The following is a 115,343-nucleotide window of genomic DNA, read 5'->3' on the forward strand; positions in this document are numbered from 1 at the left end:
GATCTGATCGAGTCCTGCAATTCCCTGGCAACCTATGTCTACCTCACTCCGACTTTGGATGCAGCCATCTGGGAGGCTGAACTGGCGAGCGGCGAAGGTCACGGCAGAGTCTACATTGTAGAGCCGATCGGTTCAATTGAAGATGCCCCCGAACTGACGGATCAGAAGGCTCCGAAGCACCTGTCGAGGTTATACCGCTCGCGGGAGCCGTTGCGGGTCATCGGTGAGGTAACAAAGTGGACTCTTTATCATGGCACACGGGCAGACCTGAAATCGGGGGATTTGATCGAACCTGGCTATCACTCTAACTACGGTCAGCGGAAGAAGGCGACCTACGTTTATCTGGCTGCCACCCTGGATGCGGCAATCTGGGGTGCAGAACTAGCCCTCGGCGAAGGACGCGAAAGGATCTACATCGTGGAACCGATTGGTTCGATCGAGGATGACCCCAATGTGACGGACAAGAAATTCCCCGGTAATCCAACAAAATCATACCGCTCGCGGGAGCCACTGCGGGTCACGGGCGAGGTCATAGATTGGCAGGGACACTCCCCAGAAGCACTCAAGACCATGAAAGACAACCTTGAGCGACTGAAGCAACTGGGCATCGAGGCGACCGAAGACTGAGTATTGTTACCCCAAAGGTGGTCAGTGATGAAGAGTTGAAGCATGTACATGCCGTATAACAATCCGCTTGCACACCAACTATATAGAGGTTTTTGGTTGAGTGCGAAAGGTTGCTAGCGTCGGGTGAAGCGGAACGTTAGCTGGCTTTGCGTTATCTGTGGGAACAATGGTCTGAAAGCTTTCTGAGAAAAAGGAAGTTTTATAGTTGATTTAGGATTAAGAGTTTAGAGCAATGGCTGCTGAATGGGACGGTATCACTAAATCGGAGGTGCTTCGGGACGATGAAGTTGTGATTCGTCATGCACTTGCAGATGCCGCCAAGCAATATAACTGGAAGAAAACTCTTGAAATTCTTGATGAGCGTCCAGATTTGATCAATGTGACTCGTCCTGATGGGCAATCTCTATACACACCTCTCCATCAAGCTGCACATGGAAACGCGCCAGTAGAAGTGGTACAGAAAATGGTAGGCATGGGAGCATGGCGGACGTTACGGAATATCGCTGATGAAAGAGCGGTAGATATTGCAAAACGAAAAGGCTATCAGGGCTTGATTCAGTTGCTAGAGCCAGTCTACAAAACACATATTTCTCATACAACATTTCAAAAAATTCAACTCCATTTTCACGACATCATTCTCGATCGAGCAGATGATTGGGTTCAAAAATATAGGCTTAGACTTCCGGAGTTAGAACCATTGCTAGAAGTAGAGCAACCTCAAATGTGGTTTCCGATTCCTGACATGTATGGCGGATTTAGTTATTGGCTTGATGGTGAGGGGAAAAATGCAAAGTTGATTTCTGAGAGTTGGTGTCGTGTTGTCGGTGGACAGGGCAGCGTCATGAGATTACTAGTAAAGAGGGAAAGTTAGTTGATGAAGGCTTCGTTTAAGCTTACGGGTGTAGCCGCAACCTAACAACCCCGCTGCACTGGAACGAAGTCAAGTTGTCGGGTAAGTTGCCAAAGTTATCTGCGGTCGGTGATTGGGGTCGTTAGACCGCAGGTCCTTGCTACCTCAACTGAATTGGGCACAGGCAAATGATTTAGCGTCGTCCATCTTGTTCCCTTTAGTGATCTGGTGTCAATTGCTAAAGTTAATTCAACGTCGAGGTGAACTTGCGGTGCGATTTGACTTTGAAATTGTTCTCAAACGTCTACCTGATTGGGCTTATCGAGAATGCTGCAAGATCTGAGATATCTTAAACCGTTGAACAACAACCCCTTGGTGCACCGTGCTGGTTTGAGGGAACTCTAGGCAATAGCCAGATTAGAGCCAATCAACTGACATGATGCCTTCAGAATTTTTCCCACCGGATGGTTCACACGAGCAATCTGGAATGTTTTATGGTCATTGGAATCATCAACCTCAAGATAGCTGTTTTCTAAATCTACTTCACAAAATTCGCGAGGCGGCACCCCTTGATTCCATTCTGCAAGCCGCAGTTATCGATGCTCGCCAACGTCTGCAAGCCGATCGGGTGACCGTTTTTCGGTGTCGCTCACAGATGCATCTGGACGATGAGTGCGTTGCAGAAGCTGTGCTGCCAGAGTCCACTCCTCTACAGACACAGGCTAGTCTAACCGTTCCCTTGTTCTATGCCAAGCAACAATGGGGCGTGCTTTGTGTCCACCAATGTACTCGATCGCGTCAGTGGCAACCTGACGAAGTCAGTTTCGTTCAGCACGTTGCGTTGCATTTGGAAATTGCCATTCAACAAACCGAGGGCCTCGCACAAACTCGCCAGCAAACGCAAGGCTTACTAAAGCGATACGCTGAACAAGTCACAGATTTATACAATAATGCTCCTTGTGGTTATCACTCGATCGATGAAGAGGGCTTTTTCATTCAAATTAATGAAACTGAATTGACGTGGTTAGGATACAGCCGCGAATCCATCATTGGCAAAGTAAAATTCTCGGACTTATTAACAATCGAAAGTCGTGAACTGTTTGAACGAGATTTTTTAGTCTTTAAGCAGCGCGGTTTTGTTCAAGATCTAGATTTAGAGATGATTCGCATCGATGGCACAATCCTTCCTGTATTACTTCGTGCAACGGCCGTAAAAGATCCGCAAGGACGTTATTTGATGAGCCGATCGACTGTCTATAATATGACCAACCGCAGGCAGGCAGAAAAAGAAGTTAAACAACAACAGTGGTTACTGCGATCAATTCTGGATAATATTCCGCACCGAGTTTGGTTCAAGGATGAAGTTGGAACCTATATAGCCATTAATCAAGCCCATAGCTTAGCAATTGGGCTGGCACCCGAACAATTAATTGGCAAAACAGAATTCGAGATCTGGTCTTATGACGAAGCAGAAGTATTTCGCCAAGAAGATTTGCGCGTGATGGAAGCAGGACAAAGCATTGCATTTGAAGAACAGGTGACGTTGCCAGATGGAACCGAAAGTTGGTTTACCACCATTAAAACACCCGTATACAATCATTTGGGAATGCTGATTGGTGTTACGGGAATTTCAATGGACATAACTGATCGCAAACGGGTTGAACAACAACTGCAAGCATCTCGAATTTTTTTAGATGCCGTACTGAACGGCACATCTGATCCAATTTTTGTTAAAAATGAAGATTATTGTTGGGTGCAATTTAATGATGCATTTTGTACCTTTATGGGAGCCACGCGAGAAGAACTGCTAGGAAAGACTGATTATGATTTGTATGCACCTGAACAAGCCGATCGCTATCGAAAACAAGATCATAGTGTATTAGCAACAGGTATTGAATGTATTACTGAAGAAGCAATTTTCAATGATGAAGAAACCCATTTTATCGCTGTTAAAAAAACCTATTTTGAGGATGCTACGGCCAATAAGTTTTTGGTAGGTACAATACATGACATCACTAATCAAAAGCGGGCAGAAGCCGAAATTCGCCGTCAACAACATTTGCTACGAGCCATTCTTGATAACATTCCTCATCGCATTTGGTTTAAAGATCGAGAAGGTAAACATCAGGTAGTGAATCAGTCCTTTAGCCGTGCTGTTGGTATGGAGATAGGTGCAATTTTAGGCAACACCGATCGAGCCATTTGGCCATCAGTCGAAGCAGAAACATTTATCCAAGAAGATCAACAGGTTATGCAAACAGAGCAACCTGTTGTATATGAAGAACGAGTTCCCATTACTGAAGGACTCCGCTGGTTTGTCACAACCAAAGCACCTGTATATGATGAAGCCGGATTGGTAATTGGAACGACAGGAATTTCAATGGATATTACCGATCGTAAACTTGCTGAATTGACAGTGCAGGAAGCAAAACAAAGTTTAGAATACCGAGTTAAAGAACGCACCATTGAGTTGCAGCAAACCGTATCTCAGTTACAACAGGAAATTAGCGATCGCCAGAAAGCAGAACAAGCCTTGTTGCTCTATAAGTATGCAGTGAATAGTTCCAGTGATGCCATTGGCTTTGCAACCTCAACTGGTCATCACTTTTATCAAAATCTTGCTTTCTCTCAACTATTTGGGTGTGAGACCGTAGAAGGGTTCAATGAACTGGGTGGTATCGCTGTCTTACACACCCAACCTGAGATGGCACAAACAATGTTTCAGCAGATGATGAAGGGGCAATCGTGGATTGCAGAGACCGAGTTTCAAGCGCGTACAGGTCGTTGCTTTCAGGGATTGCTGCGTATCGATGCAATTCGCAATCAAACAGGTGAAGTTTTAGGACTGGTGGTATCCATTACAGACATTAGCGAGCGCAAACAAGCCGAAGTGGCGCTTATAAAAGAACGAGAATTTTTGAAAGCGTTGTTAAATCACTTTGAAGATGGCATTGTGGCGTGTGATGAAAATGGCATCTTAACGCTCTTTAACCGAGCCACACGCGAGTTTCATGGATTGCCAGAGCAAGCACTACCAGCCGAAGAATGGGCGAACCATTTCGACTTATTTCGTGAAGATGGCATCACGCGAATGCAGGTTGAGGAGATTCCTTTGTTCCGCGCGTTTCAGGGTGAAATTGTTAAAAACGTGGAAATGATGATTGTGCCGAAACAGGGCAAATGCCGAACGCTGCTAGCCAGTGGACAAGCATTTTTTGACGGGCAGGGGAAGAAGCTAGGAGCAGTTGTAGTGATGCACGATATTACCGATCGCAAACAAGCCGAAGCGGCGCTACTGCAATCGGAAATGCAGCTACGAGAAAAGGCTGAGCGAGAGCAATTGCTTAACCAACTGACAAAACAAATTCGGAGTTCGCTCGATGTAAATCGAATTTTGGCAACAGCCGTAGAAATGATTCGAGAGTTTTTAGATATCGATCGTTGTCTATTTATTTGGTATCGTTTAGATGAAGAAGAACCCTATTGGGAAATCATTCAAGAAGCTAAGAAAGCAGAAATGGTGAGCATGATTGGCTCACGTATTTCTACAAGCGAAAACGCTTTGATTACTCAAAAAGGAATCGATCGAGAATTACTATGTGTTGATGATATTACTAAATTAGTGGAAGCAAGTGAAATAGAAACATGTCCAGCACAAGCCTGGGTGGATTTATCCCTTCGACATTTTTCTTTGCAAAACTATCGGGCAATCTTAAAGCTCCCAGTTCACACCCAATCAGGAGAGGTAGGCTTGGTTAGTTGTTCTCATTCACAACCTCGTCGGTGGCAGGACAGTGAAGTTGAATTGTTGCAAGCGGTAGCCGATAGTTTAGCCATCGCAATCGATCAAGCAGAACTGTATAAACAGAGTCGTTTGTCTGGGGAAATGGCGCAACGGCAAGCTGAGCGCCTTGAACAAACGCTGGAAGAATTGCAACGTACTCAGTCTCAAATGATACAGAGTGAGAAAATGTCAAGTTTGGGGCAATTGGTGGCAGGGGTGGCGCACGAAATTAATAATCCGGTTAATTTTATTTACGGAAACCTCAGCCACGCGAATGACTATACACAGGATTTAATTCGATTAATTCAACTCTATCAACAATACTACCCCGACGCCAATGTTGAAATTCTGCAAGAAGCGGATGCGATCGATCTGGATTTTCTGGTTGAAGATTTGCCCAAGCTGCTGTCTTCGATGAGAGTAGGAGCTGAACGCATTCAACAAATTGTGGCGTCATTACGAACCTTTTCTCGAATGGATGAAGCCGAATTCAAAGCGGTTGATTTGCACGAAGGCATCGACAGCACGCTGATGATTTTACAAAATCGCCTCAAAGCACGTTCAGTACGAACACCCGAGATAGAATACTATCGCCCAACGATTGAAGTGATCAAAGAATATAGTGATTTACCCCCTGTGGAATGCTATGCTGGACAACTCAATCAAGTATTCATGAATATTTTGAGTAACGCCATTGATGCGATCGAAGATGGAATAGAACAATTAGCTTTGAATACTGCTAGGTCAAAGCCTTTGGCTACACTAGCTGCTCAGACTGAGATTGACACTGGCTACTCCATTCGGATTTGTACGGAAGCGTTAGATGGCGATCGCATCGTGATTCGGATTGCGGACAATGGCCCTGGAATGCCAGAAGCGGTCAGGCAGCGATTGTTTGACCCCTTTTTCACGACAAAGCCTGTTGGTAAAGGCACAGGAATGGGCATGTCGATTAGCTATCAAATTGTCACAGAAAAACATGGGGGAACGTTAAGGTGTGTCTCTGCACCTGGACAAGGCGCAGAGTTTATTATTGAAATTCCTATGCATCAGTGATATCGTCATTTTCACTGTCACCCTGTATTCAGGCAAAGACCACTCCATCAAGTTGGCAAACTGGCTCATTCGTCCGCAGATTGACCATCACGTCGTCCTAACTCATAGACACCGCAACCGATGCAGGCAATGATGCCCATACTGATAGTCCAACTGCGCCCCAGACCCACATCTATCAGCCAATTGCATCCTGCCCCTACAATCAGAAATGGCACAATGCTGAGCAGAGAAGCCAAAAACGCAGTTTGAGATTCTCGGGCATTACGTGTTCGTTCAAACTCGGCGGTTGAGGTATGAAGCGATCGCTCAGCAACCTTGAGCCACTGGGTTAATTGTTCTATCACCCAGTCACTAGCTGGAAAGAACCCCAAATATAATGCCAGCGACCATAATGTTAGCCCCGACAGCCAAGTGGCATCCAGGTTCGATCGTAGAGAGAGTAGATCGGTCAGCAGAGTAGTCATGATTACAGGAAGTATCCAAACGATATGAGCCAAGAAATTTAAGGAATATGAACAATAGTATAGAGTCGTTAAGCGATTTAATCTAAACTTTGAGCTAAAAAAAGTCCTCATCGGAGGACTGAAGCAAAATTACAGGACAGTGGAGACATGACGGCAGCCGATGGTAGAAGGACAAGCCAATACCATGAACCGTCATAAGAGCGATAAGTCAATCACGAGACCAGACTAACTCTAGAGCGCTGCTTCAGGATCGACGACTAGGTTCACCTGTAAACGGTTGCACCCCCGTCGTTGGATAGTCGTCATGACTAGGGGAAAAAATTCCTAGTACAGCCTCTGCCAGTGCACTAAAAAAACCAGGTGTTCGCTTGAGTTCTGTTAATGCTTCTTCAACATGTTCTGAAGAAAACTCAAATCCTTCTTCTTGCCCAACGTTTGCCAGTTCCCCCTCATTTGTTACACGTTGTAATTTGTCCTTCAATTGTTCGTCCTCAGCGGCTGCGACGAGGAATTCAAACACATTTTCCTTAGACATAGTGATTTCTATAAATTAAGGTACAAAGTTGGATTCGTAATTCCACAATACCTTGAACATCTTTGAGTGGTTCAACTTTGTTCATGAAGCTACACGCTGATGGTGAAGAGATCAGAAAAGCCCCTATAGCCAGTTACCAATCAAAATAAAAGCTGACCAGAAAGCTGGATGAGCCGTCCTTCCACTCGATTGAAGCAGAGACAATTGGGCCGATCGCAGTGCCTCAGCTTTAGTGGTGGTTGTGCTTGCTAAATTTTGATAGAACTGTGTCACCAATTGTGTGGTTGCCGGATCGTTAACGGACCATAGAGACGCTAAAACACTGCGCGCGCCTGCTTGGGCAGCAATACCAGCCAAACCAAGGGCCGCTCGATCGTCTCCTGCCGCCGTTTGACAAGCACTGAGCACCAACAAATCAACTGGACTACGAGCGCTAATCTGACGAATAATGTCATCGAGGTCATTAATTGTCAGCTTTTGTGTGCTACTACGAGGATCATATCCTGTAACCAAGAAAGCGTTCTCTGCTTCTGCACTAAATTGTCCGTGGGTGGCGATGTGAATAATCGGAAAAGTATCAGTGTCTAGTTGCTGCTGTAAGCGATCGCGGGTAAACTCCTGATTCAATAAACCCAAACTATCGGGCAAAGTTGTTTTAATGGCAGCAATTTCTGCATCGACATAGGCAAGTTCTGGAAAGCGCCGACCGTCCACCGTCGCACTCTCCGTTAACCCCAGTGCCAAGGCCCGCAACTCTTGGCGACCAATGGGCTGAAAATCTGTTAGTGTTAAGCTAGGTGTGGTGGCAATTGCATAGCGCTCAATCAAAAACTGGTTGCCATCATAGAGAGCCGCCATGGGCACGCTACGAAAAATGCCATCTTGAACAAACACTAAGGTAGTAATTCCCTGATTATCCAAGAGGGGAACAAACGGACGAATAATCCAGTTATATATGCGCTGGGCTTGTTCCGGTCGATATCCTGCCAAGGTTGCACCAGGAATGGCATCGCGAACTCGTTCCAAACTACGACGATATTGATTGATTTCCTCAGTCAATGCATCGCGGCTAACAAAGTTATCATTGTCATCTTTAATCCATTCAAATTGTTGTTGCAAGGATTGTTGATCACTACGAAAACTCATAATCACCGCTGCCTGATCGTCCAGAATAACTGTACTGAAAACGGCAGCCTGCGGATCGGTATCTGCTAAGTTGACTTCATCGGTCGTAACAGCCGTCAAGACGCAATCATTGCCAAAGTAATTTTGCAATTCAGCTAACTTTAAGGCATCCAGCGTATCGAGTGCTCGGTATAGATTGCGCTGACGATCGGTCAATTCTGTAATTACTACCGAAGGTTGTTCCTGGGTTAAGCGAAGTTCTACCAGTTCTCGATAAATGGGTTCAACCGTATCACGAAAATCAAAGCGAATTTCACGACTGGCAACTAGAATGTCATCTTGAATAGTATTGAGTGTCGCGATCGCTTCTTCATAGGCTTGAATGGCGAGATCGGGCTTTTCTTGTTCCTTCGCTTTAAAAATGCGTCCGGCTTGCCATTGCCACAAATACAAACTATCTCTAGCCTGCAAGTCTTGATCGGCAGCCCATTGTGCTTGTCGCGTCAGCGTCAGCGCCCGATCGTAATTTGCTTGGCATTCATAAATGTGTCCCAGTTCTCCCAAAGCAAACGATTCAGCCCGACGATTATTAATCTGCTGGGCGATGGTGACGGCTTGTTCTAGCAACAATTCCGCTTGAGGATTGATGGTTTCATCGCACTGAGCAAAAGCAGAAACGGCTTCGGCTCCAGGAGCTAGCCGCAACAGCCGAGCCAAGTCGATCGCCGCGTAGACTTTCTCTTGCGAGCTAGATAAGTTCTGCCAGTGATCAAGAACCTGCTGCAAGGCTCGATCGCCTGCTGATTTGCCCTCTGTCCGATAAGCCGCTGGCACACTACTTAGCCGCAACCGCACTTGTCCGAGTCGATCATTGTGCGATTGTGCGACATTGATGCCTCGCGTAAAGTATTGTAGGGCTTCTGCATCGTGGGTTAACCCTTGTTGTCTAAATGCTTCGGCCTCTCGATAGTCTTCAATTTGTTCTGAAGACTGGGCGCGACGGTAATTGACTTGCGCTAAGCTCAAGTAGGCATTTCCTAAGCTGTTATAGGTAGAAATCAAATAGGCGGGTTTGTCCAGGCTTTGGCTGATCTCCAGTCCAGCTTGTAGATATTGGATTGCTGGCTGATACTCTCCCCGCAGTCGATAGGCATCACCCAAACTGCCTAATGCAGCCGCTTCTCCGCTGCGATCGTTCGTCTCTTGCGCAATTTGGATAGCGCTACCATCATCGCAGGGCTGACCCGGATTAGGGGAACACAATAGCGTAATCGCATTGCGATATTGTCCTAGGCGACTGTAGACTTGGGCCTGTTCGGTCAGCATTCGCCCAACCTGCAATCGATTGTTGAGTTGTTGATAAATACGGTTGGCTTGCTGCCAATAACGAATTTCAGCGTCAGTTTGTCCCAGCGACTGGTAAGCTCGGGCTAAGTTCTCCAGGACGATCGCCGTACTCTCTGCATCACCAACTGCCTGATAGGTGCTTAAAGCCGCTTGCCATTGCTCAATCGCCGCTGAATAGTCCCCGACTTGATAGCGTTCTACTCCTTGCTGCACTTGTCGAGTTGCAGTGGCGCGATCGGCAGGTGCTGTTTGCGCTTGTGCTGCCAAGCTCAGTTGCGGCAACGACCCATTCCACGACAGATGTCCAAGACTTAGACAAATCAACAAACCAGCGAGAAATAGGATGCTCCGCCGATGAAAAGGAGAGCGAAAAAAGCGGCTCAGCACGGTGATGACTCCGATTATAGGATTACTAAGTAATTTACTACTGAGCGTCAAGGCTTGCTGCTAGTTTTATTTCAGCTTTATATAGTGGTGTATGTAGTGGGGCGCTCTGGTGCTCTGGCTAGGACACCCGCGGCGCAGCAAATTAGCATGTAGTTTTGTGCCAGCATCCGATCGGATAATAGCTAACAACTTGGCAGAAATTGCAGCCTTTTTTCAAGCAAATTTCTTTAATCTAAAAATGTAGATGAATTCAGCCAAGCTTCTTCCCCATAAAAGACACTGGATGAATTTATCTGCCTAAGCTCTGTTTGCCTCGTGATGCTGTTTTAGAGGTAGTTGGTAGACTGCCTCTTTTTTCTGTTGTCGTCTGAGTTTACAGGAAGTGTTAGAGGGTGTTTGAGAAGCCAGGAAGGTCGTAAAAAAGCTCACTCAGTGTAGGCTGCGAATAGCAAATATCTACAGCCCTGAGTGAGTCAGATGAGTAAAGCATATCCCAGTAACCTAACCCGCGCCCAATATGAGGTTTTGAGTGAATTAATTCCAGCAGCAAAGCCAGGTGGTCGTCCTCGCAGCGTTGACCTGTGGGAGGTGCTCAATGCCATGCTCTATGTTCTGGTTGAAGGCTGTCGTTGGCGTTCTTTACCTGGTGATTTCCCAGCCTGGCAGACGGTGTACACGTACTTCCGCAACTGGCGATTGGACGGCACCTGGATTTCCATTCATGACCAGTTGCACCAGTGGGTTCGCATCGATGCGCAACGCTATCCTAGTCCATCAGAAGCGATCATCGATAGCCAAAGCATCAAGAGTGCAGCAGGAGTTCATCAACAAGTTGGCTTTGATGGAGGCAAGCTGATTACAGGACGCAAACGATTTTTAACGGTGGATACGTTAGGACTGGTTTTGCGGGTGTTTGTGAGTGCGGCAAACCTGGGGGAACGCGAAGGGGGCAAACGTGTCCTCAAACGAGTCAAACGGATGAAGAAAAAGGTTTCACGCTTAATCACCATTTGGGTAGACGGCGGGTTCGATGGCGCCCCTTTTCTGATGTGGGTGATGGATGTTTGTCGTTAATTTGACACCTCAAATCTTTTCAAACACCCTCTTAGGTGATACTCCATCACTAGCCCTCCGTCTCACTTTGTACCTCAACAAAGATACTTTCGTAATAAATCGCTATGAAAAGTTTGCCGAGACAACCCCTCAATTGAAGACTAGATGACTATAATTTACTGGGCAGTAGAATATAGTTCATGAGTACTACCAATGAAAACGACGTATACAGAATCCGAGTATCAGGTGCGGATAGTTCGATCGGCACATGACGAACAGGAAGTCATTCTTACGCGCCAAACGCAAGATGTGATCATTACCGAAGGTGCTCCGTGCGAAGTCCGAGGGCTGCGCGATGATGAAAAAGTCCCGACTCCAGAACCGCCATCTCCGCCACAATAACACTCCAACCACTCTAGCTCACGGTGCTTCTCCGGCGTGATACGAGCTACGCACCAGCGGTCCCGATCGCACATGTGAAAAGCCCAACTCACGAGCCATTGCACCCAAGCGATCGAATTCCTCTGGGGTCCAATACTTCTGAACTGGCAAATGCTCTAGGGATGGCCGCATATATTGCCCCAGAGTTACCCGATCGCACCCAACCGCTCGCAGATCTTGCAACGCGTCCAAAATTTCAGCTTCCGTTTCTCCATGCCCCAACATCAACCCTGACTTGGTGGGAATGCTAGCATCAAGTTCCTTAACAACTTGTAGCACTCGCAGCGATCGATCGTATTTTGCGCCGCGGCGCACTGGCCCTTGTAACCGCCGCACTGTTTCAAGATTGTGATTATAGCAAGCCGGACGTGCCTGTACAATCGCGGCAATCCGCTCTCGCTGACTGGCTTCTCCACCTGGACCACCCCAAAAGTCGGGCGTCAGTACCTCAATTTGCGTGTCGGGGTTCACCGATCGGATGGCTGTCATTGTCTCCACAAACCAAGTGGCTCCTTGATCGGGCAAATCATCTCGCGCGACCGACGTTAGCACCACATAGCGTAACTCCAGAAGCTGCACCGATTCTGCCACCTTCTTTGGCTCATTCGGGTCGATCGGCATCGGCGCATGTCCTTTATCCACTTGGCAAAAGGCGCAAGCACGGGTGCAGGTTGGCCCCATCAACAGAAAAGTGGCCGTTTTTTGGGCATAGCATTCTCCCCGATTGGGACAGCGCCCTTCTTCGCAAATTGTGTGAATTTGCCGTTGTTTGATAATGCGCTGAACGGTCGAGATTTCGCTCGCTTTTCCGATTGGACGACGCAACCAGTTCGGCAAGTTCAAGGGAGCCATCGTGCTTGACAGCGTCACATGTTGTTCTTCACTGGCAGTAGGTTCAGTTTGATAACTTTCTAAAGACATGGAGATTGGGTGGGTTCACAGCTAAGCATGTTCATATCGTGAATAGGCTCTCGGACAGTCCTCACCAGATTCTGAATAGATTCTGGATAGATTCTGGGCATTTTAGGGAATAGTAAGGTTGGCAGGCTGGCGATGGATTCGACGCTGTTGCGCCATTTCTCTCAATCAATTTCTTCTTTTATTTTGGTTGACACCCTTCAGAACAGTCCACCGCTTATTGTTGCTCAGCATCGCCAAATTTTTGTCAGGCGGTTCTTATACAACCAGTTTAAGTGTTCCGTTCTTGTCTTTCTAGCCCTATCCCTTCCTAGTTAACCCTTACAGGAGTTCACCGTGGCAAGTCACAAAATTTTAGTCATCGATGACAGTCGAGTCATTCGCAACATGGTGCGAGATATGCTGCCCAAAGGTAACTTCGAAGTTCTAGAAGCAAAAGATGGGCTAGAGGGAATGAACTGCATCCGCCAAGAACGACCTAATTTAATCATGCTGGATTTTCTCCTACCTCGCATGAGCGGGTGGGAAGTGTTTCAGCAAATTCAAAATCAAACGGATTTACAAGCAATTCCACTAGTTCTGATGTCGGGGCGACGGGAAGAAGTCACCGAAAAAATTTCAGAGCCATTCGAGTATTTTGAGTTCATCGAAAAGCCATTTGAGCAAAAACAGTTGTTTGAGGCTATTAAGTCGGCAATGGTGAAGGCTAAATTACCGCGTCCACAAGCCACTCCTGCGGCAACGATCGCCCCCATTGAACGAACAGAGTCCTCGGCTGAGGTGCAACGGTTGATACAGAAGATGGAGAAAATGCAAGCCGAAATTGACCTGCTGAAGAAGCAAATGTCGCAACTGCTAACATTCATTAAGCAAAAGCTGAAGTAGAAATCGAGGGTGGGGCTAGGGATTAAGTTTTAGCCTTCGTTTTTTAGGCTTCATTCCTCACCATCCCCACGTTCCAACTCCGCCTTTAAAAGGGCCAACGATGTCATGGGTAATCCAGCCACCATAAAAATCTCCAGGTTGTGCGGTGACTTTTTCGCCTTCTACATAGCACGCTTCCATCTTGCTGGGATAAAAGGCCACATAGTCTTGAATTCCAGCAAAGGCAGGGGTAGGGCTAGGATAAAACCAAGCTGCATCGGAGACTGAGCGATCGCCCACTGTCACTGTATAGTAGGCAGCCTGTCCTTTCCATTCACAAAAGCTCGATCGCGAAGTGCGGGTTAAATACTGCTGTTGAATATCTTCGGGTGGAATGTAATAGACGGGAGGGTGGCTTGTTTCTAATACGCGCTTAGCCCGACGAGTGTCAGCAATGACTTCACCATTGAATACCACCTGAATGTGTTTAGAGGACTCTTCTAAACGAGGTGGACGCGGATAATCCCAAACAGATTCTTGTCCAGGTCCGGGTTGGATGCGCTGAAGGCTCATGTCACAATCTCCTGATCAGTGCAATAAGGGGTAATAAAGCAAAAAAAGGGGCAGGCGAACCTACCCGAATAAACTTTGCGGCGATCGGACAGCCGCTAGGCACTAAACCGACAACGTCCGACGCTTACTAACCAAGCGGAAGGCTTCAATGATATCACCCTCGACCCAATCCTTGAAGCTGTCAACGCCAATGCCACATTCATAGCCAGCATTAACTTCGCGTGCGTCCTCTTTCATCCGTTTCAGAGAGTCGAGGTTGCCCGTGTGAAGCACTTCGCCCCGCCGAACGACTCGCACCTTACAGTTACGAACCATCTTGCCAGACTGCACATAACAGCCAGCAACCGTACCGCGACCCACTGGAAAGACAGCCCGGACTTCTGCTTGCCCCAACGGTTCTTCCACCATTTCCGGTTCCAGTAGACCTTCCATGGCGCCTTGCACATCTTCCAGCAGTTTGTAGATGATGTTGTAGTCTCGGACATCGACATCTAGCTCATCGGCTGCCTGACGAGCACCGCTGGCAAAGGTAGTGTTGAAGCCAATGATGACCGCAGAACTTGCCGCTGCTAAATCTACGTCTGTTTCGGTGATTTCACCCGGAGCCGCCAGCAGCACCCGCACCTGCACTTCCTTCTGCGGTAGTTGTTGCAACGCTCCTAGAATCGCTTCCACAGAACCTTGCACATCCGCCTTAAGGATCAAGTTGAGTTCCTTTAACTCACCTTCTTGAGCTTGAGCCGAAAGGGTGTTGAGGCTGACACGACGGGATGCCATCGCTTGCTGCAATCGAGACTGTCGCTGTTGATCAACTCGAGTATTGGCAACCGCTCGCGCTTCTTTCTCGTCCTTGTAAACTTCAAACTCATCACCAGCGGCGGGTACATCTCCTAGCCCTAACACTTCAACTGCGAAGGAGGGAGTGGCTTTGTCTACCCGCTTACCCCGATCGTCCACCATGGCTCGGACCTTGCCGAAGGCGGAACCTGCCACGAGTACATCCCCCACTTTCAGCGTTCCGTTTTGTACAATCAGCGTCGCCACCGGACCTCTAGACTTATCCAAGTTGGCTTCAATCACGGTGCCTCTAGCTAACCGATCGGGGTTGGCATAGAGATCTTCTACTTCAGCTACCAGCAACAGCATTTCCAACAGGGTGTCCAGATTTTCTCCTTGAATGGCACTGACAGGAACCATGATGGTATCGCCACCCCACTCCTCAGGCACCAAGCCATATTCAGTTAATTCCTGCTTAACCCGATCGGGCGAAGCATCTTCTTTGTCGATTTTATTGATGGCAACCACAATCGGAACTTGCGCGGCCTTAGCGTGGCTGATTGCTTCGATCGTCTGGGGGCGCACACCATCGTCGGCTGCCACTACCAGCACAGCAATATCTGTGACCCTTGCCCCCCGAGCCCGCATGGCTGTAAACGCTTCGTGTCCTGGCGTATCTAGGAAGACCACTTGCTGCACCTGACCGCCCATTTCCACGTCCACATGATAGGCTCCAATGTGTTGGGTAATGCCACCGGCCTCACCTTGAGCAACCTTAGTTTTACGGATAGAGTCAAGTAGGGTGGTTTTACCATGATCGACGTGCCCCATGATGGTCACGACCGGAGGACGGCGCTGAAGCTTGTCAAGATCTGCTGCATCCAACATCTCTGTAACTTTTTTCGCTTCGGCTTCGGCTTCAGCAGTTGTTACTATCACATCAAATTCCTCCGCCACCATCGTAATGGTTGGAATGTCAAGAATCTGATTGATGTTAGCGGCGATTCCTTTGAAGAACAGCGCTTTAATGATGTCGGTTTCAGGCACAACCAATAGATCCGCTAGATCGTGAACTGACATACTGCCCGTAATCACAACCTCCTCTGGTTTTTGCCGAATCTCTTCCTGACGACGATCGCGTCTAAGATTGCGCGACTCGCCCGATCGCTTTGGCTTCTGCATGGGTGCAGATGGTGTAGCTGGCTTGCCCATCGGAGCGGTGCGTTTTGGCTTTGGCGGACGCATGAGCGAGAGATTCACCTGCGTAGCCGCATTTTCGTCCTCGTCTGCTTCATCCTCATCCTCAAATTCTTCAAGGATGTCTTCAATATCCTCTTCTTCATCATCAATAACAGGCTGAGCGCGACGTTTGGCCTTCGGAACAGCTTTGCTAGCCTTGGCTGCTTCTTCGTCTTCTTCCTCTTCTTCCCATCCCTTATGCCGTTTAGGTGGACGTGGAGGAGCAGGGCGACGCAACTCTAGGGGATCAACCTCAGACACCACACTAGTGGCCGAATCTCCCTCGGCGATTCTAGTTGTCGCTGGTGCTTTATCATCACCGTCGCTCCCTTCAGCACTAGGGCGAGTAGGCTTGCGGCGTAGTTCTGGTACCGCTTTCGGTTTGATGAGCGTTGATGCTCCGGCAGTGTTGCCAATGCGACGCGGTCCATCCTTGGACCCTGAAGCCACTTCTCGACCAGAACGATCGCTCGTCTCTCGCCCTGAAGCCTTCTCTTGCGACGCGGAAGTCGAAGTCTCAATCTTAGTGCGCTTCAAAATTGGTCGGTTAGACAAATTGGTTGGTTGAGACTCTGATCGCACTGGTTCAGGCGATCGTGGTACAGGACGAGACGGTGGCGATACTAATTCGGGAGACACTTCTGCGACAGGTTCAGGCTTTACAGTTGGTGATACCGGCTCAGGCGCGCTCAAGTCTTGACTGAGGGATGACTCAGGCGAGGAATCCTCCGAATGCTCGGATGGATCTGGAGAATCTGGAGCCACAACCGATGGAGTCACTTCCGGCGTCTCAACGGGGGCTGTCAAATCCGCCTGATCTGTTTCTTCGACGTCTGGTGTCATTTCCTCCGGAGCATCCATCTTCACAGCGGGTCGATTGGGGGGCGGGGGCGGTGCTGGCTGGGAAGGTGGCACGGCTTTGGCATCGGTTGTGGGGCGTTTTGGGGGACCAACTAAAGGTTGATTCCGGCGAACCTCCAGAATCTGTTGTTTCTTGGCAGGTGGTTGCACAGCCGATGACTTAGAAGAACCATGTCCTCCAGAGGTTTTAGATGAGGTGTGGCTGTGGGCATACTTCTCAGCGGCAGTTCGAATGCGTGCAGCTTCATCCTCTGTGATCGTACTACTGTGACTTTTAACTGAAATGTTGAGCTTATCACAGACGGCTAAAATATCTCGATTGTCCAAATTCAATTCCTTTGATAACTCGTAAATTCTCACTTTGCCCGTATTCATCCACTACCCTCTCTGCGTCCCGACTGATTCTTACATAGCAACCTGCTTTCAGTAAAACTACATGTGAACTTCAAGAACTTGAGCTACTCCCACTTTCAAACCAATCCACAGCGTTAATATCAGTATTCAGAATTTGCCAACTTTCAGTTCATGGCTGCTGCCTCCGATCAAATCATTACTTTCATTGTTACTTTCTATCTCAGGTTAGTGTAAAGCCGTTTTCACTTTTACAAACGGCCTTTTTCCCAATTTTGCACAAACGCTTCAAAAAATGAAGAAATCTCCGCCGCTGGACGTAGGCCCGGCTATAAGGTTCCTTTGATTGATTTGCAGCACCCTTGCTACCATCGACTTTCCCTTCGTGAACCTTCTGCCTCCACAAACTGTTGCAACAGGCTACCTCAAATGTCTTGCTCTAGCAATAGCCCTACTTTAGTTACGTTCACTGCTTAGGAGTTATTCTACTATGGTGATTACACCAATCATTCTAGAACGATCGAGGCTCCAGCAGGAAAGCGCACATAGGGTTAGATTCAAGTTGGATCGGACTTCAAGCTATTCCTCTAACTCTTTTTTCTCCAATGACGTAGATGACGATAGACGGTGCCAAAGCGTTTGATAAATTTCTGGGGGCACTGGTGTTTTAAGTGCACGCCCTAACCGATTTTTCTTTTGTGCCGTTTGTAAACACTCAATAGTGGGACATAGGTAGGACGATCGTCCCATCCCCTGATCTAATTGTACTGTGCCAGATGAAAAGACCCGAACAATTCTCCAAAAAGACTGTTTAGGAGCAACCCGACGACAACTGACACAGCGACGGTAATGAGGGGGCATAAACCGATACCAGGTCGAAACAGGGATTTAACCAGCAGCCAGCAGAGATAAAGGTGCGATTTCCCTAAGTAAACAAGAGTTCAGAACTTAGGTCAGAACTTAGGACTGATGCCGTTCAGCATTTCTTATCCCCTAGTCCTTAAGTTTAACCTTGATCTCAATTCGCTGGCTGCGTTAGCTGCTCAAACGTTCGGACGTTGCAGCGCTTCACGACTCTCTACACCAAATCCGTCGCTGCCTTGAGTTTGTGTATCCTCGGCTTCATCGAAGTAGTCTGAATCGGCTGCTTCCTCATCCAGCATGTCTAGCGCCTCCTGATCTGAATTGAAATCATCCATTTCCTCATCATCGATCGCCTCGGCTTCGCGGGCTAACCGTCGTTCTTCAGCCAACGCTTGCATTTTGCGGGTTTCTGCTTCGTAATCGTACTTCGCTGAGTCTTTGATATCAATCTTCCATCCGGTGAGACGCGCTGCCAATCGCACGTTCTGCCCTTCCTTGCCGATCGCCAAACTCAACTGATCTTCCGGCACTAACACATGGGCTTGTCGCTCGTCCGGGTTGATTAGCCGCACCTCCTCTACCCGAGCCGGACTGAGAGCATTAGCAATATAGGTAGCTGGGTCAGGAGACCAGCGAATCACGTCGATTTTCTCGCCGCGTAATTCATTAACTACCACTTGAATCCGAGAGCCGCGTGCTCCGATACAGGCTCCAACTGGGTCTACGTCTCGTTCCAGGGTATCTACTGCAATCTTAGTCCGAGGACCGACCGATCGCGAAGGTGGATTTGCTTCTCGCGCCACCGCCACAATGCGAACAATTTCATCTTCAATTTCTGGAACTTCAGTGGCAAATAAATCTACAACCAAACCTGCATCTGCTCTTGAAACTAGCAATTGAGGTCCGCGATGAGAGCCTTCCAGCACCTTTTTCAGGTAAACCCGAAACGTGGCATTAGCTCGATAGTTATCATTGGGCAGCTGATCGCGCTTGGGCAATTCGGCTTCTACTTCTGGTTGACCGAACCCACTGCTAACCGCCATAATCACAGACTGCCGCTCAAACCGCAGGACTCGCGCCTGTAAAACTGTGCCCTCCAACTCCTGAAACTCTTCCTGCACCAACTTCCGCTGTTGGTCGCGTAGTTTTTGCGCCAGCACTTGTTTGGTTTGAATTGCCGCCATTCGACCAAATTCACCTTGATCGGGGGTGACATCCAATACGACCGTATCTCCCAACTGCGCTTCTGCCGCAACCTCTTGAACTTCTTCCAGAGCAATTTGATGATCGGGGTTGGAAACCGCTTCTACGATCGTTTTGGTAGCCAGCACCCGGAAACCTTCATCTTCTACGTCTAGCTCTACCTCAAAATTATTGAAATATTCTTCATCAAAAATAGTGCTATCTGCCCGATGGGTACGCCGATAGCGTTCATACCCTTTCAATAGCGCTTCTCGCAACGCTGCTTGGACTGCATGTTTGGGGAGATTGCGTTCACGACTGATACTATCAATCATTTCTTGTAAACCAGGCAAAGTAACCATCGACATAAGCAAAACCTCAGTGCCATGTTGGACTTGTAAATTAGACGAAGGGAACTGGAATCGTGACTTTTAATAGTGATTCAATAGACGAATTAAGCAGCTATTCGTGCTTGCTGAGCGTTGCTCCCGATCGCAGACAAACAGCAAGCCACTGATAATAACCTCAACACCTCAGATGACAGATCCTCAAACTCTCATTCTGCTCGGTCAATGAGTTGAACTTGACTCACTAGATGACGCGGAATCGTGATTGGTCGCCCTTTTTGACTTAGATAGATCGACTCATGATCTCGCCGAATCAACTGCCCTGTCCAGATGGTATGACCGTTATGCGGCTCGGCCGTTGTCACTTCGACCGGAAATCCTTTAAAAGATGCAAACTCGCGATCGGTGGTCAGGGAACGAGGAACGCCAGGGCTAGAAATCTCTAGCACATAGGCATCTGGAATCAGTTCCGACGCATCCAAAGCCGCCTCTAGTGCCCGACTCATGCGTTCGCAATCATCCAGCCCAGTATCACCCGCTACATTTCGAATATCGACCCGCAGCACCGGAGGATGTTGATTGGTGTGAAAAACGGCCCCCACTACGTCTAACCCCAAAGAGTCCGCAACGGGTTTTGCCAAATCAATTATCTGGGGGATCAAAGGATGAGTCATTGCTTCAAGCAGAAACCGGGCTATGCGCCGGGCAAAGGAAATCAAAAGTAACCAAAATTAAAAAAAGTGGGCACCGACCCACTTCCTAGTGACATAGCATCTATCTGGCTAGATGTGACTAGCCACTAGATATGCACAAGTGTAGCGCATCTCTCCTGAGATCGTGTTAGTTTTTAGCAGGCTCTAGTAAGCTCCAACGAATCGATCGAATCGATGCTAATCGGTTAGTAGCCCTCGACTGACGCCCTGCGTTACGCCGTATAATTCCTTCTTGCGTTCTTGCAACACATCAACGTCTTCGGCCTCTACCCGTTTGATATAGTTAATTTTTATTTCATCTAACAGCGCGATCGACAGCGACTCTATCTCTTCAAGGGTATCATCCTGTTGAATTTCCGATCGAAATAGTTCGCCGAATCGGGTCATTAACTGCTTCATCAGCTTACTGCCCGTTTCATCTTCCAGCACTTGAGTCATGGCATGGTAGCTATTTTCTGAAACATCGGATACAAGGCGTTGTGTGAGTTGTTGAGACCAATCCTTCATTCCCGGTAGATTTTGCAGGCGACTAAACGTTGCAGAACTCCCTAAGGCTGTGGAGACAACATGTTGCAGCACAGCTTCCACCTCTGGGCGGATCTTAGGGAGAACTTGATACACCAACACTTGAGTCAAGTGGCCTGAAATCGCCTCAATTTCATTAATGCCATTGATGTCAATATAGCGCCGTCCACCATCGGGACTCAAAAGCCAGCGTGTTGCCTCGCCCTGTCGAATCAGATCTTGCACTTGGTCGATAATGCGGACAACAACAATTTCAGTGATTTCTACGGCGACGCCGGCTACCAAGCTGCGAATGATGCGGTTGTTGATTGGATCAAGATCCACCAAATTCGATTGGTTCAAACGTACAGTTGTGGGAATAATGCGTAACCAGCGCCAAAATGGCAACAACAGCAGCAGATCATACCAGCGCCAAACCACTGCATCGAGCCAGCTAGTTCCCTGATAGCGCCGACTTAGATAAATAGTGCGGGCTAGAAATTCCAGGGCAAATAACCCAGTGAACCACAGGTCAATGCGCCAAAACCGATCGAGCGGGTTGCCATCAAAGCCAATTTGACGATGATAATTCGTTGCAATTAACGGGCTAATTTCTTGATTGAAGAATTCGATCGACTCTGTCCAGCCCGCTTCAGTTAAATAGTCCTGACTCCAAAACACCGCGAAGGCCTCTTTAGCCGAATCGCGATCGAGCCGTTCACGCATTCGATGTTTGATCCGCTCCAGGGTTCCCGATTTGCCCGCCCCTTGGAATGGATCTTCATTCACCATTTGAGCACTGACCGTTTGTAATTCGTCTAGCAAGGCGGCCACTTGAGGGGATTGTACCCCTGATACAGCGACTTGATCTTCCAACGCCTGCACTTTGTCGAGATAGTGGACTGTGAACCGCTCTTCACTGATGCCTTTGAACTGCTGTCCATACCATTGGGTAAATTGCGGAGCCTGCACCAAGTAAAAGTCGCGCCAGGGAACATAGCTGAGATCAAAGAGAACCAGCACAAAATTCAGCAGCACGATCGCCGCCATCAGCTTTTCGAACCAGAGCCGCTTAAACTTACTACGCTTCTCAGACGCAATTATTTTTTTGGGTTGCGATTGAATGGTCATCCCCTATCCACTCCTCGTTCTAGTTTGGGTCAGGTTAGTTGGGAGGTGGGCTAGGCAAACCTACCGAGGCTACTCCCACGTTCATTCGTCCCGTACGCTAGGATAATTAACATTGCTTCACGTTCATTGGCGCTAAACTTCACCATGCAGGTAACTGTCTCCCCACAGACTGGCAATTATTGGCAGTGGCAAGGGCATTCTATTTACTACGTTAAGGCTAATTGCACATCAACGACTGAAACCTCCGCTAGCGATCGCCCGCCGCTGTTGCTGATTCATGGATTTGGTGCGTCAACCGATCACTGGCGCAAGAATATTACCGGCCTCAGCCAAGCCTTTGACGTATGGGCGATCGATTTATTAGGGTTTGGACGATCGGCAAAGCCAAATATTGACTATAACGGAAACGTTTGGCGTGACCAATTGCACGACTTTATTACCGAAATCATTGGGCGATCGGTGGTACTAGTGGGAAACTCGTTAGGAGGCTATGCCTCACTCTGTGTTGCCGCCCAACGCCCACAATCGGCAGCCGGGTTAGTATTAATTAATTGTGCCGGTCCCTTCACTCCCACCGAGCCAGTTCCCCAACCCAATCCAGTGCAAAAATTTCTATCTGATGGTGCTCGTGCTCTATTATTACAGCCGCTTCCCAGTTTTTTACTGTTTCAATACGTTCGGCAGAAGTCTGTAATTCGCAAAACTCTGCAAAATGTTTACCTCGATCAAACGGCTGTCACGGATGAGCTAGTCGAGGACATCTATCGCCCATCTTGCGATCCTGGAGCCGCCCAGGTGTTTGCTTCTGTGTTCAAGGCCAGCCAGGGGGAAAAGAATGATAAGCTTCTACAGCAGATTACCTGTCCGCTGCTGATGCTTTGGGGCGAGGGCGATCCCTGGATTAATGCTAGAAGCCAAGGGGCCAAATTTCGCCAATATTATCCATCCCTGACAGAATATTATTTGCAAGCCGGGCACTGCCCCCATGATGAAGTCCCCGATCAAGTCAACGGACTCATTCAGAATTGGGTTCGTACAATCGCTCAGTAGTGGGGCACTTGCTAGCTGATTGAGCGAGGGGAGGCATGCAGAGTCAGATTTCGATTCAGCCATGCTGCAAGTTTTACTGCCCTTATTAGTTTCTTATCTTGTTGCTCTACTCTCGATAATATGAACAATCATTGTTGAGAGGAGCGCTGAGATGCCGCTTGCAAAGCGCTGTTTTGCTGAATTTCTCGGTACTTTTTGGTTAGTATTTGGCGGATGTGGTAGTGCCGTTCTAGCTGCTATCTTTCCATATAGTAACGATGCAAATCCATTAGGTATTGCCTTGCTGGGTGTATCGTTGGCATTTGGTTTAACTGTTCTGACGATGGACTATGCCATTGCCCCCATTTCTGGCTGCCATCTCAATCCTGCTGTGTCCTTCGGTTTATGGGAAGGGAAGCGATTCCTAGGTTCAGACTTGCTGCCGTATATTGTGGCTCAGGTACTTGGAGCGATCGTAGCTGGTGGCACAATTTATGTCATTGCGAGTGGACGCGAAGGGTTCACTCTAACTGGCTCCACCCCTCTGGCGACCAATGGTTATGATGTGCACTCTCCCGATGGCTATGCCTTGGCAGCCTGTTTCTTGATCGAAGTATTGCTTACCTTCTTTTTCTTGATTATTATTTTGGGTGCAGCCGATCGTCGTGCTCCGTCCGGCTTTGCCCCGGCTGCAATTGGTTTAGCCTTGACGCTGATTCACCTAATCAGCATTCCTGTCACGAATACATCTGTGAATCCTGCTTGCAGTACAGGTATGGCGTTGTTCGCTGGATCTGAATTATTTGGACAGGTATGGCTGTTTTGGGTTGCTCCTATCATTGGCGCACTCAGTGCAGGATGGTTATATGCAACGATGTTTGAGCAGGCTCCTATCACTGAATATGAGCGAGTGGAAGAAACCGTGTAGGGTAAGAACCGAATGTGGGTTTTAGGCAATGCGGGGCAAATGGTCATACATATGTTCCACAAGTAACTTCCATCAAAGATAATTTAGTTGATTGACCCTGTCTTCATCATTCCTTTAATCATCTCTTGTTTATTTCTGCCGATTTATTCCTACCGATTGTTTTAGTTTGGCAAGGTGCAGTTCTACAGTGAAACTTGAAAACAAAACTTCAATCTAAACTAATGCAGGCTTTGTCAAACAAAGGTACGAGGCAGAAAGATGACAAGCACATCAGCTAAGACAATTTTGTTAATTGATGATGAAGCAAGTGTTCGAGAGTTAGTTCATGCTTGCCTGAGCGACTTAGCCGGATGGAATGTGATTACCGTTGCCTCTGCCCAGGAAGGACTCAATCAGATAGCTGTTGCTCACCCAGATGCGATTCTTCTTGACGTTCTGATGCCTGGCATGGATGCTATCACCTTTGTTCAACGGCTTCATCAGAACCCCTTAACTCAATCGATTCCAGTCTTGCTTTTAACAGTTCGAGCACGCTGGTTCACACCTGGAAAGCTGCAACAACTTGGAATTGTCACCGCAATCGCTAAACCGTTTAACCCGGTTACGCTCCCTGACATCATTGCTGGTGCTCTGAGGTGGGATACCCAAAGCGTTGATTGTTAGGCTAGAACTTGCTTGACGGCAACGTTGCCAACACTTTGCTTAGGTGTAAGTGTAAGTCCTGTATCATATCGGCTACTGAATTAGGACTGCCAATTGTTCAAGTTAGAACGATCGGATCAAGAATTCGCCTCAACCTGCTAGTTCCCTAAGATTATTTCTTCAATTCATTAGTTAAAAGTTCAATAAAAGTTCACTTATTAACTCGTTTGTATCACTCGCAGCTAACACCTTCAACAACAGGATGACCTTTCCAATGGAGATGAAATACCAGATTGGAGGAAGCCTTCGGAATAATGATCCAACCTATGTCGTGCGTCAAGCTGATGACCAACTTTACCATGCTCTAAAAAGAGGCGAATTTTGCTATGTGTTGAATTCGCGCCAAATGGGCAAGTCATCACTTCTACAGCGCACTAGCGATCGGTTGCAGAAGGAAGGGTTTGCTTGTGTGTATCTAGACATGACTCAATTTGCAGGTGAAGCCGTGACTCCGATGCAGTGGTATCGCGGTATCGTCACCACCTTATACTATACCTTGAACTTAACAGAATCCTTCAACCTCCAAAGCTGGTGGGCAAAACAACAGCATTTATCATTTGTGCAACAGTTGCATCAATTTATTGAAACCAAAGTTTTACCTTCAATTCAAGCCCAACGACTGTTCATCTTCATTGATGAAATTGATAGTCTTTTACACCTCCAGTTTTCACTGAATGACTTTTTTGCATGGATTGATTATTGCTATCAGCAGCGCGCTGACAATTCCGTATTCAATCGACTAGACTTTGCCGTATTTGGAGTCGCGACCCCCACCGACTTAGTGGCAAGCGGTCAGAACACTCTCTTTGAGTCAGGTACTGCGATCGAATTGCATGAATTTCAATTGCATGAGGCAACCCCCCTGATTAGGCAACTAGAACCCTATATCAACCGTCCAGAAGCGGTTTTTCAGGAAATTCTCTACTGGACTCAAGGGCAACCATTTTTAACCCAAAAGCTTTGCCAACTTGCCTTGCAAGCGGCATGGAGCACAACTGAAAAAGGTGTTAGTCTCGTTCCAGGCACAGAAGCGTTCTGGGTAGAACAGATAGTGCGATCTCACGTTATTCAACATTGGGAATTGCACGATGATCCCGAACATCTGCGCACCATTCGCGATCGGTTGCTGGCGAATAAACAATACAATATTTCGCTATTGGAGCTATATCAACAGGTATTACTATCGGAATCTTTTTCCTCCTTTGCTGCCGTTCCTTTGGATGGTTCCTCTAAGCAAGAACAGCTTTTTTTGACAGGTTTGGTGACAAAGCGCTGTGGTTATTTATGCACCAAAAATCCAATTTATCGATCGGTTTTTGATGTTGAATGGATCAGCAAGCAATTTAATTGCTTGTATGCGTTGGCGTGTTAGGTGTATAGAGGTGTACCTAATAGCCTGATTCATTCTCAGCGATAGATGGACTAATTTTGATACCCAAAAATCGATCGAGCAAGGCATGTCTCCAGAAGAAGCGTACCACGAGTGCCCACAGCACGGCTGCTAATCCGATGCCTAGATAGTGAATAAACTCAAGCGGATATAGTTCAAAAAAGTTGCGTAAACCAGGAACAGCAAGAATCACTAGATAAATCAATAAAACTATCCCCGCCAGCAGGGTATAGCGCCAATCTCGGCTCAGCGGTTCTCCCCCCACCCAGGCGGTTGTTGGCGGTTTGAGGAATGGCAACAGTAGCAATCCTCCGAACACTTGCAGGGTAATCAGCGCTGTTTCAGCCACTCGTTGTGCTCTGACAATATCGGCTCTAGTAATTTGCCGACCCAGTTCATCAAAGGGAATCTGTCCATTCAGCCACTCAAAAATCGGGCCGATGTTTTCCGCTAAGAAGAAAAGATACACCAAAATACTCATCAACGATAAGGTCAACGTGGCAGGAAGCACAAAATGTAAAAACGGGTCGCCATCACTGCTGCGAGGTTTTTCGGGCGTGGCCCATAGCGTGACAAAGAACGGCGGAATCCCAACAGTGAGAAAGGTAACGATCGTGCTGGCTTTAATGCCAAAGGGAAACGACAGGACAATCATGCCGATTGCGACGATTGCCAGCGTAAACGAGAAGATACGCACCATAAACAGCTTGGTGATGTCAGCTACGCCATTGCGAATCCGTTGCCCCTCCAAAAAGATTTTGGGCAGCGCCCTGAATGTGTCCTTGAGCAAAACAATATCAGCCACACCCCGAGTTGCCTGACTGCCGCTTTCCATGGCCACGCCCACATTCGCCTGCTTCAGCGACAGCACATCATTCACCCCATCTCCCATCATGGCAACATAGTGATTGCGAGACTGAAGGCTTTTCACAAGACGAGCCTTTTGTTCGGGAGTAATGCGCCCAAAAATCGTGCCGTCTTCTGCCGTTTGGGTGAACACAGCCTCGTCCATCTCTGCTAAATCTTGGCCCGACACGGCAATAATATCTTGGCTTAAGCCAGCTTGTTTGGCCAACGCGGCTACAGTGGTGGGATTGTCACCAGAAATGACTTTGACTTGAATGCCAGCCTGACGAAATTCTGCCAAAGTTTCACGGGCATCCGGACGCAGTTCATCGCCAAAGTAGAGGATTCCCAACGGTTGCAAATTCGGTGGTAATACTGGATTTCCAGCCGCATCCTGTCGATCGCTCACCATAGGACTATGGGCAAACAGCAGCACTCGCAAACCTTGATCGGCTCCTTGGCGAATGGACTCTTGAAGATCTTCAGACAAGGGAAGCACCGTTGCCAATATTTCAGGCGCACCCAGGATATAGATTCCGGGACGATCGGCAAAGATCATACCGCTCCATTTGTGGGCAGAGCCGAAGGGCACTTCCAGCTTCACCGATCGCTTGACAGAGGGTAGGGCTGTGGCAATGGCGTCATTGGTTTTGTTACTGGATGAGGCGCTGGCTGCAAAATCGCCTAAGGCGGTTTCTAATTCTGTTCGATCGATGTCAATGGGCTGTACCGTTTGTAGATTAATGCGATTCGCCGTCAGGGTTCCTGTTTTGTCCAAACACATAACATCGACATTGCTAATCGATTCCACTGCATTGGACTGTTGCACCAACGCGCTTTGTTCAGCAATCCGCACAGCCCCCAACGCATAGGTAAGGGTAATCATGAAATATAACCCGATTGGCACCAATCCTACAATGACTGCCAAGTTTTGTACGCCAGTTGTAATCGAGGTGATACCAAGCGCCATCCGTAACAGTGTAATTAATCCCAGCACGATCGCCACGCCCAACAATAGACGAATCATCAAATTGATGCGATGCTGCAACGGAGTCATCACTTTACGAAACTTTCGAGCCTCGGCGGTCATTTTACTGGCTAGGCTTTCTGCCCCAACCTTTTCAGCTGCATAGCAAGCGGAGCCGCTGACGCAAAAACTGCCGGAATAGACGGGCTTACCCACCTGCTTGGCAATCAAATCCGATTCCCCTGTTAACAACGACTCATCGACTTTGATTGCTCCATCCCCAACGATAACCCCATCGACAACAATCTGATCTCCCGGACGCACCACTAACACATCGCCCACCACAATCTCACTAGGATCGATCGATCGTTCCTGTCCTTCTCGAATCACGCTGGCTTTTGGTCGAGTAATTAACGCAATCTGATCAAGTTTTTGCTTAGCGCGAATTTCCTGCACCACATTGATGACGACATTCAACAAAACAACAGACGCCAACACCAGCACATCGCTAGCTCGCCCCAGCGCAATCAGCACCAGACTCAGGAAAAAATACGCACCGTTAATGAACGTGAAGAGATTGTCTCGCAAAATCTCCCAGTAGGTACGACTGGTTTGCGATGGCAAATCGTTACCTTGCCCGTTGGCGCGACGATGGGCTGCTTCGGCATGGCTAAGTCCTTGAGGGTGACTGGTAGTAACTTGCATAGAGTGATGACCTAAGCGGAAAGTAAGAAGACAGGAGAGGTTTTTGTCAACTTCCCTTGTTTCAAAATACTATGGGCAATTGAGGACTGAGTCCAACTGGGATTGGGCCGCTTCTACGGCTGCGACTTGGGGGGCTGATTGAGTCTCTAGCTTGAGCGAGGGTGGCGGTCTTAGGAACAGCGGATACGGCGCGATCGAGATCTTGATAGGTCTGCTCTAGCTCAGTCACTTTTGCTTCCTGCACCGTTTGGGCTGACTGCTTCACATCATTAAACGTTGTTCGCACTTGATCCCGCGCTTGTTGCAAATCTCCTACGGTAGAACTGGGGCTGATGCTCTTAAGCGTAGCCACGGCTGTGTTGAATCGAGCTAAATTGGTGCACAACTCTGCTTTCTTGTCCTACGTAGATTGAGGCGATTCAGTCGTACAGCCGACCAAGAGAACGAGCGACAACATTGCCAAACATAAATTAAATGCACGATTAGTAATTATAAAAAACCTTGGTTTAGAATAAATTAAGTAGATAGGTAGAACTAACGTCAAAACCTAGCACGCAAATCCTAGCGAAAAGTTATATGAAACTCATAGGTAACAGCACGAACCGTTATGGAGCACTCACCTACTCATAGCTAGCTCTTTCAGGTAGCTTACAAAATGCCTGGGCCGGATATTTAGGCAAGGTGGCCGCCAGCATCAAACAAATTCCTGTACATAGCAGAGCAATCAGCAAGGAGGTTCGCATTCCTACCAGCGCTGCTTCTAGCCCGATCGGGCGAATTAACGGAGCAATCGAGGGCGGCAATTGGCTAGATAATGTAGCTTCAAGTTCTTGGCGTGACAGCGTTTGAATCATTTCCTGCAATTGCGCAATGATCTGATTGCGTTGAACAGGAGGTAAAGTTCTACCCATCTTTTCTAGAAGACCGTCTACAATGTTTCGAGAGGCAAAGGAAATCAAAGCTGTGCCTAGAATAGCTCGTCCTAGGGAACTACCCAAATTCTGTACTGGGTTATAGATTCCTGAACCTTCTGGTTTTTCATCGGCTGTGGCAGCAGAATAAGTCAGTTTACTAATATAGGATAGAAATAAACCAGAGCCAATACCCATCACAATTAATCCTGGCATTAAATCTAAGGATGTGATTTGCGTCTGTAAGCTACGATAAAGTAATCCAATTCCGATCGCAATTAGAACAATGCCAGTATGTACAATATATTTTGGTGGGATGCGATCGCCTAACATCAAACACTTGAGAATTACAATCACAACAATAATCATCGTAATGTTGTAGGGAATAATAGTAAGCGCAGTCTGAAACGGATTTAGTGACAGCGCTACAGGCACAAATTGAAATAAATTAAACTGTAATCCAGTTGTAATTAATGTATGCAGCATAGCAGTCAGCAAGCCTAATACGAAACCACGCTTGCGTAATAGTCCGGCTCGTAATAACGAGGCCATGCGTCGATCTGCCTGCCGTCGCTGCCAGAAGATAAAGAACCCCAACAAAATTATGCCAACCGCAATTAGGGTGGGGACGATCGACAGGGCAAAGGGAGGAATCACCACACCAGCAATTGTAAACAGGCGCTTGGGTTGCCACCAGCCAAACTCAGCCGATAGGCTAATGCCGATTAAAATAAAGCCCAGTCCCCAAAAGGACAGTAACCCGCCGACCCAATCGATCGGTTGTTGATAGCGGGTCACTAGCCTGGGGAGCGATCGGTGCAACAGTCCAACCACCACTAAAACGACCAAAGCTGGTGCAAAGGCCCAACGCCAACTAAACTGCGACGCCAAATAGCCGCCTAGCAACGCGCCAGACAGTCCCCCCAAGGACGAGGCCACAATCAGCGCTACATTCGCTTGCTCTTCTGCTTTGCCATCAAACGCCAAGTCAGCAATGGCCCAGGGGGTGCTAATCAACGGGGTTGCAGCTACCCCAGTCAACAGCGAAAAACTGACGGCGAGCATTCCCATCGCAGGGCTGAGGGCAGTCAGCGCAATGCCAATGCCATACAGCATCAACCCCAAGAGAAAGACGGGCGTTCGGCCATAGAAGCGACACAGGTTCTCAGTCGTAGGAGCGAAGGAAGCTGTCACAAGCGAAAATAGTACTAGAATACTTTGAATGTAACCAATACTGGAATTGAAATCAGACACGATCGCTGGCATGATTGCTGGCATGACGCTCACACTATAGGCAATCATGAATAACGTCAAACTGATTGCCCAAAATCCTTTTCGTCCTAGCTGTACGGTTCCTGGTTGATTCATGAGGTTCTATGCCGACGACTACCAAAAAGTTGTGCATATACATAAGAAAATACGCAGCCTAGCAAGAAAATTTGACAGGTCAGGAAAATCCACAGTAACAGGATCATGACGCTGCCAATGACTCCATAGGAGAGAAAGTGACTTCCGATCGTAATGACGCTATTGCTAACCAATTGCTGCAATCCCACGAGTAACAGAGCAGTCAGCAGTGCACCCAACCACACATCTTGCCAACTGACATAAACCGAGGGCAAAATTTTGAACAAAATGCAAAACGCAATGGCCAATAGCAAAAACGATGAGCTAGTTTGCAAGCCGCGCGTCAGTTGCAATTCATCGACCTCAATAAATGAAAACGTATGCTGAAAATTACTAACTAGTTGAAGAATAGTTTTAATAACAATGTTGGAGATTAATGAAGTCAGTAACAAGAGCGCCACTCCTAGCACCAACAGAAATGCAAACAATCGATTTGCAACAAAGAAAAGCACCATTCTAGACACCGAACCAACCTCGGATGCCCGACTTGGCGATCGCCAAATTCTATTGACTGAACTTCTAAGAATGGTGAAGACGGCGCTAGAAGTCCACACCAAAAGGCCAAAGCCAATCAGTCCGGCTCCGACACTGTTTTGGTTCAAGGCAATCACCGTATCCCGAACAAGATCATGCACTTCCGGGGGCAAAAATCGCTGGGCAGCTTCTTGAATGGTTTGAAATGCTTCCGTGTTGGGACCAATCACGGCTCCAATCACACTCAGAATGACTAACAGCATCGGAAATAGGGAAAACAGCGCAAAGTAGGCAAGCGAGGCTGCCATACCGGGGCCGTTATCTTGATCCCACTTGATGCCCGTTTGAATCAAGAGTTGAGCTGGTCTTGAGGGCAGAACTGTCGATCGAATGTAGGGTAGAACCGTGGACTGAAGATGTCGCATCATTGGTTTGATATCAGGCTGTACCATCATTAGTTGACTAGTTTGGAGTAGGTGGGCTACTGGTTCGATCGCGAATGACTCGTCCGGGACTGATCAAAGAAATTCCTTGGTTGCCGCTGGCATTTAGCATGACCGATTCAATCACTGGAGTAGAAACCGCTTGCCGAGCCACCCATTCGACAACAAACGCTGCTCCCACTCCGCCGCTAGCATCTTCTTGCTCCACCACAAAACTGGTTGACGCCAACGGTTCCAGTTCTATCGGTTGCTCTAAATAGCTGCGAACCAGTTCACCAGCGTCATTGTAATACTCGACCGAGGCAACAATCATGGCATGGGTTAGGTCTGTGTTGCGGACGCTGAGTGTGGCAGTCAGGTCAATCGTTTGGCTCTGCTGCCACATGTAAATTTGCGAGTAGATGGGAACGTAAACAGTTTGCCCTGCAACGAGTTGGTCGGTACTATCTAGGGAAACCGTTTTCAGTGGAGTGGTTGGTGCCGGTGGTGGAGGGGAAGCACAGGCTGTCAGCGATATCATCAGAGTTGCAACATAACCAAAAACCGATCGCTTCATTGGAAGTAGCTATGGAGGTATGAGGGCTGTCAGACAGAATTCGTGTTGATTTCCCATGCAATTCACGGCTACAGTGCCGGAGATTCACACGGTGTTGCATCTGGGAAGTTCAGCATCTCTCCTAAGGAAAAGCAGACAAACGGATTCTCAGGGACAGGAGGTTGCCCCGCTGCCACCCAAAGCAGAAGTCTATCGGGATCATAGATACCTTGCCGCATCGACCCATTACCGCCCGGGCTGGCATCATCATCAAACACCTTTAAGGGGCTAGCCTCTAGGGTGTCAGGATTCACGCGATCGCGCCCGATTTTGGCCATGGCAGCCGGATCAATAGTGCCATAAAGTGAGCTAACGCCATTTGGTTCCATCAGTTGGGCAAAGCGATCGAAGCGAGACAGGCTGGATTGACTGAGGGGAAAGCGCTGGCGATCGAACATCTCTTCTAAAACAATGTGATTAGTGACATACACCACACCGTTGTCTTGCAGTTCTCGCACGCCCAAATTGCGACCTGTAAACTCAAAGGCTCCCGCTTGTTTGGATTTACCATCAGTGATCATAATCAGATTAGCGTGAACGCGGGGTTCGCTATCCATGATCTGTCGCGCTTCTGCAAAGCTGGTGGCGGTGTTCAAAATTTGCGCCATGATCTGCACATTACTGCCGCCTTCAAACGATAGTTCGTTGTGCCCAGCGTGGACAGTATCCAGTCCTACCGTAATTCCCGCTGTATTCAGCCCCCAATTCGGCCAGATCATACCGGGATAGGTAATAAATACATGTGGCAAACCATCATTTGGCTGACGTACAAACACCACTGGATTGTTCATGATGTAATCTACTGGCTTTTTATTATTATCCAGCGTGCTGCCGTGATACAGCCGTCCATCTTTCGTAGCGTCTCCGGTTGCCACCCACTGAGCGCATCCATCCCAAAACAGCACATCGGGTAAAGCGGTGCCAAAGATGGCTTGATAGACATCGCCGTAGGCCAAAACTAGACAGGCTTCGATCGTCATACCAATATCCTGAGTTGCATCTGTTAAGCCCTGACACTCTTGGGCAATCTCAGGATAGGAGCGATGAGCCGCTAATCGTCCCAATGCCAGCCCTCGACCTGCAAACCGTAGTGCTCCCATGATGTCACTACCCAACGACGCAATCTCGTCATGTAGGTATTGCCCGTGTTGATAGCCCATCTCGTAGGGGGTGCCTTGCAACCAAACCACTTTGATGATTCCTTGATCTTCGCGATGGGGGGCAACTGGCTGCCAGTTGGCGGGTAAAAATTGAGCGCGTTCGATCGGATCAAGGGTAGGAGTTGTCATCACCGTCGCCATCGCTGGGCCAATCGGAGGTTGCTCTCCAACGGGTTGGTCACACGTACAGAGGGTTTCAGCGGCCGAGGCTTGCAGTTGCACCAACCAGTCTTCAATGCTAACAGCGGTGGCTCTCACTCCTCCTTGAGCTTGAAAGCGGCTAGCGTTACGCCCCAATCTGGCTAATCGTGCTCCATTGATCGTCACCTGTGGAGTGGGATACCGCTGTAAAATTTCGAGCAACGACAGGTGATTGTCATCGGCGGCCGATAGCACACTCGCCGATCGCAGTGCTTGAATGTTGGCAGTATTCGATCGCGTTTGTATCACCTGCCCCACTTGGTAGAGCAAATATTCCCCGAGCAGATTATTCAGCGTTTGATCGAGGAATCTTAAACTCACAGACACTTCTTGGGTCAGCGCCGATCGAACGATCTCTGGGTCAACTCCCGCCACATTAAAGAAAAATCCCCAACCCGAAGGCAATTCCCCCGTTTCAGCAAAGCGCGTCAGATCTTGCATCGACATCGATCGACCAAACGGGCCAAACCGGAACCGCAGTTCTTTATTAGCCAGCGCCGGAGAATCGCTGGGTTCTAGAGCAATCAGTGCTGGATCGGTCGAATCGATCGTTCGAGCCTCCACTAGTTTTTCATTCCCTAGTTTGGTGGTTGGTGCGGCGATTGGCAGTAGGGCAGCGATATCACGGCGTGCTTGATTATAGTCAATCCTAGCTTGGGACAGCGATACATCAGGCGATTCTGTCGGTAGATTACAGTCGCACAGAAGTTCTGGTAGCAGTGCTTGCGCGATGTTTAAAAGGGGTTCAATGCGTGTCACCAACGAGTTTACATCCGTATACACTTGTTCAAGACGATGCACCTCTAGTCGAACACTCGATTCAGGATAGTTCTCTAAAACATTCAAGATCGAGAAGGAATTATCGTCTTTTAGGGCACGCTCGAAGGCGGTACGCAAGGGTTCCAGACTTTCTCGTCCAAGGGGATCGCCCACCACTTTATTAATTTGCAATAAGACAAATTCGGAACCGACCTGACGCACTTCTGGTGGTGGCGTGATCTCGGTGGTCAGCCATTGTTTCACGTCAGCCGGATTGTGATTGGTCTCTTGCCAAAACTGCTGTAGCTCAGGCGACGTTGCTTCATCGGCAATAAACGCTTGTAGCTCTGCTAATGCGATCGTCATCCTGACATCGCGCGATTGCAGCAGCACGGTTCCAGAGGCAGAAACCGGACGAATCAAGAACAAAAAACTGATCCCAATTCCCAGAAGTAGATACACACCCGATCGCTTCCAGCGAATGGTGAGACGATAGAGAATAGCAAATACGCTAAATAGGTGCAGCATAAACAGAAGTAATCAGCGGCAGTGATCAACAGAACTCCACAAGCGCTACTCTCGACTCAAGCAACCCAAGCAAGGCACGCAACTTGTAAATGATTCAAATTTTTCTAGAAATTCGATTGAATTTAACTTATTTGAAACATTGCTTAGCAAAACTCGTTGTGGAATGCCAATTTGAATGTAATGGCGATCGAAAGCAATTTTCAGTCGCCGTCGTGACTCCCGTGCAATGGCCCACTGTTTCAGCGGGGCCGCTTTAATTCAAACCCAAATCACGTTACTCGTACGCGAGAGTTGTTCAACGCCCAACAATCCATGGGTATCCAGAATGCTCGAGCGCCACTCGGAAGCATGGGCTAGGCGATCAACGGTTTCACGAACCACTACCAGCGCAAAGTCAATGTCGGTATTATACGCGACTTCAATCTGAAAATCTGTCCATGCCCCTGTTCGGGACATATTTTCCACTTGAGGTCGTTAAGCTATTGGCTAGCGTTATCCATTTACCATCATCACTGCGAATTTGCGTAATTCTTCAATTTAAATTTCGGCAGAAAATTCTGACAAAAAAGTAGCTCGATACGCTTGTGCAACCCGATCGAGTTGGTTTATGCTATGGCGATGCTGGTTCTTTCGCAGGACGAGAGGAACGGCTGAACGGCTCAAGGTACTGGCGCTGATTAGGGAAGTTTGGCCGCAACCCTAACCAGCTAACCTAACTTCCTGTATCCACCAGGAGGCTAGGCTGTGTTGATTGTAGACCAGGTGTCTGCGATCGGCACACCTTGCTGATGCATGGTTGGGTGACACCCATGCCTTGGGCCGTTCTTAACCCAATAGAAAACATCAGCAAGGAATACAACCATGACTGGAGAATGGAATCGCGAATTGCCCGTTCAGGAAAGCGATCGGGTACAGATTTGGATTATTGGGACACGCGACCAAGTGATACATCAGATCAATGAGTTCTATGTGCGCAAGATTGCCACCGACCGAGTGCAGTTTACGCCGATCGTTCCGGCTCCGTTTGCCACAGGCAAGTACATGACCGTGCTGGTGCGGTAGGGACAGGGAGTGGTGGATGGTGAATCAGCCATCCACCCATCTAGGAGTAGCCGCCGGGAACCGAAGATGCTTCAATAAGCGGTATGACGATTTATATAAAGTGATTGGGAGATCGATCGATGTCTGGAGTTATTGTTTACTTTGTTCTGTTGGGTGGCGCCTTTGCGACGGCTATGGGGCTGTATTTTGGACTCAAAGCCGTTAAATTGATTTAAGTTCAACGGAGTTCGTCGTTTTCTTGTAGGGTGGGTATCCTGTCTATCTAAACCCAGTTGGGCCCATGCATATGCTATCTGCCCAAGCTCAAATGGGCTGATTGACTGACCAAAGGTTTCCACCCTCACCCGGCATCCCTCTTCCACAGCCAGAGAGGGACGTTTGGGTGAGGTGTCCATCCTACAAGACAGTGAAGCCTTCTTGCAGGCATCTAGCCATTGCTAAGTCAATACCTGAACGATCGCCAAAGCACTAGTCCTGATCCTTCCACTCGCTGTAGGGGTGTTTGGCCAGTTGAGCGTTGTAATAGCGCGGGTCATACGAAACTTCTTTGCCGATCCACGCTGGCAACGAGACCAATTGCTCAGGATCGCTTAGCTCAACTTCTGCTATCACTAGCCCTTGATTGGCTCCAGCAAATTCATCGACTTCCCACACCAGTCCTTGCCACGGAATGCGGTAACGAACTTTCTCAATTAGAGGACGCTCACAAAGGGTATCAAGTAATTCAGCCGCATCATTGGCAGGAATGGCATACTCAAATTCTGTTCTGGAAATGCCGTCTGTTGCGCCTTTAATGGTGAGATAGCCAGTATCACCAGCCATGCGGACACGCACGGTTAGGTGTTTGTTTGAGAGAAGATAGCCTTGCCGATAAGCCACCCCGATCGCCAACGATCGCCAGGCATCACCTACTACCAGAAATTTTCGTTCAATTTCCATTGCCATCGTGTTTGCGCTCCTAGTCCCGATCGAGTGCTCGCAGTTGCTTCTAGCCTATGACAATTACAGAACCCACCACAATGTTGACAGATTATGCCCTCGCTGTAGCGGCAATGGTGTTTGCGGTGCGGCTGTTTCAACTCAGTCTGCGGCAGAAGCATCGAGCAATTGGGTTATGGGCGATCGCATTTGGACTTGTCGCCATAGCGGCAGGACTAGGCGGAACCTGTCATGGCTTTACCCATTACCTGAGCAATACCATGCTTCATCGGCTGTGGTACGCTATGCTCTATGCCCTCAGCGGCGCGAGCTTTTTCATGCTGACGGCAACACTGAGTAGCTCCCTACCTCGACGCTGGCAGCGCTGGCTATGGTTGGCCATTGCAACCAAAACACTTCTGTATTTAACCGGCGTGACGGTTCATCACAACTTTGCCTACGCGATCGCAGATTACCTCTCAGCCATGTTTATCATGTTGATTGTAGAAACACGATCGCTGTACCAAGGAAACCAGGTTGAGTCTGCTCGATGGATTGTGGCAGGCATTCTTGTATCTGTTGTAGCGGTGGGTGTGCAAGGATTGGGGGTGACAACTGCCGGACTCAACCACAACGATTGGTATCATCTGGTGCAACTGGTAGGCTTATATTTACTCTATCGCGGTGCTAGTTGCCAATCTCCACAATACTCTTACAACGAATCCAAAACCTGGTAGCGTGTGTTGTCTAGGTGCGATCGTTAGGTTGACAGATACCAAAGTTTTTGATACTCAAGTTAAGGTCAGCTTTAGGAAATCAAGTAATTATGACAGTCGAACGCGGAAGAAGAGTTGTTACCGGCTTCTGGGCAGAGTTTTGGGAATTCATTAAACGTGGTAATGTGGTCGATCTTGCCGTTGCCGTTGTCATTGGTAGCGCATTTGCTAGGATTGTTGACTCGTTAGTGACAGATATCATCACACCTGCCATTGTTAGCCCAGCGCTAGCAGCTGCCAACGTAGACAGCATTCAAGAATGGACGGTGGGCAATGGCATTAAGATCGGACTATTTCTAGCGGCTGTGTTAAATTTCCTCATCATTGCACTGGCTGTTTTTGCAGCTATTCGTCTTTACGAAACCTTTCGGCATCGAGTGCTGGGGATGGAAGAAGCTGATGCTCCGCCTGATCCAGTGGTTGAATCTCAAGAAAGATTGACCGGAGCCATCGAGCGATTGACAACGGCTGTGGAGCGGCGAACTCCCTAAAGCGCGTTTCCAATAGGTTCTTCAAAAATATGTCCAAACTGAGTATCGATCGACTTTGAACTGATTTTGAGAAGATCTTGTTGTACAAGATACAGCACTAGCAATGATAGGCTTTCTAAGCGCTGAATATTTACCTGGTTTGTTTAGCATCAAATAAAAGAGGGAGGAGACACTTGGTTCTCTTCCCTCTCGCTCTTTCTGATTAGTGTTGAATTTGTGTTGACTAGTTGATGAGCCAATTTCACCTTGCTTCAGCTTCTTGGACAAATTCTTCAGTTGCTTCTGTCGTTGTCGCTTACGAGCCGTGCCGCCTCTGCCTTTGTTGTTTCGGCCTTCGCGGCGTGGTGATTCCCATCGCTTCAATTGTCGAGCCATTCTTGATCATCCTTAGACTGATTCTCTGGGTCTATTTTAACTACAAGACAATTCTCAACAATTTCGGAAATACGAACTGGTTTTTCTAGTCTATGAATAAATACGGCTAGCTCACTAGGGCTTCCACCTTATTTTCCCACACACGACGAATCAGCCTACGATCGTACCGTTGTTCTCGTAACCGGCGTTTCGTACCCTCTAGGCGAATGGTTTCTTCATACTTACCAACCGACATCACCAATGTATTCTCATCCGCCATGCGGTATTGATAAATTTGAGGAACACTATCAGACGCTAATCCTTTATTGGTGAATACTAAACCAGGCTGATTAGCACTCACACACCAAGACATATGACCAATTCCTGATTTAGTGTAATATTCCCAGCTTAATTTCACTCCAAATTCAACCTGTGTTAATTGATGGATTTGGCTGAGCTCAAACAATTCTTGCTGATTCAAAAAGCTAACTGTTACCTTAACTAATTTGCATAACCAAACACTTTGCGATCGCCGCCAAAAATTATAAAGATTCTGATGAGTGAACATTTCTATTTTCTGTCAATCAGTGATAAAACAAACGTAATCAACCATTTACAAATAAATAAAAACAACTAAGATTTCAAAAATTTTGAATCATAGTCATAGGCAAGGCAATAAAAACTAGTTGTTAACTTTTCTGCTAATCTACTATGGTGTTCGATGGTGTTGTATCGCTCTTATATTGCCATCTGCTGTCATAGTTATAGATTAAATATGAACGATCGAAATAGGCTCTGACAGTACCCGCATGGGTACATTTTCAGAACCAATCAAATATTTTCTTCGTGTGTTTAATTTGCTAATTGACTGATAATTTTTTGCCCCTCATTCCCTAACCCTTACTTCCAGATGCGGCGAAGGGAGTCGAGACAATTGAGCAATTTTCAATATCTCTCGTCCTTGCGGAGAGAAATTTAGGGTGAGGGAAATCGAGGGGTATCAATCAATTTTGTGTATTTAATCTGTATACAAAGAGAGGTTAATTGAACTCAGGACAGGGTTCGTTTTCGCTTCAAGTTATAGAGTGGACTCAAAAAACTACTCACTAGCAGTTCCATTTCGCACGCAACAACCACGTCTGTTTTGAGATGCTGTCGGTATTTCAAGAAATATGCAACCGCTTTGTAGAAATCGTTCATTAAGTAACCGATCGTCACAAACGGAATTTGCCAGCGTTTATAGTTCAGCATTCGCAGAGAATGTTTGGCTAACCCCACACCGCGCACTAGTTGAAGTAAATAGTCTCGCTCTAAGCGCCAAGCTGGAATTGCATGATAAATATGCATCTCCGGGTTATTCCAAATTTCCCAACCCGCTTGCCGAAGATAGGTGAGCACTTCAATATCCTCTCCCTTTGAGGCGATCGACGCTCCGGTTGGTCCTTGAATCACCTGAGTTAGGGGAATACTCTCTAGCCAAGCCTGTTTGCGGATCACTAACCCGGCTCCGGGTGGTAAAACCCTATCGGTTTTGCGACCATTGGCTTTCGAGTTATAGCAAAACGGCTGCCGTCGCTCAACAATGGCCAAGAAGCAGGCAATTCGACCAAAATTCTGAGGAGGTAACTGTTCATATTGCCCATGAATTTGTCCACCAAAGGCCCCAGCTTTCGCATGTGCTTGCCCAAACCCATAAGCTGCTGCTACCCAGTTTGGAGCGGGAAGATTGTCATCATCTAGAAACCCCACCCACTCACCTTGCGCTTCCTGCATGGCTCTGCGTCGGGCAATCGCGGCTCCCTGCTGTGGTTCGAACACATACCGCAGTGCACAGATCGCCCCCCAACTAGCTTGATAGGCTTGCACCAGCGCGGCTGTATTGTCGCAGCTATTGTTGTCTACAACCAACACTTCCCAAACAAAGCTTTCGGTGTGGGTTTGTACTTTCAGATGATCGAGCAGAACTGGCAAGCGATCGCCCGCATTGTAAGCTCTGATAGCAACGGTAAAGTTGACCATAGGAAGATCGTCGGCAGGGGACGGAAGCACGCAAGTCATTCATATAGACATTCAAACGCGCTTCCTGCACTCAGAATGCCCTGAAGCAACCCCTGCCGTAACGATCAACCAGACTAATTCTTGAAGAGAATGCCCAAAACAAAAGGGCACTCAAACTGAGTGCACCCGATTCGTCAGAGTATTGATGACGTAGCTGTTATGACTCGATCTGATACTAGAATAGGGGCAGCCAAGCGGATACTCTGTAAAAACAGATACTTAACGATGATCAGTCACGCTTATTCACAAATCATTACAAACTCTCAGAACAGAGCTTGAAGTCAAGAAATTGTGCTTTTCGCTGCTGCATCAAGCTTCACGATCGGTTTCAAAGCGCCATTTTCATCTTGAATGAGGAAGAGTATTACAAAATGTTGCGAATGCCCTAAGAGTGTGAACTCAATGCCGGAAAATATTTGCGGAAGATAACTGAGTGCAGACCGAAAGAGCACCCTGAGAAAGGTTGACTTTTCCTGTTGAAAGCTCAGTTACTCGATGGTGAACGCCAGTTTAATCATCTTTGGTTACATTTTGCTTTTCGGAGGAATCCATCAATGAGTGTTGTCACGAAGTCAATCGTGAATGCTGATGCTGAGGCTCGCTACCTGAGTCCTGGCGAACTAGACCAGATTCGTAGCTTTGTTACCTCTGGCGAACGTCGTCTGCGGATTGCTCAAGTGTTGACCGATTCTCGTGAGCGCATTGTCAAGCAAGCAGGAGATCAGTTGTTCCAAAAGCGCCCTGATGTTGTTTCTCCTGGTGGAAACGCTTATGGCGAAGAAATGACCGCAACCTGTCTGCGCGACCTCGACTACTACCTGCGTTTGATCACCTACGGTGTAGTGTCTGGTGATGTCACCCCGATCGAAGAGATCGGTATCGTTGGCGTGCGCGAGATGTACAAGTCTTTAGGAACTCCAATCGACGCGGTGGCAGAAGGTGTCCGTGCTATGAAGAACGCAGCGTTGTCACTCATGTCTGGTGAGGATGCTGCTGAGGCAGGTTCCTACTTCGACTATGTGATTGGTGCAATGAGCTAATTGAGTTTTAGTGTTCAGTGCCAACGCTTGATGTCAGGCGCTCCATTCAAAACCAAAAACTCAATCCTTTTTTCACCCGAATTTAGTTTCGTAGACAGTAACGAAATTTAAGGAAGCGAAATCATGCAAGACGCAATTACTGCTGTTATTAACTCTGCTGACGTTCAGGGTAAGTACCTGGACACTGGCGCACTGGAAAAGCTAAAGAGCTATTTTTCTAGCGGTGAACTGCGCGTTCGGGCTGCAACCACCATCAGCGCTAATGCGGCTGCGATCGTAAAAGAGGCTGTTGCTAAGTCTCTGCTTTACTCGGATATCACTCGTCCCGGTGGCAATATGTATACCACCCGTCGCTATGCTGCTTGCATCCGCGACCTCGACTACTACCTCCGCTACGGCACCTACGCCATGCTGGCTGGCGATCCGTCCATCCTAGATGAGCGTGTGCTCAATGGTTTGAAGGAAACCTACAATTCCTTGGGTGTACCTATTGCTGCAACTGTGCAAGCTATCCAAGCGATGAAGGAAGTCACCGCTAGCTTGGTTGGTGCTGATGCCGGTAAGGAAATGGGTGTTTACCTCGACTACATCTGCTCTGGTCTGAGCTAATGAATAGTTAGTTTTGAGTTTTGAGTTTTGAGGATCAAATTGCTCAGCAATTTAGAGACTTGAAGCTAAAAATTGAAGACTAGAAACTGGAGGACTGGGAAGTTTGGGGTGAGTGTTAGATGGTTGATGGCAACTCGGAGGAGTTTGCTATAGCGATCTAAGATTGACTCTAGACTCCCAGCCTTGAAGTAATTAACCAAATATCATCGCGGTTTTGGATTTTTAGAGTTTGGACAGGTGCGATCGAGTCACTGCACAGCTTGAGGACCGTCTAAAGTCGGTGATCTGAGATCCAAAATTACAAAGGTCTACATTCAACAAAAATTTTCAGTCTGATCTGACATTAGGAGAGATATCCATGCGGATGTTCAAAGTCACAGCCTGCGTTCCCAGCCAAACTAGAATTCGGACTCAGCGCGAATTGCAAAACACCTACTTTACCAAGTTGGTTCCCTACGACAACTGGTTTAAAGAGCAACAACGAATTCAAAAAATGGGTGGCAAAATTGTCAAAGTGGAATTGGCAACGGGCAAACCTGGTACCAACGCTGGTTTGGGCTAGAGCGCGCCACTATCGACGTATCTTGTTGACCGCTCGACGGCTGATTGTCTTCGCTCATGATCATAGACAGGTCGCGATCGGTTGTATGCGCTGAGGTCTGATTAGACCTCTTTTTTTATGGCAGCTTCCATGGAAGTGTTGAACCAATTGGGCTGACTTGCGTTACCGTTAGTAGACTGTTTCTGCCTTCTGCATTTTTACGCTAACCGATTGTGAATCTTTGCAAGTTCATTACATTTTTCACGCCCTCTACCAACGAATGGGGTCTCGAAGCGCGGCTGCTGCACTGGATGACCTTCCTGTGGCTCTTTATTGGGCTAGTGATCATGTTTTCTGCGTCCTATGCCATTGCTGAAGCGACCTTAGACGACGGTCTCTATTTTTTTAAGGTACAAATTCTCTGGATTTGCTTGGCGCTGATTGGATTTAGTATTCTCGTTCACTCCCCCTTGAGATATGTGTTAGGACTGGCTAGTTGGCTGGTGCTGATCATGTTGGGGTTACTCATGCTGACGCTGGTGATGGGCGTCAATGTCAATGGTGCAACGCGCTGGCTATTCATTGGACCTATGAATTTGCAAGCGTCAGAACTGATCAAACCGTTTTTGGTCTTGCAAGGGGCCCGCATTTTTGGACGATGGGAACAGCTAACCTGGTCTACACGCCTCAGTTGGCTGGGAATCTTTGTTTTGGTGTTGGTGGGAATTTTGTTTCAACCCAATCTCAGTACCGCCGCGCTGTGCGGCATGATGCTTTGGCTGATGGCAATGGCAGCCGGGCTTCCCTATAGCTACCTTGCGAGCGCAGCCACATCAGGGCTGTTGGCGGCAATCATTAGTGTTAGTATCAAAACCTATCAACGACGACGATTGATTTCGTTTCTCAATCCCTGGGCCGATCCGAGACAAGATGGCTACCAACTGATTCAAAGTTTACTGGCGATCGGTTCGGGTGGATTTTGGGGAACTGGGTTTGGGCTTTCCCATCAAAAGTTGTTCTATCTGCCGATTCAATACACTGATTTTATTTTTGCTGTGTTTGCCGAAGAGTTTGGTTTTGTGGGATCGGTGCTGCTGCTGTTGATGTTGGCGGCTTACGGCACGATCGCACTTCGAGTTGCCATCAAAACTAAAAACCGGATTCATCAATTGATTGCTGTAGGAGCCACCATCTTAATGGTGGGGCAATCACTATTGAATATTGGCGTTGCGACGGGGGCTTTGCCAACCACGGGGTTGCCATTTCCCTTAATCAGCTATGGCGGCAACTCAATGATGGCTAGCTTGGCCACGGCTGCGTTACTGATTCGCGTAGCTCGTGAAAACTGTGGGGCAGCGGTGCTACCCTTACACGAGCGACGAGCAACCTCAAAACAGGTATGATTGCAATCGATGGATGGCTAGCTGATGCCAACTCCAAGGGGCGTTGCTGAGCGCAGATATAATTGCCCTCTCTGCCATACTGGGTGACTGTTAAGACCGATACTGGTAGCTGCTCTATCTAGCGATGGCTGGAATTTCCTGATTTGTGCGAAAAATCTTTTACAAATCTGGAATTGCCTCGCTCGAACGTGAGGACACCTAATGTGCCTATCCAAAAACTGGATAGTTGGTTGCTATTTGTTGGGTTTTGGACGCTTGAATAGCTTGTAGGCACACAAAACTGCATGAAACCGTGGTGGTGGTATGGAAATGTCCATTTATGAACGGATTTTTACCAGCGTACTAATGCTAGTCATGGTGGCGGCCGTCATTGCCCTCATTCATGCTCTGGATACTGCCGAGCCAGCTAGCCGCGCTGGAAAGCCAGTTGCCATTGAACGATCGCGACTTTGATATCCCTGATTTTTCTCTTTCAGTTGGCTCTTTCAGTTCCCTGTTCTCGCTTCAACTTCGTATTTTTGCCACGCTCGATTGTCGTCGAACTCCTAGAAGGCCTTGCTGCATTCAAGTCGGAGTTGCCCTCATCCCCACTCCTGCTTCCTCCGGGAGCGGACTAGGGTGAGGGGCAGTCCAATTCAGGTCTCGATTCAGCGATGCCTTCCTAGCGATTGGATTCGCCTCCTACTTAGCTGGTTGCCTCACTTCATCAAATCTGGCTATTCAGACAACATAAATTAAGCGAAATTCATCATAGAATGACTCGGTTGTCTTTGTCTGACGTTCACTATGGTCGCAACTGTGATTGACCCTGAGCAGTGGCAAGCCACCTACGAAGCTGCCTCTCTGACGCGACAATACGAGATGCTGCTAGAAGTGATGGCTCAGCCCCTCTCGCTGGATCTGATCGAGGAACTAGATCTAGAAATGCTCGTCCTGACTATGCGAGATGAGCTAGTGAATCGCCACTTGTTTGACCAGGCGATCGCTTTGATTCAGACTGTGCAGCAACAACAACCCAGTTTGCATCAGCAAGAATTTGCTGTTCTAGATAGCTTTTTGGTTGAGTATTATCTTTATTGCAACCATCCGCAACAGGTTCGGGCAGCTTTGCAACAGTTTTTGCAATATCCTGCCGCCGATATTGATCAAACGTTGGCCATTCTCGACTATTTAAAGTTTTACAACGCTACCTCCCTGGCGGTGGAATTGAGTCAAGTCGCCTACGAAGCCGTCCAAGCATCAGCCAATCGGGTGCTGGGCGTTGAAATGCAATTCAGTGATGTTTTATTGGGTAACTGGATGCAGCAGGCCCATCAACAATTGAAACAAGGCCATTCCGTTGATTGGAACACATTCTTGGCAGAATCTGTCAAGTACGAGTTTGATAAATACGAGTTTGGTAACAAAGCGCAGTGGATCAAGGAACTTGAGCAGCATCTAACTCGTGAGGTGCAAAATAGCCCAGAGTTTGTTGCCCAGTTCAGACACGATCGCAGCGAGGCGTTGCGCACAACATCACTGGGGTTTTGTCAGTACATGGCGGAAGAAAAGCAGGTGAGCTTTATCTGTAGTCGCGCTCTTTGGGAAAGTATTTACACTTTTTTAGAACATCGAGAGACTTCTGGCACGAAGCTGGCTCAACCAGAGAGCTATTTTGCTTTTTCACTCCTAGAGTTGGAAATCTATGTGGCTCAGAAAATTGGAGCGCTACTGTCTACGCAGCAATCTGTTGGTGTTGCCGTGTTATGGGGCATTCCCTATGTGTATGACTTTCTGCGATCGAAGCAAATTATTTCAAGGGATCTACATCAGCAAGCCATAAAGAGTGTTGCTGCGCTGAAAACTGCGTTGATAAACAATTATGCCCATTTGTGGAAGTATAGTTTTGTGCATCGATGGTTGCCGCCTGATAGTGTTGCCACTGCCGAGTTTGAAGCAGAAAAACAATGCTTTGCTGCTAGCTTCGAGCGAGTGGTTGCATTGGATGCTACCCTAGATCCGCTCCTGAATCCATTGGTTGCTGTCTATCCATCTGTCTATCCATAATTTGTTGGGTCTCTAATTTATTGGGTCTCTCACTGGCAGCGTCACGTCTGCAATAGTGCGACGGTACTGAAACTGGCATGGGTTTCCCCAACAAACTGACTGTTCAGGCAACGTCTTCAAAACATTACTGCGTGCCCCAACTACCGTATTTGCCCCAATCTTCACTCCTGGTGCCACAAAACAGTCTGTTGCTATCCAAACACCGTTACCGACTTGAATTGGTGCTGTGGTTAATCCAAAGGCAGGATCGTCAATGTTGTGGCTACCCGTGCAAAGATAACTTCGTTGGGAAATCACGCAATGTGCTCCAATGGCAATGCGATCGAGGCTATAGAGCACCACATCATCTCCAATCCAACTGTAGTCACCAATAGTGATTTTCCAGGGATAGGTGAAGCGAGCCGTAGGCCGTATAATCACACCGTGCCCGATGGTTGCACCAAACCAACGCAGCACCGCAATACGAGGAGCATGAACTGAATGAGGAGTCAGCGGAAACACGATTGCCTGCACCAACCACCACAACAGAATGACCCAACCGGGACGGCCGCGATCGAAATGGGATTGATTGTAGCGCCGCAGATCAACCAGTGCAGGTGAGGTGAGATCAGGGCTATCCAATTGAGAATCTAGTTGAAAGTTGGAAATCGTCATAATGATGGAGAGTTCCTACACCTCCGTTTGAGGAATGGGCTGAACCATCGTGATTGGCACAGACGTTTTGTTGAGTTGCCCACCGAATTGCTGTAGCTCAAACAGTTTGACGCCAATCTGGTATTCGTATTGGCTTAGCAGCCGCGCATAAATATAGCCAGCTTTGCCATCCAGAAATCCCAACCGCAAAAAATAAGACAAGAGGAAGCGTAACAGTGGCTTAAAGGGCAACCGCACCCAAATTCGCTTCAAAAAGCGCTTGCGTTGGACTGAATCACCGAATAGATTTGCGCCGATTGTGTCGCGCTCTGCCATACCCGTTAGCAGGTTATAGTACACTCTTGCTTCCCAGTTAGAATAGCGATTGTGCCGCTCCAACCACTGAAAAATATCGCGAAAATCAATATGCAACATATCCTGTTTGAGATAGCCAGCCGTTCCCTGTAGCATTACATGTTCATGAACTTCGTTATCTCCGGTGTTGCGAATGTCCTCAGTGTTGAGGTTTTCATAACGCCCTTGTTGATGGCGAAATAGCCGCAGGTTCCAGTCTGGATATTTGCCGCCATGTCGAATCCACTGACCTAGAAAAAATACTCGGCGGTTGAGATAGTAGCCACTATAGGCTGGGTTTTGAATAGCTTCGGCTATTTCCTCCCACAGTTCTGGGGGAATGCGCTCGTCGCAGTCTACAATCAATACCCATTCGTTGCGAAAGGGGAGGGTTTCCAGTGACCAATTTTTTTTCTTGGGCCAGCGACCATTGAATTGAAACTGTACGACCGTAGCACCATATTGTTCAGCAATTTCCACCGATCGATCGTTGCTTTGTGAATCGACGACAAAGACTTCGTCGGCTTGAGCAACGCTGGCGAGACAGGCTGGCAAATTAGCTTCTTCGTTTTTAGCTGGGATCAAAACAGAGACTGGAATTTTCATAGGAGGTAAGGAGTAGGGAGTAGGGAGTAGGGATGAAAGGAAGGATAAACAATAAAAAACGAATCCAACCCTTTAGCCTTTAGCCGTCTGCCTTCTGAAGGCTATGCCCTGAATTGCAGCTTTGAGGTAGCCGATTTGCCCATAGGCGTAGGCAAGGCTGTCAAATCGTTGAGCAGGATCGTGAATGTATCTCAGCGATCGATATACCCCTCGGAGACAGCGTTCTGAACCACGTGCGAGTTGGTTCCAGCCTGTTTGACCCGCTAGCTGTTCGCGATAACATTCACTAATGCCTTGCCACCAACCACGATTGAGAAACCAGGAATGTTTGAGGCGTTCGGGTGCAACATGGTGGGCAACGAGCGCATCAGGCAGATAGGCAACTTTCCACCCTTGAGCTAGTGCCAGTTCAGTCATGTGCAGTTCTTCGTTGGACAATAGGGTTTTGCCAACGCGACCCAACTTGAGATCAAATCCACCGACTTGATCCAGAAAATGACGGCGAATCGAGTAGTTTAATCCCCTTGGAGTTAGACTGGGGCGATCGACATAGAGCATAGTTTCACCTAGGTCATAAGCTCCTAAATTGCCAGCGAGTCCGGGTGAGAGCCAACGCGGAGGGCAACTTCCTGCTGCCCACAGCAAGGTTACTTTTCCGCCCGCGATCGCCAATTGGGGATCACGTTCATAAGCTGCATAAATTGTCTGCAACCACTGAGGGCTGGCAACCGCATCATCATCGAGATAGGCCAAAATGGGGCTATGGGCAACCGATGCCCCTGTGTTGCGGGCAACCGAGAGTCCCATCGTAGCTTCGTAGATGTAGTGAAGCTGGGGGTGCTTCCGCGCTTTGACAATTTCACGGGTGCGATCGCTGGAGGCGTTGTCTACAACAATAATTTCATACGGTTCAGCAAAGGTTTGGGCCAGCAAACTATCGATTGCGGCTCCCAGGTATGTCTCGCGGTTGTGGGTGCAAATAATGGCCGAGATCTGCGGTTCGGGCATAACGCAAGCCTTGCAGACAAAGGTGAACATTAACCTTTAGAATGCCCAAGCTTGGTGGCTGACTAACGGTTTGTGAGATGCCAAAGCGCAGAGAAAATTTCTGCCGCTTTCTGTGCATCATATTGACCTTGTTAATTTCCAGGTTGCTTACACCTCAACGGGCGATTTTGCGCTGGCTGCTGCCCGATAATCGCTAGCTTCATCACTAGTTACCTGTCCTAGCGTTCCTTCTCCCGTGATCAGACGCGCCCCTCGATTGCGGGTGAAGTAGTTCCATCCCCATTGCAACAGCACAATCAGCTTGTTGTCGAACTCAATCAGATAATAGATGTGCGCAAACACCCAGATTAGCCAAGCTAAGGGGCCAGAGAGTTTTAGTCGTCCCAGGTCGGCCACTGCTTTGTTTTGTCCAATGACGGCAAGACTACCAGAGTTGTTGTAGCGGAAGGGAGGAATGGTTTTACCGTTCAGCCGTTCTTTGATGAGCCGAGCCACATATTGACCTTCTTGTACGGCTACGGGGGCAACCCCTGGCAACGGTTTTCCGTCTTGATGCGTATAGTTTGCTAGATCTCCCACAACGAAAATGTTGGGATAGTTGGCAATGCTGAGATCTGGCTCAACAATTACTCGGCCGGAACGATCGAGACTTGCCCCGGTGCGTTGCTCTAAGACTTTGCCCATTGCAGAAGCCTTGACACCAGCTGCCCAGAGAATCGTTTGGGCTGGAATCTGCTCAAGGTGATCTCCCTGTTTTGCCGTAACCACATTGTTTTCAATGTTTGTCACCAAGGTGTTGGTGCAGATGGTAACACCCAAGTCTGTCAGGGATTCGGCCGCTTTGGCAGAAAGATCGGGCGGATAGGGCGGTAAAATCCGATCCATGCCTTCCAGAAGCAGAATTCTGGCGTCGCTAGTGTCAATATCGCGAAAGTCTTGTTTCAAAGTCTTAAAGGCTAATTCGGCGATCGCCCCAGCTAATTCAACCCCAGTCGGGCCTCCCCCCACAATCACAAACGTCAACCAGGCTTTGCGCTTCTCTGGGTCGGTTTCTTGTTCTGCCGCTTCAAAGGCCATGAAGATGCGCCGACGCATCTCTAGGGCATCTTCCACAGTTTTTAAGCCTGGAGCCGTAGGTTTCCAATGATCGTTCCCGAAATAGTGATGGCTGACCCCAGTGGCCACAATCAGCGTATCGTATTCCAACTCACCACCTCGCAACATCACCTTTTGCTGAGTAGGGTCAACATCCACCACTTCATCCATCAGCACCTTCGTGTTTCGGTTTCTACTCAGAATGCCTCGCAAGGGAGAGGAAATATCAGCTGGCGAAAGTGTACCTGTTGCGACTTGATATAGCAAGGGTTGAAACAGATGAAAATTGCGTTTGTCTACCAGCGTTACCTGAACCGGAACCCGCCCAAGCTCCTTTGCAGCATAGAGTCCGCCAAATCCACCGCCAACAATGACCACGCGCTGAGAAAATTGCTTTCCAGCAATATCTGCCATCTTCAACTCCTTTTATCTGCTGTTTTGAGTGCCACAAAAATCAGACAAGTGAACCAGGACAAGGTTGACGAGAAATGTTGCTTGTTCTTTACAAACGCTTCTAAGCTTAGTTATAGCCCGAGCGCGGTTAGGTCTAAGTAACTCCTGCTACGAGGCTCAAGAATTTTATGTGAACTTTTTCGCTTAACTCAACCAACTAAAGGGGGAGGTTGAGGTAGTAGAAGTTGGGAATTGGGAGGTGGAGAATTGATGTACAAAGTAAAGGGGGACGGGTAAGTGAGATTAAGTCGAATGCAATATGGTTCATTAGTAGCTTTCGCACTGGGGCTGTTTGGTTGTACGATCGCCATGCCACCTCAACATTCGATGGATTTTAATTCTGTGGCAAACAAAGCTGAACAAGATACGTCTCAACGGGCTGACGATCAAGGCATTCAAGGCACAGTGCAACGATTGACAGGTGACTTTATGCCGCGTATTGGTGAACCTGGTATTGGAACTCGATCGCCTCAAGCCCGTATTGAACCTGTGCAAACTACCGTTTGGATTTTTACAGGACGCATTCCCAGTCACGGCTCACCGCGTTGGGCTGTTAGTGAAGCTCAGCAGCATCCTGCCCTGTTACAACAGCTAGAAACTGATGCTAATGGCCAGTTTTCAGTGGCATTGCCACCCGGCGAGTATACGGTTTTCGCTCAATATGAAGACGAGTTATATTTGAATGGATTTTTGGGCGACGGCAGCTATGCCACGGTAGAGATAGAACCCGGACAAACGATCGAGGTTCTGTTGGAGAATACTGAAGCTGCCGTTTTCTAGTTTGATGGCGTTTGCTAGCAACGAATCACAACGTGAGAACAACTAGGTTGCCTTGTAAGAAACAGAGAGAATTGGAACCCTCTCAACCTCTTAAACGTTCTAAATGAATTATTTAGCATCACACAGGTCAAACTGTGTTAAGTGTTACACATTGTCCAAATTTCTACCTCGGAAGAGTTGCAGAAATTCTATAACTGAGTCAAAGTTCTTTTGTCCAACTGGCACTGTCTGGTTAGAGAAGAACGCAAAGATAGTAGTAGCATCGAAGTACTCCTTCTTCACCTGTATCGAAAACTGGCATGACCCGTGTTGACATAGTTGATTAGCTGTCGCATCTACAGCTAATTGGCAATGTTGCTGACATGGTTGTTCCGTTTCGTTCAGCTTTCAGATGGGTAGCATATTGCACCTGTCATGAGGCAGCGCGGTTAAATAGCAAACTACTGAATTGAAATGACATTCAATGCCCGTTTTATCTCAACTTCGATCGCCTGCTTGAAAATGAAAGATGTTCCGTGGGATCAACCCATTGACAATCAACCGATCGACATGGGTCAGGGTTGAAGTCGTTAGCGTTAAAGTTGGATGACCGGGATTGAATAGCGCTCAAACTTTGTCTTCAATATGGAGGGTTATGTGAGGAAGTGGTCGGCTGAACGCAAGAGGGCAAAAGCAAGAAATTGGTCGATCGAACTGAAGAAGGCGGCATTTACGCACGTTGTTTTGATCGGTGTTTCTACGTTTTTTTTCTATAGCCTCCGCTTGGCTGGGTGGGATTTGATTGACCTGCACCTAGCGATCGGTACGGTTTATTTGGTTGGCGCATTGATTCTACTATTGGAATCCTCTACCGCCATGTTTCGGCGCTTTGCCACCGATGCCTATAAACAGCAGTTAGCAGCAGGAACTCTCAATCCACTGCGTTATTCTCTTAAGGTGGCGCTGGGGATAGCAGGAGCGCGACTTCCGGTGTCTAAACACCCAGTTCCGCGCTGTTCATTAGTGATTGCGGCCTATCTTCCCAATGAGCAGGACATTATTTTAGAGACGATCGAACATATTTTGTTGAACGTTCATCGACCTCAAGCTGGACTTGAAGTTATTCTGTCCTACAACACGCCGATGGACTTGCCCATTGAAGGTAATTTGCGCTGCTTGGCTCAACGCTATCCAGAATTGCAGTTACTAAGAGTAGAAGGTAGTTGCTCTAAAGCTGAAAACCTCAATGCTGCCTTGGAAATTGTCACTGGGGAAATCACTTGCATTTTGGATGCCGATCATCATCCGGCTCCCGATTGTTTTGCGCGGGCTTGGCGCTGGATTGAACAGGGATATGATGTAGTGCAAGGGCGCAGCGTCATTCGCAATCATGGCCAAAATTTATTAACTGAAACGATCGCCGTTGAGTTTGAAATGATGTATGGTATTGTTCACGCTGCCAAATCATTTCTCACCGATTCCAGTATTTTTGGCGGTTCCAATGGCTATTGGCGCACCTCGGTGTTGCGGCAAATTCGCTTTAATCCGGTAATGCTGACTGAAGATATTGATGCATCAATGCGGACTCTGCTGACGGGATATCATATCTTGCACGATCGCAGCATTATCAGTACCGAACTGGCTCCTGTTGATATTCAATCTTTCTGGTTTCAGCGCAAACGTTGGGCCCAAGGCTGGCTGGAAGTGGCATTGAAGTATCAGCCGCGTATTTGGCAGTCGCACAAGCTCAATCTGTGGCAAAAAATCTTCTGGACGTATCTGCTGTGTTATTGCGAATTCTATGCTTTGATTGCTATTCAAATTATTCCGCTGGGGCTAAGCCTGTCGCTGTATCGCGGCACCATTCCCCCGGCGATCGACCAGTACCTCTGGTTTAGCACCCTCCTGACTTTCTTTAGCGGCATATATCAGACGTTGATGACAGCGAAAGTTGCTTCTACCCGCTACCCAGTCATCTATTACATCAAACATATGCTGCTGCTGGTTCCCTACATTTCCTTCAAAAATGTGATTGCCATGGTTGGTATTTATGATCTGCTGCGTGGTAATCATGATTGGTTGGTGACGCCTCGCGGAAAACAAGATCGCTATAGCTCTATTCTGCAAGAAGCGGCAATTTCCACGTCCGATACTTCCGCGATCGATTCTTCGGACCGGATGTAGTGGGGAGTTGGGAATAGGGAAGGGGGAAGGGGGACATGGGAAAGGATGCAGATCCTCGACAATTAGCATTTTTGGCGTTGCGATCGGTGCAGCAGGGAGCCTATGCCGATGTGGCGCTCGATCGAGTGTTGCAACCTCAGATGGCGGAGGTTGATCGGCGGTTAGTGACGGAATTAGTGTACGGCTGTTTACGGCGTCAGCGGACTTTGGATGTTTTGATTGATCAGTTGGCAACGAAGAAATCCCAGCCACCCGACTTGCGCTTAATTTTGCAGATGGGGTTGTATCAGTTGCGCTATCTGCACCAGATTCCTGCTTCCGCCGCCGTCGATACAACGGTCGAGTTGGCCAAGGAAAACGGGTTCAGAGGCTTAGCGGGATTTGTCAATGGACTGTTGCGTCAATATATTCGATTGCTGCCCACTCCGCTTCAGTTACCGGATGAGCCGATCGCCCGACTTGGCATTCAGCACAGCTATCCCGATTGGATAGTGGCAGTATGGCTCCAGCAGTTTGGGGAGGCAGAAACAGAGCGGTTATGTGAGTGGCTAAATCAACCGGCTCGCATTCACCTACGCATTAATCCGCGGCAAACGACGATCGATCAAGTAGAAGCGGCGATGCAACAGCAGGAAATTCAGGTACAGCGAATTCCTGGCTTACCACAGGCGTTGTGCCTACCGCCCAGTGTTGGATCAGTGCGATCGTTACCGGGATTTGCCGCTGGCTGGTGGGTGGTGCAAGATGGCAGTGCCCAGTTGGTCAGTCATTTGCTTGATCCACAACCGGGAGAAGTGGTAATTGATGCCTGTGCGGCCCCCGGCGGCAAAAGTACCCATTTGGCGGAACTGATGCAGGATCGCGGTACCGTTTGGGCCCTCGATCGCCATGCCTCACGGTTGAAAAAGGTGCAGGAAAATGCCGATCGGTTGCAACTTAGCTGTATTCGCACCTTGGTAGGGGACAGTCGCCGTCAACCTCAATTTGTTCGACAAGCCGATCGTGTTTTGTTAGATGCTCCCTGCTCTGGGTTGGGAACCCTGCACCGTCATGCCGATGCCCGTTGGCGGCAAACACCTGAAACCGTCACAGAATTAGCGCATCTGCAAACTGAGTTGTTGTCCGAGGCAGCAACCTGGGTCAAACCCGGCGGCATCCTAGTCTATGCTACCTGTACGCTGCATCCCGCTGAAAACGAAGCGATGGTTGAATGGTTTTTGGCCGAGCATTCCGATTGGACAATTGCTGGCCCACCTTCCTCTTCCTTGGCAGCTAGTTTGGTTGGCGATCGAGGTTGGATTAAAGTGTTACCTCATCAACACCAAATGGATGGATTCTTTATGATTAAGCTAGAGAAACAGCTATGAGACATGTAACGCTTTACCCCCTCTAATTTCTAACTCCTAACCCCCAACTTCCATGAGCTTCCTCATCTTTTTGCTCCTCGGCATCGCGATTCTCTGGCTAGGTCGTAAAGCCACTGATGATATTCCCGTGATTGCTGTCTCTCTTAGCAGCATAATTCTACTGATTTGGAGTTTTGCTATTGCACCGGCTTCAGTGCAACTGCTAGTGGAACTACCATTGGTAGGCATCGCTTTTTCACTATGTGTGCAGTGCTGTCGCTGTGAGGATGGGTCGTTGCCGCGATCGTCAGCCCGTCTCGATCGGTAGACACCCTTAAAAAAACCAACAGACATAAAAAAGAGGCAGGTTGGCTGCCCCTGGCATCATTGCTGAATCGATGGAATAAGTAGAACTCTCAATAAACTAACTTACAGGTCAGTGAATGCTGGGAGCTTCCAGAGGTCGCTGGGCTAATGGTCTCGATCGCATTTGTTGATCGGCTAGGGTGGTCAATGAGTTTTCTAACTTATCGGTAATAGCCAGCGTCTTCACATCATAAATTTGGGTGAGTAGCTTGGGATACAAGCCAATGCCAATGATCGGAATCAGCAGACAAGCAATGATGAACACTTCACGCGGCTCAGCATCAACCAAAACCTCGTGTTCGACTAGCTCTTTGTTTTCAGGTCCGTAGAAGATCTCGCGCAGCATCGACAGCAAATAAATTGGCGTCAAAATCACGCCTACGGCCGCCAATAGCACCACGATCGTCTTAAACACCAGTCCATAGGCATCACTAGTCGCAAAGCCAACAAACACCATCAACTCCGCTACGAACCCGCTCATACCCGGCAGAGCCAGGGATGCTAAGGAACAAGCGGTGAACATGGCAAAAATCTTCGGCATCTTCTTGCCCACGCCGCCCATTTCATCCAGGATTAACGTATGAGTGCGATCGTAGGTTGCCCCCACCAAAAAGAAGAGGCTGGCTCCAATCAAACCATGTGACACCATTTGCAGAATGGCTCCGCTCAAACCCAGATCGGTAAAGGACGCGATCCCAATCAGCACAAATCCCATGTGGGAAATTGATGAATAGGCAATCTTGCGCTTCAGGTTGCGCTGGGCAAAGGAGGTCAGCGCCGCATAGATAATGTTGACAATGCCCAAAATAATTAAGGCCGGCGCAAAATACACGTGCGCATCGGGCAACATCTCGACATTCATGCGGATCAACGCATAGCCACCCATTTTCAGCAGAATCCCTGCCAGCAGCATATGCACTGGAGCCGTCGCTTCACCGTGGGCATCGGGCAACCAGGTGTGCAACGGAAAAATCGGCAATTTCACTGCATAGGCGATTAGAAACGCGCCATACAGCAATAGCTGCATGTTGATGGGGAAGTCTTTCTGCATCAGCGATCGCATATCAAAGGTAACAGTGTCGCCGTAGAAGGCCATCGCCAAGGCTGCCACGAGAATGAACAGCGATCCACCTGCCGTATACAAAATGAACTTCGTCGCTGCATATTGCCGCTTCTTGCCGCCCCAGATTGACAGCAGCAAGTAAACCGGAATCAGTTCCAGTTCCCACATTAAGAAGAACAACAGCATATCCTGCACCGCAAACACCCCAATTTGACCACCATACATGGCCAACATCAGAAAATAGAACAGTTTGGGTTTGAGGGTAACGGGCCACGAAGCCAAAATTGCCAGTGTTGTGATAAAGCTGGTCAGCAGAATCAACGGCATCGACAGTCCGTCTGCTCCTACCGACCAGTTGAGATCGAGCGAGGGAACCCAGGCATAGCTTTCAAACAGTTGCATTCCTGGGTCAGACAAGTCATAGCGCGTGGCGAAGGCATAGGCTGTGATGACAAAATCAATTAAGCCCACGATCAAGGCATACCAACGCACAGTCTTACCATCTCCCTTATCCGGAACTAGGGGAATGAGGAGGGCTGCCACAATAGGCAAGAGTATAACCGTCGTCAACCAAGGAAAATCGGCTGTATTCATAGATGATTTGTTATGAAAATTCTTTGGGTGGTGTAGAGGATGGGAATAGTAACAACTGGCTTGGAGCAGGTTGATGACGCTAAAGCTACGCAGTATGAATACACGATTTAGTTTGTTCTCAACCTGCCCTACTCGATCGCCCGTCTGGAACCTCAGCTTTAGGTAATGCCAGACACGAGCACTAGGCCCAGCACAGCACCAAACACAATCAGCGCATAGAACTGAACCCGTCCATTTTCTAGGTACTTCAACCCTTCCCCTGTCACCAGTGTCACAAACCCTGCCAAGTTAACCAGTCCATCGACAATGCGCACATCCACTTCTAGTACCTGTCTCGCGAGGCGACGGCTGCCCTGCACAAACAGAACCTCGTAAATATCATCGAAATACCACTTGTTCAACGACAGGTTGTATAGCGGCTTGATGGTGTTGGCGATCGCCGCCGGGTCAATCTTGCCGCGCAGATACATCAATGAAGCCAGCGTAATGCCAATCAACGAAATGCCGACCGAACTGCCACCCATAATCAGGAACTCAGCTAGATCGACTTCCGAAGGAATGCCTTCAATCACTTCGCCAGGTGGATGAATGAATGCTTCAAAGTAGTTAGCGAAGGGAGTTCCTACCAAGCCAATGAAAATTGATGGAATCGCCAGAGCAATTAGCGGAATCGTCATGCTCCAAGGAGACTCGTGCGGCGAATCGCTGTGATGACCGTGGTCGTCATGATTATCACCATGGGTGTCTGCGTCCATCGTCAGTTCTTGTGGGTTCATTGCTCCCGGCCCCAGCGATAACCCCATTTTTTGGAGTTGCGCCACCTTCAACTGCCGCTTGATCTCACCATCATTGCCCCGGAAGGAGCCTTCAAAGGTGCTGAAATACATGCGGAACATGTAGAAAGCGGTAATGCCTGCTGTCAGCCAGGCCACCCCCCACATCAGCGGATTCACCTCGAAGGTGGAGCCAATAATTTCATCTTTCGACCAAAATCCTGCAAACGGTGGAATGCCGCAGATCGCCAAATTGCCAATCAAGAAGGTAATGGCAGTAATGGGCATATACTTGCGCAAACCACCCATTAAGCGCATATCTTGTGCCAACGCGGGATCATGTCCTACCACGCCTTCCATACCGTGAATCACTGAACCTGATCCCAGAAACAGCATGGCTTTGAAATAAGCGTGGGTCATCAGGTGAAACAATCCGGCACCGTAAGCTCCAACCCCCATTGCCATTACCATGTAGCCCAACTGCGACATGGTAGAGTACGCGAGTCCCTTCTTGATATCGTTTTGGGTAATAGCGATCGTCGCACCAATGAAGGCGGTGACAGTTCCCGTCCAAGCAATCACCGTCATTGCCGAGGGAATATGCTCAAACACAGGATACATGCGAGCAATTAGGAACACCCCGGCTGCCACCATTGTTGCAGCATGAATCAGAGCGGAAATTGGCGTGGGGCCTTCCATCGCGTCAGGCAACCACACATGCAAGGGAACCTGTGCCGACTTGGCCACCGGACCCATGAACACCAGCACCGCAAAGAAAGCGGCCAATCCGCCCCCGATCGCTCCGGTTTGCACTAGTTCCAGCAATCGATCGCCCATGATTTCAAAGTCAAAGCTGCCCGTGGCCCAAAATAGCCCCAACATGCCCAGCAGCAAGCCAAAGTCACCGACGCGGTTGGTCACAAAGGCTTTTTGACAGGCATCAGCAGCGGCTTTGCGATCGTACCAGAAGCCGATCAAGAGGTAGGAACACATGCCCACCAATTCCCAAAACACATACACCTGCAACAAGTTAGGGCTGACGACCAGGCCCAACATGGAGGAACTGAACAAACTAAGGTATGCATAGAAGCGAACATAACCGGGATCATGCGCCATGTAGCCATCGGTGTAGATCATGACGAAGAAGGCTACTGTTGTCACAATCACCAACATCAACGAGGTGAGGTGATCGACCACATAGCCCATCGTCAGTCGAAAATCTCCCGCTGCGGCCCACTCAATCGATCGAGCATAGGGAGCATGTCCGTGAATTTGACTCCACAACAGCGCAAACGACAGCACCATCGTTGCTCCCATCAGAGAAACGATGAAAACTGCACTTGGTTGACGTAATTTACTCACGGTCTTGCCGTAAGAGATCAGACCTAAGCCTAGGATCATCGCCCCTGCCAGCGGCAGGACGGGGATTAACCAGGCATACTCATATATAAATTCCATGACTCACGCCTACTTCAAAGCATTCATTCAAGTTGGCAAAACCGTCTACATTGTGACATACACGCGCTTAAGAAGTTTCTTAAACCAACGTAAAGTTGCCTAAAGTCGCTTTCTATTCTACATAGTGTGATATGGCAAGTTCGTCTACCATACGTCTCAGTGTGGATGTTTCAGCAAATTTAGACTGTTCATAGACAACACCATACACGGGGATAAGGGAATCGTTTGATGCTGTTGCTGAACACAATTCCCTTGGAGACATTAAGGATGTTTATACCTGAAGGCACTAGCAGGGCTAAAGCAAGCTTCTCTCAATCAAGTTTTGAATGAGGCGATCGATATTTAGAAGACTTAGGAGACAAGGAGAATCAGGAGTTGATCCAGCGTCACAATCTGGAAGAGCAAAGTTAAAAGTTAATAATAAAGCAAGGCGCAATCAGAAAAAGAAGTAAGGGCACACATTTACCCGTGTGCCCATGTTCACCACCCAAAACTATCAATTTTGTTAGCAGGAGCGTAGATCTTGTCCTGATTCAAACTCGCAATGGATGCTATGCCAAGGTCTCAGGACAATATCCCAAGCCTTGTACAAACTGCTTGCGAAACTCTTCAATCTCTTGGCGATCGGGATGTCCATGAGACACAACAGCTACTTGATATCGCCGCATGACTTCCACCGGAGACTGTCCGGTTTCTAGCCCCCAAAGCGCCATTCTGACGCGGATCTCTGGTTCGTAAGAAATTCCTAGTTCGTTTAGGAAGGCACGAAAGTCCTTATCTTCCTGTGGATCTAACGGGCGATGCAATTTAATTTTGACAACCCATCCGTCAATCTGGTGAATGACGGTCATGAAGCGAACTGGAAGCCAGGGCATAGTATGGAGGTACTCAACTACCCTCAACGTTAAACTGGCATTCGCAAGGTAATAGAGGTAGTCCACGATCGGCACTCTCGGCAAATGCTACAGTTCTATCTTCGCTAGAAGCGACCTGCTCTACTAGGGGAGAAGCCCCCGACCTTATATGGGTGGATTTACCCAATCTATAAGAAAGCATTAATTTTAGCCGCAAGACGCTTCAACGCACCTTTTGCCTATTCCTAAAGCTTAGACAAAGCAGGGTTACGAGGTAATTTTGAGGCGTTGGGGTTGATTGAACGGATGAATTAATTAAGGTAAAAATGCCTGGCTATACTCTGTAGACGTTGCCGCAGACTTTAGTCTTCAGCCACTTGCGACTCTCCGACCCACAAGAGCTTTACCGCCATCAACGCAAATCCGATCGCGGCAACCGCTTTGACCCAGCGGGTCGGCAATAGCTGCGACGCCCCTCCCCCTAGTACTACTCCCAAGAAACTGGCTAGTAACAGGGCCGCTGTGGTTCCCAAAAATACAGCCCGCAATGATTTTCCCTTACCGCTGAGAGCGATCGCTGCCAGTTGGCTTTTATCACCTAGCTCTGACAAAAAAACCGTGATAAAACTTAGACCTAACAAATGCCAGTCCATGCTCTTTGTTCCTCGTTCTGGGCAATTTTTGAGTCTATCCTTGCACCACGTCCCACAGCAGCATCACAGCAATCAGTAACAGCATCGCACCAGCAGCGGTTTCCAGCGTTCTGGTTGATATCCGCTTCGATAGCCAATGACCGAGCCATACCCCTAATAAACTAGTAGCCACCAAAGCGGCTCCGGCTCCTAGAAACACGACCCAAGGAGATTGAGACTCGGCACTCATTAACAGAGTTGTGACTTGAGTTTTGTCGCCGAGTTCTGCTAGAAAAATTGTGATGAAGGTAGACAAAAAGACTCGAAGCGCTTGGCGAAAATTGTTCTGCTGTACCGGGGGCGAAAGTTGAACATTTGCAGAGTGGGAAGAAGGAGGAGACGGCAAAGAATGCGTAGGAGAACCCTCCAGGGTGGGAGTAGCAGACCGAGAAATCACAGATAGTTCCACAGGCAGCAAACCTAGGCTAAGTTTTTCATATTCCTTTCATTTTTTCATACCCCTACAGCAAAGTGCAAGATCGTTCCGCCATTTAAATCCCTACAGCGCGATCAAACCGCAAAAGTTCCAAACTGCGATCGCCATAGACTCCTTCAATTTGCTGACGGCAACAGTCAATAGCAAAATCATTCAATTCTTCCGGTTCAATATCATAGAGGTCCTTAAAAACCTCGGTTTCTACCCGACAAAAACGCGGCCGATCGAAATAAATGTTGCACTGTCGAGTCTCGGCATTGAAATGAATACACCAGCCGTCCTTCCCCACTAAGCTGAGGTACTGCTCTAATTCGGCTGGAGTGAGATAGTGATCCAAATCTGGCCGATCGATCGGATCAAGATGGCAGCAAGCGCCGCACTGTTTTACACACTGCCAAGTAGCCATACGGTTGATTTCCTTACTAACGCTTAATCTGCTCAACGAAAAACGGCGAAAAATTTCATTCAAAATTCCACCGTTAAAAACCCACTTCTACCTGAGAATGGCCGTCCGCTTACCGGGTACAATATGAGACAGACATTACTCGTCGAAACATCACTTAATAACCCTTAGTAAAGATAGTGGGACTTGGGAGGAACAATGGATTTCATTACAAACATAGCTGGCGGTATCAATTGGGAAGTTATTGCTCAACTAACAATGTTGGCGCTCATCGTCATTGCTGGCCCCGCCGTTATATTTGTGTTGGCATTTCGGGGTGGCGATCTGTAAATTGCCTGCCTTTAATCTAATTTCTGACCTGAGTTGTTCTCAAGGTTGAATCAAATGGCGTACTTTCAGCTTAAGCGATACATCGGTTTCTTGACAGAATTCGATCAAGTACACCATTCGATTCAACACGATCCAATTCAACCAAGCAATAGTAAGAGATGCAAGGTTGAGTCTGACATCTGAGGCTGGAGGGAGTTGTGGTAAGGATAGTTGCTCTGACAGAAGGCTCCCTCTTTCAATTCTTGAATTAACACAGTTTCAAAGGGTCGCCTGGAAACTAGCTGGCAGTGGCTGAGCCTAACTGCTGTAAAAAGCAAGCTCCAATTACAAGCTCCAGCCAAGCGAGTTGAACTTAAGGGGCAATCCTTAGAAAATAGCAAAGTATTACTAATTCTTAAACTTTTAAAGCATTAATGATAGGTGAGGCCTTTAAGAGAGCTTGTGGCATTTAGATGGAACTGTTCAAACGTTGCAAGCATAAATTATGCTGAGCTACAGAAAAAGCATCGCGTTTAGTATCCGAGAAAACTACAAGAGATGTTTATCGACTATTGGTGCTAATATTTCGGTGACTATCACGTCGAGGACCTGTTGTGATCCGCACTGCCACTCCTCCTCTCCAGCATCCCCTGTCTCACATTGCCGACAATAGCCGCCTTCGGTTGTTCTCTGGTTCGGCAAATGTAGCACTTTCTCAGGAAGTTGCTCGCTACCTAGGCATGGATTTAGGGCCGATGGTGCGCAAACGTTTTGCGGATGGGGAAATTTACGTTCAAATTCAAGAATCGATACGCGGCTGTGATGTTTACCTGATGCAGCCCTCTTGTTACCCGGTTAATGATCACCTCATGGAATTGCTGATCATGGTCGATGCCTGTCGTCGAGCTTCGGCTCGTCAGATTACGGCGGTCATTCCTTATTATGGCTATGCTCGGGCCGATCGCAAAACCGCTGGGCGCGAATCAATTACGGCGAAACTGGTCGCCAACCTGATTACCGAAGCAGGAGCTAGTCGAGTTTTGGCCATGGATTTGCATTCTGCCCAAATTCAGGGATATTTCGATATTCCTTTCGATCATGTCTATGGGTTACCTGTGATTCTTGACTATCTGTTGAGCAAGAATCTAGATGATCTAGTAGTAGTATCCCCCGATGTGGGAGGCGTGGCTCGTGCTAGAGCTTTTGCCAAAAAACTCAATGATGCGCCCTTGGCGATTATTGACAAGCGTCGGCAAGCTCACAATGTGGCTGAAGTTCTGAACGTGATTGGGGATGTAGAAGGGAAGACCGCCATCTTGGTAGACGATATGATCGATACGGCTGGCACGATTTGCGAAGGGGCAAGGCTGCTACGCGACAGTGGAGCCCGGCAAATCTATGCGTGTGCCACTCATGCGGTGTTTTCCCCGCCTGCTGTGGAACGGTTGGCCGCAGGAATTTTTGAAGAAGTGATTGTTACGAACACCATTCCAGTTCCTGAGGAGAAGCAGTTTGCTCAACTGACCGTTCTGTCTGTGGCAAATCTACTAGGCGAGGCGATCTGGCGCATCCATGAGGATAGCTCGGTGAGCAGTATGTTTCGCTAGAGAGTCGCCTTGAAATAGGTCAACGGGCTGGTTGACTGACCAATCTTTGCCCGATCTTTTTTCCCTCATCCCTCATCCCTGCTTCCACAAGGGGCGAAGGGACAGCAAAGCGTAACCCCGGAACGAAAGCCCCTCTCCGGCTTCCTCGATGGGAGTTTAACTGACGTTTAGTTTTGATCCGTTAACCGATCGCAGAAGGTTCACTGATGGGCTGGCTATCTTGAATTGGTTCAAGCTGAGGCGGTTCTACAATGGGCATGGCAATTGTAACTGTAGTGCCGTGCCCCACACCGTCACTGTAAAGGGTGATTTGCCCACCCATCATCTCAATCAGGTTGCGAGAAATGGCCAGCCCCAACCCGGTTCCTTCAAACTTACGGGTAGTGGTGCCATCGACCATCACAAAGGGGCGGAATAGCTTGTGCTGTTGGGTGGGGTCAATGCCAATCCCTGTGTCTTTAATGGCCATAATTACCCAAGGTTTGGAGGTAGCGCTACCCATTTCGCTACGTTCGCCATTGCGTTCACTTAAAGGGGGATGAGTCGTCAGTTCTGTTCGGACATTAATGCTGATGCCGCCCTGATCAGTAAACTTAATAGCGTTGTAAATCACATTTAAGAGCACCTGCTTTAGCCGGGCCGGATCGGCCTGCACCAAGATCGACTCCGTTAAGGGGGTCGCAGTGAGATGCAACCCCTTTTGCTGTGCCTGCACAATTTCCAAATCGATCGCCTCCTTCAGAATCTGTCGTAGGTCGATCGTTTCAATGGTTAGAGGGAGTTTTTTCTCTTCAATCCGCTGAATATCCAAAATATCATTGATGATTTTCAGCAGGTGAATGGCTGCTTTGTCCGCTTGATCCAAAAACTCTACTTCCTCTTCGCGGGTATCGCAGCAATCATCTTTCACTAGACGAATACAGCCGATGATGGCATTCAGCGGAGTTCTCAACTCATGGGACGTATTGGCCAAAAACTCGCTTTTGAGTTGATTAGCGGCTCGTGCTTCTTGCCAAGCAGACTCTAGCTCTTTTGCCCGTTCTTCTAAACGCCCTACCATGCTGTCAAGCACTTCCGCCAAGTTATTGAGTTCGCGAATGCGGAAGTTTTTGGGTGCTCGTTCTTGGGGATTACGCTTATGAATGCGTAGAGCATATTTGCCTAATTGCTCGATCGGCAGCGCCAAGTCTCGGGCCATATAGAGCATTGCCAACAGATGAGCAGCCAACAGCCCTGCCGTGAGAATCAGCAAGACTTGGGTAATTTCCTTTAGACCTTGTAACGCGCTATCTAGGGGTGTTACAGACAGAACTGTCCAGGTTTGGGTAATGCCCGGAGCCGTCGTAATGTTAATCGGGCTAAATCCAGCGAGCCATTCTACTCCATCAAAATCAATGAACCCGTACAAATGGCGAGTGCCCGGTGCTCCTCGCATTGCGTTGCTTAAGATTTCTTGAAAGCGATCTTCTCCAGGCTGGTAGGAAATGTTTTGCCGCACGCGATCGGCCATTGGATGGGCTAGAAACGTGCCGTTGGCGTCCATAATCACGGTATAGCCCTGTAGCACCCAAGGGTCTACATTTTCAATTTGTCGGATAATGGTCTGTGCCGTCAGGCTATAGCGCAGATTGCCACTAGGATCGTATACGGGAATGCCCATCACCAAATTCAATTGGCTAGTAAAGTCAGCTTGGTCGGGCGGATTGATGCGGTTGAGAGTCAATGTGTAGAGTTGCAAGCGATCGGGAGCCGCTGTTTCCCGCCGATTGGTCCAATTGCGGGTTGAGATTGGATCAAACACCCGATTGCCACAAGTGCTGGCAATTAAGCGATTGGTGCTCAAATCTCGCAGTTGCAGGCAGCGGACATCGGTGGGTAGCTGGGGCTGTAGCTGGGTTAATAGCACCTTTGAAGAAACGGGTGAGCCAAATTGCAACGCTGCTGTTTCACTGGCGATCGCTAAGCTGGTCTGAAGGGCTTGAATTTCACTATTGATGGTTTCTGCTTTCCGCATCGCGCTCTGTTGCAGGTTAACGCGGGCTGTATTCAGCAAACTGGTACGAGCTTTGCGAAAGGTGACAGCCATCCCCAAAAACAGAATGGGAATGCTGAGTAGCAGAATCCGTAGAAGTAAAATCCGGCGAAAGGAAGACTGACCAAACATAACGATGACCACTTGATCAAGGTGAGGCAATATCCTCCAAAAAGAAGATAAACCCGCGTACTTTAAACAGTAGAGTAATATTCAAATTACTCTTCATAAGTAGAGATTAATACCCATTTGTCTTAGATGAGGGATACTTCTACGGATGAGCGTCTGTTCTTAAAGGATTCTTCATTTACATCAGCCAATCTTAGATTTTAAGCGAATCATTGAGAATTACTCCTGACTAGCCTGTTTTAAACTCCAAGCCCTGGGATGGAAATTCTGACGGCGATGTCCCCCATATTTTTATCTCTATGCGTCCTCATACAACCGTTGTTTTAGCAATGAGTGCCGACGGCAAAATAGCAGATGCTTGGCGATCGGCGGCTCGGTTTGGCTCTACGGCAGACAAACGTCATCTAGAAGCGCAAGTTGCCCAAGTAGACGGAGTGCTATTTGGAGCGGAAACCTTGCGGGCCTATGGAACCACGCTCAGGGTATCTCAGCCGGATTTGCTTCAGCAACGGCAGCACCAAGGGCGGCCTCCTCAACCCACTCATATTGTTTGTTCACGATCGGCTCAACTCAACCCGGACTTTCCGTTCTTTCGACAAGCGGTTCCCCGATGGTTAATTACGACCACCGCCGGAGCCAAACTGTGGTCATGTCGCCCTGAGTTCGATCGTATTCTCGCTCCATTTCCACCGAATGCGCAACTAAACTGGGTCTTAATTCTCGAACAACTCGCTGAGCTAGAACTTAAAACCCTGGCAGTTCTGGGTGGAGGACAACTAGTTGCCTCCCTACTAGCAGCCGAATGTATCGATGAACTCTGGCTCACCGTATGTCCCCTGATTCTAGGTGGCACGAATGCCCCGACTCCGGTAGCGGGTGATGGGTTCCCTGCGAAGCTAGCTCCCCGTTTAAACTTGCTATCTGTTCACACCCTAGATCACGAAGTTCTGCTGCATTATTCTGTGAAACGAGAATCCTAACAAGCTTCCTTCCACCTTCCCTGCCCCTGAATTTCCCATCTCTCTTCTACTTGTTTCCAATGGTAGAAGCTACTGCATTATCTGCCTATGTCTCTCGAGCGATGGTGACTTGACAGATACCCATTACTGTAGCAGTGGGACACAAATATTAACGAAACTGCTATTCTATTATGGTACAACTTGCAGGAAAGCCTATTTCTTACTGGATTGATTCAACTCCTACGAATAATTTCCCAACGTTGGTGCGGGAAACCTTTGAAGGCGTGTCGGTAGACGTTGCGATCGTGGGAGCGGGTATTGCTGGAATTACAGCGGCTTACCAACTGAAACAAGCTGGCAAAACTGTCGCTGTACTGGAAGCTGATCAAATTTCTGTCGGAACCAGTGGTCACACGACTGCTAAAGTTACCTCACTGCATCAGCTAATCTATGCAGATTTGATCAAGCAAATTGGCGAAGCCAAAGCCCGCTTGTATGCCGAATCGAACCAAGCGGCGGTAGAGTGGGTTGCATCGCTAGTGGAGAACGAGCAGATTGATTGTGACTTCAGTCGCCAAAGCACATTCACCTTTGCTGAGTCAGAAGCAACTCTCTCTGAGGTCAAAGACGAAGTGGAAGCAGCCGTCACATTAGGATTGCCGGCTTCCTTTGTTACTGAGACTACGTTGCCTTTTCCAATTGTCGGAGCCGTCAAGTTTGATAACCAGGCGCAGTTTCATTCACGCAAATATTTACTACATTTGGCCAAGACCATCGACGGAGATGGCAGTTACGTGTTTGAAAAAACCCGAGTGCAGCAGGTAGAAGAAGGCGATCCCTGCCAGGTGATCACTGATCAAGGAGTGGTGAGTGCTAAGGATGTCTTGGTTACGACCAATGCTCCGATTTTGGATCAAGGCTTATTCTTTGCCAAAACCTATGCCAAGCGCTCTTACATTATTGGGGCACGCATCTCGCCCGATCGCGCTCCACAAGGGATGTTTATTGGTACTGGGCAAAATTATCGATCGATTCGTACCACTCCCTTCAACGGCGATTTGTTACTGTTAATTGGTGGCGAAGGGCACAAAGTGGGCAGTACCTCTGACACCGAAGAGAAGTATCAGAAGTTGGAGGACTATGCTCGATCGCGGTTTGGCGTCGAAACTATTGACTATCGCTGGTCTACGCAGGATCTTGTGTCCTTCGATCGGTTGCCCTTTATTGGCAAGTTAACTCCGTTCAATCAGCATGTTTACGTTGCGACTGGGTTTAGCCTTTGGGGGATGAGCAACGGTACCCTGTCAGGGCTGTTGCTTGCTGACACGATTTTAGGTCAAGAAAACCGCTGGGCTGAGCTTTACGATGCCACCCGCGCAACACCCTTTGTGAAGCCACAATCGCTGAAGGAAAACATCGATGTAGGAGTGCACTGGATCGGCGATCGGCTGAAAGGATTACGGCACCAATCCTTTGATGATGTGGCAGTCGGGGACGGTAAGCTGGTGACGATCAAGGGCAAACAGATTGCAGCGTATCGAGACGAAACGGGCACATTGCACGCAGTTTCTGCAACGTGTACTCACCTTGGCTGTATTGTTAATTGGAACAGCGCTGAGAAAAGTTGGGATTGTCCTTGCCACGGGGGGCGGTTTGACTGTGATGGCAAGGTACTACATGGCCCACCGATTAAAGATTTAGAACCGTACTCTTAGGTTTGGTTCTGCGGCGATAACAGCAAAGGCATCTAGGGATTGCACAATGCACACTGAGCCGGATCAGCCGCCGTTTTGCCATCGGGATACAACAACGATCGCTGAAAGCCACAGTATTGACAGCCATAAATTGCCTGTAGCGTCAGATCAGTGGGGGAACCGCACCATTCGCAGGGCAAGCCACCTTGACGCTCAACCACATCAAAACCGGGATACCGACACTGGGGGCAGCGTTGCTTTAGTTTGCGAACGAGATCGCGAGTCGCATCGCCTATCACCTGCATTCGAGTGGGATTATGCATCGCTCGCATATCCGTTTCCAGCCATGCCTGCCCGAACTGCTCCAGTGTGCGCTTGACAATCTCAATCAACTCAGCTTCCTGGTGAATGCCTTTGACGATTGTCTCTGATTGAATTCGATCGGCGTCAGACATCACCACTAATCCGTGGTCTGGAAATCCTGCTTTTTGGGCAAACTCTAGGGCCGTATTGAGATCAAACACCAATTGATGGCGAAAGTTGGTCTGAGTGGACACGGTTTCGCCCACCAATTCCAGACCATGCTCTGCATCAATCAAAATTACAAGTTCGCGATTGCAAGCCAGATAGGGCAGCAGCGGATGTGGGCTGAACGTACCTTCGCTGGCTAGCGCCAATGAATGTCCCGTGAGATCGATCGCCGCCTTTGCTTTCAGGCGAGCCGCCTCCAGTTGTGTCCCTGGTCGATCGATCTCACGGGTAAAGGTGCCAAATTGATCCGTGTTTAAACTTGCGACCTGAAGTTGCAGTCCGACTTCCGTCAACAAAATGGGAGCCATGACCGTTTCTTTTTGGTGCATACTGGCCAACACTCCCACTCTGCCATCGAAGGAAATTGGATAGGGGAACTCAATCATTACTCATCATCATGGGCAAAACGATTATAGAGATAATCTAAGATATAGTTCCGCAGTTTGTAAAATTCAGGGTCTTCCATAATCCGTCCCCGATCGCGAGGACGAGGAAAGGGAATATCAATAATTTCGCCAATGGTGGCGGCTGGCCCATTAGTCATCATCACCAAGCGATCGGCCAAAAACAGAGCCTCATCAATATCGTGCGTAATCATCAGTACAGTACAGCGATGATCATTCCAAATCTTCAGCAATTCTTCTTGCAGTTCTTCCTTGGTGATGGCATCGAGTGCGCCAAAGGGTTCATCCAAAATCAATACTTCTGGACGAATCGCCAACGCACGGGCAATTGAGACACGCTGTTTCATCCCGCCCGATAGTTGACCAGGACGCTTGTGGGCTGCTTCCGATAGCCCCACTAAATGCAGATGCTCTCGCGTGATTTGCTTCTTCTCGGCTTCTGATTTTTGCGGATGCACCGAGTCTACGGCTAAGTAAACATTCTCGTAAGCCGTGAGCCAAGGCAACAGGGCATAGCCTTGAAACACAACCATTCGATCGGGACCAGGAGAGGTAATTTTTTTACCGTTTAACGTCACAACACCGCTACTGGGTTTGGAGAAGCCTCCTACCATATTGAGTAAGGTAGTTTTACCACAGCCAGAGTGACCAATGACGCAGATAAACTCGCCTGCTTGTACGCTAAGATTAATGTCTTCCAAAACCACATAGTCACCCTTTGGAGTGGGGTAGATTTTAGAAACACCATCAATCGTAAGGAAGGCATCTGAAGCAGGAGCCAAAGCAGTCCGAGACCGATCGCGAGGCTGAGCATTGAGAACAGAGAGGGCTTCTTGACTGGAAGGTTGAGCGTGCAGCGAATTACGAATAGACGAGCGATTAGAATCGGACGAAAAGGCAACGGAATGGTTATTGAGGTTCATGCGTTTCAGGTTCATGAGGATTATCCAAAGTAAGACAGAAGTGAGAATGACTAAAGATAGCTAGCGGCTCAGAGACGTCACTAAGCAGATTTAGGCGTACGATTGTCTAAAATGACGTCAGCAACACTGAAATCATGTTTGATAGATAACTGATTGAGATACCCGATCGGATCATCCGCGCTGAAAGTGGTGCCATCAAATAGCTGAATTGGTCCGCGACTGTAAGTGATTTCGGTTAAACCCAATTCTCGGGCGGCCGTACTGAAGATGTTGACACGACAAACTCGCTCCAAAATTTCCACCCAGTTGCGCGGAAATGGTACATCCCCCCATCGCGCCATTTGTGCCATCATCCACAGGTGCTCGGTACGGCTAGGACGATTGACACCTTGTCCATAAAATTGGTGGTGCGCATATTCCCGTGGCGACGGATGCAGGCTGCACACATGGGGATTGGGATCGCCCAAGTAGATGTAAGACAAATCTGTCCCCAAATACTCGCGTCGTGACAAAATTTCGCGAATCTCTTCGTGATTGGCTTCGTCCATGCAGTAGGCACAGGCTTCCAACAGCGCTTTAACCAAAGCAATGTGCGTATTGGGATAGGACTGGGCCCAGTCTTCCCGGACCCCTAACACTTTACCGGGATGTCCGTTCCACACTTCCAGATCGGTAGCGATCGTGTAGCCAATCCCCTCCACAGCGGCCCGTACATTCCAGGGTTCACCGACGCAATACCCATCAATATTTCCCGCTTGCAAATTAGCAATCATTTGCGCTGGTGGAATGGTGGACAGTTCTACATTGCGATCGGGGTGAATCCCACCTGCGGCGAGCCAGTAGCGTAACAGCAAATTGTGCATCGACGCGGGATGAACGACTCCGAAGGTATGGCGCTTGTCGGAGGTTTCTAATAGCAAATGCTTGAGGTTTTGCAAGGTATGAATACCCTGATCGTAGAAGCGTTTATCAAGGGTAATAGCGTTACCATTACGGGTTAAGGTGAGGGCGGACACAACAGGCAGCGGTGTACCATCCATACCCCCCAGCGTTAACCAAATTGGCATTCCGGCTGGCATTTGGGCTGCATCGAGATAGCCTCCAGCGATTCCATCTTGAATGCCACGCCAACTCGCTTCGCGCACCAACGACACTTCATCTAAACCGTGATGCGTAAAGAATCCCTTTTCTTTGGCCACCGCCAACGGTGCACAGGCTGTCAATGGCACAAAGCCAATATCCAGATTCACCTTTTCCAACCCATGACGAGCGATCGCTCCCTGCTTACCAGCCCGCAGTTTCTTGATTTGCTTTTGCTGATTGAGAAAATAAATGACTTCGCTGCGCATGGAATAGTAACTCGGATGATTCACCACCTCCAGGCGTTTGCGCGGACGGGGAATATCGACTTCCAGAATTTGCCCAATCTTGGAACCTGGACCATTGGTGAGCATGACGATGCGATCGCTCAGCAATAGAGCTTCATCGACATCGTGCGTCACCATCACCGCTGTCACGTGGCTCTCTTCGCAAATTCGCATCAACTGCTCTTGCAAATTGCCACGGGTGAGGGCATCGAGTGCGCCAAACGGTTCATCTAGCAACAGCAGCTTGGGACGAATGGCTAATGCACGAGCGATCGCTACCCGCTGTTTCATTCCCCCTGACAGTTGTCCTGGTGGTTTGTCAGCGGCGTGGCGCAATCCCACCAAGTCAATATGCTGTTCCACCAAGGCCCGACGTTCTCCCTTGGGTAAATCAGCCAGCACTTCATCAACCGCTAGCGCAATATTTTCGCGCACAGTCATCCACGGCAACAAAGAATAGTTTTGGAACACTACCATTTTGTCAGGACCAGGACGGCGAATTGTTTCGCCATCTAGCAACACCACGCCATCGGTGGGTAAATCTAATCCAGCGATCATATTCAGCAGAGTAGATTTGCCACAGCCGGAGTGTCCAATTAGCGATACAAATTCGCCCTTGTGAACCTCTAAGTTAATGCCTTTCAAGGCCAAATACTCGCCACCCCCACTGAGGGCAAACGTCTTTTCAATTTGATCAACTGCAAGAAAAACTGACATGGTTCGGTGAAGTTAGTAAGGTTGACACTTTTTCGGGAATACAAACAAGTTTTGCCTATTAAGTGAACGATCGTTGAATTGCAGAATTGATAATGATCGCATCGCTGATAGCATCAATTGGTGCAAGAAAACGGGATGAACGATCAATCGATAACAAAATCAACAGAGCATCCATCCCGCCCACTCATTCACCTGCAACGTAACCAACCGTTAGGCAGTCAAGCGCCTTTGCAAATAGGCAACGGCTCGATCGAGCAACAAGCCGACTGCGCCAATGTAAATGACTGCCAAAATGACTTCACTGACATAGTTATTCTGATAGGCATCCCAGATGAAGAAGCCAATGCCCACCACACCAGACATCACAATCTCTGCCGCAATGATTGCCAGCCAAGCCAACCCGATCGCAATCCGCAGTCCGGTGAAAATGTAAGGCAACGCAGAAGGAATCAGAATTTTGAAGAAATACTTGCGTGGTGACATTTGCAGCACACGGGCTACGTTTTTATAATCTTGCGGAATTTGCTGTACACCCACGGTCGTGTTGATCAGAATCGGCCAAACTGCCGTAATGAAAATCACGAAAATTGCTGCAAGTTGCACATTCGGTAACGCAATCAGGGTAATGGGAACCCACGCCAACGGCGCAATCATACGCAGAAATTGAAAGATAGGATCGAGGGCCTTATTCAAGGTTTGATTTGTTCCCACCAATATTCCCAAACTAATGCCAACGATCGTTGCTAGTGTATACCCTTGAGCGACCCGCGTTAAGCTCGACAAGGTTTGCCAAAACAATCCTTTATTCAATCCACCTAAATCAAAAAATGGATAAAACAATAGCTCGCGAGTACGTTGATCGGTGATGAGGCTGAGGGGCCCGGGCAATCGCGTTAACCCACTGGATGAAATCAACTGCCAAAGTAAGAGAAATCCCAAAATTCCGAGCACAGGCGGAATAATATTACCTGCATTCTTCTTCCACCAAGTTTGAAGCGAATTCGCCGAACTTGTTCTTCGGACTGCTCCTGATTGTGCAACCATTGTTGTTTACGTCTCCTGTCGGTGAATTTTCGAGCATTGCTTGCTGAGGCGTTCAGCATGCTGTTTATTTGTGACAAAATAGTCTCTTGCACTTTGTTGATCAATCAAGCTTTTATACTCGCTTAATCTTTAGGCTGTTCAAATAGGCTTCTGGATTCGCGGGATCAAACTTGACGCCATCAAAGAATGTTTCAACCCCTCTAGAGGTATCGGTCGGAATACCGCTGAATCCTGCCTCCTGAGCCGCCTCTCGCCACAAATCTTCCCGGTTGACGCGATCGATAATCTGTTGAGCCGTGTCAATGTCTTGCAGCGCGCCTTTGTGGAAGCCCCAGCGAATGGATTCGGTCAAAAACCACAAATCATGGCTCTTATAGGGATAGGAAACACTGCCGACGGTATCCGTCCAATACAGTGGACCTTTCTTGAAGTCGTTGATAGCAGACTTACCATCGCCCATCGCGTATTGTCCCGCAAATGGTGGCTCCAGAATATCAGCAGGAATGTTAAAGAAGTCCCGACCCGACACAATCTGAACCAACTCGGCACGATTTTCTGGCTGATCGCACCACTGTTGGGCCTCCATAATCGCTTTCAGCAACGCTTTGGTGGCTCTGGGGTTGGCATCGACCCAGTCTGCCCGAATTGCCAAATATTCCTCGGGATGAGACGGCCAAATTTCCGCGGTTAACGTGGACATGAAACCGATATCATCAGCCACAATTCGGTACGGCCAAGGATCGCCCGTGCTGAAGGCATCCATCGTTCCAGTTCTCATACCCTGCACAGTTTCCGGTGGTGGCACGGTCAGCAAATCGATATCATTGTCCGGGTCAACGCCGCCCGCTGCGAGCCAATAGCGAATCCAAAAGTCTTGGTTAGCGTTGGGAAAAGTAAACGCTGCTTTGAATTTCCGTCCCTGACTGGCTTCAAACCCCTTGATATAATCAGCAGCATTCGTGATATCCAGCCCCAATCCTTTACCTGCGTGAGCGTTGGCAATAGCAATACCGTTCCCATGCGTATTCAGTTGAGCCAATACATACATCGGGATCTTGTTGCCATTGGTAATAATTCCTTCGCTTAACAGGTGCGGCATCGGCATTTGCCACTGTCCACCATCAATACCACCGCCTTGAGACCCGATCGTCACATTATCGCGAGCAGACGCCCAGTTTGCTTGTTTGGAAACTTCAACTCCAGTCATCCCATACTTGGCAAAGAAGCCTTTCTGTTGCGCAACGATCAGTGGAGCCGACTCAACGATAGGAAGATATCCCAGCTTAATGTTGGGGGTTTCCGGGGTTTCAGTCGATCCCACTGGAGATGCTGCCGGAGATGCCGCCGGAGATGTCGCCGGAGCCGTAGTCGTATCAGCAGTGGTGGATGGGGGATTGCCCACACATCCTTTTAATAAGACCGCCCCAGCAGAAGCGCTTGCTGTGAATAAAAACTTGCGACGAGATGAACTAAAAGCGTGAGACATAGAACCTCCTAGCGAGCGTGAAATGAGTAGGCAATTCGTCTTCCAGCAACGTGGCATGGTTGTGGAAGGCGTGATTGAAACCAGCAGTCCCCTCAGATCTCGGATTACAAACCGCGCACTAACCCAAAATCTTGCAGAACTATTTAGATAGAAAAAAATCTATGGTTTGCTGGAAATACATTGAATTTTATCAATGTACTATGAATAAGAAGTTAGCAGATTTAAGTGATCTTTGTAACCCTTCTAGCAAGAAGTTGCAGAAGTTTTTCCAAATCGTGGATATAGGCAAATGTTGTTAGTGGATTGAACAATTGACGCATTTCTATTGAAACGATTACAGTTATGCCCAAAAGTAGCTGTTTTTCAAGAGAACTCTGATAGTTTCTATAGAGTTAAGCCGCATGTTTTTAGCTGCAAAATATCAATAATTAAAACTTTTAATTAACGCATTGCACGAAATACCTCTCTAGGGGCTGGAATCCTAACGCTAGAAATTCATTTAACCATCGTGTTACCGATCGGATTTGCAAGCACCCCTAGTGTGCCTATCACCTTCGCCCTCACCAACTTGTAAATGTGACAGGCTTCCTACTCCTAAGCCTGGAACGAACTGAAGCGTGCTGAGATGGCAAAGGGGTAGAGACGTATTTTCAACAGAATGTATTCAATAGAGAAGACGCTATCAGTCGCTTGAGTTTTGTTCTGAGTTTTGTTCAATGTCTAAGCGCCGCAGTCGAACCCTGGTTTCTTCCAATAGTTTACGGTTGGCAGCCATCAAATCGGCTACTAGTCCAAACATCCACAGTTGAAACCCAATCAAAACCAGCACCGCTGCCAATATCAAACTGGGGGCGCGCGATCGCGTTGGATCGACAAACCAAAACAACAATAGCCACCGCACCCCTAGCACAGTTCCCAAGAGAAATGGAATCGTTCCTAGCAGTGCAAAGAACCGCATTGGGCGGTATAGCATAAAGATCCGTAAGATTGTGAAGGACGATTTCATCACATAGGATGGAATACTCTTCACCAAGCGCGACTTTCGCATGTTGGGATTGGTACGAATTGGCACCGAGGCGATCGTCATGCCTTTTTGCCCCGCTTGAATAATTGTTTCGAGGGTATAGGTGTAATTGTTGAAAACGTTCAACTGCATTGCCGCTGCCCGACTAAATGCTCGAAATCCGCTCGGCGCATCCGGGACATCGGTGTTGCTTGCCAACCGCACCATAAAACTGCCAAAGTTTTGCAGCACTTTCTTAATATAGGAGAAATGCCGGGTTTTCCAGATCGGGCGAGCACCAATTACCATGTCTGCTTGTCCTAGCAAAATCGGCTGAATCAGGGTCGGAATATCGTCAGCACAGTATTGATTATCGGCATCGGTGTTGACGATGATATCGGCTCCGGCCCGCAAGCTAGCTTCTAAACCTGCCATGAATGCTTTGGCTAGTCCTTGGTTGCTAGAAAAACTAACAATGTGATCAACGCCATATTCTTTTGCTACTTCTACAGTGCGATCGCGGCTGCCATCATTAATCACCAACCATTCGATCGTCTCTACCCCTGGTAAATGACGGGGTAAGGCCGACAGTGTGGTTCCCAAGGTCAGTTCCTCGTTATAGCAAGGGATCTGGATAATTAGCTTTGTCATGACTTGTTTTGGCGGCACATAAGCCAGATTTTTACCATAAATAGGGGCACTTGATCATAGGAAACAGGGATATCAACATCAAAGTTCTTTGTCCACACATCTACTGGTCTACCGATGCACCCATTTAACTAGAGTTTTTTAACTAGAGTTTAGAGGACCGATTGGCTGACAACACTCGATTCCCTTTCCCCTCCCTCCTCGCCGATCCGGGGCGGGACGTTGAATCCCCTCCATTGTCCCGACTCCCCATCGCTCCATCTGGGAGAAAGGGTTGGGGGATGAGGAAACAAAGAGTTGTCAGTTCTGAGTTCATCTAGCAGGAGCACGATCGCTTCAACATTGCTCCTGCTGTGCACCTATGCGAACTAATCGATGAACAACTTTGTGATTCAAACTCCGGCATAAGTCAGGCATTCTCAGGCGTGAAGTCAGGCGATCGGTTGGTTGGATTGAAACATCGAACTAAAGATGAATGAATCAATTCTTTTAGGCAACTACAGCAAGGATAGAAGCGATGCAAGGTACATGGGCTTTCCAAAGTTTTTTGATGCTTCCCTCTGAAACTGAATGGGCTGCACCCCCAGGAACATCAGTGAGCGCAAGAAAGTGGGCGAAGGGAACCTTAGCAATCTTGAGTAGTACCGATGATGAATTCTCAGGAGAACTGACATTTAGCGAAACGGTCAAACTCAATGTCAAAGGGAAAATTTTGCCTGCAACGGACGACACTCCTGCTGTGCTTGATGCGATCGGTGAAGCAACTGACGGTCCAGCCAAAGGTGCAATCTACAAGATCAGGGGATGGAGTAATCCACTTACATCTGAGCAAGTCAATCCATCTCAGATTCAAGGTTCAGTGTTAGCAGTGCGCGGCACGGATTCTAAGCCTGAAATAGAACTTGGAGGAATGCCGATCGGAACGATAGGGGCATTTATTTTGAACTTAGTTTAACAAGTCTAATAAGCCATCCATCATTATCTGGAGAATTACAATGGGACGAATCTTTATTTCCGCAGGTCATTTTTCTGGCGATCCTGGAGCAACTACCGCGATCGGCACTTCAGAAGCACAAGAAATGATCAAAACTCGTGATTTAATCATTGCAGAACTGAAATCGCGAGGATTAGTTCAAGATCAGGACTTCTTCTCTGTTCCAGATACAATTGATCTCACTCCTACAATTAATTGGATTAATGCTTGTGCTGTTGCTGGAGATGTAGCCCTAGAAATTCATGGGAATGCGTTCGACAAACGTGCAAGAGGAACCGAATGCTTTTTTATTCACGGCAATGCTGCACGCGAACGGGATGCCAGATTAATGCTAAATGCGCTTCTTAATCAAGTGCCTAGTCTTATCGATCGCGGAGATAAACCCGATACTCAATCTGCTCCGGGCAGTCTAGCATTCTGTCGTCGAATTGCGGTTCCATCATTGTTGCTGGAGCTATGTTTTGTTGACGAACCTCAAGATATGAATCTTTTGGTGAGAGATCGCGCAAAATTTGCCAAAGGCATTGCTAATGGTTTGATTGCATGGAGTGAAATCAGTCCAGGAAATCCAGGAGGTGGAACTAATCCTTTCCCAAGCATCAACATCAAACTCAATGGACGACTTCAGCAAGATAAGGGAATCCTAGTTAACAGTAATTCCTATATCCCTATTGATCTGGCTGGGCTTCTGGGAATCGATCTTTCTATTGCCACCAATGTACGGCGAGTCACGCAAGGAGGAATTGTTTATGTTAAAGCTGTTGATTTGCAGCCCTTTAATGTGTCAGTCAGTTGGCAGTCTAGTCCTCCTACCGTTGTTCTCAATACTGCACTGGTTAGTGTAGAGATCGATCGAATCATGGGTCAAGGTCTTAGCTCAATTGAGCAACTGTCGGATTTCTTAAAATCTAACAACTCAGGAGATTTCATCTCTCGTTTTCCAGATATTGCCAGGCTTTATGTCGAAGAAGCCAGGAAAGAAGGGGTCAACCATGACATTGCCTTCTGCCAAATGTGTTTGGAAACAGGTTATCTCAAGTTTGGTGGAGATGTTAGTCCTAACCAAAATAACTTTGCTGGAATTGGGGCGATCGGCGGTGGTGTTGCCGGAGCCTCATTCCCAGATGCCAGAACAGGCGTTAAAGCCCATATTGAACATTTAAAAGCCTATGCCAGTACAGAAGATATTGCACACCCTCCCATTGTTGATCCTCGCTTTCATCTAGTAACTCCCCGTGGCAAAGCTCCGAAGGTGAAGGATTTGACAGGAAAATGGGCAGTAGATACGCGATATGGTGACAAGATTCTCGCTATCCTGAAGCGACTTTATGAAAGTGCAGATGTTGAATCTTTGCATCATGGAGATTCAGGTAGCCACTCGATCGAAATTACTTCTCCTGCGCCACGATCGACGTTTGAGATTAAGCAGAGCTTTACTGTGAAAGGAACAGCAAGTCCTGGTGTCGTCAAAGTTAGTCTTAGCAGTCCTTGGGGCGGCAATATTTTTCCGTTGGTCACCGCAGCCGTAAGCGGTGGATTGTGGCAGGCTGATGTTGTTTTCAACACAGCAGGAAACCGGGAAATTTTAGCTACGGCTCTGGGTGATCAAGACAATATTTTGGATTTTGATCCCGAAGAGTTAATCGTTGTGATTCAAAGCAAATTGGCTAAACCTGTTGTAGGAGGTTATGTTACGAGTCCTTTCGGTTGGCGTAACGGTCGGAACCATCGTGGAACTGATATTGGGCATCGCAATGGAGTAGGAACCCCTATTCTCGCCGTTGCCGACGGTACAGTTAGTTTCGTTCAAACAGGATGTACTGTTGGCAATCACAACTGTGGTGGCGGTTTTGGCAGCCATGTAGATATTCGTCATTCCAACTTGGATTTACTGAGTCGCTACGCTCACTTAAGCCGTGTCAATGTCAGTGATGGACAAACCGTTACTAAGGGTCAGAAGATCGGCGAAATGGGAGAAACAGGTCATGCATTTGGGCCACATCTTCATATTGAAATCATTCGGCTAAGCAATGGTATTCACTTAGATCCTGAAACCATCATCATTCCGATCGTCTAATCTCTCAAAACTTAAGTCTGAAGTGGTAAAAGTTCTTCATCGAAAGTATTTTTCATCTTTTTCAAACTAGTGGAAAAGTGCATGAATTTTAAACAGATGCCTTTGATGCAGTCCTATCACGAGAGCAATAGAAAGAACAGTAGTTCTCTAAAAGCGCAAGCTCGATTTTGCTTCAAACAAGTAACAATCTTGGAGATTCACAATGGCAATTCAAGTCGATCCAAATGAAATTATTAAACTCATCAAGTTTATTGCTGCACCCGGACATGGCTTTGACAAGCCCACAGATTATCGATTCGAGCTTGATCCAAGTTTCAAAGGACTTAACTTGAGAGTGGTTTTGATTGTGACTCATTTACCTTCAGGTGACAAAACAACGATCGTTTTAGATCCTTAGGTATCTCTTTAAGCTAAATCAAAACTTTTACTGGCGATCGTTCCTAATCCTAACTAAAGAACGATCGCTTACTTTCTACCTTCTATAACTCTTAGCATTCAGGAAAATAAATGATGCGTAAAATTAGGAGAAAATGGGTTTTCATCTGCTTACTAGTAATTGCATTAATGTTTTCTAGTAAAATACCAGTGAATGCTCAATCTTCTTTCGATCAAGAATTAATTCCTCCAGAATCTTCAGTTACTGTACCCAGCGAGACTCGAATTGAGGAATCACCGAGTTTACCGCCCTTATCGTTAAAGACAAAAGCAGTTATTGCTGGAAGAAACGGCAATGGACGAGTAAAACTAGGGGATTATATTGAAGTAGAAGTAGCAGGTCTCTCAAACGCGATCAGAAATCGGAGTATTGATCCACAAGAACTTGTACTTTTTCTACAAGGTTATGCATTGCCAGATTTGCATGGAGAACCAGTTGGTGAAGATCGGTTAGCCTTCCAACTGAATCGAACTGATGAATCTCAAGAAGTATGGAATTCGATTATTGGTGGCAGCACACGATTTATTCGTAAAGCCAGAGTAAGCGTAGGCTTTGTTGAAAAACAGGCATTTCCTACCGTTGAACCTGCACCTACGATCGATATTCTTGTTCTGGGTTCGCCTTGGTTATTAATTTACATTCCGTTTCTGCTTTTGGTTCTCTTTTTATTCTTTAGATTTGGAATCGATGGGCTGCGAGATCCAGTGCAAGAGCCAAATTTAGATAAACATGATCAACCTTTTAGTTTGGGACGAACTCAAATGGCTTGGTGGTTCTTTTTAATTATTGCCTCCTTTGGATTTATCTATTCAATTACTGGAGATTACACCAACATTGTCACAAGTCAAGCAATGATCCTTTTGGGTATTGGTGCAGGTACTGGGGTTGGCGCAGCACTGATTGATGCAATCGGTGGAAATAAGGACAATGATGGAAATGTGGTTATTTCTAATAAAAAAGAAAAAGTAAGTAGGAACTTCTTTCAAGATATTTTGGCAGATAAAGATGGGGTAAGTTTTTATCGATTTCAGATATTTATTTGGACAATTGCACTTGGTCTAGTTTTTATTTTCGAGGTGTTGAAGAATCTCAAAATGCCAGAATTTGACTCAACACTATTAGTTCTTCAAGGAATTAGCGCAGGAACTTATCTTGGTTTCAAAGCTCAAAAATAATTGTTTTCTTTGTTGGATTGGTTCAATTTCTATCTCCAGCTTATGCAAAAAATAGTTCCTCAGGGAACTTCAGCAAAGTAACCTCAATTGCCAAGAGTAGCCGTCAGCAAGCAACTTCAAGCCCTCGGAAAACGCGGGCAACATTCCAAATGTTACTATTACTTATTGCAACGATCCACGCCTCCACCCCCTGCAATAGCCGATCGACTTCTGGTTTGCCATCGTCCTCAACTTTCGCAAAATTTGCCGAGGCTTCACCATAAAACAAGTAGCAATGACTACTTGTGTCAGGAATTTCAGCAAAAAGGTCATGACAGAATTAAGAAGCTATCTCAAAGCCGAGAAATGCGATCGGCATCCTGGAGAACTTCATAAAGTAATGTATGGGCAGAGTCGGACTCGAACCGACATGACCGAAGTCGCCACATTTTGAGTGTGGTGCGTCTACCAATTTCGCCATCCGCCCCCGGCTTTGGCTTTTTTCTCAGCTTCATCATTATAAAGCATTGGGCGTTTTTGTAGCAACGATTGATAGTCTTGACTGCTAGCCCAACGATCAATCTCCTTGGCTCGCAACACTGGAACCGGGTGAGTTAATGGCGCGGTTTGCAGTTGCCGCAGCATTTGCCCGACCTCATCAGTGCTAGTTTCTTCGTAGGAGCGGGCTTGAGCCAAAAACGCATCCAAATTGAGTTGCGGAGCCAGTGTGGGAGAACCACCAGATAGCTTCATGAGTACCGACGCCACTACACGCGGGTTTTGAGCGACCAAGAGAGCCGCTCGATCGCACGTGAATTCTGCACAACGCACCCATTGCAACAGTTGTGTCTGTAAACTTTGCGCCAACGCTCCTCCCAAGGGAGTTAGTTGCCCGGCCGCCAGAACCAGCAAGTTTGCCAGGGTTAAATACACACTGTGTTCGCACTTAAGATGCCCTAGCTCATGAGCAATCACTGCTTGTGTTTCTTCGGGGGTCAGTAGATCAATTAACGAGGTGTGCAGTACAATAAACGGCTGCTTGCCGCGCATGGCGAAGGTGTAAGCATTCGGAACTGGGTGTTGCCTTACATAAAGTTGTGGGGGTTCCAAATCCAAAATCTGACAGGCTTCTAGCAGCAGTGTGTGAAGCTGAGGTAATTGCTGTTCACTGACCAATACGCTAGAGGCAATATTTTCTAGATAGAAAAAATGCTCGGCAATTCCACCTAGTACACTCCGTATCAAGAGATCTAATCCTGGAATCTGTCTCAAGGTTTGAGTAGCTTCTAGATCCAGAGGATGACGGAAGTGATCGGATTTAAGACCAATTAGGGCTGATTTGGCATGAGACATAGGGCATTTTACAATCGCTATCCGGATGGAATTGTCTCGATCTCGAAAAAATAGGGCTTTAACTATTGTATCGAGGAATGCTAGGAACTAGGAAATTTACCCTTTATAGAAGCTTAAAGGAGTTTTGTTGAGAACTCTTCAAGAACCGAACGGATTTCAGCAGGATGCGATCGTATTGCTGACTCAGAAGTCGTGTCTGTTGGTTGATGGCAATTACTGAGTTTCAGCGCACATTCGCTAATTGTTTAAGTTGTACAAGGAGAAAACTGCATGTCCTTAAATCCTTACACGTTTTTGCAAACTTTGGAATCCCGATCGGGGTTCACCACCGAGGACAAGCAACTGTTGAAGTCCTATGCCGAGTGGGGCAAAACGATTGCTCCAGAAATGGCCGATCATTTTTATGCTTATCTGAATCGTGATGAAGAAATGCACACAATTTTGAACGCTACTGAAGGACGCATTCACCGCCTACGGGACACCTTTATTCAGTGGTTCTACGAAATGTTCACAGGCATGGATGACTGGGGGCAAGACTATGCCGATCGGCGCTGGAGAATTGGACTAGTGCATGTCCAAATTGGGATTGGTCCGCAGCACGTTGTACCTGCGATGGCAACGGTGGTACAAGAAGTAGGAAACCGATTGCGAGCCGATGGCAAAGATCAAAGACTGCAAGATGCGCTAGGACGCATCTGTATGATTGACTTAGCGTTTATCGAGCAAGCCTATGTTGAGGTCAGTTCAGCGGCGGTCTTGCGGGAAACGGGTTGGACAGAGAAGCTGTTCAGGCGATTGATTGCGACTGGAGCCGGGAAAATGAGCTAGGGGATTACCGATCGCGATTCGAGCCGCCCCTGGACTTCCCAATTGGGCGATTATGTCCTCCTCGATCGCAACTCAACGCACAAGGGTGATCCCCTCAATCTACTCCTTATAAGAGTAACTTTAAGCCCTGCTTGGCTCGGTTCCTCCCTTGCCGCTAGGGAGGTTAGAGGGGATCGCCGGTGCGCATGTTTACAACGACCGATCGTGGGGGATTTAGGGATACATTCCAAGTGACCACGTTGCAAACACTTTCTCAGGTCAAAGCAGAGGTGGGTGTATCACTCACGGTATCAGGGTCTGCATTCACCCGCTGAAGTTTGGCTCCCAACTTTTGCAGCTTACCTTCCAAATTTTCGTAACCGCGATCGAGATGCTGTAAGCCGCGCACAGTGGTCATGCCCTCAGCCGCCAACCCTGCCAGAACCAGCGCCGCCGAGGCACGTAAATCAGTTGCCAGTACGGGTGCCCCCGACAGCATTGGCACACCTTGCACAATGGCAATATTGCCCTTGACGCGAATATTAGCGCCCATCCGGTTTAGTTCTGCTACATGCCGCAGACGGTTTTCAAACAGCGTTTCAGTGATCACGCTGTTGCCTTCACTCAGCGTTAACAATGACATAAATTGGGCTTGCATATCCGTGGGAAATCCAGGATAGGGCATCGTCTTAATATCTGTAGCTTTGTAATGCGACCCAGGCACAATCCGTAAACGATTGCCCGATTCAGCAATCACATCAATGCCAATACTGCGAAGTTTAGCGATAACGGCTGTCAGGTGATCGGGAATCACCGGAGCTAAGGTGATTTCAGAGCGAGTGATAGCACCAGCGACTAGGAACGTGCCAGCTTCAATGCGATCGGGAATAATGCCATAGTCGGTCGAGTGAAGGCTAGGGACGCCGGAAACCACAATCGTATTGGTTCCAGCACCGCGTATTTTCGCGCCCATGGCTCGACAGAAGTTGGCCAAATCCACAACTTCCGGTTCCTGAGCAGCATTCTCAATGACGGTCTCACCATCTGCCAACGTCGCCGCCATCATCAGGGTTTCTGTAGCTCCAACGCTAGGAAAATCCAGATAAATACGTGTTCCTTGCAGTCGTTTGTGGCTACCCCGGATATAAGCATAGACCGTGCCATGTTCGATCTGCACTTCTGCACCCAGCGCTTGCAGTCCGCGGACATGTAGGTCTACCGGGCGTGCCCCGATCGCGCAACCGCCAGGCAGCGGTACACGAGCCACCCCTAAACGGGCCAAGAGCGGGCCAATGACAAAGAAACTCGCTCGTAGCTGACTCACAAGTTCATAGGGGGCCTGAGATTGGCCAAGATGACGCGCATCAATGTCTAGAACATCGCCATTCCACTTGAGCTTGACGCCCAGTGCCGAGAGAATTTCTCCCATGCGAACCACATCAACCAGAGACGGAACATTGCGAAGGCGGCAGTCTCCAGCACACAGCAACGCTCCTGCCATGAGCACCAGCGCAGAGTTCTTTGCGCCGCTGATCTCAACCTGTCCTTGCAAGGGATGCTTGCCCCAAATCTGTAAAACAGACTTGTCTTCCTCTGAGGACGACGAGGGGTTTGTTAGACTAAGAATGGGAGTAATGGCTCTATCCTCCAAAACCTCAAGTGAACTGGATGCAGCTTAACAGGCTACAAAGTTGGTTTAGATTCTACCGGAAAGCTTCTGATTTTCTAGCAATTATTTTGGGCACAATTTAATCATTCACTCACAAAATCATTCCTCGTGATTCTACCGAAGTTAAAGTTTTCTATTCAAACCAGTTGACGAAGTGCCATAACTTAGCGCATGATAGTAAATCGCGGTCATCCCAATAATCCTTAAGGCGATCGACGGCTCACTGACGCGGAACTGGCGGAATTGGTAGACGCGCTAGATTCAGGTTCTAGTGTCTGCAAAGACTTCCGGGTTCAAGTCCCGGGTTCCGCATTGGTTTATATTAGGTGTCCATAACGAAACGTGAGGGTAGCTTGTTAGCACCTGATCGTTCTTTCATGACCTCAATGGATTGGTTCGATTGTTTCAACGCTCCAATGGTCTTAAAAAAACTTAATCAATTAATCGATGAACGCTATAAAATTTTAATCGAATTCTCATTCATCGGCTTCATCGATTCATAGATAAATATCAATGATAACCAGTTTGCAAAACCCGCTTGTGAAGCAACTGCGTAAGTTGCAGCGGGCGAAAGAGCGACGCAATCAGCGATTAATGTTGCTGGAGGGAACGCATCTTGTGGAAGAGGCGTGTGCAGCAGGGATGCCGCTAGTTACAGCGTGCCATACAACCGCTTGGCAGCAAACGTATCCCCAGCTTTGGTCAGTGCTGATGCAACGGGCGATTCGTGTGGAATTAGTCAGCGAGGAGGTGTTGCAGGCGATCGCTACCACGGTTCATCCAGATGGCGTGGTAGCCACCGCGGAACGAACTCTAGGTTCGGCACAATTTATGTCCCCAACTAGGGCGGTGCAACTGGGTGTGGCTCTAGAAACGATTCAAGATCCAGGCAATTTAGGAGCCGTGATTCGGACGGCAGCAGCGGTCGGAGTCGATGGCTTATGGCTAAGCGTCAACAGTGTCGATCTAGACCATCCCAAAGTCCTACGTGCATCCGCAGGACAATGGTTCCGCTTGCCGATGACCGTCAGTGGTGATCTAAGCCGTGACCTTCAAATGCTTAAGTTACAAGGAGTGCAACTAGTTGCTACAGTTCCAACCGCAACGCTGACCTACTGGCAAGTTGATTTTACTCGTCCAACAGTGGTGTTGCTTGGAAATGAGGGGGGCGGCTTGTCGTCTGCGTTGCTTACTTTGTCTGACGTTGCCGTTAAAATCCCCCTAGCTGCGGGTATAGAGTCGTTAAATGTAGCAATTGCAGCAGCTTTGGTGCTCTATGAAGCTCGACGCCAGCAATCGTTCACTGAGGTGCTGCCACGATAGCAATTTACTTTTGCTATCTACTTCTAGCCTCAGCCACGATCTTCACCGCCGCTAAAATTGTCGCGACTGCGAGAGCTACGGCGATTATCCTCGCGGGGTCGGGCCTTGCTGACTTTGAGATCGCGTCCCATCCACTCGGCTCCATCTAGGGCTTCGATCGCTGCTGTCTCTTCGGTAGGGGCTTCCATCTCTACAAAGGCAAATCCCCGAACTCGTCCAGTTTCGCGATCGGTTGGCAGGGTAATATTCTTAACGGTTCCATACTCCTCGAAGACCTGTTTCAAGTCGTCTTGGGTAACTTGGTAGGACAAATTACCGATATAAATCGACATTGCATTTCTCCAAAATTACAGCACGTAGCGGTTGAAGTTCGGAGAGACGCTTACCACTGAACTGAAAACGACTGACCATCCGAAATTAACGCTGCTAGTCTTTCTTCTATGATAGCCTTGGCTGCCAATCAAAACGGTTGAAACTCCTTTAGAAATCAAGTTTCTCGCAACCCGCCCTAGGATAGAGGTTGAAGCTGGAAGAATCTGAGTAAATAGAATATTATCGTTTCCTCACATGGGTCATTATGTTTAATCTGGCAGAGTCCCAAATGAGGGGGCTGACACTCAATGGTAAGGTGCTGGATGTTGCATACGAGCTATATTTGCAAGCCCCGCAACAAATTTATCCGGAGATCAATCTAAGAGAATTAGCGCAGCGCACCGGATTAGGAGTATTGGAATGCCGGAATGCCATTGTTGAAGCCAATCGTCTGGGACAGTTCCCAAATTGCACGTTACATTCCTAGCTCGATGTCATTGGCAATAGCCAAGAATTATCAAGACTTAAGGTCATACTTCTAGCGAACATCGCACAAGCTAGAGATGTCAGCATGAATATAGAAGGTAAGCTTATCTAAATTAGGCTGAGCATGTTCAACTTGTTCAAGGCGCTTGGGCTGATTTTCAAAGTTGCCCGCAAATGGATAGAGACGTTTTTGGTGCGGACAATCCGACGTTTGACTTCACTGGTCGTGACACCAGACTGTGAATAATAAGGTCAATTCTCAACTATGAAAAGATGATTGGATTGGCTCTCTAGTGCATAGATGTAGCCAATTCACAGGCTATCTTGCTTCAATGCAGAAAACAATTGACAATTCTTTCCCCTCATCCTTAATTCCCTGCGCCTCATGTGAGTGCAGGGACTTGTTTTGCCAAATCCTGAATTGAACGCTCCTCACCTGCGTTGGGAGAGTGGGCAAGAGTGGCACGCGGTTTGTCAGTCAATTAAGTGCCGCTCCATCAATAATTGAAAATCAGGTGATACTTGCATAATCGCAGAGTTGCAATCGTTTTGAATGCATACAGGCTTTTACCCAAGCCTTGTAATTCTGCATCACCGGATTTGAACAGAGCTTAAAAGAAAAAATTTTGGGCGTTGCTGCATTCACATTGGAGTTGTCCTCATCCCCAACCATTCTCCCTCCAGGAAAAAAGAGAGCCGGATTGCTCGCTTCCTTTCCCAATAGGCGAGGGCTAGGGTGAGGGGGCAGATTCATAGCTCGATGCAGCAATACCAAACTTTGGAAAGCAATGTGAGTTTTCCTCACATATGTTCTAAGCCAGGAGAAACATTTAATGCAATTCACTTATCGTGGTGTTGCTTACACTCAAGCAACGCAATATTTGACCACTCAGTTCGTCGAGAAAGTTACAGAAATTCATCAGCCAGTCTTTGCCCAATATCATGCTGCGGTCTATCCACAGCACCACCATGTTGTTCTTCATTCAGTTTTACCGTTGCAATATCGCGGTTGTCTTTATTTGAGTCCTCGTTTCATCGCACATTGAAACAGGCTCAATTTTAGGTTCATAAAATGGTCACTCAATTGTCTTATTTTGCTGGTCATTCTACTTGAGGTCTCAAATGGTAAGTGATAGAGTTTGGGTATCAAATTCATCAGATTCTTTGCAATCATCAAATTCTTCAATATCCGCAGAAAAACCGATCGCTTTGATACAAAGCTGGATTGAAAAGTGGCTTGTTGAGAATTTAGAAATTTCGCCAGATGTCATTGATCCAAACCTTCCTCTGAATGCCTATGGAATGGAATCGTTAATGATACTGGAACTCATTCAAGATATGGAAGACTGGTTGGGACAATCCCTTAGGGAGGTAGACTGGACTTCAAGCAATCCAACTATTACGAACATAGCGGTGAAAGTTGCTGACACGAACTTGAATCGATCGCCCATTAAACAGCTAAAGCCAGGTGTCTCGATGGTGACAAGTACTCCTCAGTCGGAACAATCTGCAAATTTAGGTGTGTCTTCAACGCTGAGCGATGCCCTTCAGCAAATTCCGCAAACCTTCAACACCGTCTCGAATCAGCGCGATCGGCAACTGTTGATAGAAAACAGGTGGGTGTGTGACTTTGCATCTTGCAACTATTTAGGATTAGATTTGCACCCTCAGGTGGCTCAAACTATTCCAGCGGCCGTGTCGCAGTGGGGAACACATCCGAGTTGGACTCGGGCCGTTGCATCACCGCAACTTTACCAGGAGCTAGAAACTGCGATCGCTGATTTAATTGATGCACCCGATGTTCTGGTGTTCCCGTCGTTGACCCTTCTGCATATGGGAGTAATTCCGTCGCTGACTCAAGAAGATGGCATCATTTTTGTTGATGCTGCTGCCCACCGATCAGTTTATGAAGCCTGCCGACTGTCTAAACAAAATGGAGCGATTGTCATTCAACATCGCCATAATCATTTAGAAGATCTGACCCAAAAGTTGCACAGATATGCCCATAAACGGACAAAGCTGATTGTGATCGATGGTGTTTACTCAATGTCGGGGACCTGCTCCAATCTTCAGGCTTATACTCAGTTAGCGAAAGAATTTGATGCCCTACTGTACATTGATGATGCGCATGGCTTTGGACTGTTGGGAGAACATCCAACCTTACAGATGCCCTATGGACTTAAAGGGAATGGTATTGTCAAGCATTTTGGCTGCAATTATGATGACGATCGCATCATCTACAGTGCTGGATTATCCAAGGCCTTTTCTTCCTACGGTGCATTTGTCACCTGCACTAATGGGTCAATGAAGTCCCAGTTTGCCAACGCTTGGACGGCTGTTTTTTCTGGTCCCATCCCCACCGCCAGCCTAGCTAGTGCTATTGCAGGGCTTGAAGTTAACAGCAAAGAAGGTGATCAACGACGGCAACGGATCTATCATCTAACCCGTAAGCTCGTCGCGGCTGCCAGATCAATTGGCTTTCAAGTCGATAATCAGTACTATTTTCCTATTGTTAGTGTGGTGGTTGGCTCAGTGAACTGTATGCAGATTGCCTGTCAACAACTTTGGCAACACGGCATCCTTATAACACCTGCTATCTTTCCAGCCGTTCCTGTTAATCGTAGTGCCTTGCGGTTTTCCATTACGGCTGCTAATACTGAAGCAGAAGTGGAACAAGCAATCAGAGCGCTGCAAGCGGTTTGGGATCAGTTATGTCGCTGCCAATCCTTGGCCAGTTAATTTGATTAAGTTAACAGTTTAAACAACCGGATGTTGAATAGCTTCATTCACCTGTTATTTTAGCTGGAGCAGACGCCGGTTCAGTGGGTTCGCAGGCAGGTACAGGCAGTGTAACCGTAGTAGCTTGAATTCTTAACGCATCAGCGAGGACGCAAATGAGTTGGGGACTAAGGCGATTAGCCTGGTCATAAGCTGCTAGTGCTTCGGACGATCGTCCCAAAACAGACAAGATCACACCTTGGTTATACCAACCTGCAAAGGATTCTGGATTAAGGCTGAGTGCTGCTTGGGTAGTTTCTAGAGCGCTTTGATACCGACCTGCATACCAGAGTGCTGCTCCTAAATTGACTAACACATCCGCTTCAATCGAGGGGTCGATCGGCATTTGATTTGTGTGAGTATTCAAAACAGGAGTTGATGAGTTAATAGAGTTTTCTGAAGGCTGGTCTGTTAATTGGTCTATTAACTGGTCTGAAGACTGGTCAATAGCTTGCTCTAAATTTTGTTCTGTAGATTGTACTAGCTCTGTGTCAGTCGGTAGAGCGGTGCAATAGAGGGCAGAACGACTGATGGCTTGACTGTTGATGGCTTGACAGTAAGCTTGAATCGCATTGTCATATTGCTGCATAGAGCTAAAGATCCGACCTTGATTGAATCGAGCTTGAACAGATTGCGGATTGAGAGTGACTGCTTCAGCAATAGCCACCGCCGCTTCGTCATAGCGAGCTAATCTCCACAACCCAACGGCTTGATTATTCCAAGCATCGGCATAGGTGGGGGCAAGCTGAATCGCTTGTTGAGCAGACGCGACTGCTTCGTGATATTGCTCCATCTCAAGCAACGCATAACTTCGTTGACTCCATGCATAGGCTGGAGTTTCGTCTTCCCAAACCCCATTTCCACGCACGGCTCGTTCGCAGTCCGCGATCGCCGCTTGATACCGCTTGAGTTGATTCAAAACGGCACAGCGATGAGCCAGCGCCAGCGAATAGGTTGGTATCAGTTGAATGGCTTGATCGTAAGATCGCAGCGCTCTAACGGATCGGTTGAGTTGAGCCAGAAATGTGCCTTGATGCAGCCAAGCGATCGGATCATCAGGATGTTCTGTTAAGGCCTGCGCGTAATTATCGAGAATAGTCTGATGATGACAGTTAGTTTGCAATTCATTCAGCAATTCCTCATTTCTCTGTTCTTCATGGGGCGTATTTTCATCAGTATCAGTTGTATGTATCGTTCTTTGCTGCATCTCTAACAGTACTCGACACCGTTCTGCCTCAGCCAAGGAAAAGGTGGAGCGTTCTCGAATGGCTTTTTCGTAAGAGTGCAGGGCTGGTTGCAATTGTCCCTGTGCTCGCAAGGCGGAGCCGTTATAGTACCAGGCAATGCTGGCATCACTGTCTTCCCAGTCCTTGTCCAAGTCCAGAGCCGTTTGGCAAGCTGTGATTGCATCTGCGTAGTGCCCGGCTTGTACTAACGTAATACAGTATTGAGTCCACTCTGCGGATGTTTCCAGTGCAGGTGTTTCTGGTGTTGTCAAGTTTAGCTGATTTGAGTTTTCTTCTCTCTGGAGTGGTGGAGCCGCTAGGGTTGTCCTTGTCCAGAGCAGAGGGGTTGTGAAAACAGTGGTGGCCAAGCCCAGCCAAGCGAGGACATAACGCATAGGGTCCTTACAAAAAGATCTTTGCAATGAGATCCTCCCCATCATAGGTGGCTGAACGGGTCGGAAAGTTAGGAGAAAGTGAGATCACTGGTCACAGATTAGCATTGAAGCAGATAACTCGAACATGGCATCACTTTGGCGATCGACGGCTCCTAAGTGTTGTAAGGTAGCTTTTTGGGCATCGGTCAATCCGGTGACACCGGTGATGTCGGCCCCTTCATAAGGACGATCGGGTGTCAGCGATCGCAAACATTGTCCTGTTTGCACATCCCAAAGGCGAATCACGCCCTCTTCCCCAGCACTAGCCATTAGTTGACCATTGGGGTTCACGGCAATCGAATGAACTTGACTGGTGGGCCCTTGAAAGGTTCTCAACATCTCTCCTGTGCTCACGTCCCAACACCGTAGGGCTTGATTGCCACCTCCACTCACCAGCCATTTGCCATCGGGGCTATAGGCCACACTACGGACGATATCGGTATGATTCATCAACGTTTTCAAGCATTCTCCAGTTTGTACATCCCAAAGTCGTACAGTTTGATCATCACTGCCACTGGCTAATAGTCGCCCTTGAGGGTTGAACGCAACCGACGCAATCTGATTGCTGTGCCCTTGCAGCAAGTTGAAACACTGTCCTGTCTGCACATCCCACAGCCGCACGGTGCGATCGGTGCTGCCACTCGCCAAAACACGTCCATCGGCACTAAAACTCACCGACGGAATCCAATTTGTGTGGCCTTTCAAAATACTCAGGCATTGTCCAGATGCCAAATTCCATAATCTCACGGTGCAGTCCATGCTGGAACTGGCTAGCAGTTGCCCATTGGGGCTAAAACTCACTGACGAAACCCAACCCGCATGTCCTCGGAGCGTTCTCAACTCCTGACCTGTTTCAGAATTCCATAAGCGGACTGTTTGGTCATCACTACAGCTAGCTACAAGGCGATTGTTCGGACTAAAGACAGCGGCTGAGACATAATTGGTGTGCCCGGCTAAGACATTGAGGCATTCTCCGGTTCGCACATCCCACAGCCGCAATTGTTGATCGGCATGAGAACTCACGAGCCGCTGACCGTTAGGACTGAAGGACACCCAAAGGATGGAGTTGGTGTAGCCTTGCAGCAAGTTGAGACAGTGCCCCGATCGCACATCCCAGAGCCGCACGGTTTGATCGACGCCCCCACTGGCTAGAGTTTGTCCATTGGGGCTGAACTGAACTGACCAAACGGCACTCGTGTGACCATGTAGGGTGTTTACACAGTGCCCCGATCGCACATCCCAAATTTTTACACTGGCATCCTCGCTAGCACTGGCTAAAAGTTGACCGTTGGGGCTGAAGCTTATCGAGGTAACAGGATGGCTATGTTCTGCCAGAACTCGCCACTGCTGGGTGCGAAGGTTCCACAATCGAACGGTGCGATCGGCACTGCCGCTGGCTAGTAGTTGACCATCAGGACTAAAGGCAACGGCAGCAATCCATCCTCTATGTCCTGATAAGGTAGCCAGGACTTTTTCAGTGCGCAGATCCCACAGTTTAATGGTTTGATCATGGCTACCGCTGGCCAATTGCTGATTGTCTGGGCTAAAGGCCAAAGATAGGACCCAGTCGGTATGCCCCTGTAAGGTGGTCAGTAGTTGCCCTGTGCGTAGATCCCATAGCTTAATAGTTTGATCTTCTCCACTGCTGGCTAAGATGTGCCCATCCGTTGTACTCGCTACACACCACGTTGCTCCCGTGTGCCCTTGTAACGTTTCTACCAACTGTCCTGTACGAATATTCCACAGTTTGACCGTTTGATCCTCGCTACTGCTAATCAAGGTTTGACCGTCTGAACTGAAAACAACTGACTTGATCCAAGAAGTACAGCTTTTTAAGGTTGAAATTGGCTGACTATCGAGCATTCGCCAAACATGAATTTCATCACTGATATCACTTGTAGCTAGAAAATTGCCATCTGGGCTAAAGGCGACAGAAAGCACATCTCCAAGGGTTTGAGTAAACGTCGATTTCGCCAAATTTGAATGGCTGAAGTTGGTGTGGTGCAAATCAACCCCCCGCAGATCGGCTTGCCAAATCGACAGACGCGAAAAATCTTGCTGCTTGAAGTTGCTGTTGAGTGCCCGGAGCAGATTGAGAATATTGCCACCCACATAACTTGGTTCTAATGGAGATTGAGCTTGCTGAGTCACTAAAATCTGCTTCAGGTGCGCTTCCACTTTGAGTGGCGTGTGCAAAATCGCCAATAATTTTTCTAGAATGGGCTGGACAATCAGCCGCTTCTGCGTTTCTCGAACATAATCTTTTGCTTGTGCTTTGAGCAAAGCGTGACTTTTACAGATCTTCAAGGTTTGAGTCAGAAGCTCGGTATAAATTGTTTCAACAAATTTTTCAGTCATATATTCCAAAATGACGGGTTGCTGTATGTAACCGTTTGGGCTGCGTTCTATCAGCGATCGTTGGCAAAGCGACTTAAGAGCATCCAGTAGTGTTCCAGGAGGCACAGTTGGCACCATATCGTCTTGTAGCGTTGCCAGAGTCACGGCTTCGCGGTTGATTGCTAGCCAATCCATAATCTGGTGCTCAATTGGATCGAGTCGATCGAACTGTTGGTTAAGCAGATGGCGCAAGTCGCTAAAAATGGGGCTGTCCTGTGCCAAAAAAGCCGCGACATCCCCACCAAACAATTCCTGTACCGAGGTTGCCACCATCTTTAGCGCTAGCGGATTGCCCTGATAGCACTCAATCAACTGCTTTTGTTCGTCCGATCGCCCAGCCAGGCCTTTCGTGCGTAGAATTTCTGTGCCTGCTGTGAGTTGTAAACCCTGAAGCTTCAGCGATCGGATTGGTAGCAGCGGTCCTTCTAAAGCCGCAATTTCTTTGGGTTTCTCGCGACTAGTCAGTAAAACGGTACTATGGTGCTTAGTATCTCCCAACTGCCGCAAGAGATCGCCATAGTTTTCATATCCATAGCGATAAACTCCTGTTTGCCGTCCGCTGCACAGAATTGATTCCACGTTGTCTAAAATCAGCAAGCAACGTTGACGTTGCAATTGTCCAAGCAGTTGCTGAATTTGCTCGGCAAGGTGAACGGTGGGTGATGATTGTAGATCAATACCTTGTAGCAGGGTGGGTAATAACACCTCTAGCGGAGGGGCATGAAGCAGCGATCGCCAGACTACGCATTCAAAGTGTCCCTGGAACTGCTGGGCAAATTTAGCAGCTAGCGTGGTTTTACCAATGCCTCCCATTCCTAAAATTGCCACCAACCGACAGCGTTCTTGCAAAATCCACTGGGACAAGGTTACAAGTTCTTCACCGCGTCCCCAAAACTCTGAAACATCTACGATTTCTCCCCAGTCGGCACAGAAGGTATCGGCCAAGTCAGTTCCTTCAGCGCAAGGAGTCGTCATAAACCGATGGGCATGCCGAGAAAGCACTGCCTGTAAATTGCGCTTTCCTACCTTTTCACCCAATGCTTTTGATAATACTTGCCATAGCTCTGCTCCGACTGCCTTAATGTATCCTTCGTCGTAGCGCAAGTCCTGAGCAATTTTAAGGTAGGACTGTCCCTGCCAAGTCCTCTTAAACACGGTTTCTTGTAAATCACTCAACTGCCCGGATGCAGCCGTAATCACAATTCTTAACGCATCTTCAAGCGTCAGCATGACAAGACCTCTGAATGTAACCCTGAATGCAAGTGACTGCTCAGATCAGCCGTGATCTCACCTTTCGTCTAACTTCGATCTGACCTGACCTAACTGCTGCCGATGATATATCTGAACCATAGCAGTTATGGCATAGTTCACACAATTTTTTGACAACAGAAACTCACAATCTGTGTTTGGCTTTACCAATGACGCACCAAATTTTTCCGCTACCCAAGAATGAGCCTTTAAAGCGGCTGAATATCTATGATGGTTTATTGATTACTGCCGATCGCTGGCAAAAGGCCCATCAATATCACCGCGATCGACAAAATATTCATTACCAGTCGATTCATCAACCTATGATTGTTTGGGGTTTAGGTGTACGAGCAATTCAGCCGCCTCAAGATGAAGACAAGGCTGCTAACGATCCTGACTGGAAGAATATTCCGAAGGAGTATCGAGATAACCGGTGGTTACAAATTCAGCCGGGACTGGCGATCGATTTGATGGGCAACCCCATTCGGGTAAAAGAACCGATTTTATTTCGGATCGATACCCCCGCGCCGCAAGAAAGTGAAGAGGAGCCAAGTTATAAGACTAAGACGGTGTATTTGGTACTCCGCTATATTGAACCACGCAATCCTGGACAGTCAAATGGAAATGGGACCATTCCAGAAATTCAAGAGTGGTATCGCATCGACGAACGCACAGACTTACCTCTACCAGAGGAAATTGAACTCTGTCGCATTGTGCTCTCGCCAACTACAGGCCCTAACATTATTCACTTGAAAAACCCAAAAGAGGTATTATTTCCTAAATTGAATGAGATTGATTTACGCTATCGACTACGAGCACAAGCTAGGCCTGAAGCGGTTATTCGATCCGCTCTTTTGCAATCTGATGATGAGAACCGCGATCGAGCACAACAAAAGAATTTATCTTATCTGATGCAATCTGTAAAAGCCCTATATCCTACCTTACAGGGAGCACCGGACATTGAAATCATTACGACGTCGAATTTGAATAATACAGAGAAACCAATAGATATTGACTTACTGTATCTTACGGTTGAGCAATGTTCAAGCTGTGATTTAGTAGATAGTGATTCAGTAGATAAAATAAGTGCCGCTTTGAAGGCTTACAAGCAATCTGGAGGTGTAATCCTCATAGAAGCGGCGTCAGACCATGAAATCAAAGAAGTGAAAACAGTAATCGATCGCACAATCAATCCAGAAGTACAATCATTGACACAATCACTGAAACCAACTAGTGAAGCACTGAGCGAACAATCCACTCAAGATCTGAACCGACTTAAAGATTTGCTAGGAAGCGAAATATTAAAGCCATGGTCTGAGCTAGACGAGCAGCATCCACTAAACTTGCTGCGAACTCACCCCTTTCTGTTTGTCGCTCTGCCCGATGTTACCGCTTCTCCTCTGCAACTGTATGTTGCTGACGGAATTATTGTTGTTCTGGGCAATCTATCAGCTAGTTGGGGTCCTGACCCTGAAGATAAAAATTGTCCACGTCACAAAATTCGAGCGGCGCAGGAATTTGGGATCAACATTCTGCATTTTGCTTGGCAACGCCGCCAGATTTCAGAATTATTGCAACCCGGTGCATGATTGTGCCAATTCACAGTTATTTATCAACTGTTATCTATCATAGGAATGGAAATCATGTTTAGCGATCGAACTCCTCAATTGGAGGTCATTATTCCTGAGAGTACCAACGAGAACCGTCATCAGCTTGGCGTTCGCCCACAGATAGAAAGAATTGAATATTCCACCCCTAATGATAAGAGCGAATTTGTCATAGAAGTGGCTCAGCCTGTTAACGATCAAAACAGCAGAGATTCCCTGCACCTAGAGCTTTCAGTGCCAGAGTCTAATGGCTCTTCTCGCTGGTACAGGGTTCAACCAGTTTGCATTACTAGCCAGCTTACTCGGTTTCATATTAAGGTTCTTAAACCACCTACTGTTGAGAACGGTAAAACTATTAAATTTACCGTCAACTTGTTTCTAGTTGAATCTTGGGAATTAGTTGACCAACAAGAATTTGAGCTTCGAGTGCACCAACCTAGCAAGAGAATTCAGTTGACTCAAGCTCAATCCTTTAGACCGATGCAGCCTAACTCACAAATTAGCGTAGCGCAGTCGAAGCAGGCGATCAAGGTAATTCCAGGAGCAATTTTAGGAACGGAGAATGAATTACAAATTACGGTTGTTTATCATGATAATCAACTTGCTAATAATGAACTTAAAAGTTTTAAAGTGAAAATTTATGCGCCTGAATTTGATATAGATAAAGATAAGAAATGGTATGTAGTTGAACCGAGAGTTAGTACTAAAAAACCTCCAGGACAAGAAACAAATTTCACCATTAAAGTCATAGATGCTCCAATTCCGGCTTATGGTAAAACAATTAATCTAGTGGCAGAAATCTCCTCAATTGAGGATAAAGCGTTAAAGGCTGAGCGATCGCTGAAATTATTTATCGGCCATCCTCAGGCATCGATCGACCTTCAACTTCTCAATAGGGAACTGAGCGTGAAACCAGGTGAGGCGATCGACGTTCCGGTACTCATTCGCAATCAGGGTGGCGAACTAGTCAAGGTTACGGTGACGTTTAACAACAACGAAAGTACCAATCAAGACCAATCAAATGAATCAGCAAGCTCTCCTCCCTTAAGCTGGATTTCTTCAGAAACACGCAACCAAAATATTACGGTTACCCCTGGCAACAGCAAGCAAGTCATCTTTCGCTGCGCGCCGCTTGCAAGCCCGGAATCCCTAAGCCAGTCCTATCATTTCATCATTCAAGCAAAGCCTGAACGAGGAAAAACAGTACAGGCTGAAGGCACGATCAAGGCTCTACCTTGGGGAAAGGTACGCTTTAACTGTGTCAATTCATCAGCAGTGATGAGAAGAGAACAAAACTATGCTGACTTTGAGTTGAAATTGGACAACCAAAGTAACACATCGCTGCAAATCAAGTCGATGTGTTTATTGGAGGTTGAGGCAGAACAAAAAACTGAAATAAGCGATGAATTGATCAAAGATGAGAATATCAAAGACATTACATTAGAGGATGAAGAGGTTTTTTTGCTCCACCCTGCTCAGTCAGAATCGCTGGAGTTGCGTATTCCTCTTATGACTGGGTTTTCAAGACCGCTACTGCGATCGCGGAAAAAGTTCTATTGGGTCACTCCACATATTACTCCTTATATTACTCCGCATCGCTCTGGCGACCCTGATGGGTATACAGATCAGGCTGACATTCCGATTGAACCTAAATCCAAGAAGCTGGAATTGTGCATCGAACCGCGCATTCCAATTTGGTTACAGATTCTAGTTCCGCTGTTGCTGTTGCTGGGCGGTGCTTGGCTTTTGAACCTAAGAAGCTATCATCAAGGTTCCATTTCTTCGGTGCGTCTAATTGGCAATGGTGCAACTGTTGTTAGTGGATCAAGCGATCGTACCATTCGACGATGGGGTACAAACCTCAGTTCCAGGTTGATACCTCTCAGCTATGAAGGGATTATTGCTCAGTCACAAGATGCTGGTAAAGCCGTGCGGGTGATTCGACTTCTACCAGAACATAATCAGCAAATCGCTGCCGGGTTGGAAGACGGCACGATTCAACTCTGGGATGTATCTCTGAAACAGAAGCTAACAGACTTGATACCACAAGGTAGAACCTCTACTAATCCAACACTAGAGAAATTAAACGATCGGGTATTTGATTTAGATTTCACTCGTGATTCTCGCTATCTGTTTAGTGGACACGGCAGCGGTTTCGTACGACAGTGGGATTTGCAAGCATTCTGTGAAACGACCGTCAAAGTCTATCCGCGATTTACTATCTCAGCTTTGGCGGTCTATAACAGTCAGGACAGTCAAGATACGGCTCAATCTGCCACTGGTGCGCAACCTCAGTGTGAACCATCGATAGACGTTGCACAACCTGTACGTCGTTCTCCACAGAATCCATCTCGTACCATAAGCTTTGTGATTCTAGCTGGACAATATAACAAACTCGCCCTATGGGATTGGCAAGCACAACGCCTGTATGAAATCAGCGATTCATCTACAGAAGAGGGCAGTCAGTATGACTACATTGAGAGCTTAGCACTCTCTGATGATCAGCAGCGACTGGCAACAGCAGATAATCAAGGTCATGTCCGTATATGGAATATGAACGAGTTGCGACAATGCGTGCTTAAAGAACAGAAATCTCAATCGATGAGAGATGAATTTGGTAACGAGACTAATACAGTGAATTGTGAACCACAATGGTCAGGACAATATATAGGACAGAAATTAGCTTCAACTTCGTCTAAAAATATTACTAGCGGTGAATCAAAAGGAATTCCTGTGCGATCGGTAGCATTGAGCCAAAATGGCTGTTATCTTGCCAGTGCTGGAGACGATGGGCGAGTGACGCTGTGGCAACTGGAAGACCTGTCAAAGGAATCACCTGAACCTCCTAAAATGCTCGAACAGCTATCCTTTCGTACTAGCGTTAAGAGCGTAGATATTCATGTTGTTGGAACCGATGTGTTGGTTGCCAGTGATGCTAATCGAACCCATGTCAGACTATTTCGCTTTAAAGGGATGAATAGCCATGCAAACTGTCAATAGCAGTCCCATCAAAATTATCGGACTGACCGAGGGGCATTCCTCTATTGCTCCAGGCACATCGGGAATGCGCAAAATCAACATTAAAAATTTAGAAGGAAAGCCGATCGCCGTTGACTTATGGATAGTTGCGACGGATGAAAAATCCAAACCCCTGCCCAAGTGGTATCGATTCACTAGCCCGATTCCGCTAAAGCTTGACCCTAACGCGGACAAAGAAATCGAGTTTAGTTTTGATGTACCGTTGGAAGCAGAACCAGGGTTATATCACTATGCCATTAGCTTTGAAGCTACAACCAAAACCTCCAGGTATCCGATACAGTACCCGCAGCAGCTTCAGGTGGCATTCTCGGATGAACTTAGCCGCCGTAGCACTCCAGAGTTTGTGATTCAGCCGTTTACTAGTTCCACAAAGCCTCATCCACTGAAAATCGGCGAAACCCTGAAAATGAATGTTCAGGTAAAGAATCGATCGAAACGAGTCGATCGGTTTACGTTACTCTGCCTAGATTCTCCTGCTGAACAGTGGTATAGCGTGCGCTATCCTGAAAGCAAAATTGCTGCTTCCGGTTTAGTGAGCACAACCGATGGACTAGAACTGAATCCAGAGCAAGTAGGAGAAATTGAGCTATTGTTTCACCCACCTAAAGGGGAACTAGCTGGGTTATATTTTCCTACCATTCGCCTCATTTCTGACAACGAGGGACATGGCAACAGCGATAGTGATGCGTTGCTAGATGTGGTCTACATTCAGATCCTTGAGGATGACCGCTTTGATGCTGAAATTTTGCCGCCGCGCTACCGCACAATTCCTGCTGAAGCTGGAGAATTTAAAGTGCGGTTACTGAATCAGGGGAACATTAAACGCATGGTTGAGGTTGAAGCGAGCGATCGTGAAGGAATCTTCCGTTACATAGCAGACCAATCAAAGATTATAGTCATACCGCATCGATCGCCACCGCATTGCCCCAATCACGACAATTCTGATCCACCAACTGTTACCTTAAAGGCAATTCCCCGCAAATGGTGGCGTCGCCCTTTGTGGGGGAAAGGCATGGCAATTGAGTTCAATCTAGCGTTGCAGGAGGTCAAGCAAGACGCTCAGCGCGGGTCTGAGGATCAGGAATTGCTGTCTTTAGCCAATTCAGGGCAGGGAACGATTCTTTGGCAACCGCGACCCTTGTGGTTATTGTTATTGCTATTGCTGCCTTTGTTGGCAGGCTTAGCTGTTTTGGGGGGTTGGCTTTGGCAGCGATTGTTTGCAGCACCGTTGCCACCACCAACTATCACGCAATTTGAGACGATCGCCCCCACTCAAGACACAGATATCATTCCCCTCAACTGGACAATCAACCAGTTTGATCAGGTAGAATCTGTGGTGCTAACTCGGTTAGACAACAATGCAGAAGCCTATCGTAAGAACTATACACCTTCCCAACTGCGCCAGCAGTGTGAACTGTCGAGCGCCGATCGTTCGTTGTCTTCCCACTCTAATAGATCCAAGTGGACTAGATTGCCTCCTTGGATAGGACAGCTTTCACGGCTATTTCCAGGCAATGCTAATCCTACTAGTCGTGTTGAGTCAGGCGGCGATCTCTTAAGCTGTGAGGGAGTCACCGCCCCCACCGCTGCCGCAGGCAGCTATGTGTTTCAGCTTCAGGTGTTTGCCGATCAGAGCAACGCTAATCGTCGATTGAGAGAACAAGTCCCCAACTCACCTACTGATGTAGCAACCACCGATACGATCGATGTTGCTCCCCCCGAACCGTTGCCTACTATTGTTGAATTTATTCCAGCTTCTTCCAGCTATGGAGCGGTGACAACACCTGATACAGATTCAAACAGCGCTAGCCCTCCACCCATTCGACTTAATTGGGAAATCACTAGTCCCAGTCAGATTGCTGAACTCAAATTGGTGAGTCTAACTGCTGATGGTTCAGTTAGTAGTGAAGTCAGGAGCTATTCCTTTCGCAATGGCGTTCCAGCAGAATTAGCTGGAGTTTGTAGTCAATCAATCAATTTGGTTTGTCGCGAGGTTCCGACTAATATTCGCAATGTTGGAAGCTATCAGTTTCAACTGATGGTTATTCCACAATCAGAACTGCAAGCACCACCCATCATCCAAGCAACTCCCATTATTCAAATTCGAGCGCAACCTCCTCGAATTAGCTCGTTTCGGGTCAATGAGCAGGAGGTATTGCAAGCCCCTAAACAAATTTACTCGATCGATCCTCAGACACAACCCGACGATCTGACACTCTCATGGCAGGTTGAACCAAGTGAGGGAGTTCAAGTTGAATTGCTGCCCGCACCAGGTCCGGTTCCGTTGGAGGGAACCATGCCCTATCCATTGAGTCAATCACCACGTCGAGAAACTATCACGTTGCGAGTGACCAATGCAGCTGGTGAACAAGTGAGCCAAACGGTTGTGATTGAGACCGCACGATCGATCGAATCTGCCCCCTCGCCTGCTGCAACGAACGAAGAAACGCCATCGATCATACCAGAGTTGGAACTAGGTCCGATTGAACTTCCCCCACGTCCGAACTGATCGATGGCAACGGATGATTCAGTTAGGGTGATTTCAAGGTACTGAAACTCGAAGCGGATGAATTTGCAGCACAAACCCGTCCTAACAGCAAACCGATTGTCCTTCTAGCATAGTTATTGGACGATCGGTTAACCTTGTATTATTGTATTCGGTCATAGCCTCGCTCAGTACACTCAACTCAGTGTTATCAGTTATTGTGCTTCCCATTCTTCCACTTCAGCGGCAGTTAAAGTTCTTTCCAACTTGATATATTCATTCTGAGTCGCTTTCAGTAAATGTTTCATATTAAGTGGTTCGCCATTCTCTGCTGCTAGGAAAGCAGCATTCAACGCGATACTGCGGATATTACCCCCCGATACATTCAATCGAGCCAATTTCTTGCTGTCTTCTTTTAAATCAAGCGTATGTGCCATCTGGGGTGGAAAAATCTGTTGCCAAATTTCTCGCCGCTGCTGAGCATCGGGAAAGGGAAAACGAACGACAAAGCGAATTCGTCGCATAAAGGCCTGATCGATCGCTTCTTTCAAATTAGTTGTCAGGATCGCTAGACCGCGATAGGCTTCAATGCGCTGAAGCAGATAGCTGACTTCTACATTAGCATGTCGATCGTGACTATCTTTCACATCTGAACGCTTACCAAACAAAGCATCGGCTTCATCAAATAGCAAAATTGCTCCACCTGTTTCAGCGGCATCGAAAATACGTCGTAGGTTTTTTTCTGTTTCGCCGATATATTTGCTGATAACAGCACTGAGATCAATACGATAGAGATCGAGTTGGAGTTCTTGGGCAATGACCTCGGCGGCCATGGTTTTTCCGGTGCCACTAACGCCAGCAAACAGGGCACTGATTCCCAATCCGCGGGAACCAACGGTGCTAAAGCCCCAGCGTTCATAGACCTGAGCACGCTGTCGCACATGGGCGATCGTCTCTCGCAAAATTTGTTTTTGGGATTGTGGTAAAACTAGTTGATTCCAATTTGCTCTAGAAGTAATGCGTTGAGCCAAATCGTCTAAGCGAGGACGAGCTTGCACACGACAGGCATTCCAGAGTGCCGTTTCTGGGTCCATGGCATGGTTGCGCTGTTGACTGAGGGCAGTGGCATAGGCAGACTGAATTGACGATACACTCAAATTAAATTGGCAGACTAGCTCTTCAATCTGAGAATTAACCTGTGCATCCATCGATTCATTGCTACGCAAAATATGCTGCCAAATCGATCGCTGCTCGTCAAAGGATAGGGGGGGGACTTCAAAGGTAATCAGTGAAGCCTGTTGCCAAGGGAGACGATCGCGGCTGATAATGACCACTGGCGTATGGAGCGATTCTAGCAAGTGCACGATCGCCTGTTCTCTGGATGGGTCAGTTCCCTCTTCACAGTCCAGCAGTAGCATGGCCTGTTCAAGGAGGGCTTCACGCTCCCATAGACAGGCTAGGGTATTGAGATCATCAGGTGCTGTTGGCAGTGCAGCCAGTGATAGACGATACAGCTTACGGTTTAATTGCGCCGCTGCCGCCGCCACCATCTCCCATTTACTAAAGCGATCGCCATGACACAGTTGAATCGGAGGAGTTATGTGTGACGACTGTTGCCAAATGGCGATCATCTGCGCGGTTAATTCCTGATGGATTGTTTGGCAGCGAATGGGGCTATCTGTTAACGTTAGTGGTTTCACGAGTCCAGCTAAGCGAGAATCGAGGCATTGCTCGCCCATCAGGTAGTGTAATAGGCGTTCATCAATGCGCAGTGGGCTGAGGGTCAAGACAGTTCCCGGCCCAACCTCAATTAATCGCCACCGTCGCAGGGGACTACTGGGTGTGATTGCGCTCCAATGCTTTGTCGCAAACATTGCGAGTGCTAGGCTAAAAGTGGGATAGGGACGCTGAGGATCGGACTGAGCTTCGGCACACAGTAGGGGCAGATTGGCATCTAATTCCATACCAGCACACAGAACCAAAATATCGCGCTCGAAGGACGATAAACCAAAGATGATACAAAGCTGTCCTAAAGCCGAAGCATGCGATGGTGTGCAGTTAGCCGATTGCCCCTGGGTGTTTGCAGTCTGATCCTGTACATAGGATATTTGTTGCTTTAGGGTTTGACGAACCGAGTCTAAGGCCATCATCAGTTCGTGTAGATTTTCGGTATTAGAAGTGTCAGAAATTTGAGTTTTCATTTTTCTTTTTTGAATTCTATCTGACTGGAACCAATAGTTTAGGACTGACATAGCGATTAGTCACTTCATCAACATTGAGAGGGCTTTCGGCTCCATCAATTTTTAAGCGCACAAGATATTCCCCGCTGCGAACACTACGAATGGCAAAGGTTGAAGTATTGGTATCTTGATTGCGTGAATTGGCTGTAAAAATGTAGCTGTGTGTGTGATCCAGAATGGAGTTAAGCAGTAAAAATACCTTCTGTGCTTCGCCAACCAAAACATCCGTTTGTACTTCCACCTCACCGCTATAGGTCCGATCGTCGCTTCGGTGCAAGTTGTTGATGGAGCCGATTGTTTCGTTCTGAATCGTGGGACAAATTACTAGAGGCACAGCATTTGATGCTGAGGCAGGTGGATGCAGAATTTGCAATGCTTGCATTCCAGCCCGAATTGTCAGAACCAAAGATAGATTTAAGATGATACGAGTATCTGTTAGGTGTTCTTGCTTTAGTAGAATAATCGTCTCACCATTTTCTATTTCAGTCCGCTCTATTTCCTCATTATCGTCCAATGATCGTAGGGTTGCGATCGTCTCACCAATCCTAATTTGAGTTACTTTCTCTAATAATCGCTGTCCACGAATATCCAGCGTACTGTCGCGAGTTACAGGTTGCTTAATTCCATTGGGTGTCACCTGATCAATTTTGGGCTGCCCAGGTATAACCATGGCGTAGTACTGATAGTGACGCACAGGCAGCGGTAATCTGCCCGGTTTGTCGCCCTGAATCAGCACAGCGGTTCCCTGATAGGCTAGTGACAAAGAGTAGGGCGTTTGAAAAAAGATCGACCAGATACGAGACAAATCCTCCGTAGTGATGGAACTGGGAATAAAGCGCACGAGTTGGATTTGATCTTCTAGGGTGGAATTAGCCAAAAAAGACAGCGTTGGATTGGCGATCGTTCCTTGAATCATTTCAGGAGTCAAAATGGGCTGATCTACTAGTGTGCGCACGGTACTGCCCAACAACCGCTGCGGTTCCAACTCCTGCTCATTTCCGTAGAACGTCATTAGGTAGTGTAAATCTAATCCAGCTTGTCCATGCTTGATCAAATCTCCCTTCGGACGGCGAGTATGGAGATCGGCGTTGCGCCAAGCAGGGTTAGGAGTCACCTGATAAAGAAAAATATTGACCCCAACTTCCAGAGCACTACTGGCAGAGTGATCAGGACGCACCGTTGTCACTCGCGATCCGGGCACATCCGTGCGAATTCCTTCTTGAATAATGGTTTGCAGTGCAGCCGTAACGGTGGCAATCGCAAGATGATTACTCATAATTTGACGCTTTGGTCGAATGTTTTGGTTAGACGTTTTGGTTGAACACTTTGTTCAGCCATTTCCGACGGCAATTGAACCCTTGTGTAGCTCAGGGGAGGCAACCAACTACTCACCTGCATTCTACAGGTGCTTTTACCGATTAGCCAAGCTCAACAACGACTTGTTCACGCCATCTAACCTTGAATCTAACTTTGATCTAACTTTATCTAACACTGTTCAGCGATATACCTAGAATATTCCGGCAATTGAATTTCACTAGCGCTTGGTTGGTTCGCTATCACTACTCAGTTTCTATCTCAAATACATTCCAAAAGTATTGGCTAAAAGTACACAAAAGCACGCAATGACTCGTCATCTGGAGATAATTGTATGGCTCGTTTGGACTATTTCGCTCCCGGTGTTTATGTTGAAGAGATCGATCGCGGCAGCCGCCCTATTGAAGGGACGTCACTCAGTGTCGCTGGTTTTGTTGGATTTACTGAAGATATTCGCGGTGGTGCGCAACTGTTTGAACCGATGCTGGTAGCTAATTGGAACCAGTACTTGGAGTATTTTGCTAAGCCTGGTTCTAAAGGGTTTACCAGCTTTGATGCCTATCTACCTTTCGCAGTCAGAGGGTGGTTTGACAACGGTGGTGGACGATGTTGGGTGGTTAGTATTGGCACTCAAGCTCCTCTGGAAAATGTCTTATCGAGGACTGTATCCTCAGCCGAACCTGTCGCTAGTGAATCAATACCCCTCCCTCAAGCCAGTGAAAGTTTCTCACCCGAAACCACATCCCCTACCGAAACTGGCGCTACTGAGTCAGAACTACCCTCTCAGCCCAGGGAAGAAACCTCACCTGAATCTGAAACAAGTGAGTCAACCTCATCTGCTAACTTTCAAGAAAATACTGCCAACTTATCCCGAGTGGCTGAACCTACTCCCTTGATCCTTTGTACAGTCGGAAAGAAGGAGACGCTGAAAATTAAGCTCAAACCCCAAGCGCCAACCTCCAATCCTCGACGCATTCAGGTCGTGGTTGAACCAGATGAACCGCGTCCCCAAGAACCCGGAGCACCTGATGTATTCAATACGGACGAGTTTTTTAAAATCACTCTGAAGCAGGGTGAGAGAATCCTAGAAGGGCCTCACCGACATCTATCGATGGATAAAGGTGTTTCGGAGCGGAAGTCACATCGTAATAGTAATATTCTTCAACAAAATGCGGGCACTTACGTTGAAACAGCATTTGAGGATTCAGCTTGGGTCACTGTTGAAGTCGAAAATACACCGGGACACGCATTATCTCGACGGCCGGCTGATGGGACTTATGAAGTTAGTGATCCGGTCGTCTATCCAGTCGATCAACTGTTTTCAGAGATGTATGGCGATCGCACCAATCGCTCAGGAATTGGGGGACTGTTTGAGATTGACGAAGTTGCAATGGTGGCCTGCCCAGATTTGATGCTGGCTCTGCAAAAAAAATGGCTCAGCCTTGAACAAGTTCATGACTTGATGGAACGAATAATTACCGGCTGCGAGAATTCTGCTCCCAGCCCCAAGTATCGGATGTCTGTCCTTGACGTTCCCCCCATTACGTATGGGCGGGAAAACAATCCGCAGGTACTTCAGCCAAACCAGCAAAAACCTCAGCATGTCAAGCAATGGTTGGATAAATTCGGGCGGCGCTCTGATGTAGCGGCGGTCTACTATCCCTGGGTCAAAACCATCAACCCCCGCAACAGTGAGCCGATTTTGGTTCCTCCCTGTGGACACATGATGGGAATTTGGTGTCATACCGATGAAACGCGAGGCATTTATAAAGCTCCTGCTAATGTGCAACCACGGGGTATTATCGATTTAGCCTACGATGTCAACTTCCGCGAACAAGAGTTTCTCAATCCGCTCGGTGTTAACTGCATTCGCAAATTCCCCGATCGGGGTATTCGGGTCTGGGGAGCACGTACCCTCGCTGAACGCGACGATGTGCAGTGGCGCTATATCAGCGTACGGCGGTTGATGAGCTATATCGAAAAGTCGATCGAACTAGGAACACAGTGGGCAGTGTTTGAACCCAATGATGAAGATCTGTGGGCCCGTGTAACCCGCACAGTAACCAACTTTTTGGAACGCATTTGGCGTGAAGGTGCGCTATTTGGCAGCACGCCCGCAGAAGCATTTTTTGTCAAATGCGATGCAGAACTAAACACCCCTGAAACCATGATGTTGGGACGGTTGATTGTTGAGGTTGGTGTTGCACCTGTACGTCCCGCAGAATTTGTGATCTTCCGCATTAGTCAGTGGTCGCCTAATGAGAAATAACCTTTTCGGTTTCTTCGTTAATTCGTCAAGTCATCACTTAACAATCACTCAACATTAAGCAAAAGGAGCAAGCGCATGTCTGAATTTCTCACTAGTTGTAAGTTTTATTTTGAAGCAGATGGTGTTGCCGAAAAGCTGATTTTGGAGGTTTCTGGATTATCTGTTGAATCTCCTGTAGCAGGTGAAGGAGGGGTTCATGGTTCTGGTAAGCGGGGTGTAAAAATCCGCCAGGCAACTCCTACTACCGAAAAGTTTACGAATGTCACCGTTAAGGTAGTAGCTACGACAGATAAAGATTTATACATCTGGTATCGAGACTGTAATACTAACGATGGAGGAGCATCATCGTGGATGAGTAATCGTAAAGCCGCCTCAGTCACCGCGTATGATCAAGCTGGTTCTATGCAAGCTCGTTGGGAAATTATCAATGCTTATCCTTGTAAGTATGAAGGTCCCAGTTTCTCGGCCGGTGACAGCAATATGGCCAACGAAACGTTGGAATTAGTGCATGAAGGCATTAAGCGAATGCAATAGACGTGTTCATCAGTAATTTATCGATATAGGTACCAACGGAGCGCTAAATCATGGCTACCTTTGCAGAATTGCTGACTGCTAGCCGCTTCTATCTGGAATTGAGATTGGATGGCAGTAACGATCTCGTCGATGCCGTTTTTCTGGAATGTCAAGGGTTTAAGCGATCGCAAGAACCGATCAAAATCTGTGAAGTGACACCACAACAGTGGGGACGGGCCAAGTACGGGCGTGTTGTGGAAACCCAGTTACCCGGATCATCCAAAACTGATAACTTGGTGCTGCGGCGCGGCTTAACTAACTCAATGACATTATGGACTTGGTTTGAAGCGGTTGAAGTAGGAGATTGGGCCAAGCAGCGGCGAGATGGGGCACTGTGCATCTACAGTCAAGCCGGAGTTGAACAGGCACGCTTTGAGTTTCGTAACGCTTGGCCCACCCGCTACTCACTATCTGATTTCAGTGCCCAAAGCGGTGAGATGGAAATTGAAGAACTGGAAATTGTTGTTGAAGACTTTTCCCGCAAGAGATAGAACCATGTTTCCCACTGAATTTGAATTTACCTTACCCAAAGGCTACCTTGATGCACACGGTAATTGGCATCGCAAGGGCATTATGCGATTAGCCAAAACCAATGATGAAATCGTTCCCATGCGCGATCCACGTGTTAAGGCCAATCCCGCCTATGCCACTGTCATTATTCTGTCACGTGTCATTACACATCTAGGAGCACTAGATGAGATTACTCCAGTTATCATTGAGAGTCTCTATGCCTGCGATCTCAATTATCTGTACCAGTTCTATCGTCAGATTAATGAATTGGAAGTAATCGATCGAATGTTTCAATCGCAAAATCCTAAAAAGGAAACTAGTGAAATGAGTGAATCGGTGAATAGATGAGTTACCAGAAAATTCCATTAATCTCATCAATTCATTGTAAAAGCGCGAACCTAATTTTACAAATGTTAAAAGCAGGGATGCTTCATGAGACTCATAGATGTATGGAACTCAACGCTGAGCCGAGCTAGAAACATAGGGAGAATTTTTTTCGATCCACTCTATGTCCTACGACGGCAAGCAGAACGTGGTGTTGAACGACTGGGGCAAGTGGAGGCCAGGTCGGATCAACCAATGCCCGACTCATCGTCACCCTCATCGCCCCCCTCATCGTCGCCAAATCAATTGCCCGATCGCTCGACTTCTTCCCTCCAATCCCCCACTACTGATAGTCAACTGCGTACAAAGCCTGATCGATTGCGCAAAGCAGCATCTCGGATTACGCTGCGTCGCATATCGCAGACAGAAAAAACAGTGCACTTGCCCTCTCCTCCCTCTCACCCGTCTGCTCCATCCCATCAAGCTCAGCTAGATCCATTCTTGGGGAAAGAAATTCAGCGTCGAGGACGATATCAATTTCAGAAGAAGCTGGATCAGAACAACCTAGATTTGCCCCAGACTAACCCTGTATCGTCAACTTATACGCGATATGAAGGTCGGACACAGGGAACTCAAACTGTCTGGATCAATGTCTATGAGTTATCTCCAAAAGAGTTCTCCCCAGATGAAATTACCGAACGGAAGCAGAAGTTTGAACGCATTAACCATCTACGGTTGCAGCCCGATCGGGGCAAGGATTTTCGATTGGTTTCCCTGCGAGAAGCGATTGCCGACCAGAAGGAACCCTATTGTTATCTCATCACAGATCCGATCGAACACGGCATAACGCTCAGAGAGTATCTGTCATCACAACCAACATCTCAAAAGCAAATGTCTCCAGAGCGAGTGCGTCAGGTGTTAGATCAGGTTCTGCAAACGCTGCGGTTTTTGCATACTCAAGTCTATGATCCAATTTACAAGCAATGGGGATTAGTGCACGGTAATATCAGCTTTGACAGTTTGTGGATTGTAGAGCACCAATCCGTGAGCGATAGCAATCGTCCAGGTTTCTGGATTTATGTTACAGATTTAGCCCTATGGGAGGATTTGTTTCGTGCTCCAGCACAGACTGAACAAAAGCAAAAGCAGCTAACCCCAAAGCGAGATCTGCACGCATTAGGGGAAGTTGCAAAAGAACTACTAAAGCCAGATTCGAACAACAATTCGATGAACGAACAAAAACTACAATCGGATGATAAAAATCTCAATCTTGAAAATCTTGAACTATTTATTCAGCAGCTAATTGACTCATGAAAGGATTTAAGACAGCGGGTGAGGCACATACCAAACTCAATGAACTGGATTATGGTGCAGAAAAACAGCACTCAGCCAAACAGCCGACTGTACGCGCAGATGCCTCACAATTCCAAACAGAAAACAAAAGCTGGTGGTATTGGGGACGGGTTGTGGTGATGGCTGGAGTGATGAGTGGAATGATTGCAGGGGTTACAGGATTTGCGATATGGATGTTACTTTCTCCCAACCAACCGAACTCTACTGATTCTGTTGTAGAGTCATCTGATTGTTCACAACCCCCTCTCCTAGCCCATCAAACATCTATTCGCTATGCGACCGATGGGCTATGGCAGCGCATTCTCAGCCAGTCTAATATCAGTACTCCAAGTCGATCGCTGCTAACTGCTGTGCAAGATACGTGTGAATTACCTCCTCTCGTGCCTCTTAACAGGTCATCCGATACAGCTTCCCTCAAGGCGATTACTCAACAGGTGACATCAGGTCAAGCTCATTTTGCATTACTACACCACACCGCACCGCTCGACTCGTCAAACGCTGCAACGACTCAGGAATTTGAATACGACAGCGACCTAAATTATCAAGTTATTGCCTACGATGCGATCGTCGTTGTTGTAGCATTTAGTGAGTTTTTCCGTGCTGGTACTCAGGCTGAAGAATCCCGGCTCAGCATTCCCCAACAGCTTAACGGTCAAATTACCCTCAAGCAACTGCAAACCCTTTATACTGGCGAAGATTGGAGAGCACCCAATAGTTTACAAAACACGCCAGTAAAACGTTACGTCCCCGATGAACCCGAGGTTGTGGAGATCTTTAAACAGCGAGTTTTGTCTGGAGCCGATCGCAATTTATTTGACGATCTCGTGATTTTGTCTGACATTACTCGTTCAGTGGAGCGGCTACCATCAAAACCGGAAGGCTTGGAAGAGCAGATTGAGCGGCTAGCGCAAGCTAACCTTCAGGTTAGAACTCCACTTCAAATGTTTGGTGAAATCCTCCAAGATTTTGAGAATAACAACACCTTGGGCATTGGATTTGTTCGATTGAGCCAAGCATTTAATCAGTGCTCTGTCTATCCCTTAGCCATCAAGAAACATTCCAGCGATCACATTATCAATTACATTATCAATCGCAATCGTGGAGTACAAGTATTAGTCGAACGAAACGGTAAACCCATTACACCCAGAACAGACCTCTGTGGCAGCAAAGGCAGCTATTTTCCTGATAAGGATGTGATATCTAGCCGCTATCCATTATCCTTTCCACTGATTGTAGTTTATCCCAAGGGTGAAACCCGATCGCAGGTTGGTCGAGCCGTTGCTCAAGCGCTTCGAAGTCCTCAAGGACAGCAGTTGTTAACGAATGCTGGACTGACACCTATTCATTCTAATTGAATCATTATAAATCATTGCCTAGATAGATTAGTACCTAAGTTTTGTCATTTATGGATATCCAATCTCTCTCCAAATCTGTACAACAGGTTTTAGATGATCCACTACTGCTGCAACGGCTTGTTCAGCAAATCTATCAACTGCTGCAAGAAGAAACGATGAATGATGGCGATCGAACTGGTATTTATGGGAGGCGATATTAATGGTTCGCAATGGAAACCCAACTACTGAACTGAATTACGTTGCTACAAACCACTTCTATGTGGAGATTAATAGCAACATTAGAGCATCTTTCAGTGAATGCTCTGGCTTGGGAATGAATATTAAGCGTGAATCCTATTTTGAAGGTGGCGTGAACGATCAACAACGAATTGTTTTGGGACAGGTTGAATTTGCCGATGTCACCCTAAAGCGTGGACTAACGAACGATTTTGCCTTCTGGGAGTGGATCAGTCAAACGCTCAGTCAAATGAGGCAGCGACGCAATGTCAATATCCTGCTATTTAACCAGTCTGGAGAAACTATGCAATGTTGGACACTGCTCGGTGCGGTGCCGGTCGGTTGGAAGGCTCCAGCTTTGCAAGCGGACGCCAGCAGCGTAGCGATCGAAGAATTGACGCTTTCCTATGAAGGGTTAAAAGTGGAGAAATCAGGGGGTGGGGCTATTCATCTCAGCAATGGACGTGATAAGCGAGGATATTTTGCTAGCTAATTGATCGATCGCTGCGATTACTGATGACTGAATCGCTCAGTCCATCACCGAAACCATCACCGAAACCATTGCCAAAACCGTCATCATGACTGTCACTATGACTTCATCGGCTCCTACTCTTCCTGTGTTATCCACTCCACCCTTGGGGCATGTCACAGCATCCGAGCGACCACCACTGGGACATATTGTACCTACTCTGGGACAGCACTGGCAGTCGCAGGTTATGCCACCCCTAAACCAGACCATACAGACAGCGTTGCTCCCTACAAAGCCATCTGTAGATCTAATGTTCAGTGAGCAGCTAGCTCCAGAGTTGATTCAATCCGATCACTTGAACGAGACCCGTTCTACCAATCAGCCGTACAACGCGCCACAACCTCCTCAAGCGCCTAAACCTCCAACTTTTTCTCCTGTCCCTCAACCGAAGCACTTAGATACTGAGTCGATCGATCACTCACCTCACCCTAACGCGGAATCAAACGCACCCCCTTCTCCCCCCTCTCGACTTCCGGCTATCCGTCACGAATCTACCAGCCCTGAGATTAACACGCTCTACCCGGAACCATCGGCAGATTCAGCCGAACCGATCGAATTTACCCCCTCTTCGTCCATTGTCCCCCTTCAGCCCAAACGTGAGATTGCTGAGTCCTCTTCCCTGGTAAAGGCAACATCGACAGATACCCCCACTCCTGCCGATCCTAGCTTGCCTATCAGTCACATTCAGCCTATTGTTACTTCACCACCCTCTCCTCTACCCTCTCCCTCAGATTCAACAACTCAGCCAGACTCTCTAATCCAACCAGATATGGCTGAAACAACTGGTTCTGATACCAGTTCCCAACCTGATTTCGGTCAAAACCTGGATGGGAATCTGAAACAGGTTGATTTGGTGCAACCGCAACCAGCCGAGAAGGCGGAACCGTCCTCTGCGGCAAAGCAATCGCCTGACCCGACTGCTCAGCCCCTAAACCCCGCCTCTCCTCGTGATTCTTCTAGCTATTCTCCAGATTATGCATCCGACTTACAGAAGTCAGAAGTCATCCCAACGACCGCCACTGCTTCCTCGGCAGAGAGCAACCCAACGACGCCAGCCGGAGCGACTGTCCTACCATCTACGGAGTCTCACGTTGCAGAGTTCAGTGACGAGCAGCTACAGTCCTCTCCTGTAACCGAAACAACCGATCGCCGACTACCATCTGCACGACCGTCCGCTCACCCACCCATTACGTCTCCGCCGTCTGCACCTGCAATTCAGGCAGCACCCACTGAAACCACACCCAACTGGAGCAATCTCAAACCGTTGGGAATAAACCAATCATTGGGGCAAGCGTCTGATCTTGGTTTTGATCTTGCTTTAACCTCGGCTCATACTGAGGTGATCCAATCGCGCCAAATACCACACGCACTCCATTTAGCCGAAATACCACCTGAACCAGCAACCAGTGAAGAGCAAACTGAGGAGTTATTTGAGAGCGAGAATCAGTTCTCTTCCTCCACACATTCCCCAACATTGAGGAACCTTGGATCACGCCCCTTCCAGAACCAACTGGCATCGCAAGAATCTACTCTTACTAATTCATCCTCTAATTCCAATTTCAAGTTCGAGTCCGAGTTCGAGTCCGAGTTTGAACTTGAGTTTGAATCTGAACTAGACGCTGCACTGCGGTTCGCACCAGAGCTAGACTCCGCGCCCGATCCATCTCCTAGCCCCTTTCGTACTACTTGGGTGCATCGCAGCAATAGAACCGTAAACTCGATCGCTGAATGCAGGACAACAACCAATCGCCCGGGTCGCGACGATCGCGACGAAGCTTTGCATCGATTGACTGTGGCAGAGAGTGAGCCAGCATCAAGCCAAACGTTAGATCCAGTCCCCGCATCCGATCCAGCATCCGATCCAGTATCGAACCCAACACAAGCGCAGAATGTGCAATCTGTCATTCCAATGTTCTTGCCTGAGCCAGATACCTCTGAGCCAGCGTCTCCACCAGTGACTGTAAAAACTGAGTCCTTAACCCGCTTATCCGATGCTGGGAAGAATCTATCCGACGAATCGATCGATGCAGAAGCCATTACTGATTTAGCTCATACGATTTACCAGCGTCTACGCTCTCGCTGGACAATTGAACAAGAACGCAATCAGCATCATTCCACAAACTCATTAGCTTGGTTAAATATCATTGATCAAACTCAGTGGAGCCAAAAACTGCACTCTAACTCACATCAATTCTGTACTTCTGTGACTCAATCGATGACTTCAATAGAGTTAGAAATAGCTGACAAGCTAGACCAACTCGATCGCTGTATATTAACCCTATTGAATTTAAAGATAGAAAGCCAGCGAGAACGGCAAGGATATTATTTTTAGTATTGATTTTTTGCAAATTATTCAATTAAATTGAAACAAATGTCACAACTTGTTAAAGCGCAACTTCTCTCACAAGAAGCCTCCCCCATTCAATTTATGTTTAACCCAACTGAACTAGTATTTGAGGGAATTGTTGAAACTTCGGAAAATCCTGGTGCACGAGTTCAGGAAACCGGAAAACCCAAGGTAAGTTTTTCCAATGTCAAAGCATATAAAGTCACCATCAGCAACATTCTA

Annotated in this window: 94 protein-coding genes, 2 tRNA genes and 1 pseudogene (2 of these 97 running past the window's edge); 51 read left to right on the forward strand and 46 right to left on the reverse strand. The window is 47.7% G+C overall.

The features are described 5' to 3' along the window. From arr to OXH18_RS23005, 3 genes are all read left to right on the forward strand, one after another. Nucleotides 1-627: the 3' portion of an NAD(+)--rifampin ADP-ribosyltransferase gene (gene arr, locus OXH18_RS25585; RefSeq protein ID WP_268609834.1), read on the forward strand. Its footprint begins 66 nt before the window's first position; the window shows 627 of its 693 coding nt (coding positions 67-693); its start codon lies beyond the left edge, outside the window; it ends in the stop codon at nt 625-627. Between the two features lie 232 nt (nt 628-859). After that, complete coding sequence (locus tag OXH18_RS23000) at nt 860-1,498, forward strand: ankyrin repeat domain-containing protein (protein WP_268609835.1); 639 nt, start codon at nt 860-862, stop codon at nt 1,496-1,498. 415 nt (nt 1,499-1,913) lie between these two features. Then, nucleotides 1,914-6,317 carry a PAS domain S-box protein gene (locus OXH18_RS23005; protein ID WP_268609837.1) on the forward strand — a complete coding sequence of 1,468 codons (4,404 nt, stop codon included), beginning with the start codon at nt 1,914-1,916 and terminating at the stop codon, nt 6,315-6,317. A 65-nt stretch (nt 6,318-6,382) separates the two neighbouring features. Here the strand turns inward: OXH18_RS23005 and OXH18_RS23010 are convergent, their stop codons facing one another. The 3 genes from OXH18_RS23010 to OXH18_RS23020 form a co-directional block, all read right to left on the reverse strand. Next, nucleotides 6,383-6,772 carry a hypothetical protein gene (locus tag OXH18_RS23010; RefSeq protein WP_315874788.1) on the reverse strand — a complete coding sequence of 130 codons (390 nt, stop codon included), beginning with the start codon at nt 6,770-6,772 and terminating at the stop codon, nt 6,383-6,385. 253 nt (nt 6,773-7,025) lie between these two features. Then, nucleotides 7,026-7,316, reverse strand: a complete 291-nt coding sequence (locus OXH18_RS23015) for a Nif11-like leader peptide family natural product precursor (RefSeq protein WP_268609839.1) — start codon at nt 7,314-7,316, stop codon at nt 7,026-7,028. Nucleotides 7,317-7,439: 123 nt separating this feature from the next. Then, the gene (locus OXH18_RS23020) at nt 7,440-10,175 is read right to left on the reverse strand and encodes a CHAT domain-containing protein (RefSeq protein WP_268609840.1); all 2,736 of its coding nucleotides are present in this window, start codon (nt 10,173-10,175) and stop codon (nt 7,440-7,442) included. A gap of 477 nt (nt 10,176-10,652) precedes the next feature. Between OXH18_RS23020 and OXH18_RS23025 the strand changes: the two are divergent. Then, nucleotides 10,653-11,237 (forward strand): annotated as a pseudogene (locus OXH18_RS23025) (IS5 family transposase); the annotation flags it as partial. Nucleotides 11,238-11,441: 204 nt separating this feature from the next. Further along, entirely contained in the window at nt 11,442-11,630 is a 189-nt protein-coding gene (locus tag OXH18_RS23030) for a hypothetical protein (RefSeq protein WP_268609842.1), read from the forward strand. 18 nt (nt 11,631-11,648) lie between these two features. On the opposite strand, the gene lipA is transcribed toward OXH18_RS23030, so the two are convergent. Next, nucleotides 11,649-12,521, reverse strand: a complete 873-nt coding sequence (lipA, locus tag OXH18_RS23035; protein ID WP_268613240.1) for a lipoyl synthase — start codon at nt 12,519-12,521, stop codon at nt 11,649-11,651. A gap of 402 nt (nt 12,522-12,923) precedes the next feature. Between lipA and OXH18_RS23040 the strand changes: the two genes are divergently transcribed. Then, on the forward strand, nt 12,924-13,472 hold the full coding sequence (locus tag OXH18_RS23040) for a response regulator (RefSeq protein WP_268609843.1): 549 nt from the start codon (nt 12,924-12,926) through the stop codon (nt 13,470-13,472). A gap of 57 nt (nt 13,473-13,529) precedes the next feature. Here the strand turns inward: OXH18_RS23040 and OXH18_RS23045 are convergent, their stop codons facing one another. The 6 genes from OXH18_RS23045 to OXH18_RS23070 form a co-directional block, all read right to left on the reverse strand. Continuing rightward, entirely contained in the window at nt 13,530-14,024 is a 495-nt protein-coding gene (locus tag OXH18_RS23045) for a DUF427 domain-containing protein (protein ID WP_268609844.1), read from the reverse strand. Nucleotides 14,025-14,126: 102 nt separating this feature from the next. Continuing rightward, complete coding sequence (gene infB, locus OXH18_RS23050) at nt 14,127-17,276, reverse strand: translation initiation factor IF-2 (RefSeq protein ID WP_268609845.1); 3,150 nt, start codon at nt 17,274-17,276, stop codon at nt 14,127-14,129. A 555-nt stretch (nt 17,277-17,831) separates the two neighbouring features. Beyond that, a complete protein-coding gene (locus OXH18_RS23055; RefSeq protein ID WP_268609846.1) occupies nt 17,832-18,113 on the reverse strand; it encodes a YlxR family protein in 282 nt (93 codons plus the stop codon). A 182-nt stretch (nt 18,114-18,295) separates the two neighbouring features. Continuing rightward, a complete protein-coding gene (gene nusA / locus OXH18_RS23060; protein WP_268609847.1) occupies nt 18,296-19,666 on the reverse strand; it encodes a transcription termination factor NusA in 1,371 nt (456 codons plus the stop codon). Nucleotides 19,667-19,854: 188 nt separating this feature from the next. Further along, the gene (rimP, locus tag OXH18_RS23065; RefSeq protein WP_268609848.1) at nt 19,855-20,319 is read right to left on the reverse strand and encodes a ribosome maturation factor RimP; all 465 of its coding nucleotides are present in this window, start codon (nt 20,317-20,319) and stop codon (nt 19,855-19,857) included. A gap of 216 nt (nt 20,320-20,535) precedes the next feature. Further along, entirely contained in the window at nt 20,536-21,993 is a 1,458-nt protein-coding gene (locus OXH18_RS23070) for a hypothetical protein (RefSeq protein WP_268609849.1), read from the reverse strand. 144 nt (nt 21,994-22,137) lie between these two features. Between OXH18_RS23070 and OXH18_RS23075 the strand changes: the two genes are divergently transcribed. The 4 genes from OXH18_RS23075 (at nt 22,138) to OXH18_RS23090 (ending at nt 26,024) form a co-directional block, all read left to right on the forward strand. Then, nucleotides 22,138-23,043: an alpha/beta fold hydrolase gene (locus OXH18_RS23075; protein WP_268609850.1), complete on the forward strand. Its 906-nt coding sequence runs from the start codon at nt 22,138-22,140 to the stop codon at nt 23,041-23,043. Nucleotides 23,044-23,194: 151 nt separating this feature from the next. Then, the gene (gene aqpZ, locus OXH18_RS23080; RefSeq protein ID WP_268609851.1) at nt 23,195-23,950 is read left to right on the forward strand and encodes an aquaporin Z; all 756 of its coding nucleotides are present in this window, start codon (nt 23,195-23,197) and stop codon (nt 23,948-23,950) included. Between the two features lie 258 nt (nt 23,951-24,208). Next, nucleotides 24,209-24,613 (forward strand): response regulator, encoded by a 405-nt coding sequence (locus OXH18_RS23085; RefSeq protein WP_268609852.1) that lies wholly within the window; start codon nt 24,209-24,211, stop codon nt 24,611-24,613. Nucleotides 24,614-24,854: 241 nt separating this feature from the next. After that, the gene (locus tag OXH18_RS23090; RefSeq protein WP_268609853.1) at nt 24,855-26,024 is read left to right on the forward strand and encodes an AAA-like domain-containing protein; all 1,170 of its coding nucleotides are present in this window, start codon (nt 24,855-24,857) and stop codon (nt 26,022-26,024) included. Nucleotides 26,025-26,040: 16 nt separating this feature from the next. Here OXH18_RS23090 and OXH18_RS23095 read toward each other — a convergent pair whose 3' ends face one another. From OXH18_RS23095 to OXH18_RS23125, 7 genes are all read right to left on the reverse strand, one after another. After that, the gene (locus OXH18_RS23095; protein ID WP_268609854.1) at nt 26,041-28,560 is read right to left on the reverse strand and encodes an HAD-IC family P-type ATPase; all 2,520 of its coding nucleotides are present in this window, start codon (nt 28,558-28,560) and stop codon (nt 26,041-26,043) included. Between the two features lie 61 nt (nt 28,561-28,621). Then, nucleotides 28,622-28,912, reverse strand: coding sequence for a hypothetical protein (locus OXH18_RS23100; RefSeq protein ID WP_268609855.1), 291 nt, complete (start codon nt 28,910-28,912; stop codon nt 28,622-28,624). Nucleotides 28,913-29,180: 268 nt separating this feature from the next. Next, complete coding sequence (locus OXH18_RS23105; RefSeq protein ID WP_268609856.1) at nt 29,181-30,839, reverse strand: MFS transporter; 1,659 nt, start codon at nt 30,837-30,839, stop codon at nt 29,181-29,183. Further along, the gene (locus OXH18_RS23110; RefSeq protein WP_268609857.1) at nt 30,836-31,780 is read right to left on the reverse strand and encodes a YihY/virulence factor BrkB family protein; all 945 of its coding nucleotides are present in this window, start codon (nt 31,778-31,780) and stop codon (nt 30,836-30,838) included. The genes OXH18_RS23105 and OXH18_RS23110 overlap by 4 nt, the downstream gene beginning before the upstream one ends. A 34-nt stretch (nt 31,781-31,814) precedes the next feature. Next, on the reverse strand, nt 31,815-32,351 hold the full coding sequence (locus OXH18_RS23115; RefSeq protein ID WP_268609858.1) for a DUF3124 domain-containing protein: 537 nt from the start codon (nt 32,349-32,351) through the stop codon (nt 31,815-31,817). A gap of 68 nt (nt 32,352-32,419) precedes the next feature. Beyond that, nucleotides 32,420-35,038 (reverse strand): C45 family autoproteolytic acyltransferase/hydolase, encoded by a 2,619-nt coding sequence (locus OXH18_RS23120; protein ID WP_268609859.1) that lies wholly within the window; start codon nt 35,036-35,038, stop codon nt 32,420-32,422. Between the two features lie 258 nt (nt 35,039-35,296). Beyond that, a complete protein-coding gene (locus OXH18_RS23125; protein WP_268609861.1) occupies nt 35,297-35,494 on the reverse strand; it encodes a hypothetical protein in 198 nt (65 codons plus the stop codon). 405 nt (nt 35,495-35,899) lie between these two features. Between OXH18_RS23125 and OXH18_RS23130 the strand changes: the two genes are divergently transcribed. Continuing rightward, entirely contained in the window at nt 35,900-36,100 is a 201-nt protein-coding gene (locus tag OXH18_RS23130; RefSeq protein WP_268609225.1) for a hypothetical protein, read from the forward strand. Between the two features lie 119 nt (nt 36,101-36,219). Further along, the gene (gene petL, locus OXH18_RS23135; protein ID WP_268609862.1) at nt 36,220-36,315 is read left to right on the forward strand and encodes a cytochrome b6-f complex subunit PetL; all 96 of its coding nucleotides are present in this window, start codon (nt 36,220-36,222) and stop codon (nt 36,313-36,315) included. 253 nt (nt 36,316-36,568) lie between these two features. Here the strand turns inward: petL and OXH18_RS23140 are convergent, their stop codons facing one another. Beyond that, nucleotides 36,569-37,045: a CYTH domain-containing protein gene (locus OXH18_RS23140; RefSeq protein ID WP_268609863.1), complete on the reverse strand. Its 477-nt coding sequence runs from the start codon at nt 37,043-37,045 to the stop codon at nt 36,569-36,571. A gap of 50 nt (nt 37,046-37,095) precedes the next feature. Here OXH18_RS23140 and OXH18_RS23145 point away from each other — a divergent pair, with 50 nt between their 5' ends. Continuing rightward, nucleotides 37,096-37,755 (forward strand): DUF6962 family protein, encoded by a 660-nt coding sequence (locus OXH18_RS23145; protein WP_268609864.1) that lies wholly within the window; start codon nt 37,096-37,098, stop codon nt 37,753-37,755. An 89-nt stretch (nt 37,756-37,844) separates the two neighbouring features. Continuing rightward, entirely contained in the window at nt 37,845-38,285 is a 441-nt protein-coding gene (gene mscL, locus OXH18_RS23150; RefSeq protein ID WP_268609865.1) for a large conductance mechanosensitive channel protein MscL, read from the forward strand. Nucleotides 38,286-38,306: 21 nt separating this feature from the next. Here the strand turns inward: mscL and OXH18_RS23155 are convergent, their stop codons facing one another. From OXH18_RS23155 to hpsE, 3 genes are all read right to left on the reverse strand, one after another. Continuing rightward, nucleotides 38,307-38,660, reverse strand: coding sequence for a hypothetical protein (locus OXH18_RS23155; RefSeq protein WP_268609867.1), 354 nt, complete (start codon nt 38,658-38,660; stop codon nt 38,307-38,309). A gap of 106 nt (nt 38,661-38,766) precedes the next feature. Further along, nucleotides 38,767-39,012, reverse strand: coding sequence for a hypothetical protein (locus OXH18_RS23160; protein WP_268609868.1), 246 nt, complete (start codon nt 39,010-39,012; stop codon nt 38,767-38,769). A 677-nt stretch (nt 39,013-39,689) separates the two neighbouring features. Next, nucleotides 39,690-40,658, reverse strand: coding sequence for a hormogonium polysaccharide biosynthesis glycosyltransferase HpsE (gene hpsE, locus OXH18_RS23165; protein WP_268609869.1), 969 nt, complete (start codon nt 40,656-40,658; stop codon nt 39,690-39,692). A gap of 593 nt (nt 40,659-41,251) precedes the next feature. On the opposite strand from hpsE, the gene apcA reads away from it, so the two are divergent. The 6 genes from apcA to OXH18_RS23195 all read left to right on the forward strand — a co-directional run bounded on the left by apcA (nt 41,252) and on the right by OXH18_RS23195 (nt 46,336). After that, nucleotides 41,252-41,737 carry an allophycocyanin subunit alpha gene (gene apcA, locus OXH18_RS23170; RefSeq protein WP_268609870.1) on the forward strand — a complete coding sequence of 162 codons (486 nt, stop codon included), beginning with the start codon at nt 41,252-41,254 and terminating at the stop codon, nt 41,735-41,737. Between the two features lie 123 nt (nt 41,738-41,860). Continuing rightward, a complete protein-coding gene (gene apcB, locus OXH18_RS23175; RefSeq protein ID WP_268609871.1) occupies nt 41,861-42,346 on the forward strand; it encodes an allophycocyanin subunit beta in 486 nt (161 codons plus the stop codon). 358 nt (nt 42,347-42,704) lie between these two features. Continuing rightward, complete coding sequence (locus OXH18_RS23180) at nt 42,705-42,908, forward strand: phycobilisome linker polypeptide (RefSeq protein WP_268609872.1); 204 nt, start codon at nt 42,705-42,707, stop codon at nt 42,906-42,908. 212 nt (nt 42,909-43,120) lie between these two features. Beyond that, nucleotides 43,121-44,290: an FtsW/RodA/SpoVE family cell cycle protein gene (locus OXH18_RS23185; protein ID WP_268609873.1), complete on the forward strand. Its 1,170-nt coding sequence runs from the start codon at nt 43,121-43,123 to the stop codon at nt 44,288-44,290. A 303-nt stretch (nt 44,291-44,593) separates the two neighbouring features. Then, on the forward strand, nt 44,594-44,743 hold the full coding sequence (locus OXH18_RS23190; protein ID WP_268609875.1) for a hypothetical protein: 150 nt from the start codon (nt 44,594-44,596) through the stop codon (nt 44,741-44,743). A 333-nt stretch (nt 44,744-45,076) separates the two neighbouring features. After that, nucleotides 45,077-46,336 carry a hypothetical protein gene (locus OXH18_RS23195; RefSeq protein ID WP_268609877.1) on the forward strand — a complete coding sequence of 420 codons (1,260 nt, stop codon included), beginning with the start codon at nt 45,077-45,079 and terminating at the stop codon, nt 46,334-46,336. A 12-nt stretch (nt 46,337-46,348) separates the two neighbouring features. Here the strand turns inward: OXH18_RS23195 and hpsU are convergent, their stop codons facing one another. From hpsU to OXH18_RS23215, 4 genes are all read right to left on the reverse strand, one after another. After that, on the reverse strand, nt 46,349-46,990 hold the full coding sequence (gene hpsU, locus OXH18_RS23200; RefSeq protein WP_268609878.1) for a hormogonium polysaccharide biosynthesis acetyltransferase HpsU: 642 nt from the start codon (nt 46,988-46,990) through the stop codon (nt 46,349-46,351). A 15-nt stretch (nt 46,991-47,005) separates the two neighbouring features. Next, nucleotides 47,006-47,929, reverse strand: coding sequence for a glycosyltransferase family 2 protein (locus OXH18_RS23205; RefSeq protein WP_268609879.1), 924 nt, complete (start codon nt 47,927-47,929; stop codon nt 47,006-47,008). 72 nt (nt 47,930-48,001) lie between these two features. After that, nucleotides 48,002-48,937, reverse strand: a complete 936-nt coding sequence (locus OXH18_RS23210) for a glycosyltransferase (protein WP_268609881.1) — start codon at nt 48,935-48,937, stop codon at nt 48,002-48,004. A gap of 147 nt (nt 48,938-49,084) precedes the next feature. Further along, nucleotides 49,085-50,446, reverse strand: a complete 1,362-nt coding sequence (locus OXH18_RS23215) for an NAD(P)/FAD-dependent oxidoreductase (RefSeq protein WP_268609883.1) — start codon at nt 50,444-50,446, stop codon at nt 49,085-49,087. Nucleotides 50,447-50,737: 291 nt separating this feature from the next. Between OXH18_RS23215 and OXH18_RS23220 the strand changes: the two genes are divergently transcribed. The 4 genes from OXH18_RS23220 (at nt 50,738) to OXH18_RS23235 (ending at nt 55,102) form a co-directional block, all read left to right on the forward strand. After that, nucleotides 50,738-51,265 carry a carboxypeptidase-like regulatory domain-containing protein gene (locus OXH18_RS23220; protein WP_268609884.1) on the forward strand — a complete coding sequence of 176 codons (528 nt, stop codon included), beginning with the start codon at nt 50,738-50,740 and terminating at the stop codon, nt 51,263-51,265. 636 nt (nt 51,266-51,901) lie between these two features. Next, the gene (locus OXH18_RS23225) at nt 51,902-53,428 is read left to right on the forward strand and encodes a glycosyltransferase family 2 protein (protein ID WP_268609886.1); all 1,527 of its coding nucleotides are present in this window, start codon (nt 51,902-51,904) and stop codon (nt 53,426-53,428) included. A 35-nt stretch (nt 53,429-53,463) separates the two neighbouring features. Continuing rightward, nucleotides 53,464-54,795, forward strand: coding sequence for a 16S rRNA (cytosine(967)-C(5))-methyltransferase (locus OXH18_RS23230; RefSeq protein ID WP_268609887.1), 1,332 nt, complete (start codon nt 53,464-53,466; stop codon nt 54,793-54,795). Between the two features lie 52 nt (nt 54,796-54,847). Then, nucleotides 54,848-55,102, forward strand: coding sequence for a hypothetical protein (locus tag OXH18_RS23235; protein ID WP_268609888.1), 255 nt, complete (start codon nt 54,848-54,850; stop codon nt 55,100-55,102). Nucleotides 55,103-55,210: 108 nt separating this feature from the next. Here OXH18_RS23235 and ndhD1 read toward each other — a convergent pair whose 3' ends face one another. The 6 genes from ndhD1 to OXH18_RS23265 all read right to left on the reverse strand — a co-directional run bounded on the left by ndhD1 (nt 55,211) and on the right by OXH18_RS23265 (nt 61,416). Then, complete coding sequence (ndhD1, locus tag OXH18_RS23240) at nt 55,211-56,797, reverse strand: photosynthetic/respiratory NAD(P)H-quinone oxidoreductase subunit D1 (RefSeq protein ID WP_268609889.1); 1,587 nt, start codon at nt 56,795-56,797, stop codon at nt 55,211-55,213. A gap of 158 nt (nt 56,798-56,955) precedes the next feature. Further along, the gene (locus OXH18_RS23245) at nt 56,956-59,028 is read right to left on the reverse strand and encodes an NAD(P)H-quinone oxidoreductase subunit 5 (protein ID WP_268609890.1); all 2,073 of its coding nucleotides are present in this window, start codon (nt 59,026-59,028) and stop codon (nt 56,956-56,958) included. 551 nt (nt 59,029-59,579) lie between these two features. Continuing rightward, nucleotides 59,580-59,969 (reverse strand): hypothetical protein, encoded by a 390-nt coding sequence (locus tag OXH18_RS23250; protein WP_268609891.1) that lies wholly within the window; start codon nt 59,967-59,969, stop codon nt 59,580-59,582. A gap of 275 nt (nt 59,970-60,244) precedes the next feature. Beyond that, on the reverse strand, nt 60,245-60,535 hold the full coding sequence (locus OXH18_RS23255) for a TMEM165/GDT1 family protein (RefSeq protein WP_268609893.1): 291 nt from the start codon (nt 60,533-60,535) through the stop codon (nt 60,245-60,247). A gap of 34 nt (nt 60,536-60,569) precedes the next feature. Next, complete coding sequence (locus tag OXH18_RS23260) at nt 60,570-60,983, reverse strand: TMEM165/GDT1 family protein (RefSeq protein WP_268609894.1); 414 nt, start codon at nt 60,981-60,983, stop codon at nt 60,570-60,572. Nucleotides 60,984-61,065: 82 nt separating this feature from the next. Then, a complete protein-coding gene (locus OXH18_RS23265) occupies nt 61,066-61,416 on the reverse strand; it encodes a YkgJ family cysteine cluster protein (protein WP_268609895.1) in 351 nt (116 codons plus the stop codon). A 195-nt stretch (nt 61,417-61,611) separates the two neighbouring features. Between OXH18_RS23265 and psb30 the strand changes: the two genes are divergently transcribed. Both psb30 and OXH18_RS23275 read left to right on the forward strand, forming a co-directional pair. Then, the gene (gene psb30 / locus OXH18_RS23270; protein ID WP_268609896.1) at nt 61,612-61,743 is read left to right on the forward strand and encodes a photosystem II reaction center protein Ycf12/Psb30; all 132 of its coding nucleotides are present in this window, start codon (nt 61,612-61,614) and stop codon (nt 61,741-61,743) included. Nucleotides 61,744-62,336: 593 nt separating this feature from the next. Then, nucleotides 62,337-63,329 (forward strand): ribose-phosphate pyrophosphokinase, encoded by a 993-nt coding sequence (locus tag OXH18_RS23275; protein ID WP_290428427.1) that lies wholly within the window; start codon nt 62,337-62,339, stop codon nt 63,327-63,329. Between the two features lie 181 nt (nt 63,330-63,510). Here the strand turns inward: OXH18_RS23275 and OXH18_RS23280 are convergent, their stop codons facing one another. Then, nucleotides 63,511-65,493, reverse strand: a complete 1,983-nt coding sequence (locus OXH18_RS23280; protein ID WP_268609897.1) for a sensor histidine kinase — start codon at nt 65,491-65,493, stop codon at nt 63,511-63,513. Nucleotides 65,494-65,789: 296 nt separating this feature from the next. Here OXH18_RS23280 and OXH18_RS23285 point away from each other — a divergent pair, with 296 nt between their 5' ends. Next, the gene (locus OXH18_RS23285; protein ID WP_268609899.1) at nt 65,790-66,470 is read left to right on the forward strand and encodes a RibD family protein; all 681 of its coding nucleotides are present in this window, start codon (nt 65,790-65,792) and stop codon (nt 66,468-66,470) included. Between the two features lie 170 nt (nt 66,471-66,640). After that, on the forward strand, nt 66,641-68,164 hold the full coding sequence (locus OXH18_RS23290) for an FAD-dependent oxidoreductase (RefSeq protein WP_268609900.1): 1,524 nt from the start codon (nt 66,641-66,643) through the stop codon (nt 68,162-68,164). A 32-nt stretch (nt 68,165-68,196) separates the two neighbouring features. Here OXH18_RS23290 and OXH18_RS23295 read toward each other — a convergent pair whose 3' ends face one another. The 6 genes from OXH18_RS23295 to OXH18_RS23320 form a co-directional block, all read right to left on the reverse strand. Next, nucleotides 68,197-69,060 (reverse strand): DUF6671 family protein, encoded by an 864-nt coding sequence (locus OXH18_RS23295; RefSeq protein ID WP_268609901.1) that lies wholly within the window; start codon nt 69,058-69,060, stop codon nt 68,197-68,199. Next, nucleotides 69,060-69,860 carry a nitrate ABC transporter ATP-binding protein gene (locus OXH18_RS23300; protein ID WP_390904407.1) on the reverse strand — a complete coding sequence of 267 codons (801 nt, stop codon included), beginning with the start codon at nt 69,858-69,860 and terminating at the stop codon, nt 69,060-69,062. Before OXH18_RS23300 ends, OXH18_RS23295 begins: the two co-directional genes overlap by 1 nt. A 221-nt stretch (nt 69,861-70,081) precedes the next feature. Beyond that, nucleotides 70,082-72,085 (reverse strand): nitrate ABC transporter ATP-binding protein, encoded by a 2,004-nt coding sequence (locus OXH18_RS23305; protein ID WP_268609903.1) that lies wholly within the window; start codon nt 72,083-72,085, stop codon nt 70,082-70,084. 210 nt (nt 72,086-72,295) lie between these two features. Next, complete coding sequence (ntrB, locus tag OXH18_RS23310) at nt 72,296-73,129, reverse strand: nitrate ABC transporter permease (RefSeq protein WP_268609904.1); 834 nt, start codon at nt 73,127-73,129, stop codon at nt 72,296-72,298. Nucleotides 73,130-73,241: 112 nt separating this feature from the next. Next, the gene (locus OXH18_RS23315) at nt 73,242-74,615 is read right to left on the reverse strand and encodes a CmpA/NrtA family ABC transporter substrate-binding protein (RefSeq protein ID WP_268609905.1); all 1,374 of its coding nucleotides are present in this window, start codon (nt 74,613-74,615) and stop codon (nt 73,242-73,244) included. 682 nt (nt 74,616-75,297) lie between these two features. Further along, the gene (locus OXH18_RS23320; protein WP_268609906.1) at nt 75,298-76,269 is read right to left on the reverse strand and encodes a glycosyltransferase family 2 protein; all 972 of its coding nucleotides are present in this window, start codon (nt 76,267-76,269) and stop codon (nt 75,298-75,300) included. A gap of 514 nt (nt 76,270-76,783) precedes the next feature. Between OXH18_RS23320 and OXH18_RS23325 the strand changes: the two genes are divergently transcribed. From OXH18_RS23325 to OXH18_RS23340, 4 genes are all read left to right on the forward strand, one after another. Next, nucleotides 76,784-77,221, forward strand: a complete 438-nt coding sequence (locus OXH18_RS23325) for a hypothetical protein (protein ID WP_268609907.1) — start codon at nt 76,784-76,786, stop codon at nt 77,219-77,221. Between the two features lie 40 nt (nt 77,222-77,261). Further along, entirely contained in the window at nt 77,262-79,337 is a 2,076-nt protein-coding gene (gene tftA / locus OXH18_RS23330; protein WP_268609908.1) for a hormogonium tapered terminus morphoprotein TftA, read from the forward strand. Between the two features lie 202 nt (nt 79,338-79,539). Further along, nucleotides 79,540-79,734: a hypothetical protein gene (locus OXH18_RS23335; RefSeq protein WP_268609910.1), complete on the forward strand. Its 195-nt coding sequence runs from the start codon at nt 79,540-79,542 to the stop codon at nt 79,732-79,734. Between the two features lie 110 nt (nt 79,735-79,844). Next, the gene (locus tag OXH18_RS23340; RefSeq protein WP_268609911.1) at nt 79,845-80,948 is read left to right on the forward strand and encodes a hypothetical protein; all 1,104 of its coding nucleotides are present in this window, start codon (nt 79,845-79,847) and stop codon (nt 80,946-80,948) included. A 384-nt stretch (nt 80,949-81,332) separates the two neighbouring features. On the opposite strand, the gene OXH18_RS23345 is transcribed toward OXH18_RS23340, so the two are convergent. Continuing rightward, nucleotides 81,333-81,414: transfer RNA gene (locus OXH18_RS23345), tRNA-Leu, on the reverse strand. Then, nucleotides 81,393-82,280: a M48 family metallopeptidase gene (locus tag OXH18_RS23350; protein WP_268609912.1), complete on the reverse strand. Its 888-nt coding sequence runs from the start codon at nt 82,278-82,280 to the stop codon at nt 81,393-81,395. The genes OXH18_RS23345 and OXH18_RS23350 overlap by 22 nt, the downstream gene beginning before the upstream one ends. Nucleotides 82,281-82,550: 270 nt before the next feature. On the opposite strand from OXH18_RS23350, the gene OXH18_RS23355 reads away from it, so the two are divergent. After that, complete coding sequence (locus OXH18_RS23355; protein WP_268609913.1) at nt 82,551-83,108, forward strand: protoglobin domain-containing protein; 558 nt, start codon at nt 82,551-82,553, stop codon at nt 83,106-83,108. Between the two features lie 253 nt (nt 83,109-83,361). Here the strand turns inward: OXH18_RS23355 and murA are convergent, their stop codons facing one another. Continuing rightward, complete coding sequence (murA, locus tag OXH18_RS23360) at nt 83,362-84,738, reverse strand: UDP-N-acetylglucosamine 1-carboxyvinyltransferase (RefSeq protein WP_268609914.1); 1,377 nt, start codon at nt 84,736-84,738, stop codon at nt 83,362-83,364. Between the two features lie 246 nt (nt 84,739-84,984). On the opposite strand from murA, the gene OXH18_RS23365 reads away from it, so the two are divergent. Both OXH18_RS23365 and OXH18_RS23370 read left to right on the forward strand, forming a co-directional pair. Then, nucleotides 84,985-85,068, forward strand: a tRNA-Leu gene (locus tag OXH18_RS23365). Nucleotides 85,069-85,269: 201 nt separating this feature from the next. Continuing rightward, complete coding sequence (locus OXH18_RS23370; RefSeq protein WP_268609916.1) at nt 85,270-86,079, forward strand: TrmH family RNA methyltransferase; 810 nt, start codon at nt 85,270-85,272, stop codon at nt 86,077-86,079. A gap of 29 nt (nt 86,080-86,108) precedes the next feature. On the opposite strand, the gene OXH18_RS23375 is transcribed toward OXH18_RS23370, so the two are convergent. Then, nucleotides 86,109-86,411 (reverse strand): RNA recognition motif domain-containing protein, encoded by a 303-nt coding sequence (locus tag OXH18_RS23375; RefSeq protein ID WP_268609918.1) that lies wholly within the window; start codon nt 86,409-86,411, stop codon nt 86,109-86,111. Between the two features lie 245 nt (nt 86,412-86,656). On the opposite strand from OXH18_RS23375, the gene OXH18_RS23380 reads away from it, so the two are divergent. The 3 genes from OXH18_RS23380 to OXH18_RS23390 all read left to right on the forward strand — a co-directional run bounded on the left by OXH18_RS23380 (nt 86,657) and on the right by OXH18_RS23390 (nt 89,616). Then, complete coding sequence (locus OXH18_RS23380; RefSeq protein WP_268609919.1) at nt 86,657-86,878, forward strand: hypothetical protein; 222 nt, start codon at nt 86,657-86,659, stop codon at nt 86,876-86,878. 832 nt (nt 86,879-87,710) lie between these two features. Continuing rightward, nucleotides 87,711-87,923 carry a DUF4278 domain-containing protein gene (locus tag OXH18_RS23385; protein WP_268609920.1) on the forward strand — a complete coding sequence of 71 codons (213 nt, stop codon included), beginning with the start codon at nt 87,711-87,713 and terminating at the stop codon, nt 87,921-87,923. A gap of 118 nt (nt 87,924-88,041) precedes the next feature. Continuing rightward, a complete protein-coding gene (locus OXH18_RS23390) occupies nt 88,042-89,616 on the forward strand; it encodes an aminotransferase class I/II-fold pyridoxal phosphate-dependent enzyme (protein ID WP_268609921.1) in 1,575 nt (524 codons plus the stop codon). Nucleotides 89,617-89,659: 43 nt separating this feature from the next. On the opposite strand, the gene OXH18_RS23395 is transcribed toward OXH18_RS23390, so the two are convergent. Together OXH18_RS23395 and OXH18_RS23400 are read right to left on the reverse strand one after the other, a co-directional pair. Next, nucleotides 89,660-91,276: a tetratricopeptide repeat protein gene (locus OXH18_RS23395; RefSeq protein WP_268609922.1), complete on the reverse strand. Its 1,617-nt coding sequence runs from the start codon at nt 91,274-91,276 to the stop codon at nt 89,660-89,662. Nucleotides 91,277-91,360: 84 nt separating this feature from the next. Further along, nucleotides 91,361-94,942, reverse strand: a complete 3,582-nt coding sequence (locus tag OXH18_RS23400) for a WD40 domain-containing protein (RefSeq protein WP_268609924.1) — start codon at nt 94,940-94,942, stop codon at nt 91,361-91,363. Between the two features lie 188 nt (nt 94,943-95,130). Here OXH18_RS23400 and OXH18_RS23405 point away from each other — a divergent pair, with 188 nt between their 5' ends. The 3 genes from OXH18_RS23405 to OXH18_RS23415 are packed head-to-tail and all read left to right on the forward strand — an operon-like array spanning nt 95,131 to nt 102,115. After that, the gene (locus tag OXH18_RS23405; RefSeq protein ID WP_268609925.1) at nt 95,131-96,549 is read left to right on the forward strand and encodes a hypothetical protein; all 1,419 of its coding nucleotides are present in this window, start codon (nt 95,131-95,133) and stop codon (nt 96,547-96,549) included. A gap of 45 nt (nt 96,550-96,594) precedes the next feature. Further along, nucleotides 96,595-99,567: a WD40 repeat domain-containing protein gene (locus OXH18_RS23410; protein ID WP_268609926.1), complete on the forward strand. Its 2,973-nt coding sequence runs from the start codon at nt 96,595-96,597 to the stop codon at nt 99,565-99,567. Then, the gene (locus OXH18_RS23415) at nt 99,551-102,115 is read left to right on the forward strand and encodes a COG1470 family protein (RefSeq protein ID WP_268609927.1); all 2,565 of its coding nucleotides are present in this window, start codon (nt 99,551-99,553) and stop codon (nt 102,113-102,115) included. The genes OXH18_RS23410 and OXH18_RS23415 overlap by 17 nt, the downstream gene beginning before the upstream one ends. A 191-nt stretch (nt 102,116-102,306) precedes the next feature. Here OXH18_RS23415 and OXH18_RS23420 read toward each other — a convergent pair whose 3' ends face one another. Together OXH18_RS23420 and OXH18_RS23425 are read right to left on the reverse strand one after the other, a co-directional pair. After that, nucleotides 102,307-104,292 (reverse strand): ATP-binding protein, encoded by a 1,986-nt coding sequence (locus OXH18_RS23420; RefSeq protein ID WP_268609928.1) that lies wholly within the window; start codon nt 104,290-104,292, stop codon nt 102,307-102,309. A gap of 16 nt (nt 104,293-104,308) precedes the next feature. Then, a complete protein-coding gene (locus OXH18_RS23425) occupies nt 104,309-105,607 on the reverse strand; it encodes a DUF4255 domain-containing protein (protein ID WP_268609930.1) in 1,299 nt (432 codons plus the stop codon). Between the two features lie 372 nt (nt 105,608-105,979). On the opposite strand from OXH18_RS23425, the gene OXH18_RS23430 reads away from it, so the two are divergent. The 10 genes from OXH18_RS23430 to OXH18_RS23475 form a co-directional block, all read left to right on the forward strand. Further along, the gene (locus OXH18_RS23430) at nt 105,980-107,914 is read left to right on the forward strand and encodes a phage tail sheath family protein (protein ID WP_268609931.1); all 1,935 of its coding nucleotides are present in this window, start codon (nt 105,980-105,982) and stop codon (nt 107,912-107,914) included. 75 nt (nt 107,915-107,989) lie between these two features. After that, entirely contained in the window at nt 107,990-108,448 is a 459-nt protein-coding gene (locus OXH18_RS23435; RefSeq protein ID WP_268609933.1) for a phage tail protein, read from the forward strand. Between the two features lie 50 nt (nt 108,449-108,498). Beyond that, nucleotides 108,499-108,978: a phage tail protein gene (locus tag OXH18_RS23440; protein WP_268609935.1), complete on the forward strand. Its 480-nt coding sequence runs from the start codon at nt 108,499-108,501 to the stop codon at nt 108,976-108,978. 4 nt (nt 108,979-108,982) lie between these two features. Beyond that, nucleotides 108,983-109,345, forward strand: coding sequence for a hypothetical protein (locus tag OXH18_RS23445; RefSeq protein WP_268609936.1), 363 nt, complete (start codon nt 108,983-108,985; stop codon nt 109,343-109,345). 84 nt (nt 109,346-109,429) lie between these two features. Then, on the forward strand, nt 109,430-110,635 hold the full coding sequence (locus tag OXH18_RS23450) for a protein kinase family protein (RefSeq protein ID WP_268609937.1): 1,206 nt from the start codon (nt 109,430-109,432) through the stop codon (nt 110,633-110,635). Continuing rightward, nucleotides 110,632-112,029, forward strand: coding sequence for a hypothetical protein (locus OXH18_RS23455; protein WP_268609938.1), 1,398 nt, complete (start codon nt 110,632-110,634; stop codon nt 112,027-112,029). The genes OXH18_RS23450 and OXH18_RS23455 overlap by 4 nt, the downstream gene beginning before the upstream one ends. A gap of 50 nt (nt 112,030-112,079) precedes the next feature. Next, nucleotides 112,080-112,229, forward strand: a complete 150-nt coding sequence (locus OXH18_RS23460) for a hypothetical protein (protein WP_268609939.1) — start codon at nt 112,080-112,082, stop codon at nt 112,227-112,229. Next, nucleotides 112,229-112,738: a phage tail protein gene (locus tag OXH18_RS23465; protein WP_268609940.1), complete on the forward strand. Its 510-nt coding sequence runs from the start codon at nt 112,229-112,231 to the stop codon at nt 112,736-112,738. Before OXH18_RS23460 ends, OXH18_RS23465 begins: the two co-directional genes overlap by 1 nt. Nucleotides 112,739-112,835: 97 nt before the next feature. Beyond that, on the forward strand, nt 112,836-115,106 hold the full coding sequence (locus tag OXH18_RS23470; RefSeq protein WP_268609941.1) for a hypothetical protein: 2,271 nt from the start codon (nt 112,836-112,838) through the stop codon (nt 115,104-115,106). 39 nt (nt 115,107-115,145) lie between these two features. Next, nucleotides 115,146-115,343: the start of a CIS tube protein gene (locus OXH18_RS23475; RefSeq protein WP_268609942.1), read on the forward strand. It continues 315 nt past the right edge of the window; 198 of the gene's 513 nt are visible here — the first part of the coding sequence; the start codon lies at nt 115,146-115,148; its stop codon lies beyond the right edge, outside the window.

Source organism: Thermocoleostomius sinensis A174, from assembly GCF_026802175.1.
Lineage (GTDB): Bacteria > Cyanobacteriota > Cyanobacteriia > Elainellales > Elainellaceae > Thermocoleostomius > Thermocoleostomius sinensis.

Excerpts from the sequence above, each read along its gene's own strand:
- OXH18_RS23000 (WP_268609835.1), top strand. The coding sequence starts at position 860 with ATGGCTGCTGAATGGGACGGTATCACTAAATCGGAGGTGCTTCGGGAC.
- OXH18_RS23005 (WP_268609837.1), top strand. The coding sequence starts at position 1,914 with ATGATGCCTTCAGAATTTTTCCCACCGGATGGTTCACACGAGCAATCT.
- OXH18_RS23015 (WP_268609839.1), bottom strand. The coding sequence starts at position 7,316 with ATGTCTAAGGAAAATGTGTTTGAATTCCTCGTCGCAGCCGCTGAGGAC.
- OXH18_RS23030 (WP_268609842.1), top strand. The coding sequence starts at position 11,442 with ATGAAAACGACGTATACAGAATCCGAGTATCAGGTGCGGATAGTTCGA.
- lipA (WP_268613240.1), bottom strand. The coding sequence starts at position 12,521 with ATGGCTCCCTTGAACTTGCCGAACTGGTTGCGTCGTCCAATCGGAAAA.
- OXH18_RS23045 (WP_268609844.1), bottom strand. The coding sequence starts at position 14,024 with ATGAGCCTTCAGCGCATCCAACCCGGACCTGGACAAGAATCTGTTTGG.
- infB (WP_268609845.1), bottom strand. The coding sequence starts at position 17,276 with ATGAATACGGGCAAAGTGAGAATTTACGAGTTATCAAAGGAATTGAAT.
- OXH18_RS23055 (WP_268609846.1), bottom strand. The coding sequence starts at position 18,113 with ATGCCCCCTCATTACCGTCGCTGTGTCAGTTGTCGTCGGGTTGCTCCT.
- nusA (WP_268609847.1), bottom strand. The coding sequence starts at position 19,666 with ATGTCGATGGTTACTTTGCCTGGTTTACAAGAAATGATTGATAGTATC.
- rimP (WP_268609848.1), bottom strand. The coding sequence starts at position 20,319 with ATGACTCATCCTTTGATCCCCCAGATAATTGATTTGGCAAAACCCGTT.
- OXH18_RS23070 (WP_268609849.1), bottom strand. The coding sequence starts at position 21,993 with ATGACCATTCAATCGCAACCCAAAAAAATAATTGCGTCTGAGAAGCGT.
- OXH18_RS23075 (WP_268609850.1), top strand. The coding sequence starts at position 22,138 with ATGCAGGTAACTGTCTCCCCACAGACTGGCAATTATTGGCAGTGGCAA.
- aqpZ (WP_268609851.1), top strand. The coding sequence starts at position 23,195 with ATGCCGCTTGCAAAGCGCTGTTTTGCTGAATTTCTCGGTACTTTTTGG.
- OXH18_RS23085 (WP_268609852.1), top strand. The coding sequence starts at position 24,209 with ATGACAAGCACATCAGCTAAGACAATTTTGTTAATTGATGATGAAGCA.
- OXH18_RS23090 (WP_268609853.1), top strand. The coding sequence starts at position 24,855 with ATGACCTTTCCAATGGAGATGAAATACCAGATTGGAGGAAGCCTTCGG.
- OXH18_RS23095 (WP_268609854.1), bottom strand. The coding sequence starts at position 28,560 with ATGCAAGTTACTACCAGTCACCCTCAAGGACTTAGCCATGCCGAAGCA.
- OXH18_RS23105 (WP_268609856.1), bottom strand. The coding sequence starts at position 30,839 with ATGAATCAACCAGGAACCGTACAGCTAGGACGAAAAGGATTTTGGGCA.
- OXH18_RS23110 (WP_268609857.1), bottom strand. The coding sequence starts at position 31,780 with ATGATGCGACATCTTCAGTCCACGGTTCTACCCTACATTCGATCGACA.
- OXH18_RS23115 (WP_268609858.1), bottom strand. The coding sequence starts at position 32,351 with ATGAAGCGATCGGTTTTTGGTTATGTTGCAACTCTGATGATATCGCTG.
- OXH18_RS23120 (WP_268609859.1), bottom strand. The coding sequence starts at position 35,038 with ATGCTGCACCTATTTAGCGTATTTGCTATTCTCTATCGTCTCACCATT.
- OXH18_RS23125 (WP_268609861.1), bottom strand. The coding sequence starts at position 35,494 with ATGTCCCGAACAGGGGCATGGACAGATTTTCAGATTGAAGTCGCGTAT.
- OXH18_RS23130 (WP_268609225.1), top strand. The coding sequence starts at position 35,900 with ATGACTGGAGAATGGAATCGCGAATTGCCCGTTCAGGAAAGCGATCGG.
- petL (WP_268609862.1), top strand. The coding sequence starts at position 36,220 with ATGTCTGGAGTTATTGTTTACTTTGTTCTGTTGGGTGGCGCCTTTGCG.
- OXH18_RS23140 (WP_268609863.1), bottom strand. The coding sequence starts at position 37,045 with ATGGCAATGGAAATTGAACGAAAATTTCTGGTAGTAGGTGATGCCTGG.
- OXH18_RS23145 (WP_268609864.1), top strand. The coding sequence starts at position 37,096 with ATGACAATTACAGAACCCACCACAATGTTGACAGATTATGCCCTCGCT.
- mscL (WP_268609865.1), top strand. The coding sequence starts at position 37,845 with ATGACAGTCGAACGCGGAAGAAGAGTTGTTACCGGCTTCTGGGCAGAG.
- OXH18_RS23155 (WP_268609867.1), bottom strand. The coding sequence starts at position 38,660 with ATGGCTCGACAATTGAAGCGATGGGAATCACCACGCCGCGAAGGCCGA.
- OXH18_RS23160 (WP_268609868.1), bottom strand. The coding sequence starts at position 39,012 with ATGTCTTGGTGTGTGAGTGCTAATCAGCCTGGTTTAGTATTCACCAAT.
- hpsE (WP_268609869.1), bottom strand. The coding sequence starts at position 40,658 with ATGGTCAACTTTACCGTTGCTATCAGAGCTTACAATGCGGGCGATCGC.
- apcA (WP_268609870.1), top strand. The coding sequence starts at position 41,252 with ATGAGTGTTGTCACGAAGTCAATCGTGAATGCTGATGCTGAGGCTCGC.
- apcB (WP_268609871.1), top strand. The coding sequence starts at position 41,861 with ATGCAAGACGCAATTACTGCTGTTATTAACTCTGCTGACGTTCAGGGT.
- OXH18_RS23180 (WP_268609872.1), top strand. The coding sequence starts at position 42,705 with ATGCGGATGTTCAAAGTCACAGCCTGCGTTCCCAGCCAAACTAGAATT.
- OXH18_RS23190 (WP_268609875.1), top strand. The coding sequence starts at position 44,594 with ATGGAAATGTCCATTTATGAACGGATTTTTACCAGCGTACTAATGCTA.
- OXH18_RS23195 (WP_268609877.1), top strand. The coding sequence starts at position 45,077 with ATGGTCGCAACTGTGATTGACCCTGAGCAGTGGCAAGCCACCTACGAA.
- hpsU (WP_268609878.1), bottom strand. The coding sequence starts at position 46,990 with ATGACGATTTCCAACTTTCAACTAGATTCTCAATTGGATAGCCCTGAT.
- OXH18_RS23205 (WP_268609879.1), bottom strand. The coding sequence starts at position 47,929 with ATGAAAATTCCAGTCTCTGTTTTGATCCCAGCTAAAAACGAAGAAGCT.
- OXH18_RS23210 (WP_268609881.1), bottom strand. The coding sequence starts at position 48,937 with ATGCCCGAACCGCAGATCTCGGCCATTATTTGCACCCACAACCGCGAG.
- OXH18_RS23215 (WP_268609883.1), bottom strand. The coding sequence starts at position 50,446 with ATGGCAGATATTGCTGGAAAGCAATTTTCTCAGCGCGTGGTCATTGTT.
- OXH18_RS23220 (WP_268609884.1), top strand. The coding sequence starts at position 50,738 with ATGCAATATGGTTCATTAGTAGCTTTCGCACTGGGGCTGTTTGGTTGT.
- OXH18_RS23230 (WP_268609887.1), top strand. The coding sequence starts at position 53,464 with ATGGGAAAGGATGCAGATCCTCGACAATTAGCATTTTTGGCGTTGCGA.
- OXH18_RS23235 (WP_268609888.1), top strand. The coding sequence starts at position 54,848 with ATGAGCTTCCTCATCTTTTTGCTCCTCGGCATCGCGATTCTCTGGCTA.
- ndhD1 (WP_268609889.1), bottom strand. The coding sequence starts at position 56,797 with ATGAATACAGCCGATTTTCCTTGGTTGACGACGGTTATACTCTTGCCT.
- OXH18_RS23245 (WP_268609890.1), bottom strand. The coding sequence starts at position 59,028 with ATGGAATTTATATATGAGTATGCCTGGTTAATCCCCGTCCTGCCGCTG.
- OXH18_RS23255 (WP_268609893.1), bottom strand. The coding sequence starts at position 60,535 with ATGGACTGGCATTTGTTAGGTCTAAGTTTTATCACGGTTTTTTTGTCA.
- OXH18_RS23265 (WP_268609895.1), bottom strand. The coding sequence starts at position 61,416 with ATGGCTACTTGGCAGTGTGTAAAACAGTGCGGCGCTTGCTGCCATCTT.
- psb30 (WP_268609896.1), top strand. The coding sequence starts at position 61,612 with ATGGATTTCATTACAAACATAGCTGGCGGTATCAATTGGGAAGTTATT.
- OXH18_RS23280 (WP_268609897.1), bottom strand. The coding sequence starts at position 65,493 with ATGTTTGGTCAGTCTTCCTTTCGCCGGATTTTACTTCTACGGATTCTG.
- OXH18_RS23285 (WP_268609899.1), top strand. The coding sequence starts at position 65,790 with ATGCGTCCTCATACAACCGTTGTTTTAGCAATGAGTGCCGACGGCAAA.
- OXH18_RS23290 (WP_268609900.1), top strand. The coding sequence starts at position 66,641 with ATGGTACAACTTGCAGGAAAGCCTATTTCTTACTGGATTGATTCAACT.
- OXH18_RS23295 (WP_268609901.1), bottom strand. The coding sequence starts at position 69,060 with ATGATTGAGTTCCCCTATCCAATTTCCTTCGATGGCAGAGTGGGAGTG.
- OXH18_RS23305 (WP_268609903.1), bottom strand. The coding sequence starts at position 72,085 with ATGTCAGTTTTTCTTGCAGTTGATCAAATTGAAAAGACGTTTGCCCTC.
- ntrB (WP_268609904.1), bottom strand. The coding sequence starts at position 73,129 with ATGGTTGCACAATCAGGAGCAGTCCGAAGAACAAGTTCGGCGAATTCG.
- OXH18_RS23315 (WP_268609905.1), bottom strand. The coding sequence starts at position 74,615 with ATGTCTCACGCTTTTAGTTCATCTCGTCGCAAGTTTTTATTCACAGCA.
- OXH18_RS23320 (WP_268609906.1), bottom strand. The coding sequence starts at position 76,269 with ATGACAAAGCTAATTATCCAGATCCCTTGCTATAACGAGGAACTGACC.
- OXH18_RS23325 (WP_268609907.1), top strand. The coding sequence starts at position 76,784 with ATGCAAGGTACATGGGCTTTCCAAAGTTTTTTGATGCTTCCCTCTGAA.
- tftA (WP_268609908.1), top strand. The coding sequence starts at position 77,262 with ATGGGACGAATCTTTATTTCCGCAGGTCATTTTTCTGGCGATCCTGGA.
- OXH18_RS23335 (WP_268609910.1), top strand. The coding sequence starts at position 79,540 with ATGGCAATTCAAGTCGATCCAAATGAAATTATTAAACTCATCAAGTTT.
- OXH18_RS23340 (WP_268609911.1), top strand. The coding sequence starts at position 79,845 with ATGATGCGTAAAATTAGGAGAAAATGGGTTTTCATCTGCTTACTAGTA.
- OXH18_RS23350 (WP_268609912.1), bottom strand. The coding sequence starts at position 82,280 with ATGTCTCATGCCAAATCAGCCCTAATTGGTCTTAAATCCGATCACTTC.
- OXH18_RS23355 (WP_268609913.1), top strand. The coding sequence starts at position 82,551 with ATGTCCTTAAATCCTTACACGTTTTTGCAAACTTTGGAATCCCGATCG.
- OXH18_RS23370 (WP_268609916.1), top strand. The coding sequence starts at position 85,270 with ATGATAACCAGTTTGCAAAACCCGCTTGTGAAGCAACTGCGTAAGTTG.
- OXH18_RS23375 (WP_268609918.1), bottom strand. The coding sequence starts at position 86,411 with ATGTCGATTTATATCGGTAATTTGTCCTACCAAGTTACCCAAGACGAC.
- OXH18_RS23380 (WP_268609919.1), top strand. The coding sequence starts at position 86,657 with ATGTTTAATCTGGCAGAGTCCCAAATGAGGGGGCTGACACTCAATGGT.
- OXH18_RS23385 (WP_268609920.1), top strand. The coding sequence starts at position 87,711 with ATGCAATTCACTTATCGTGGTGTTGCTTACACTCAAGCAACGCAATAT.
- OXH18_RS23395 (WP_268609922.1), bottom strand. The coding sequence starts at position 91,276 with ATGCGTTATGTCCTCGCTTGGCTGGGCTTGGCCACCACTGTTTTCACA.
- OXH18_RS23400 (WP_268609924.1), bottom strand. The coding sequence starts at position 94,942 with ATGCTGACGCTTGAAGATGCGTTAAGAATTGTGATTACGGCTGCATCC.
- OXH18_RS23405 (WP_268609925.1), top strand. The coding sequence starts at position 95,131 with ATGACGCACCAAATTTTTCCGCTACCCAAGAATGAGCCTTTAAAGCGG.
- OXH18_RS23410 (WP_268609926.1), top strand. The coding sequence starts at position 96,595 with ATGGAAATCATGTTTAGCGATCGAACTCCTCAATTGGAGGTCATTATT.
- OXH18_RS23415 (WP_268609927.1), top strand. The coding sequence starts at position 99,551 with ATGCAAACTGTCAATAGCAGTCCCATCAAAATTATCGGACTGACCGAG.
- OXH18_RS23420 (WP_268609928.1), bottom strand. The coding sequence starts at position 104,292 with ATGAAAACTCAAATTTCTGACACTTCTAATACCGAAAATCTACACGAA.
- OXH18_RS23425 (WP_268609930.1), bottom strand. The coding sequence starts at position 105,607 with ATGAGTAATCATCTTGCGATTGCCACCGTTACGGCTGCACTGCAAACC.
- OXH18_RS23430 (WP_268609931.1), top strand. The coding sequence starts at position 105,980 with ATGGCTCGTTTGGACTATTTCGCTCCCGGTGTTTATGTTGAAGAGATC.
- OXH18_RS23435 (WP_268609933.1), top strand. The coding sequence starts at position 107,990 with ATGTCTGAATTTCTCACTAGTTGTAAGTTTTATTTTGAAGCAGATGGT.
- OXH18_RS23440 (WP_268609935.1), top strand. The coding sequence starts at position 108,499 with ATGGCTACCTTTGCAGAATTGCTGACTGCTAGCCGCTTCTATCTGGAA.
- OXH18_RS23445 (WP_268609936.1), top strand. The coding sequence starts at position 108,983 with ATGTTTCCCACTGAATTTGAATTTACCTTACCCAAAGGCTACCTTGAT.
- OXH18_RS23450 (WP_268609937.1), top strand. The coding sequence starts at position 109,430 with ATGAGACTCATAGATGTATGGAACTCAACGCTGAGCCGAGCTAGAAAC.
- OXH18_RS23455 (WP_268609938.1), top strand. The coding sequence starts at position 110,632 with ATGAAAGGATTTAAGACAGCGGGTGAGGCACATACCAAACTCAATGAA.
- OXH18_RS23460 (WP_268609939.1), top strand. The coding sequence starts at position 112,080 with ATGGATATCCAATCTCTCTCCAAATCTGTACAACAGGTTTTAGATGAT.
- OXH18_RS23465 (WP_268609940.1), top strand. The coding sequence starts at position 112,229 with ATGGTTCGCAATGGAAACCCAACTACTGAACTGAATTACGTTGCTACA.
- OXH18_RS23470 (WP_268609941.1), top strand. The coding sequence starts at position 112,836 with ATGACTTCATCGGCTCCTACTCTTCCTGTGTTATCCACTCCACCCTTG.